Raw genomic sequence first — 115,343 nt, 5'->3', positions numbered from 1 at the left:
TTCTTGAACAATGGCAGAAGGCTTCGGTAAAATCCACGGTTCAATTTTAAATAATGAAACAGATCCTTCCCATATCGCTATGAGAAGGATAAGCCAAATTGTTGTAATTATTTTAGATTGCTTCTGGTTTTGCATATTCATCACGGTACTTCCAAACCTTTTCATCTATCGTTACACCAGTGCTTGGACGATAATGGATTTTAATAGAAGTAATCACTTCTTCTGCTCCAGCATCCACACAAGCTTGTTGCGCACGTTTAATGATATCAAGAAGTACATCTAATTCTCCTTCCAGCGTTGTTTCCATTGCCCCTACTTCATAACGAACTCCCGATTGTTGTACAACCTCAATTGCTTTATCAACAACAGAATACACATCTTTGTTCTTCGCTTGTGGTACTACTGAAAATGAAATTGTAACTTGTTGTGACATAGTAAAATCCCCCTTATAAAATGAAATATTAAAACAAGAAAAGGCTTTCCTACTGCGTAGGAAAGCCTTGTATGCAAGTTATTATAGAATAACATATGCTACATCACTTTAAGTAACTCCCTACGCTGGCATTATCCAGATCAGGTTGAGGGTCGATGTTTGTTTACATCCTCTCAGCCAATTGGCTCCCCGGTCCTTAATTCGTTTTCATTGTAGCATGATTTATTTTATTGAACAAACAAAAGCACGTATAATCATTTCATTTAACTTTTGAATTCCCCTATTAACTCTTGTAACTCCTGTGAAAGCCAGCTTAAAGAACTAGCTAATTCAGCAATATCTTGTACAGACATTTCCTGTTCTTTCATACTTTCTTCAATATTATTACTACTATTTGCATACTTATTTGCAATAAGTGATAGTTCATTTACAACACGAACAATATTTTGGCTATTTTGCAATATATCACTTGAATTTCTAGAAACAACTCTAACTTGATTTGTAACAGATTGTGCTGATTTTGAAATTTTTTCAAAGAAAGCACCACTACTTTGAAAAAGTTTAATTCCGGATTCTACTTCTTTTGAAGCTTTTTGTATTGAAACAACAGCTTCTTCCGTTTCAACTTGTGTTTCCCCTATTAATTTCGCTATATCTTTTGCTGATGCTTCCGTCTGCTCTGCTAATTTACGCACTTCATCAGCAACAACGGCAAATCCCTTTCCAGTTGCCTCAGCACGTGAAGCTTCAATAGAAGCATTTAAAGCTAGCGAATTCGTTTGATTTGAAATACCTGTAATTACATTTACAATATCACTAATTTCTTTTGATCTTGTTTCCAAAGAATGAATGATAGAAGATAAATCTTGTACTGCATTTTGTATTATGTTCATTTGATTAATCGTCTGTTCAATAACACCATTTCCTTTTACTGAATGATGCTTCGTACCTTCAGACTCTTTCGCCATTTGTTGTGCAATATTAGTTATCTCTTCCATCCTATCTTCCATTTCATATACAATACCTAAATACTTTGGTACTGAAGTTTCTTGTGATTGAACGCCAGCCCTTAACTCAACTATAGAACTTGCGATTCCTTGGACTGCCATGCTATTCTCTTTCGTACTCACTGACAATTCTTGCGAAGATGAGGAAACCTGTTCTGCTGTCTGCTTCACTTTATCTATAATTCCTTTAAACTTCTCAATGGTATTATTAAAATACGCATTAATAATACCAATATCATCTGGTCTTTCCTCTAATTTAATACTTAAATCACCTTCACCGACTCTGCGCAATCCTTCACGTAAATCCCGCAATGGAGCAAGTGCGTTACGCACAATTAAGAATTGAATAAAAGTTGCAATTAAAACAGAAATACAAATAAACATTAACCCTTGTATAATGAACTTTTCTTTTGTACTAGGAACAATAGAAGCATCTACATCAGCTGCAACAAGTGCCACAATGTTACCTTCTCCATCTTTAATTGGCTCTAATATCGTTACCCATGTTCCTAATGCATCTTCATATACTTCTGTCATGTTTGCTTTTTTTGTGCTCATTACTTTATCATATGCTTTCATCCAAAGGTCTGGTTGTTTATAATATTCTCCCGGCCTTACTTCAACAACATTTGCTAAACCTGTAGATAAATCAATGATTTGTAGCTCACCTTTTTCATTTTTTTTCGCTCCAACAATATAGGTTTGTCCAACACTGTTCAATTCTTCCGTTGATTCATCTAATTTCTCTGTTAACTTCTCTCTCTTTTCTCTTTCTGCCGTTGGGTCTTTTGCAACATCTCTCAATATTTCTGCGTCTAATTTATGTAATACCGTGTCTCCTGTTTCAAAAGAATGCCTTTCAAATATAGACATCATGCTATTTTGAAACATGTTAAAACTTAACGCTCCCATAGTACCGACAAGCGTCAAAATAACTAACACAGTTAACAATACATTTTTTTGAAGAAATGATATCTTATGCCAATATCTTCTCATTAACATCACCTTTCTTAATTAACTTACTATAAAGTAACGCTATTAAAATATACACCTTATTAATAAACGATAACGGCTCTCATTTGTTTATAAACAAAAAAAAGACCAATGAAAAGAGCATTGGTCAAGACCAACCCTATCCGTCCGGTAACTGGCTAGCATAGCCTTTCGACCTTAGCTCCTGTAGTTTTGCGTCCTAATGTTTCCATCAGTTTGCCTTTCTCGCTGAACGAGTTGAACGATATGGGAGTTCTATGAGAATTAAATTATTCTCTATCAAAGATTACAACATAAGAATTAAAATGTCTACCTATTTAGAGATGCAAATGTAAAGTTTCAATGTATTATTTTTTCGAAATAACTTAACAAAGTTCGTGAATGTTACATTTCTTGTGTTATATAATAAAAAATGTATATAACACAAGGATTATTTTGAGTATTTGTTTTAATTTTCGTTCAAATTAAATTATTCAAATATATCTTAACTAATGAATTTCGGAGGTAGTTTATCATGTTTTGGCTACAATTTCTTACGTTACTACTCTGCATTTTTATTGGCGCACGCCTAGGCGGAGTGGGTCTAGGAGTAATGGGTGGCGTTGGTATGGCAATACTTGTTTTTGTCTTCCACTTACAACCTACAGCTCCTCCTATTGATGTAATGCTTATGATTTTAGCAGTAATTACAGCTGCCGGTGCACTGCAAGCCGCTGGAGGAATGGACTACCTTGTTCATCTAGCTGAGAAAGCATTGCGAAAAAATCCAAAGCGCATTACATTCTTTGCTCCAATTGTTACTTATTTATTTACACTGTGCGCAGGAACTGGTCACGTTGCTTATTCTGTACTTCCTGTTATCGCAGAAGTCTCTCGCGAATCTGGGATTAGACCGGAACGACCAATGTCAATTGCCGTAATCGCTTCCCAACAAGCAATTACAGCTAGCCCTATATCAGCTGCAACAGTTGCACTTTTAGCAATGCTAGCTGACTATAAAATCACCTTATTAGATATTTTAAAAGTAAGTATTCCTTCTACCTTCATCGCTTGTATGGTAGCTGCATTTGTCGCTAGCAAAATGGGGAAAGAATTAAATGAAGACCCTGAATACTTGAAACGTTTAAAAGAAGGAATGATTCCTAAAATTGAAGAGAAGAAAGAATTTGTTGGTTTAAAAGGCGCTAAACTATCCGTTATCCTTTTCTTAGTAGGAACTTTCCTTGTCGTACTTCTCGGTTCATTTGAAGCACTTCGTCCAGGATGGATGGTTGACGGGAAGTTAATTCGTCTTTCCATGCCAAACACAATTGAAATGGTTATGTTAACTATCGCAGCTCTTATTATTATTTTCTGCAAACCAAATGTAGAAAGCATCGTGTCTGGTAACGTCTTTAAAGCGGGGGCAACAGCTGTTGTTGCTATTTTCGGTATCGCTTGGATGGGAGATACTTTCTTTAACGGAAACTTAAATATGATTCAAGGATCAATTCAGCACCTAGTAACAAGTGCACCATGGCTATTTGCCATCGCATTATTCATTCTATCTATTTTACTATATAGCCAAGCAGCAACAGTACGTGCTTTAATGCCTCTTGGATTATCACTCGGTATTCCACCAGCGCTACTAATCGCAATGTTCCCTGCAGTAAATGGATATTTCTTCATTCCAAACTATGGAACAATCGTTGCTGCCATTAACTTCGATCGCACTGGTACAACAGGTATTGGGAAATATGTTTTAAATCATAGCTTTATGATTCCAGGCCTAATCGCAACATTCACTTCTATCGGAATTGGAATGCTTTTAATATCAATTATGTTTTAAAGAAAAAGCACAAACCTACATTTTTAAAGGGTTTGTGCTTTTTTAATCAAACGTTTGTTTAAATACTTTTGGCTGTCCATTCCTCCATTATGTTCTTTAATATTTGTGTGAAGTCCGCTGGGAAAAGATGCCCCAAACCTTCTCTCACAATTAATTTACAGTTCACATTATATTCCTCGAACATTGACATTAATTGAAGTGTGTTTTCGTAAAATAGATCTTTGTCTCCCGTAACAATACATCCTTCTACATTCGTTATATCATTTGATACAACTATACTTTCAATTGCCTTAACATCTCGAATAGCAGGTATAACTGCAATAAATTTTTGAGTCGCTAACATATTCTTTAACGCTAACTCTATCGCTATATTTCCCCCTTGAGAAGCTCCCGCTATGATGATGTCCTCCAAGTTATATTTATTTACAAAATCATTAAAAGTTTTCATAACGTCTTTTATAGCTATTTCATGATTATCCCAACTATACGACTTCATTCCATGTATTTGTGAGGATTGGGAAAAACCTAATATATACTCATGTAGTATTTCTTCTTCACACCAATATGGTGCAAAATCATCTATATTTGATCCTCTCCAATGTAAAGAAAATAGACTAGCCTTCGCTTTTTCATTTCCATAAGTAAATAACTTCGGGTCAGCTGTTAACTGCTGTTTTTTAAATATTTCTTCACACTTTTTTACTATTACTTTAAAATCCGCTTTATCTTGTAGCACCTTTAAGTCTTCATCATACATAAGTGTATGGGGATTCCACCAAATCCCTTTTTGCATAGCTCCATTTAAAATAGCAATTGCCTCTTCACCCTTGCCTTCTACTGAATATGCACAAGCTTTCCAAAAACTCGTTTTATCTATTCTTTCAGGAAATTCTCTTTCCGCTTCATCTATACATCTATAAATGGCATCAAATTCCCCTTTTCCAAATAAACGAAACAACTCATTTTGCAACGCTACAAACCTTTCTCGTTTCAAATAATCCCCCCTATTTCTAATTACTAATATCAAAAAAGCTATGTAGCATTTTAATACTACATAGCTTTTTTCTACAAACTCTTACTTACTTCCTCTACTAATTTCTTCGTACTTTCATACGGAGATTCAGCTAAACTAATCGCGGAAATAATAGAAACGCCGTCCGCACCTGCTTCTATAACTGACGCTGTATTTTCAATTGTAATGCCACCAATCCCGACGATCGGTATTGTAATTCCTTTCTCTCTAAAATAAGCTAAACCTTTCGTTCCTTGAACTGCTTTCGTATCTTTTTTTGTACTCGTTGGGAAAATAGGGCCAACACCTAAATAATCAGCTCCGTTTTCAATTGCCCAGCGTGCTTCTTCAATTGTATGTGTAGATACACCAACAATTTTATCACCCATTTTTTCACGAACAGAAGTAATTCCTTCATCATCTTGGCCAACATGCACGCCATCTGCATCTAACTCCATAGCTAGTTCCACATCATCATTTACGATGAATGGTACACCGTACTCTTTACAGACTGCTTGTAGTTCTTTCGCGAAACAAATACGTTTCTCTCCCGTTAAAGCCCCTTCCCCCTTTTCACGAAATTGAAAAATTGTTATACCACCTTCAAGTGCATCTCTCAATACTTGTAGTGGCTCCTTCGCACAATTGTTACTTCCCATAATAAAATATACTGATAATAATCTAGACATTTCAGCCTTTGTAATACAGGGCATCTAGTTCACCTCCTTACTATATAAGCTCAATCTTCCCATACTTCTCAATATCACCCGAAGTGGTATTCGCTAACTGATTTAAAAATTCAATTTGGAAACTACCAGGTCCCTTTTCCACTGTCTTAGCAGCTGCCAGTTCCGCAGCTACACCATAAAACGTTAATGCCGCTACTGCTGCCTTTACATAATCCTTTTCTACTGCTACAAATGCTCCTATTACAGAAGTTAGTAAACAACCAGTTCCCGTAACTTTCGTTAAAATAGGGTGACCATTTCGAATAAGGATCGTTCGTTCTCCATCTGTAACAACATCTTCTTTTCCAGTAATCACCGCTACTGTATTTAATTCATCCGCTGCCTGCCTTGCAATACTTACGACATTGCCATTTCCAACACCGGCGTCTACCCCTTTAATTTCCCATCTCTCATTAATAACGTTCGCTATCTCAGCTGCATTTCCGCGGATAATCGCTAAATCAATTTCAGCCGGAATATGTCTCGCAACTTCTGTTCGATACGATGTTGCTCCTGCACCAACTGGATCAAATAGTACTGGTACATTATTCACATTTGCTGATTTACCAGCAAGTAACATCGCTTCTACCTCTTCAGGACGAAGTGTACCCATATTTAAAACAAGAGCTCCCGCAATGCTAGCCATTTCTGCTACTTCTTCTTTTGCATACGCCATTACAGGCGATGCTCCTAACGCTAACAAGCCGTTAGCTGTAAAATTTGTTACAACAACATTTGTAATATTATGCACGAGTGGATTAGACTCTCTCACCAAATCCACTACTTTACTAATTTCTTTCATATTCATCCTTTTCATCTCCTAACTATAGTGATGGGAGATACACAAAAAGGCACTTTGCGCGTACGCAAAGTGCCTGAACATGTGCTTTTACACTCTCCCTACGCTGGCATTATCCAACAGGTTCAAATGGTCAATGACGGATTAGTCATACTCTCAGTTTGCATCCACAAACTCCCATGTGTTTATTATTCATCTACTTCAAAGTCTACTCTTATTCTAGTAAAATAACAAGTTCTTTACTTTTATATTTCATATAGAAGCAACTGATAAAACAATACGCATAATAAAGTGAAACTTTAATCAGTGGGGGCTTTGTTCATCCCCCACTGATTATTAGTTGAACCAATCGGGCTTTTATGGGCAGTTGATCCCCTACCTAACTTCTTGGCTTCCGCTGAATTTTGAGGTAGGGGTCTTACTGCCCGTTAATGCGGGATAAATAAGTATCTATTTCTCATAGTCTCATCATGGCGCATATTATGTTCTGTCGCCATCATTCACCCTCAAACAGATGTTATCCCACTAAAAAACGTTCAAATCTGGAGCGAAACTGAATCTCAAGAAGATGTATGCTATAGTTAACGTATGGAAATTTGAAAGGATGTTTTAAATATGGTAAAAAGCGTTGTAATCGCTGAAAAGCCTTCCGTTGCACGAGATATTGCGCGTGTACTTAAGTGTGATAAAAAAGGAAATGGCTACCTTGAAGGTAGTAAATATATTGTGACTTGGGCTTTAGGTCATCTTGTTACATTAGCAGATCCGGAAAGCTATGATGTGAAATATAAAAAGTGGAATTTAGAAGATTTACCGATGCTACCTGAGCGTTTGAAATTAACTGTTATTAAACAAACAGGAAAACAATTTAATGCTGTAAAAAGTCAGCTGCTTAGAAAAGATGTAAATGAAATTATTGTAGCGACAGATGCTGGACGCGAAGGCGAATTAGTCGCACGTTGGATTATCGATAAAGTTAAAATACAAAAACCTATTAAGCGTTTATGGATTTCATCTGTTACTGATAAAGCAATTAAAGATGGCTTCGCAAATTTAAAACCAGGTAAAGCATATGACAATTTATACGCTTCGGCTGTCGCACGTTCAGAAGCTGACTGGTACATCGGTCTTAACGCGACTCGCGCTTTAACGACTCGCTTTAATGCCCAGCTGAATTGCGGCCGTGTACAAACACCTACTGTCGCTATGATCGCTAATCGTGAAGATGAAATAAAGAACTTCAAAGCTCAAACTTACTACGGTATCGAAGCACAAACAACGAATCAGTTAAAACTAACTTGGCAAGATGCAAACGGCAATAGCCGCAGTTTTAATAAAGAAAAAATTGACGGTATTGTAAAAGGTTTAGATAAGCATAATGCTACTGTTGTGGAAATTGATAAAAAACAGAAGAAGTCATTCTCTCCTGGTCTTTACGATTTAACTGAATTACAACGTGATGCAAATAAAAAGTTCGGTTACTCTGCGAAAGAAACATTAAACATTATGCAGAAATTGTATGAACAACATAAAGTGCTAACGTACCCTCGTACAGATTCGCGTTACATTTCATCTGATATCGTTGGAACACTTCCAGAGCGTCTAAAAGCATGTGGCGTTGGAGAGTACCGTCCTTTAGCACATAAAGTATTACAAAAGCCTATCAAGTCTAATAAGTCATTTGTTGATGATAGTAAAGTAAGTGATCATCACGCAATTATTCCGACAGAAGGATACGTTAACTTCTCAGCCTTCACAGATAAAGAACGTAAAATTTATGATTTAGTTGTAAAACGTTTCTTAGCCGTTTTATTCCCAGCATTCGAATACGAGCAACTAACGTTACGCACAAAAGTTGGCAATGAAACGTTCATCGCACGTGGAAAAACTATTCTACATGCCGGTTGGAAAGAAGTATATGAAAATCGTTTTGAAGATGATGATATAACTGATGACGTAAAAGAACAACTTCTACCTCACATTGAAAAAGGCGATACATTAACTGTAAAGTTAATTATGCAAACATCAGGTCAAACGAAAGCACCTGCACGTTTTAACGAGGCAACTTTACTTTCAGCAATGGAAAATCCTACGAAATATATGGATACGCAAAATAAACAACTTGCTGATACGTTAAAATCAACTGGTGGATTAGGTACTGTAGCGACACGAGCTGATATTATCGACAAGCTATTCAATTCATTCTTACTTGAAAAACGTGGTAAAGATATTCACATTACCTCAAAAGGCCGTCAGTTACTTGATTTAGTTCCAGAAGAGTTAAAATCACCTACACTAACTGGTGAATGGGAACAAAAGCTTGAAGCAATTGCGAAGGGTAAACTGAAAAAAGAAGTATTCATTTCAGAAATGAAGAACTATACGAAAGAAATTGTTTCTGAAATTAAATCAAGTGATAAAAAATATAAACATGACAACATTTCAACGAAGTCTTGTCCAGACTGTGGTAAACCAATGCTGGAGGTAAACGGCAAAAAAGGAAAAATGCTCGTTTGCCAAGACCGTGAATGTGGTCATCGTAAAAATGTATCTCGTACAACAAACGCTCGTTGCCCACAATGTAAGAAGAAGTTAGAATTACGTGGTGAAGGTGCCGGACAAATTTTCGCATGTAAATGTGGCTATCGCGAGAAATTATCGACATTCCAGGAGAGACGCAAAAAAGAATCTGGAAGCAAGGCTGATAAGCGCGACGTTCAAAAATATATGAAACAACAGAATAAAGAAGAAGAACCATTAAACAACCCGTTCGCAGAAGCATTAAAGAAATTAAAATTTGATTAAACAAAAAGGTTCCTACCTCTATCGGTAGGAACCTTTTTTTATTAATGAATAATTTTACTTCCTTTTGCGTTCTCAACAAACTTTTCACTCGATTTGTTAATTGGTGTTTTCAATAATAACGCAGCGATAACGATGACTACTACGAACACACTTAATACAAGTAAATCTCTAATAACTATATCCCAAAGCATGCCACCTACTGTTTCACGAATTGCACTAATTGCATATGTGAATGGTAAGAACGGATAAATCGCTTGGAAGAATGGTGGTGTCATTTGAATTGGGAACGTACCACCCGATCCTGCTACTTGAAGCACAAGTAAAATGATTGCCATCGATTTCCCAACGTTTCCGAAAATAGAAACGAGTGAGTACACGATACAAACAAATACTCCGCCAATAAATAAACTAAATAACACAAACCAGAATTTATCGACTACGTACGTACCGAGTAAGAATATATCCCCCATCGATACGATAAATGCCTGCGAAAGACCTATCGTTAAGAATGTTAATAAACGTCCAAAGTATATTTCATGGCTCTTATAATTCGCGCCCTCTTCATGTACTTCTACCGTTAATAACGAAACCATTAATAGTGCGCCTACCCATAATGCAAGCACTGTGTAGAATGGTGACATCGCTGAACCGTAGTTCGGCATCGCAAATAACTTATTCTCTTTTAAATTTACTGGATTCGCGAAGTAATCACTTTGCTTTTCAACATCATTTTTCAATAAGCGTATGATATCTTTTATATCCTCTTCTGATTCAAAATCACGAATTTTATTTGCTAATTCTTTAATCTTTTTCTCAGTAGCTGGCATTTCAGCTTTAATATCTGCAATTTTCTTTTGACCATCTACTAAGCCTTTTGATGAGTCTTCAAGTAATTTTTTCACATCTGGAAGCTTCTTATCTGCCTCGCCTAAAATTTGAGATGTATTTTTAGACATCTCTTTTGTACGAGCAATTGCTGCATTGAAATTCGGAGTGATTTCCGAGTCATATTTAGCTAAAATGTCACCAATTTGGCCCGAAACATTTTTAGACACTTGATTAATACTTTCAATAACATCTGCTGCTGGTTTTTGACCTTTATTAATAGCGTCAATTCCTTTATCAGTTAAATCCATTCCTTTTTGCAAACCATCTTTTGCTTTATTTAACTTAGCAATTGTGCCATTAAGATTTTTATCACTATTCACATCGCCCAAAACTTTATTTGTACTTTCCATAACCGGAATCATATCATTAACTAAATTCCATCCTGCTTTGAACTGTCCATTTAAATCATTTAAGGCTACTTTTGTAGAATCTAATCCATTAACACCTTTGTTACTTAAGTCTTCTCTTGCTTTTTCAAGCTCCGTTTTTAATCTGCTGTAATCATTTACAGCCTTATCATATTTTTCTCTACCATTGTCTAATGCTTCATTTGTTTGGTTTACTAAATCATTTGCTGCTTTTATATCTTGATTTAAATTCCCTCTTAACTGCTGAGCGTCTTCTTTTACATTTTCAGCTGTGTTTTTCAATTGCTCAGCTGTGCTTACTGCTTTTTCGAAATCTGCTACAAATGTTGCATTATAATCCTTTTCAGCTTGATTTACTAAATTATTTACTGTATCTAATTTTTGATTCACAGCATCTCGCACATCTTGTTTAACTTCTTGTCCGGAACTAATTAAATCTCCTACATGCTTAACTCTATTGTTAACATCCACCATAGAATTTTTAAGCACCGTTAAACTTTCTACTCTGTTCCCAAAGAACTGTTTACCAAAGTCCGTTGAAGCTGATTCTTTAAAAGTTGTAAAGAAATCAATTAAATATGAAACACTATCAATACGGTCTTGGAGAAGTTTTGAAGCATCCTGAACGTTTTTCTGTGCTACAGCTGGATCCACGCCCTTATTTTGAAGACCATCCATAACACTTTTCACATATGCCGTTCCAACACGAGTAGAACTAAAAACATTATTTACAGTTTGATCAATATTTTTAGCAATATTTTTATACCCCTCACCATTCACTTGCGGTAACGCTGGAATTTCTGGTATTTGTGGTACGTGCGGAATAGTTATATTAGGCAACACCGGGAATTTAGCCGGATCTGGAAGTGTCAGATTAGAATCAAATGATGGATTTTTTAAGAAATCCGTAATTGCTGCCGCACTATCTAAACCTTGTTGCATTACAATTAAATTATTCTTAATTGTTCCAGGTGCACGTTTCAATGTTTCATCATTTCTCGCAAAGAATTTATCTAAATTCCCTAACGCTTCTTGCCCATCATTCATAACACTTTCTACAACTGGCAACTCCTTTTGCGCTACTTTCACAACATCTTCTGCCCGAGTCGCATCATCTAATGCCTTATCCACAAGTGTATTCATTTCTGGGAATTGTGCTTCTAACTTAAAGACAAGATCCTTGACCTTCTCAATACTCGGTAAGTTAGTTTCTAAATCGATTCCAAGATCGTTGAAGATTTCAAAAATCTCGCCGTTTGCTGTTTTAACAAAGTTTTTACTAATCTCTTCTGTCAGCCCCGATGCACCTTTAGCTGTAATCTTCGGCGCAATGGCATTGACCTTTTCATTTACGTAATAATCAATTTCTGGTTTCTGTGGATTTTCATTCAAGACTGTTGCAATCTTTTCAGAGAAATCCTTTGGAATAGTAATACTTGCAGAATAATCTCCACGCTCTACCCCATAAATCGCTTGCTTTTCATCAACAAACTTCCACCCAAAATTTTTGTCCTTCTTAAGTGAATCTACAATTTCTTTCCCGATGTTAATATCTTTCCCTCTTAAATTTGATCCAACATCTTGGTTAGAAACTGCAATCTGGATTCCTTTCGTATTTCCATAAGGATCCCAAGAAGCTTTAATGTTAAACCATGCATATAACGATGGTAAAATCATTAATCCTAAAACAATAACAATCGCAGCCCAATGTTTGGCCACATTCCGTAAGTCTGTCTTATAAATACGCCAAATTTGTTTCATATAAGTTATCACCTAATTATATATTTTTCCTTCTTTAGAAAATGATACATGCATTTTGCAATTATATCACTTTCTACATCGTGGATTAAACGAAAACACACTATTTTTCCCATTAAATATTTCACTTACTTCATTATATAACGAAGTAAAAAAAGTATGCATACAAAATGACCAAATTAGTTTTACATTCAATAATAACAAATATATAGGAAATGTCATAAAAAATACAAGTATTTTCTCTTGGCAATACTTGTATTCCTCAAAAAAATCCTCACAGCTTTTCATCATCTGTGAGGATTTCTTCTATTATATATCTACTTGTACTTCTACACCGAAATGATCTGAAATTACATTTCTGTTCGTACCATTAAAAATGACTTTTGAAGAACGAACTTTTTCACTTTGGTTACACAATATTAGATCGATTCGTAAGTTATGTTTATTTTCATCCCAACCAGCAATCTCACCTTGGACAGTTGTTCCTTCATCCTTCTCTATTGCTAGTTCATATGTGTCATACAAACCTTTTTGCATCATATATTCATAACCTTCACCTTGTAAACGGGCGTTATTATTAAAATCACCCATTAAGAAGGAAAGTTCATTACTATCTACACGCCCCATCAAACGATTAACTTGATCTTTGAATGATTCTTCTTCATCATTCCACCAACCGAGGTGGCAAGAGTAAAACGTTATGTTCTTATCATTATAAGCAATTGTCGCACTTACAATTTTGCGTGTTTTCCAATACGTTGTATCCTTATTTTCTGAAATAAAGAACGTATCTTCCTTTACAACATTATGCTTCGTTATAATCGCTAATCCTTCTTCATACACATCATAACCAATATGAGAGAAATCCCAAGTAATATTGTAATCTTTTACATGTAACGCTTTTAACTCTTCTAATAGTAAAAGTCCAAAATTATCTTCTTTCTTGTTACCGCATACATTTCCAGCTTGTATCGACTGACTTACTTCTTGCAATGCGATGACATCGTACTCTTCTTCTTGAATGACTTTAGCAAGATATTTTATCTTTTCCATTTGATTCTCTTCTTGCCAAGAGTGACAGTTTAAAGTTAGCAATTTCATCTTATTACGCACCTAACATATCTTGAATGTCTGACTTTAATACATCAGCTTTCGGACCATATACTGCTTGTACACCTTTATCTTTTACGATAAGTCCTAAAGCACCATTTTGTTTCCACTGTGCTTCTGGTGCAACAACATCTAAATCTTTTACTGTTACACGTAAACGCGTCATACAAGCATCTACGTCAGCAATATTTTCTTTACCCCCTAATAAATCAATAACTTTTGTTGCTAATGAACCATCCTGTACATTTCCTGTTCCTTCTGATGACTCATCTTCATTATCAATATAGTTACCTGCACGTCCTGGTGTTGGTAAATTGAATTTTTTAATTAAGAAATTGAATAATGTAAAGTTCAGACCGAAGAACACTAATGAAACGATAACGAAATTGATTAAATCTCTTGTTAGTCCTGCATTAACCATCATCGGTGTACGAGTAATTAATTCAATAAATCCAAACGCGTGAACACGTAAGTTAATTAAATCTGCTAATGCGAATGCAAGTCCTGTTGTAATTGCATATACAACATATAATACTGGAGCAATAAACATGAACATGAATTCAATTGGTTCTGTTACACCTGTTAAGAATACTGCTAATGCAGCCGATAAGAACATTGGTTTATATTTTGCACGTTTTTCTTTATCAACATTACGGAACATCGCGAAAGCAATACCCATTAACGCTGCTGTTGAGCCAATAACTTGTCCAGCTTTGAAACGAGCTGGTACAACGTTATTTAATAAATCGTTATATGCTTTCGTATCTCCATTTGCTAGTAAATTATTTAAGTCTGTAATCCATGCAAGCCATAAAGGATCTTGTCCTGCTACAATTTGTCCAACTTTTGAGCCAGTTAACATCGTATATGTTCCGCCTAGCTCTGTGTAGTTCATCGGAATCGTTAACATATGATGTAATCCAAATGGTAATAATAAACGCTCTAACGTTCCATATACAAATGGTGCAACAACTGGTGCACTATCTTTAGATGCTGCAATCCAGCGACCGAATTCATTTAATCCACTTTGGATGAACGGCCATAAAAGTGATAATACAATTGCAGTGACTGTAGACCAAACAATTACAACGAATGGTACGAATCGTTTTCCATTAAAGAATGCTAATGCCTGTGGTAGTTTGTTATAGTTATAATATTTGTTATATAAATTAGCTCCTAAGAAACCTGTGATAATCCCTACGAAAACTCCCATGTTTAATGCTGGTGCACCAAGTACAGAAGTGAAGTAATCTTTTACAACTAAATCTCCTGCTAATACTGAAGAAACTGTAGCTTTTGAATCCGTTAACATTTCAGCGTTTACGCCAAATATAGCTCCTGTAATTCTGTTTGTTAAGACGAATGCTAATAGCGCTGCAAATGCACCACCTGCACGATCTTTCGCCCAAGATCCCCCAATTGCTACTGCGAATAAGATGTGTAGATTTGTAATAATTGCCCAACCGATGTCTTCCATTACGCGAGCGATTGTATGAACTGCGTTAATATCCCCAGCAGACATCCCAATTAACTTACCGATAGAAATCATTAAACCCGCTGCTGGCATTACAGCTACAACAACTAATAATGCTTTCCCGAACTTTTGCCAAAAATCAAAAGACGTAATTTTCATCTGTTCTTCCTCCCCTTTATTTATAACAACATAATGATTTAAATTATAATTTCTGTTTCTATTATGAAAACGATTCCTTATGCTACTTTATTTTTATCTTTACGCAACCGTTTTCATAAATCTATTTTAATAAAAGCGTTTTCACTTTGCAATAGAAATTTATTTTTTTTCATAAAAAAAGATGCTCTAAGAGCATCCTTTTTTATTATGAAATGCGATAAACCCTTGTTTCATAAGGTTTTAACGTGATTGAAGTTACTTGTTCATTTTCTACAACTTCATAGTTATTTAAAAGCAAACGTTTGCGTTCTAGTGCAAATAAACCCTCATTATACACAGCTACCTCTTTTGAGATATTACTAATTACAACAATTTTTTCATCGTTTAATGTACGAGTATATGCATAAATTTGTGGATCATCTTCTAAAAGTAAATCATACGTACCGTAATTCAGTACATCGTGCTCTTTTTTCAAGGCAATCATTTTCTTATAGAAATTGAAAATAGAGTTCTCTTCATTCTTTTGCTTTTCAACATTAATTTCTTTATAGTTTGGATTCATACCAAACCAAGATGCACCTGTTGTAAAGCCAGCATTCATCTCATCGTTCCACTGCATAGGTGTACGTGAATTATCGCGGCAAGAAGCCCATATAATTTCCATCATATCTTGATGTGATACGCCCTCTGCAATTTTCTCTCGATATAAATTTTTAATTGCTACATCATCATAATCTTCAATATTTGGGAATTGAACGTTCGTCATCCCAATTTCTTGTCCTTGATAAATAAACGGTGTACCGTGCATAAAGAAATACATTGCTCCAAGAGCTGTTGCACTTTCACGCCAATATTGTTTATCGTCTCCCCAAGTTGAAACGATACGTGGCTTATCGTGATTCTCAATATATAAAGCATTCCATCCTTTATTTTCTAACCCTTTTTGCCATTTCGTTAATACCTTTTTCAAACCTACAACATCAAGATCTTTCTTCTTTTCTGCATCCCATAAACTTAAATGTTCGAATTGGAATACCATATTGAACTTACCTTGCTCTTCTCCAACCCAAAGCTCAGCATCTTCAATCTTAACGCCATTCGCTTCACCAACAGTCATAATATCATACTTAGAAAACGTATTTTCTTTTAACTCTTCTAATAAAGGTTGAATACCATCCACATTCATATGTTTATCAAAAGATGGTACATACTTTAGTTCTTTTGGATTTGGCATATCTTTGAAACCATCTTCTTTTTTAATATGGCTGATTGCATCCACTCGGAAACCATCAATTCCTTTATCAAGCCACCAATTAACTGTATCGTATAACACTTCGCGAACTTCTTTATTCTCCCAGTTTAAATCTGGTTGTTTACGCGAGAATAAGTGTAAATAATATTGTCCTGTTACTTCATCATATTCCCATGCCGAACCATTAAAAATACTTTCCCAGTTGTTTGGTTCCGCACCATCTTTACCATCATGCCAAATATACCAATCACGCTTCGGATTGTCTTTAGATGAACGTGACTCAATAAACCATGGATGTTCATCACTCGTATGATTAATAACTAAATCAATAATAAGCTTCATATCACGCTTATGAACTTCATCTAGTAAAGCATCAAAGTCTTCCATCGTACCAAATTCATCCATAATATCTTGATAATCACTAATGTCATAGCCATTATCATCATTAGGTGACTTATACATTGGACAAATCCAAATTACATCTATACCTAAATCTTTTAAATAATCCAGTTTTGCAATAATACCTTGTAAATCTCCAATACCATCACCATTTGAATCCATAAAGCTACGCGGATAAATTTGATACGCAACCGCTTCTTTCCACCATGTCTTTTTCATAGTCATTCTCTCCTTTTGCATCCCATCAGAATTTTATGCAAACGTTTTCGTAACACTATCATAACAAAATATGAATAGTTTGCAACTGTTTTCATTGAACTCTATGTAGATTCCTTATTCTTATGCTTTATTTATTTCTCACAAAAGCAAATCTCATTCCTCACCTGCTCTTGTCCACGCACGTTACATATGCTCGGTTAAAGATTTACGAGAAAGCTTTATCAATTGGCCCGATATCGACATTAAAAATTGGCAAACTAGTTATTACGGCCCTAACTTTCAAAGATTGCGTAAAGTGAAAACCATATATGATCCTTGCAATGTTTTTCGTTTTCAACAAAGTATCCCTCCTTTTCATACGTAAAAAAGGAAGAACAGAATGCTGTTCTTCCTTTTTACATTGAAAATCGTTCAATTGTTTGTTTTAAGTCCGTTGCTTGCTTTTCTAAATCCTTTAACAATTGATCGATTACTGCCATATTTTTAGATTGTTGCAACGTCACACGTGCTACTTCTTGTGAACCAGCTGATGTTTCCTCAGCAATTGCTGCTACAGCCTTCGTCTGTGCTCCTGTTTGATGAATATGACTCACTTGTTCGTTCATATAGCCACTAATTTGCTTCGTTGCATCAGCAACTTCCATAATACTTGATGACATTTCTTTTAAAATTAATTCCGTAGCTTCCCCACGTTTCGCCTCTTCTTTAGCTGTTTTCACTTGCTCTGTCATTTTCAATGCGACTTGTTGCACTTCTTCTTGCATATTCCGTAATAATTGCGATATATTTCTTGCAGAATGATCGCTTTCATCAGCAAGTTTACGTACTTCTTCAGCTACAACTGCAAAGCCCCTTCCATGCTCTCCAGCACGAGCTGCCTCAATAGAAGCATTCAGTGCTAATAAATTCGTTTGACTAGCAATCTCGCTCACAACAGAAACAATATGTTCTACTTGTTTCATTCGTTCTTCTAACTTCTGTACATTTTGCATCGAATTTTCATTTTCTTTTGCCAATGTTTGAATACCTTGAATTAAAGAAGTAAAGACTCGTGTACTTTGCCCTAAAGCTTGAACCATTTCTAAAGACAACTCGTCAGACTGTTTTGCTTTTTCTTCTACTTCACTCGCAATAGAAGTTGTTGTATCAACAGCAGAAACAATCGCCTGAATGGAAGCTGCTGATTGCTCGGCGCCAGAAGAAATCTCTGCAAGGGTTTCAGACACACCTCGTGCTTGCTTTGTCGCTTCCCCCGTTTGCCTTCTAATTTGCTGAACTTGATTATTTGTATACGAAAATGTAGTATCAATATTTTTTACCATACCTCTTAAGTTCCCTAGCATCATATTAAATGCAACACTTAAAGATTTAATCTCATCATCAGTTTTTGGTAACGGGACATCTTCACGAATATCCCCATCGGCCGCTTTCCTTGCAGCCTCCTCCAACTTCCGAAGTGGTTTAATTAAAAAGATTGCTGCTCCATACGCTAAAATTCCAGACCATACTACACCTAATAACATAACGATAATATTATAAACAGTTTGACTTACATAACTTTGAAAATAATCGTAGATTACGTAAATAAAAAATATACTTGTTGAATATGTAATAAAAGCTAAAACTGTAGTAAATAGCATAAGTTGTGTACGTAAACCAAAGGAAAAAGTTTTCTTCTCCTTTTCCATTTCTCATTCCTCCCCATAAATAATATACATACTATCTATATATTATTATCCATATTTTCCTTATAGAAAGATATATCGATTTTTAATTTTTTATTTACATATTCATTACATTACTTTTTCTGTATATAATTTGAAAATAATGTATAATTTTATTTGGATGTCAATTATATACTCAACAAATAATTTAGGGTTAGGTGATTCTATGTTAAAGATTTTAAATCGTTTAAACGTTATAAACAGATTGATATTATTAGTAGCCGTACCCATTCTCTCCATATTAATTATTAGTGTTGTAAATTATATAAATTTACAACACATGCACAAACAAATTCAAACAGTATATGTGGATCGTCTACTCCCTATTAAATGGCTAGGCTCTATTGAGAGCAGCATGTACCAAGAGTTTAGTTATGTAAAGGAACTCATTATTACCGAAGATGAGAATCGACGTACTACAATTTTAAATAAATTAAATGATACAAATAAAGAAACTGAAAAATTACAAGCCCAATACGAAAATACATATATAACAGGAGAAGAAAAAAAGCTCCTCAATCAATATAAAGAAAAGCTAGAAAACTATAAAAAGCATCGGGCTCAAATGCTTGATCTCATTAAAGAGAATAAACTTAATCAAGCATATTCATTTTACCTAACTACAGTCGACCCTAATTTATCGGCTACAGTAGGTGCTTTAAAAAATCTTAGTGATTATAACGAAAAGTTAGCTGAAAGTTTGTATAACGAAAGCGAGCAATCTTATAAGCAAGTGATGGGCGTAACCATTATTTTATTCATTGCATGTTTAGTTCTTTGCATTCTTATCTCCTTATTTACTGCCAAATCTATTATTAATCCAATCAATTCATTACGAAGCATAATGAATACAGCTGGAAAAGGAGATTTAACCGTTGCTGTACCAAAACAATATCACCATGAATTTGGTCATATGTTTAATAGTTTCAATCAAATGCTATCAAATTTACGACAAATTATTAACAATGTGATTCAAACAAGCACAAAAGTCAAAAGCTCTACAAACCACATTGTTGAAACAGCAACCGTCTCCTCTTCTACTATGGATAACATTGCAAATACAATGAAACAGCTGTCTCACCATATTAATGATCAGTCTGCAAATATTAGAGATAGTTCTACAGCAATGGATGAAATAGCAAATGGAGTGCAAAGCATAGCTGAATCTTCTACAACGATTTCAAACTTAGCTATTTCTACTTCTGATAAGGCGAATGCAGGAACCGAAATCATTGAAAAATCCATTTCTCAAATGACAACTATCCATACTGTCATGGATGAAATATATAAAGTGGTAGATCAATTAGTTGTTCGTACACAAGATATCGATAAAGCATTACAAACTATTACTTACATTTCTGAACAAACAAATCTATTATCTTTAAACGCTGCAATTGAATCTGCCCGCGCCGGTGAACATGGAAAAGGATTTGCAGTTGTGTCCGAAGAGGTTCGTAAGCTGGCTGAACAATCCAAACAAGCAGCTAAAGATATAACAAAACTAAACTTACTCGTACAAGATGATACAAAAGATGTAGTCAACGTTATGGGGAAAGGACAACAAGAAATTCAAGAAGGCAGTCATGCCGTTCAAAATGCAAAATTAGCATTCCATAATATCGTGAATCATATTAATGAGGTTACAGATCAAATACAAGATATTACAGCAAGCGCAGAAGAAATGTCAGCAAGCTCAGAAGAAATAAATAGCGCACTTATTAATATCTCTTCAATTTCACAAAATATAGTTTCGGAGACTAATTATACATCCCAATCTTCACAAGCCCAGTCGGTATCCGTACAGGATATTACAAATATGTCTCTTCAAATGCAAAAACTTGTTGAAGAATTAGAAACGTTCGCAACTCAATTTAAAATTAAAAACTTGTAAACATAGGAAAGACCACCTAATTTAGGTGGTCTTTCTATTTGAATTATACATTCAGATTTACTTATATAAGAACTGTCCTCTGAAAAAAATGAAGGATTCTGACAATTTGTGGCTAATAACAGAAATAAGGGGGAAACATTTGTAAAATATATTTTTGACTGGGGGTTTTGTATGATTCAGGTTCGAAATCTAGTAAAATCATTCGGCTCGCTTGATGTTTTAAAAGGAATTGATTTACAAGTAAAAGAAAAAGAAGTTGTTGTTTTAATTGGTGCCAGTGGTTCCGGTAAAAGTACATTACTTCGCTGTCTTAACTTTTTAGAAATGTACGATGAAGGTGAAATTCGCTTACAAGGTGAACGAATTGATCCACAGCATTCAAATTTAAACAAAGTCCGTGAAAATGTCGGTATGGTTTTTCAGCACTTTAACCTCTTTCCTCATATGACCTCACTAGAAAACATCATAGAAGCACCTATCCATGTAAAAAAATTAGAAACGGTAAATGCAAAGGATATCGGAAATCAGATTTTGCAAAAAGTCGGCCTACAAGATAAAGCAGATGTAACTCCTCACCTCCTGTCAGGTGGTCAAAAACAGCGCATTGCCATTGCACGAGCTCTTGCTATGAATCCTAAAATTATGCTATTTGATGAACCTACCTCAGCCTTAGACCCTGAACTTGTTGGAGAAGTATTGCAAGTTATGAAAGAACTTGCTGAAGAAGGAATGACCATGATTATTGTTACTCATGAAATGAATTTCGCAAGAGATGTAGCTGATCGCGTCATATTTATGGATGACGGAAAGATTGTAGAGGACGCTCCGCCAGCACAATTCTTTTCAGCTCCATCACATGAACGAGCAAAACAATTTTTACGCAACGTTTTATAATGTAACTTCTGTTTCAAATGAAAAGAAATACATTCATACGGTGCACAACTAATTGTCCAAATAAAATATCTCAGTAACATACTTAAAACCATCCGTATGATCAATATATAGGAGGGGTTTTATGAAAAGAAAACTATTAACCATTGTTGCGAGTATTACATTATGTACATCCTTCATACTAGGAGCCTGTAGTAAGGAAAGTGCTACTACTTCTTCAAATGGTAAAAAAGAATTTCGTTATGCGATGAGTGGCTTATATAAACCTTTTAACTATAAAGAAAATGACGGAAAGCTTGCCGGTTTTGATGTGGAAATTGGTGAGGCACTTGCAAAAAAAATGAATATGAAACCCACTCCTATTACAAATCCATGGGAAACGCTAATTCAAGGTCTACAATCGAAAAAATATGATGCTATATTGGGCAGTATGGCAATTACAGAAGAACGCTTAAAAGCTGTTAGTTTCTCAAATCCTTATTATCGTTCTGGTGCCCAAATTTTTGTGGCTAAAAAGAATACATCTATCTCTTCTCCAGAAGATTTGAAAGGTAAGAAAATTGGTGTTGTAAAGGCTAGTACTTTTAAAGACCTTGTTGCAAAACATACAGATCAAATCACAGAATATGACAGCGATATTACTGCACTTATGGACTTAGAGCCTGGACGTATTGATGCAGTAATCACTGATCAAATGGTTGGTTTACGTATGATCAAAGAAGGTAAATCAAATATAAAAGAAGCTGGAAAACCATTAAATCTTGATGAAATGGGAATTGCTATTCGTAAAGATGATAAAGAAATGGTTGAGAAAGTAAATAAAGCTTTAGATGAAATCATTAAAGATGGTACGTATGAAAAAATCAGTAAAAAATGGTTTGGGCGTAATATTCTCGGCGAAGAGGAAAAAACGAAGTAAATTAGCTAGTCAAATGTTTCATACATTATGCCCCACTTTTTATGTGGGGTATTTCATTCCCTACCAAAATCCATACAATATGAGGTGACACATATGTTTGAAATTTTTATGTCTACTTATCCCACACTCTTAAAGGCTACTATTGTCACATTACAATTAACACTAACATCCCTATTACTTGGTTCACTAATTGGATTACTATTCGCTTTTTTTCGAATCTCTAACAATAAGATTTTAAATAGTATTGCTCATGTATATATCGCCATTATTCGTGGTACACCTTTAATTGTTCAAATTGCCATTCTCTATTTCGGTATTACATCGATTATTGTCTTCACTCCTTTTTGGGCAGGAGCAATTGCTTTAGCAATCCATAACGGTGCATATATTACTGAAATTTTCCGCGGTTCCATTCAATCTGTCGACCGTGGACAATTGGAAGCTGCTCGTTCTTTAGGTATGCCTTATCCTTTAGCAATGCGCCGTATTGTATTACCGCAAGCATTTCGTCAATCTCTTCCTCCTTTAGGAAATCAGTTTATTATTGGATTAAAGGACTCCTCTCTCGTTGCATATGTAGGATTGTCCGAATTATGGGGATCAGGTTTATCAATTGCTGCAAGTAACTTCCAACAATTAGATACATACATAATTGTTGGTTTATATTACCTCGTACTTGTTCTTCTATTTACTTATTTTGTTAATCTTTTAGAAAAACGATTACAACGAAAAGAAACAAATTCAGTTCAATTTAGCAAAAAGAATAAAAAAGAAGTCTCTTTATAAAAAAAAGCAAGCCTGAAATGGCTTGCTTTTTCACTGCAAAATATATCAATTTTTACTGATTTATTTTTTTAATACTCTCTTCTTCCTCTATATGGTCCTCACGATATGAAATATTATGAGGATCTAGTCCATTTCCTAAAGAACCATAGAAATGCTCTCTATGCGGATCCACTAATTCACTTCCTTGATAATACACACGTGGTGTATTCCATAGCGCTGCCAAAGCTTTTGTCATTGGCATCTCATGATAGCGTTCCGGCCACATTTCTTTAATTTTCTCTTTTACTAACGGATAGTATTTAGAGCTCATAGCAGGGAACAAATGGTGTTCTGTATGATATGAGAAATTGAAATGTAAAACGTCTACCCAGCGCGGCACTGTTACTGATAAACAGTTCGCTAACGGATCATTTACTGGAACAATTGGATTTAAGCGATGATTTGTTGCGATATATGCCATTACAATAAAGTTAGCAATTAACAATGGAATTACATATGCAAATAACCATTTTCCAGGTCCCATAATAAACAATAAACTAATCCAAACAGTCCAAGGCAAAAGAAGTTGAAGCCATACAGATTTTTGATTGGATGACTTAAAATCCTTTATAAAATGAAAGAACATTCGAGTCGAATGTAACGTAAATTGAATGGTTAGTGACAGAAAACTAAAGAATGAACGAACATGAAGAGGCATGTGATATACCCAGCTTAAAAACTTACTCTTTTTCAGTTTCTCAAGTGTAGGCCATGCATCTGGGTCATTCTCTTCATGTTGTGTATGAACATGATGCGTTGCATTATGCCACTTTCTCCAAAGCTTCGGGCCAGTTGATAATGGCATAAATGCTATCGCGCCTAAAAAATCACGAAGCCATGCTTTTCTTACAACAGTTCCATGTAAAATTTCATGTCCTAAAAATCCAAGTGAAGCAAAACATAATCCAAGAACAATCGCAATTCCTAGATTCGCCCACACATTCAATTCAAATACACCAATCGATATTAACCCCGCCAATGCCACAAGCAAATAAGCCAGTCCACCAAATAAACGAGTAGGAACTGGTTTAAATGCTTTTTTCGGCAAATGTGGTGATACACGTGCTGCATACCACCCAAACGTATGAAGCTCCTTCATCCTTTTGCCCCTTTCTTATGCCGCGCCTTGCGCAACTTACATATATCAATTCTTGCTTCCAGATTGATGTTACTAGGTGATTAAAAAAGCATCTATTATAAGGAAAATATACTCACTCTATCGTCACTTATTTTTCGCTTTTATTATCAATGAAAAACATTTCTCTTTTTACTCTCTATCAACCTTTCCACATGATGAATCATATCAATAGAATTTCCATATTGTCAATAACTTTTATGACCTAGTAATAAAAGTTGGTTATATTTTTATAATCATACTTTATTCCACTAAAGAAAAAACATAGATTTTATAAGGTTTTAACCATTATGCATATACATATGCTGACATACTATAGACTCTACCTTATTCAAGAAATCTCTGTGTAAACAACAAATAAACTCACCTGAATCTAGCTTTACACAACTCCTATCTCTTCATACCGACAATACCAAATAATTATATTGAAATAATTTTATCTTTCTTTTAATAAAAATAGACTCTCTCTAAAACAGCACACATGAATTTCATATCTTATGGAAATATTAAAAGGAAAATTGTTCTAAAATCGGGAGGTTTCTATAATGACAAGCGATACATTTCCACAATTCCCATTATCTTATTGGATTGAATCTACTCAAATCCCTGCTTTTCCCCCTTTATCCGAAAATATAAAGACGAAAGTTGCTGTTATCGGTGCTGGTATTACAGGTATTACTACTGCCTATTTACTTGCGAAAGAAGGCATCGATGTTGTTTTAATTGATTCTGGTCTTATTTTAAACGGAACGACTGGGCATACAACAGCAAAGGTAACAGCTCAACACGATCTTATTTATGATGAATTAGTAAATCATTTCGGTTTGGAAAAAGCCGGGCTTTACTATGAATCAAATAATCATGCTCTACAATTTATTAATGAAACTGTGCAAACATATAAAATCGACTGTAATTTCTCAAATGAAGATTCATTTTTATATACAACTACTGATAATGGATTAAGAAATTTATCGAAAGAATATGAAGCCTATCAAAAATTAAATATACCTTGTGACTATGTTCAATCTCTATCGATTCCAATTCCAGTACAATCTGCACTTGTCATGAAAAATCAAGCCCAATTCCATCCCCTTCTTTATTTGAAAACACTTTTAGAAAAGTTTGTAGAGATGGGCGGAAAAGTTTATGAACAAACAACAGCTATTGATGTGGAAAAGGGTGATTATCCACAAGTCATTACAAAGAGCGGACATCGCATCACTTGTGAATATGTTGTCTCTTGTTCACATTTTCCTTTTTATGATGCGAATAGCTTTTTCTTTACGCGAATGTACGCAGAACGCTCTTATGCTCTTGCCATTAAAGCAAAAACAGATTATCCAGGTGGCATGTATTTAAGTATTGATGATCCAAAACGCTCCTTACGCTATACAACAAACAATGGAGAACAATTAATTTTAATTGGCGGAGAAAGTCATAAAACAGGACAAGGAATAAACACGATGCTTCATTACGAAGCACTGTATTCTTTTGCGGAAGCAACGTTTGGAGTAGATGAAGTTCCCTATAGATGGTCAGCACAAGATTTAATCACGCTAGATAAGCTTCCTTATATCGGACATATTAACGAAAGAAATCCAAATATATTTGTTGCAACTGGATATCGTAAATGGGGAATGACAACTGGAACTGCTGCCGCTCATTTACTGAAGGACTCCATTCTAAAAGTCCACAATCCCTATAAGGAACTGTATGCACCATCACGCTTCCATGCAAATCCAGATATAAAAACATTCCTCTCCCAGAACATTGATGTTGCGAAACATTTAATTGAAGGAAAGATTGAAACCGCATTACGTAAGCCAGAAGATCTCGAAGTTGGTGAAGGATCTGTCGTACATGTTAATGGGAAACGAGCAGGTGCTTATAAGGACAAAGATGGGAAATTACATATTGTCGATACAACTTGTACACATCTCGGCTGCGAAGTTGAATGGAATAATGGTGATTGTACTTGGGACTGCCCTTGCCATGGTTCCCGCTTTTCAATTGAGGGAGATGTTATGGAAGGTCCAGCAGATCAACCGTTAAAACGAGTTGATAATGAGTAAACAAATAAAAAAGTTCAACAGGATTCCTGTTGAACTTCTTTATTTGTTATAAAATCTTTTCAGATAAACTTCGACATAAGAAGGGAAATATTAACATCAAATAAAATAATATATTTATCTATAAATAAAAGGAGGGAATACTATGCAAACTTCAGCTCCACCTCATCTAGAATCTACAAAAACTATCTTTTCAAGCTCTATTACAAAACTTGTTGTTTTTATTTGTTGGCTAGCCATTCTAGCTGATGGATATGATTTAGGTATTTACGGTGCCGTTCTGCCAAAGCTCCTAGAAGACAAAAGCTGGGCACTTTCACCGGCACACGCTGGTACAATTGCTAGCTATGCTTTATTTGGGATGTTTATTGGCGCTATTCTAGTTGGAACCATTACAGATCTAATTGGACGAAAATGGACGCTTATATGCTGTTTAGCACTTTTCTCCATCACAATGGGCCTTGCTGCACTTGCTCCTTCCCCTGAATTATTTGGTTTATCTCGATTTATCGGAGGAATCGGATTAGGCGGTGTTATTCCAACAGCTTCAGCACTTACTGTTGAATATTCACCAAAAAAGCGACAATCTTTTATTTATGCTCTTATGTTTACTGGCTATCCTTTAGGTATCGTGTTAGGTGCTATTTTGTCTATGTTTATGTTAGAAGATTTCGGATGGAGAATTATGTTTGGCATCGGAATGATTCCACTACTCCTCATTCCTTTCATCATTCGTTATTTACCTGAATCCATTCAATTTTTGTTATCACGTAATCGACAAGAAGAAGTGGAACAAATCCTTAATCGTTTTCAAATTGAATTCAATGCAAAACAGGAAACTCGTCAAGCCCCACCTAATATACGAAAGAAAAATGGATTTCTTACGTTATTCTCAAAAGAGTACATAAAAGCGACGCTGCTTTTTTGGATTACTTATATAATGGGAATGTTTTTAATATACGGTTTAAACACTTGGTTACCGCAGATGATGCGCCAAGCAGGTTACCCTCTTGGATCTAGTCTATCATTTTTACTTATGCTAAATATTACTGCCGCTATCGGTGCATTATTTGCTGGAGCAATCGCGGATCGTATAGGGGCTAAAATTGTTATTAGCATCTCCTATCTTATGGCAGCTATATGTATTGGACTATTAACAATTAAACCATCTGTTACAATCATTTATCTTTTAATCGGCCTTGCTGGAATTGGATCAGTCGGTATTACTCAAATATTAAATGCATATGTAATACAATACTTCCCATCCCATATCCGAGCTACCTCCTTAGGCTGGGGACTTGGACTTGGCCGAGTTGGTGCGATTGCTGGTCCTATTCTTGTCGGTATTATTATGACAATGCAATATGACTTAGCATGGAATTTTTACTTATTCTCATTCGCGGGTCTTCTTGCAGCTATATCTGTTTTCTTTATTCCTACAAAATAAAAAAAAAGCACAAACTCTCACTTGTGCTCTTTTTCGTATACTTCAAACAACATATCTCGAAACAATGTATTTAAACTCTCAATATCGATTCCTGATCCCTTTTCAATTCCTTTTACATATTGCTGATAGTAATGAATTTGTTCTTCTAAAAATTGATTCAACACCTCAATTTTTAATCCAACATCTAATTCAGTACCTGCCTTTTTCTTTATTAACAACTGTTCAATTTCATTTAATACGCTACGTTCTAACGATAATTCTGTAATCAATCGATCGAATTCTACAGGTGGTAAAGTTGTTTTCTCCTCTAGCCACTTACAAGCTAAAATAGGACGCAATACATAAAAGTATTTTTTCAATTTTACGTTCTCACCTTGCAAAAATTCACGATAATTTTTTGAAGCCATATGTAAGTAATGATATATCGTTGCTTTTGGATCAAAGTGCTTATCACTCATTTGCTGAAGCTGTTCTGGAAAATGAGAGTTTTTCGAATAGAAAATCGGTGATCGAATCCATTCGAGTAAAGCTGGGTTTGACTTTGCGAATAACTGTAATGCCTTTTTAATATCCCATCCGCTTATATCTAAATCATCACTAATCGGATACTCAATTACATCTCGTTTATCATGAATTGATAAATACCACTCTACCGGATGCATATAGACAAATCTAACATCATAATCACTATCTTTCGATGGAAATCCCCAAGCACGACTCCCTGATTCCACTGCAAATAAAATTTTCACATCATTCTCTTGTTCAATTCTTGCTAACTCCACTCTAATTTTCTCTCTCATTTCATACCCTCTCCATTTTTTGATTATTTCCTTGGAAATTCGACAAATATACTGCTAATTTTACTACATACTAAAATAGCTGTCAGAAAATTCCCGACAGCCTACTAAAATCCTTTATTTTTTACTTGTTCTTTTCTGTTACACTAACCGCAATTCGTTCAAACTCTTTTTGAATCTCCTCTTTATATGCATCTACTTTTGAAAAATCCATAGCAGCAATATATATTCGTTCTAATTTATCACGAACTGATTTCGCTTTCGCTAGGAAAGACATCGCCTCATTCATTTTTGCTTTATATTGAATCGACACGTCACGAATTTCTGTCGCATACTTCTCATCTGTCCCTGGTGTCACAATCAAGGCATACATATCTATAATTTCATCACCTTCGCGGCTCGGAAAATATTCATGTGGTGCGGTACTATCAAAAATTGCAAACCCTAATTCTCTTACGATAACCATATCAAGACTATTTGGATCAAATCCACAATGATATACTTCAACTTCAAATCCTTTTTCTTTTGCTGCCTTAGCTAATTTTTTAAGCATTGTTGATTTCCCAGATCCTGGGCGTCCTTTTATAAAATAACGATGTGGTAATCCCTCTGTTAAATTAGGAACAAAATCAACTGCTCCTTTCGGTGTAGCTGCCCCTAAAAACCGATGTTTCACAAGCGATTGTTTCCCGCCTTTATCTGTAAATAACTTCTGAATCAGCTGATCGGTTAGTTCATTTGCTTTATTAAAATCAATATTATTAATATATATTTTCTCCCACTCATCATGTATAACTAGTGCCTCGTTAAAACATGCGTAAGCAGTTTGAAAAGCCTTGCTTGCTTCTGAAACAAATCGTTCAATTTCCACCTTCTGCTTTCTTAATTTATTTGAGTCCCAAGCAACCCCTAAATTAATATACTCCTCGACAACTCCTGGCATTTTCGGCTCAATAACATGCGGTGATGTTCCATCAACAATTCCTACTTTTAACTTCGGGATAATTACACCATCAACCGATTTATTATCAGAAGAACAGTGTAAAAATTCAATATCATATCCTTTTTCAACCCACTCACGACCTATTGCTTTGATTAAAGAAGATTTCCCGGTTCCAGGACCACCCTTTAAAATAAATAACCTGTTTAGCCCTTTTAAATTCTCGTCGTATAAATTATGAAATCCTCTAGCTGTATTTCCACCAGCGTAATAATTCAATACATTCCCTGTCACTGCACTCACTCCTTCGCAGCATTCTATTTACATAAGCTACAATATGCGAGCAACTTTATTTGGGTGAATACCTATTTTGTATTGCACGAAAAAAGGAAATGAATTACAATTTAAAAGTAGTGAATATTCAGAAACAAAAACTTAATATGTCTTTATCAAGAGAGGCAGAGGGACCGGCCCTTTGACGCCCAGCAACCTCAGTTTATACAAACTGAATAGGTGCTAATTCCTGCAAAATGCATTGCATTTTGAAAGATAAAACGTAACTATTGTGTACAAAACTCATCTTTCTTGATTATGAAAGGTGAGTTTTTTTATTTCAAAACATATATTGGAGGTATTTAAAATGAAAGTAATTGACCTATCACAAACATTTGAAAACAATATGTCCCAATTCCCTGGAACACCAAAAATCAATTTAGGAGCCATTACAAGCGTTGAAGAGACAGGCTATCAAGTTACAGATTTTCATTCTGTCGTTCATGTTGGCACGCATTGTGATGCTCCTGCTCATTTCATTTCAGGCGCAACGACTATTGATCAATTACCCCTAGATCAATTTGTAGGCGAAGCTGTTCTTATTGATGTAACTCATGTACAAGAACGAAAACTACCTAAAGAAGTATTACACAGCGCTGACATAAAAGAAGGTGATATTGTCATTTTCCATTCCAATCTATCTACGAAATGGAATACAGAAGCATATGAGAAAGAAGCTTTTTATCTTTCTGAAGAATTAGCTGAAGAACTAGTTCAATTAAAAGTAAAATCTGTCGGTTTAGATTTCATTTCTCCTGATGAGGTAACGACAGAAACATCGCCAATTCATCACATACTACTTGGGAATAATATTTATTTAATCGAAAACTTAACAAACTTAGATGCCATTAACACGAAACGTTTCTTTTTCTCAGCGGCACCTTTAAAAATTAAAGATAGCGACGGTGCTTTCGCAAGGGCATTCGCTGTAATTTTTTAAACAAACTATACAAAAAAGCAAAGATCATCACTGACCTTTGCTTCTATTTTTTTTATTTAAACTAAGAAAGAATTGCTCGACACGAGGACGTAACCAAGCTAAATAATCTTTCTCTTTCTTCTTTGTACAAGCTATTTCTTCCCCATCTACCATTCCGACAAGCTCTAGCTCTAACAGTTGCCTCGTAAATGCTAACATATTTATTTCTTCGTCTGGATACTCTTCTTTTAATTTCTCCTCAATTTCCCCCAATAAAAAACCGTCACGCATCATTGCCAATGCATCAATCCAAAGTGGCGGCATTTCATATTTTTCTCCTGTAATTGTATCTTTTACAATATAATTCTTTTGCTCTTTTCGAAATTGAATCGTGTGTAAACATACAGTCGAATTTAATGTTAATTCCATCATACCACCTCTTTCATAATATCTGCATAGAAAAAAGGATGCGCGTGCACCCCTTCTTGCTCTAACACTACCGAACCGTTACATGAATAACAAATCTCATGTCGATATTTTCCTCCATTATAAACGAAGTATTTTATAAAAAAAACCCTTCTTGAAACATTTTATAAAATGTTTATATTTACACAACAAGAACACTTTTCTGAAAAATATTTTTCTCTAGCACATTATACTGTCGTTAAAAAAATCTCTACTTTCGTTCCAATTCCTACGCTACTTTGAATTGCGATACTTCCTTGATGCTCCTCAATGATTTTATATGTAATCATTAACCCCAGTCCCGTACCATTCTCCTTTGTTTTGTAAAACGCTTTATCGATTTTCCCTAACAAATCCGTTAATTTTTTTAAATACTTTTAAAGCTTCTCTTTCCTCATATATCAAGCTTTTAAATTTGTTCATATAAATACTCCTCATACTCAATACAAAAACTCTACATATTATCTCCTTAAATTATAAGTATGAAATTGCTTTCAGGGTAAGATGTAACCTTATCATACGAAAAGGAAGGAGACCTCCCCTTCCTTTTCGCTATAACTTATATCCACCTTACCCTATCATGTAGCAGACCATCCGAAAAATTATTATGTCCTATTATAAAATTATTCATATATAAATTTAGATAGTCGCCGTACTTACTTTCTGTATTTAATAATAATTCCTCGACATAGTAAGCACCTTGTCCAAAGTGGTCTAAAAGTAAACTGCACAAGCCTGCATAAATCCCGCACCCTACTTGAAAGTAAGTTGCATTCGTTTTATATTTATGAAAAACTTGGCTACTATTCATTACATTGTACATATACGTCTCGCTATTTTCATAAACGAGTAGTACACCAACCAGATCCTCCCCGGCGATTTCTTCTTCCGCTGGATTAAATACTTTACGATTCCAATTCCATAAATCTTCTACTCGATCTAAGTTCTGTCTAATTACATTGGTCGTATACTCATTAATTCGGTAAAGAAAACCCACTTCCATGTTGAAATTTTTTCCTAAAATTAAAACTTCCTCATGTGGCATTAAACAACCATAAAACTCTTTCTCTCCTAACTTTACTTTATACTCTGAAGCATATACATCTTCATAAAAATAAAGGGGACGATGATGACTCATATACATCGGATAACTCCATATCGCTTCATCTAGAAATCGCTCTACTGCCCATGAAGCATAAAGTGTATGAGGCTTTATCAGTGCTGTATCATTCAAAAATGACGTATCATGTTCTACTATATAGCATGCTCTTGGCTTCTCCTGTGGACGTTCCTTCATAAGTTCAACGACCATCCATTGAACAACACCTGGATTCATACCTGAGCCTATAATTGCTTTTGTATTTGTAAATTTCTCTTTCTCCTTCTCAAACCTCGTATATCTTTCCGTAAGCTGAAAGCCGATTAAACTATCGTCCTGATCTACTGCCTCATTTTCCAAAGCTGAATTAATATAAAAAATTCCAAGTTCATTACAACAGCTTAAGACTCTGATCGTATCTGCACCCGAAACATCAATAACAACACCCGTACTTTTTTCTTTCAAATGTTGTTTGAATTTCACTACATCTTGAAGGTCGATTTCATATAAAAACAATTGATCTTTCAAATTTGGAAACAACTCACCATAATAAGCCCTATCTTTTTGTTTTATATCAACCAAATGAAATGTAACATTCTTTATCGCTTCATAAATCGGGTCTTTTTCATTTGCTATCGCTTGATTTAAAATTGCTAAAACTGCTTTTGCTGCTCCACCAGCACTACCAAGTAATGTAATCGATAACGAATTTGGAAACTGCTCCACAAACAAAACCCCTTTAATATATTAGTTGAGCAGTTCTCCCACAAAAAAATAAATTGAATATATAAAAAATGGCTCGTACATATTTTTTATAATTTTGCACAAGATTTCCTCTTCAAAGGTCACACTAACACATTTATATTCAATTCATTTTCCCTCTCATATTCAAATCGAGCTAAACAAATAGGCTCGACCTTTTCTTCTGCATATAAAAGAAAAAGCCAGCCCTTTCAACTAGATTACGGACAATGGACAGATTTCACATGTTGAATATTCACATACATTTTTGCATCACGTGCTTTTAATATTTCAATATGCCCTTCATCAATCTTTGCCATCTTTCCGATTTTATTAGATTCCTCACCTAAATCGAACACCATGATTTTGCCGGACATTTTAATAAGCTGTTCTTCAAATGTTCTAGCTAACGTAATATTTAATGGATTCACGGGGAGTTCATTTTTATTGAGGGCGTACGGGACTTGATTTTCTTTATACGGAATTAACCATTTCAAATGCTTTAAAGATATATATACTGTTTTGTAAACTGGACTATAAAAAACAATATAATCGTTCATTACACTTGTAACATAACCATGTATTGGAGCATTTCCTGCTACATAAACCTCTGTAAAAATCCCTTTAGAAGTGCTTAATACTTTTCTCAAAGAAATAGAAGGCGATTCCCTCTTAATTACAGAATCAACATCTGGTTTTGATATTTCCTCATCATATGGTCTTAAAAATTTATAATATTGTACATGGTATAAAGATATATATACGTAGTCTTGTCCATTGTAAAGAACAACAATATCATTTCCTACGTCTATTAATACACCTTTAAATCTTTTTTCACCGATTAGTTTAACATATATATTTTCTCCAATACTTTTGTTTAACTCATTCATCTATATCCTCCTTCCTATAAATTTTTTGCTTTCCTATTCTCCATTCCAAAAAATAATCAGGGGCAATGTTCCGTCTTAAGAGTAAGGACTTCCTTTTCATACTATCCGAAATAAGAAATCGTTCTTCACCTTCAACCATAATGCCCCTCTTATTTATCAAACATTATTCTTCTTCATTCTTTTTACATTTCACTACTTGGCTCACACTCTTAATATGAGACTTAATTACATAAATAACTTCATCGCCGTTTACTAGTGTAATACAGTCATGGTGTACCTCACTTAACAAACCTTCTACACATTCTGGACCGCCACGATTAATCTTTACCCACTTATACTTCAAGTCTTTTAATATATCCAAAAAAGTATCCTCATCAGAGCAGAAACATGAGCTATAGCAATCGCCACATTTACTTTCTTTCACTTTCTTAACTAGACTCTTCACATGCTTTAGTTGGTAATATACTAATTCACCAAGAGGAAGTTGTAATGTAAGGTAATCTCTTCCTAACGATACAAGTACCCCCACTCGACTCTCTGGTCCACGAAGATTTACTTTTACAGTCTCACCGACTAAACACTTAATTTGCTCACAGCATAATACGCTCTCCAATTTCGTATCCCCCTTTCTTATTATCTTCCTCTACTTGATTGTCTTTGTGCACGAGCGCGACCTGAATTATTACTACTACTTTCCTTACTACTATCGTCGCTCTCATCGCTCTCTCCGCATGCTAATGCATTATAGTTAACGCTTTTAATATGCTTTAGTGCAACTAATATAATTTCTTCTTTTACGATCAATGTCACGAAATCACACGAAACATCTTGTAAGATGCCTTCTACTTTCTCTGGACCACCGCGATTAATTTTCACCCAGCAATATTTGAAGCTTTGAAGTAGTGCTTCAAAGTCTTCTGCACATGCGCAATCTTCCCAATCGCAATCACTTGATCCACAGTCTTTCGCATTTTTTGTAATACTTTTTAGATGACTAAGTTGATAGTAATAAAGCTCGCCTTTTTCATTCTGCAATACGAAGTAGTCCGGACATACTGATATTATTGTTCCTTTTTGAGATTCTGGACCACCCCTGTTTACTCTCACATAAGATCCAATTAAGTCTTTCAAAAAATCACAATGAAATAAACTCACGAGAAAACCCCTTCCATTAATTTATAAGCTTTTGCACTGATAGTATATGTATCTGTACAGGTTACGTTCTCTATGTTTGTCCTAGCTAGAAAAAAATATGCTTTTAACATGGTAGACTACTACCTATCAAAATTCGAAGAAATGCTAAACGCTCCTTAGGCTTTTGATATCTTTAAACAAAAAATCCCGTATGAATATACATTTCTGCATATCTTCATACGGGATCTCCCATAGTTTAATCTTCGTCTTTAACATCCATATCTTCTGGAATTGGTTCGTTCAATATATCTTCCACTAATTGCTTATATTTCTCCATTTGTTCTAAATGTGTATTGAATTGTTCTTTATTTAATAAATATTGCTCTCCATCAAATAGTGCACGAATTTTCTTTTGCTGAATTAGCTCTTCAATATACGACTTTGGTAAATTCAAATACTCCGCAGCTTCTTCTACTGTTATATACAACGCGTTCATTCCTTTATTATTTTTTTCATATATACTGTATCTTACTTTATTTTTGTAAACAAATAAAAAAGATTTTGTAAATGCAATTTAAAAAGAAGGTGGATGCATTCCATATATTGTATAATAATATAGTAAGGATTTTTTAAATATAGAATGGTATTACCCATTTACACAAAGGAGAGTTAACATATGGCTACTCGTCACATCATTACAATGTTAGAAAAAACATTACAATTTGAAACAGAAAACACAATTTCTCATTTAACTACATCTTTATCTGATCGTATTCTTTCTCAAAGCGCAGCAATACATGAAAACAATTGTTACCATACAATTGGGGAATGGTACAAAAATCATTTTTTATTCCAACAAGATGATTTCCTTTGGGCTAAATACGCTTTCTATGACGCATATTGTGAAGCTATAAAGGAACAAGGACATCTTACAAAACGCGTCCGTCAAATATTAGAATCATTAGCTCGAATGCATGGAAAACAGTACATTGCTTCTATATTAAATATGCCATTTCCTAACGAACGAGCTAAAGGGACAGCATAATGTAATACTGTTCTGCGGCAGCAAAACATAGATTCATTGTTTTCTAGGAAGATTTACAAATAAAACGTTCATATCACATGAACTGATGAAACCGGTGTCATTACAATGATTGAAAATATAGTAAACAGGAAAACCCCCATTTACCTCTCTCGTCACTCGAAAAGAGAAGTAAATGGGGGTTACTTGTTTCTTTATCCTGCTATATTAGTGCGTAGCCATAATCAGCGGAGAATGGCCCCACTAATTACAGTTTCACTTTATTATTTCATCATCTGCTTGATCAATTCACGATTTCTCTTCTTAAATACTTCATTATGCGAAGAAACCATTCCGTACTCACTTGCATCAGGTTGAATAAATTGTTTCGCTTTATTTACAGCATTTCCAGCATCTTGGAATGCTCCCGCAATTAAGTGTAATTTCCCTTCGTGCTTTAAAATATCTCCCGCAGCATATAATCCATCTACAGAGGACTCACTATTCGCATTACCTGCAATATAATAATTATCTATAATTGCAACGTCTAACTCACTATTTTCTAATAACGTAATGTCACGTTCATATCCATGGTTAATAATCACTTCATCAATAGGTAAATGTGAAATTTCACTTGTTTCATGATTCGTTAATTCTACATATTCGATCGCTTCATGATTATCACCAGCAATGAGTTTTGTAATCGATGTATTAAAGAAACACTCCGCCGAGCTGTTCAGCAGTTGTTTTACTTGTGCTTCATGACCAGATAATTCTTCTTTTCTATATGTTACATAGACTTTTTTCGCAATTGGTTCTAATTCATTTGCCCAATCAACAGCAGAATTTCCTCCGCCGGAAATAATGACCGTCTTACCTTTGAAACGCTTTAAAGATTTCACTGTATAATTTAAATTAGATACTTCAAATCGCTCAGCACCTTCAATTGATAACTTTTGAGGTTTCAATATACCACTTCCAGTTGCGACGATAACTGTTTTTGAAAAATGTTCTTCTCCAGTGCTTGCTTTTAACGTAAAAGTGCCATCTTCGTTACGAATAATCGATTCTACTTTTGTACTTAATACCACTTCTGGCTTAAATGTTAGCCCTTGCTGTACAAGTTGTTCAATTAATTTATCACCTGTAACTGGCAGCAGCCCTCCTACATCCCAAATCATCTTCTCTGGATAAACATGTATTTTTCCACCTAACTGTGGTTGAAATTCTATTATTTTCGTTTTCATCTCTCTGAGTCCACTATAAAAAGCTGAATAAAGCCCTGCAGGTCCTCCGCCTATCACAGTTACATCAAACAATTCTTCTTGATTCATTCGTGTCACTCCTCAGCTACTATTCATTGATTATCATTCTCAATAAAATATAACCTGTTTCCGCAAAATTTACAATCAAAATTACTATTGACAATACATCTATATAAAATTATATTATTTAAAGAATCAATAGTGATAATCATTATCATTTTGTTAATAATTAGCAAATTTGAGATTACATCTTCTTTCACTAATATGGTTAATACTATATTGTAAAATCTCATATTCAAGATTTTTAATAAGCATTTTGTATTACCACTACTCTTTCAAACAGATTGCAGTTAAACAAATTGTTATATACACATATCATCTATGTTAAAGGAGAAAAACAATGAAAAAGTTATTTATTTCACTAACAGTTCTTTTCGTTCTTGTTATGAGCGCTTGTAGCAATGGCTCTACAGACAAAAAGAACGATGCAAAAGGTAGTAAATCAGAAACAATTACATACCAATCTGAAAATGGTAAAGTAGAAGTTCCTGCAAATCCAAAACGTGTTGTTGTTTTATCATCATTCGCTGGTAACGTAATGTCATTAGATGTAAATCTTGTTGGGGTAGATTCATGGTCTAAACAAAACCCACGCTTTGATAGCAAACTGAAAGATGTTGCTGAAGTATCAGATGAAAACGTTGAAAAAATCGCTGAACTAAATCCAGATTTAATCATTGGTTTATCAAATATTAAAAATGTCGATAAGTTAAAGAAAATCGCTCCTACTGTAACATACACTTACGGAAAAGTTGATTACTTAACACAGCATTTAGAAATCGGTAAGTTATTAAACAAAGAAAAAGAAGCAAAAACTTGGGTTGATGACTTCAAGAAACGTGCACAAGACGCTGGTAAAGAAATTAAAGCAAAAATTGGTGAAGATACAACAGTTTCTGTTGTAGAAAACTTCAACAAACAGCTTTATGTATACGGCGAAAACTGGGGCCGTGGAACAGAAATTCTGTACCAAGAAATGAAATTAAAAATGCCTGAAAAAGTAAAAGAAAAAGCATTAAAAGAAGGTTACTACGCATTATCTACTGAAGTATTACCTGAGTTTGCTGGTGATTACTTAATCGTAAGTAAAAACAAAGATACTGATAACTCATTCCAAGAGACAGAATCATATAAAAACATCCCAGCAGTAAAAAATAATCGCGTATACGAAGCAAACATGATGGAATTCTATTTCAATGATCCACTTACATTAGACTTCCAACTAGACTTCTTCAAGAAGAACTTTCTTGGTAAATAATACAAACATGAGGAATTCTTAATTTAAGAATTCCTCTTCCTTTATTCTATGAACAGAAAAGATGTGAAACGAATGACAAAAGATCACGACAATCCACGTTCTATAGCTTTTACATACAAACTCATTTTGAGCTTAATTGCATTCTTTCTTATTTTTATGGTGGCAATGGTATTAGGTGCTGCAGATACTTCAATAAAAGACGTATGGTTAGCACTTACTTCCTCCGTTAAAGGAGACAAAATATCTATTATTCGCGAAATACGTTTGCCACGTGAAGTTGCTGCTATTTTTGTAGGAGCGGGACTTGCTGTTTCTGGAGCAATTATGCAAGGATTAACACGAAATCCACTTGCAGATCCTGGATTATTAGGGCTATCTGGTGGAGCAAATGCTGCGCTTGCACTGACACTTGCTTTCAACCCTTCCATCAGCTATCTTTACTTAACATTTGCTTGCTTTATCGGTGCTGCAATTGGCGCAATTATGGTATTTGGCATTGGCATGGTGAAAAAAGGTGGACTTTCTCCTCTTCGAATTGTATTAGCAGGGGCTGCCGTTTCAGCATTTCTACTCGCAATTTCAGAAGGTGTCGGCATTTATTTTAAAATTTCACAAGAGGTATCACTTTGGACTGCTGGGGGCGTAATTGGAACAACTTGGGGCCAATTAAAAATTATTATTCCAGTCATTTCAATTAGTATCTTTATCGCTATCTTACTAGCAAAAAAATTGACAGTCCTTAGTTTCAGTGAAGAAGTTGCTGTTGGACTAGGTCAAAAAATTATTGTTATTAAAACCATTCTATTTATCATTATTATCTTACTTGCTGGTGCGTCTGTAGCGCTTGTCGGAAATATGGCATTTATCGGTTTAATGGTACCTCACATGGTACGCCCAATTGTCGGTCCAGATTACCGATTTGTTATACCGATGTCAGCAATTGCTGGAGCTTCCTTTATGCTACTTGCAGATACAATTGGCCGTACTATTAACGCTCCATACGAAACACCAGTTGCCGCTATTGTCGCAATTGTAGGGCTACCATTCTTCCTATTCGTTGTACGTAAAGGAGGAAAAACATTCTCATGATGCAATCTATTCTAAGAAAACAACGTCTTATTATACTCGCTTTACTAATACTGACCATCACCACCATTGTAGTTGGAATGGGACTTGGTTCAGCATCTTTATCCTATGATCGACTACTCCCAACATTAATGGGACAAGGGACTTTTAAAGAGGAGTTTGTTTTATACTCTTTAAGACTACCTAGAATTGTTATTACATTATTAGCTGGTATGGCTCTCGCTTTATCAGGAGCTATTCTGCAAGGAATTACCCGAAATGATTTAGCTGAACCTGGTATTCTCGGAATCAACTCTGGGGCCGGTGTTGCTGTTGCTATTTTCTTTTTATACTTTCCAATAGATGTAGGTTCATTTCTTTACTTACTACCTGTCGTTGGATTTATCGGGGCATTTCTGACAGCTGTTCTAATTTACGTATTTTCATATAGTAAATCAACTGGACTTCAGCCAATCCGACTAACATTAACTGGTATTGGTTTTTCCTTTGCACTATCTGGAATGATGATTGTCCTTATTTCATCCGCAGATCGTATGAAAGTAGACTTTATTTCAAAATGGATTGCCGGAAATATTTGGGGAGATGACTGGATCTTCGTTTTAGCAATGCTCCCATGGTTAATCGTATTAATTCCGTTCGTTTTCTATAAAGCAAATCGATTAAACATTCTAGCGTTAAACGAACCAGTCGCAATCGGTGTTGGAATTGAAATTGAAAAAGAACGCAGATACTTATTAGTTGCAGCCGTCGCGCTTGCTGCTGCAGCTGTTTCTGTAACAGGAGGAATTAGCTTTATCGGACTAATGGCTCCTCATATCGCAAAATCTTTAGTAGGTCCGAGACATCAAATTTTCATGCCTATCGCCCTTTTAATCGGCGGATGGCTATTGCTATTAGCAGACACAATCGGACGAAACATCGTTGATCCTAATGGCATCCCAGCAGGTATTGTCGTTGCTTTAATTGGTGCTCCTTACTTTATGTATTTGTTGCTTAAGAAGGCGTAAAGAACCCCCCCTCAAGATTTTTTCTTGAGGGGGGTTTTATTTCATTCTACTGCTGTCCATACCCTTCAAACTTCTTCGCCAAATTCGCCATCTCATCTTCTGGCAATAGCTTCGGCTCTCCGACGCTTTTCGTTTGATAATAAATTTGCGCACAAAACTCAATTTCTTCTGCAACAGTAAACGCCATTTTTATGTTATTTGCACCTGCAATTAAACCGTGGTTCTCAAGTAAAACGGCACGGCGATCAATCATTCCTTCAAAAGCAGCATCTGCTAATTGCTTCGTACCAAATGTTTCATACGGTGCACAGCGTACATTCGGACCTGCGAAAGCAATTAAATATGATACAGCAGGAAGCTCCCACCCTAATGATGCAATCGTCTTCGCATAAGGTGAATGTGTATGCACAAGCGCATTTATATCTTCACGATTTCTATAATAAATAAGGTGCATATCGAGCTCGCTTGACGGTTTTCTCTCTCCCTCTACCACTTCACCATCTAAGTTTAATATAACTACATCTTCAGGTTTTGTTTCATAATACTCTAAACCACTTGGGCTAATCGCAACAAGACCTTGTTCACGATTGAAAATACTAATATTACCCCCAGTCCCCTTTGTTAAACCGCTAGAAATCATTTTCTTTCCATACGCTACAATTTCTTCTCTTTCTTTTTGTAATAACATATACATCCCCCTAAGTATGAAGCTTATGATGACTGACTTTTTAAATCTATCTACTTATTGAAATAGCTTTTTTAAGTTCTCCGTAAACGGTGCTTTTACAATCCCTTTTTCCGTAATAATCGCTGTTACATTTTCATATGGCGTAACATCAAAGGCCGGATTATATACTTTACTTTCTTTCGGAGCAGAATATTGTCCGAAGCGATTAATCACTTCAGAAGCATCTCTTTCCTCAATTGGAATTTCTTTTCCTGTCGGTGTTTTTAAGTCAATTGTCGGTGTTGGTGCTGCTACATAAAATGGAATGTTGTAGTATTTCGCTAGAATAGATACGCCTAATGTCCCAATTTTATTTGCTACATCACCGTTTGCTGCCACACGGTCACATCCAACGATTACCGCATCAATCTTTCCTTGTGACATGACCATAGCCGCCATATTATCCGTAATAACAGTAACATCAATCCCCGCTCGTTGTAGTTCTAATGCTGTTAACGTTGAACCTTGTAACCTAGGGCGTGTTTCATCTGAATAGATTTTTAAGTCCCATCCTTTTTCTTTCGCTAAGTACATTGGAGCTGTCGCAGTCCCATACTTAGTCGTCGCTAACGCACCAGCATTACAATGTGTTAATACACCCATTCCATCATGGAATAATGTTAATGCATGTTCTCCGATTTGACGGTTAATTTCTTCATCTTCTCTATGAATCTCTTTTGCCTCTTCTAGTAATCTATCTTTCAACTGAGCGATTGATAAGTGCGCGTTCTCTGTCGCTACCGCTTCCATTCTTTCAAGTGCCCAAAATAAATTTACTGCTGTTGGCCTTGATGTTGCCAAATATACACATACCTTTTTGACTTCCTCTATAAAGTCTTCCATCTTACTTTGAGTAACTTCCTTTGTTCCTAAATACACACCATACGCTGCCGAAACACCAATTGCTGGTGCTCCTCGTACTTTCATTACTTGAATGGCATCCCACACACTTTCAGCTGTCTTGAAAGATTCATAGACAACCTCATTCGGTAATAATGTTTGATCTAATAAAACTAAAGCATCATCTTTCCACTGAATGGGTATTAATTGCTCTTCCATCATCTTCTCCCCTTACTTCGCGTAGTGCATTGACTGTTCTTTTAACGTTTCTACAAAACTTGTGCCTGTTTTATATTGATTAGCCCGTAAAATAAATTTCTTCGCTACTTGAAGACAAATGCGTTCTGCTCTAGCACGTGCTTCCTCATTCTCGATACTAGTAATATCCTTTACTTTCGCTAGCCCAACAATACGACGAATTAACTCAAGGCCCGTCACTGCAGCCGTATCTTCTAATACAGATTGTAAATATACTTCGTTAAAGCCTTCTTCCTTCGCCATAATCTCGGTCACATGAATATTCCAAGCATCTAAAAACTTCTTCTTAAATAAATCAATTACCTCTACCATTGTCGATTGTATCCAATCCATGTACGTATCTTTCTCAGCTCCAAGCGCCATGGTCGCATCTGCATTCACCCAAGCAAACATTAAATTCGCCATTACATTCCCAACGTCATATCCCATTGGTCCATAAAAGGCAAACTCAGGATCAATAATCTTCGTGGAATCATTTTTCACAAAAACAGAACCAGTATGCAGATCACCATGAATAAGCGCCTGTGCATTCGTCATAAAAGAAAACTTAAGTTTTGCTACTTCCATACGAAGCTCTTTATCACTATAAATATGCTCTCTAATCCATCCTTCATTTAACGTAAATAACTCGTTACGCTTATTATGATTTGTAAATGGCTCAGCGTAGACGAGGTCTTCTGTAATCTCACATAATTCAGGATTTATATAATTCTTCACAAGTTCCTTCTTCTCTTTATGATTCATTACAACATCCGATGTTAATAAGAGTGTGTTTACCAAAAAAGTCGTTACATCGTCAGCAAGCTTTGGAAACATTTGATGATTTATAAGTGCTGTACGTAATATTGTATGGTCCGATAAATCTTCCATTACGCAACAATTCATCACACTATCAAACAAATATACCTTTGGAACAAGCCCAGGTGCTAACTCCTCCTCTAACTGCAAAACATCTGATTCTATACGAATACGATTCGTCGACAACTTAAACTCATCTGAAATGCGTGCTGTATGCCCAGCTTGCTTTACAATGACAGAAATATTCTTCTGTTCATCCCAAACGCGGAATACATAATTTAAATTACCATCGCCTATTTCTTTACACTGTAACCCCTTTGCATGTTCGAACTTAGGTAATTTCTCTTGCACATATGCAATCACATCTTTAGCTTCCATTAAAAAATACTTTGTGAACTTAGACATGGTTTCCCCTCCACACTAATTGTAAGCGTTTTCTAAAGGTCGTAAAAAAATAATAGGGTGAAATTTTTTCATCCTATATTATATCTTCTTCTTTTTGAAAGGTATATCTAGGTTTTATTATATCTTGTTAACATCTTGAGTCAATGTTTCTATATTACTGCAATATGCTTCCTAATTATATATTTGAGATGACAAAAAATGTTCAAAAAGATTCTAATTCATTTTATTTTATTTATCGCACAATTCTTTGTAAAATAGAAATAAGCAATCCTTTTCAAATCCACAACTTCTAAGAAATATTCCCTTCCTAACAATTTATACTTACACCATGTCTCTAACATACGCACTACTCTTTTACATACTCGTTGAAAATCGATTACATGAAAACCACCTTTTAATTCTCTAACAACCTTAATTGAGAATAAATATTAATTAAATTGATATAAAGTTGGTTTATTCTCTTGACAAAATAACCACTTCTATATGATAATTAATATTGAATTAGAATTATTATAGTTAATTAAAAAATATATTTTATGAGCACACTATTTTTTGATGCTCAAAACCAACATTTAGGAGGAATTTTAATATGTTATTAATCGGCACAGAAGTAAAACCGTTTAAAGCTAATGCTTACCATAATGGAGAATTTATCCAAGTTACTGACGAAAGTTTAAAAGGAAAATGGAGTGTAGTTTGTTTCTACCCAGCTGACTTCACATTCGTTTGCCCAACTGAACTTGAAGACTTACAAAACCAATATGCAACTCTTAAAGACTTAGGCGTTGAAGTATACTCTGTATCTACAGACACTCACTTCACTCACAAAGCATGGCATGATAGCTCAGAAACTATCGGCAAAATCGAATACATTATGATTGGTGACCCAACTCGCACAATCACTACAAACTTCAATGTTTTAATGGAAGAAGAAGGTCTTGCTGCTCGTGGTACATTCATCATCGATCCAGACGGCGTTATCCAATCTATGGAAATCAATGCTGACGGTATCGGCCGTGACGCAAGCATTCTTGTTAACAAAATTAAAGCAGCTCAATACGTACGTAACAACCCAGGTGAAGTTTGCCCAGCTAAATGGCAAGAGGGTTCTGCAACACTTAAACCAAGCCTTGACCTTGTAGGCAAAATCTAAGGAGTTCGATCAAAATGATACTAGATGCAGATATAAAAACACAACTATCCCAATACCTTCAGTTAATGGAGAACGATATTTTACTTAAAGTAAGCGCTGGAGACGACGACGTATCTAAAGATATGTTAGCTCTAGTAGACGAATTAGCTACTATGTCATCTAAGATTACAGTAGAAAAAGTTGAATTAGAGAGAACACCAAGCTTTAGCGTAAATCGCCCTGGTGAAGACACTGGTGTCGTATTCGCTGGTATTCCATTAGGACACGAATTTACTTCATTAGTGTTAGCTTTACTACAAGTAAGTGGACGCGCTCCAAAAGTTGAACAAAAATTAATCGATCAAATTAAAAACATTCAAGGCGAATATCATTTTGAATCTTATATCAGCCTAAGTTGTCATAACTGTCCTGATGTTGTACAAGCTCTTAACGTAATGAGCGTTCTAAACTCTGGTATTACACATACTATGATTGATGGCGCTGCATTCAAAGAGGAAGTAGAAAGCAAAGACATCATGGCAGTACCAACAGTTTTCCTAAACGGCGAATCTTTCGGAAGCGGTCGTATGACACTTGAAGAAATTTTAGCTAAAATGGGTAACGGTCCAGATGCATCAGAGCTTTCTGATAAAGATCCTTACGATGTTCTTGTTGTTGGTGGCGGCCCTGCTGGTGCAAGTGCAGCAATTTATGCAGCACGTAAAGGTATCCGCACTGGTATCGTTGCTGAGCGCTTCGGCGGTCAAGTAATGGATACTATGGGTATTGAGAACTTCATCAGCGTAAAACGCACTGAAGGTCCTAAGCTAGTAGCAAGTCTTGAAGAGCACGTAAAAGAATACGACATCGATGTAATGAATCTACAACGTGCGAAACGTTTAGAGAAAAAAGAACTTATTGAAGTGGAACTTGAAAACGGCGCTATTCTGAAAAGTAAGAGCGTAATCGTTTCAACAGGTGCTCGCTGGCGTAACGTTGGCGTACCAGGTGAAGCTGAGTTCAAAAATAAAGGTGTAGCATACTGCCCACACTGTGACGGTCCATTATTCATCGGAAAAGACGTAGCAGTTATCGGCGGAGGTAACTCTGGTATTGAAGCAGCTATCGACTTAGCAGGTATCGTTAAGCACGTAACTGTTCTTGAATTCATGCCAGAATTAAAAGCTGATGCTGTATTACAAGAGCGTCTTAACAGCTTACCAAACGTAACTGTTCTGAAAAACGTTCAAACGAAAGAAATCACTGGTACTGATAAAGTAAACGGTATTTCTTACATCGATCGTGAAACTGAAGAAGTTCATCACGTTGAATTACAAGGTGTATTCGTACAAATCGGTCTTGTGCCAAACACAGACTGGTTAGGCGAAACAGTTGAACGCGCTCGCGGTGAAATCGTAACAGACAAGCACGGCGCTACAAACGTACCAGGAGTGTTTGCTGCAGGTGACTGTACAAATAATCCGTACAAACAAATCATCATCTCTATGGGTTCAGGTGCAAACGCAGCTTTAGGTGCATTTGATTACTTAATCCGTAACTAATTTATAGACGTGAGTAAAAGACGCGCTCCCAATTGGGAGCGCGTCTTTTTTTATTACATTATATGGTCGTCAAATTCCTTCCAGCATATTAAAGATATCGTCTGATAATATTGCTACTCCCCAAGCACCCATACATTAACACTCCAATCTATACACTAAAAACCTCTCATTCCCATTCTTCTCATAAGCACCTGGCAATCTAACTTCCCTCTTCAATTCAAACGCAGTCTGATTTTCTAAGAAGAAAATATAGTCCTCAGAAGGATAATATAAAATAATATCCACTTCTCTCTCTATTTCCTCTACCGAAAGCAAAATGTTATTGACTACGTTCATAAACACTTGTACAGAAAATGGATTAAAGAAATAAAACCGATTATCACGTGGATCAATCTCATATTCCTGCGCTAAACAACATTCAAATCCAATTTTATCTTTACTGTTTCTTACCTTGCGTGCATAACGCTCAAGATTATCCATTGCTTCTTTATAAAACTCTTCATTCATTTCAATTCCAACCGCTGAAGCGCCACACTTATGGTGCATGTAAAAGTTTAATCGTCCTTTTCCGCATCCAAAGTCTACAACCTGGTCGCTACTTCTTATTTCATATTGATTCAATAACTCATCTAATCCGCTATACGGCGTCGGTTCATAACGGTGATAGTGCATAGACTTGTTAAATCCTTTTTGCTCACCGACTGTTTTTATGTTTAAAACTGCATCATAATATTGTTCGTTCATTGATTTTCTCCTAATAAGAAATGGTACTTCTTATTATACACCATGTACTGGAGAGGGATTTTTCATCGAATTAATTGGTACGTGAAATTATATAAACGATTTTCGGAATATATCTATCGTAACTTCAAATATATCAACGATTTTTTCAATATATCGACTTACCGACAAATTCCTACAAAAAAACAGGAGCTCTCTAGCCCCTGTCCTCTAATACTTTCAATACAGTTTGTTTCAATATTTCTACTCCATCCATGATACAACTATGATCGAACTTCATATACGGATGGTGTAATCCAGGTTGTAGGTTGGCCCCTAGTCCAAGCATGACAGCTTTTAAATGTGGTCTCTTCACTGTGTAGTAATGGAAATCATCGCTTCCTGTCGTGTACAGTGGCCCAGTGCATCCCTCTTCCCCGTACACTTCAAGAATACCTTTACGCATATAGCGCTCTGCTTCTTCTGACACCTCTGCTCCTGGCGCAAGATCGATCCATTCGTATGAAGTTTTCGACCCCATCGATGCAGCTGCTTCTATTACATGTTCTATTTTTTTCTTTAATTCTTTCAATAATGTATTATTTTCTGCTCTTACATCTAAGCTAAAATGCCCGTTACCTGGAATGATATTTAAATTATCTCCACCAGCTTGGCACCTTGTCATCTTCACTGAATATGAACTTTGCGGTGGTAGCCATATATTTTTCAAACCGATATTGATCATAGAAATGACGTCAATTGCATTTATCCCTTGATGTGGGCGTGCCCCATGTGCATCATCTCCATGAATCGTTCCTTCTAAAAATCCTGCTGCTCCGTGACGAATAGACGGGGCAGCTTGTTTCAAAGGCAGTTCTTCAATCGGTCTTAAATGAACACCAAATAAGAAATCAGCATCATCCACAGCACCCTTCTCTACCATCTTTAAAGAACCATTTCCTTTTTCCTCTGCCGGCTGAAAAATAAATCTAACCGTTCCACTATCCCATCTCATATTTTTCAATTGTAAAATAAGCCCCATCACAATTGTCATATGAGCATCGTGACCACATGAATGATTCGCTTTAAACTCTCCGTCCACTTCTTGCCAAAGTGCATCCATATCGGCACGAATTGCAATCACTGGATTTCCGCTTCCAATTTCAGCAATCACGCCTGGGCAATCATCAAATATTTTATATGAAATTCCTTCTTCTTTTAAAAAGTTAGTAATATACGCTGTCGTTTCATACTCTTTCCAACTCACTTCAGGGTTTTCATGTAAATGCTGAAAAATTTCAGTTAACCGCTCTTGTAATTCTAATGTTTTCAAAGCTACATTCTCCTTCCCAAATTTCAAAACCATTCAGGTTAATTATACTTATGAAAAACAGATGTTTTTATGAACATATTGAATTTTAAGAAAAAAGTCAATTGTTTATTTTTAAATACGATCGACAACTTATTTCCACTCACTTTATAACGATAGAACATTCCTTATTTTCTGTTTTTTATTGACGCTCATATCATTTTTTAGTTATTATAATTTAATAACGTCTATTTTGCGACAATTCTAAAAAATACAAACATACATAATGAGGAGGCAATTTATGAAAAAAGAAATACCTTTTGGCGTAGCAATAATCCCTATTATCATTACAGTTGCAGTTATGATGGTTACAATTGTTGTATTAAAACAAAGCCCTCACGTCCCACTTATTATCGGTACAACCGTTGCTTCTATCGTTGCTTGGCGTTACGGTTACAAATGGAACGACATTGAAGAAGCAATGTATAAAGGAATTCGCCTCGCATTACCCGCTATCGTTATCATTATTCTAGTAGGTTTAACGATTGGTGCTTGGATTGGCGGCGGAATCGTCGCAACAATGATTTATTACGGTTTAAATCTTTTAACTCCATCACTATTTTTAGTTTCAATTACAATTATTTGTTCTATTGTTGCATTAGCTATCGGTAGCTCTTGGTCTACAATGGGAACAATTGGGGTTGCAGGAATGGGAATTGGCCTAAGTATGGGAATCCCAGCTCCAATGGTTGCCGGTGCTATCATTTCCGGTTCTTATTTCGGCGATAAAATGTCACCGCTTTCAGACACGACAAACTTAGCTGCAGGATTAACAAATACAGATCTATTCACACATATTCGTCATATGTTATTTACTACAATTCCAGGTTTAATTATTACTCTTATCGTTTATGCGTTCTTAGGAAGAAGCTTCGGCGCTAACAATATTGATGCAAAAGGTATCGATCAAACGTTACAAGTATTGCAACAAAACTTTGTTATCTCACCTTTCCTATTAATTATACCTGTAGTTGTTATGGTATTGGTCGCTAAAAAGGTTCCTGCGATCCCGGCTATTCTCGTAGGTATTATTTTAGGATTTTTATCACAAGTCTTTATTCAAGGTGGTTCTGTCTCCGCATCTGTCGGTGCACTCCAAAATGGGTTTGTCATAGACACTGGTAACAAGCTAGTAGACGAACTCTTTAACCGCGGTGGCTTAAATTCGATGATGAATACAGTTTCTATGACAATTGTCGCTATGACTTTTGGAGGAGTATTAGAACATACTGGCATTCTTCGCTCAATTGTGAATCAAATTTTAAAATTAGCGACATCAGCAAAAGGACTTATCGCTTCTACTATCGCATCTTGCTTTGCAACAAACCTTACTTGCTCTGAACAATATATTTCGATTGTTGTTCCTTCAAGAATGTACGCAAATGCATACACAGAAAAAGGACTACATTCTAAAAATTTGTCCAGAGCATTAGAAGATGGCGGAACATTAACTTCTGTTTTCGTACCTTGGAATACATGTGGTGTATTTATACTCGCAACACTTGGAGTTGGCGCATTCGAATATGCTCCTTATGCTATATTGAATTTCATCGTACCTATTATTTCAATCATTTACGGCATAACTGGTCTCACAATTACGAAACTATCAGACATTGAAAAAGCAGAACTATTAAAAAAACAAAAGGCACAACTAGAAGCTTAAAGATACTGGTAAATTCATTTCATATATTGCGCGGGGGCGCCCTTGTTGATAGGGCATTTCCTCGCCGCAAATATGAGCATACCCATAATCAACTAGTTTCTTTAATAACCTTTCTGTCGATCGCCGAGTCACTTGTAAGTATTCAGAAAGATCCGCTGCTGTAAACTTCAATGACGGATGTGATTGACTAAATTGAATAATTTTTGATAAGTTTGCTGGACTCAGTTTCGTTTCCTTCGCTATTTTCATGAGTTCCGGGTTGTCATTCTTCAAACTTTGTACTCTCTGTTCTTTCGGGAACGGACCAAATAGTTCTTTATCACTTGTTAGTATATAAAAACAGTGGTCTATTGGATTATTCTTCGCGAAACTTTGAGCGATTTTAGCATTTTGCTCTGCTTCCTTCACAGTTTTTCCGTAACCAAATCCAATAGCTATCGTTCCTTCTATACTCGCAAATAAATTATTTATTATATTTGTTTTTATAATCGATTCAATATCACCACGAGTCGTATACAAAATGAATGTCATTTCATCAACTTTTTTAAATGAACCACGTAGTTCTTTTGAAATGACATCTAATTGCTCAAGCAAACCTTCTCGTAATTCTAAAGAAGAAATCATACAAGCACCAACAGTAGCTGAATGGCTTTTTGCTAACTCAGCTTTTATTTTCGCATCTTTTAATCCATGTATAATGGATTGCTTCGGATCTATCATACGCTCTGAAGGAATACCTATTTTTTGAAGTTCATCATAGACAGCGTGAATACTAGTTAAAGCTAAATGAGCATCTCCAGATTCATATTTAGCTACATGAAAATCAATAACTCTATTTATTTCATCTTTACTCCACAGCATGTTTTCATAATCAAACACTTGTGGACTTTCTTTTATACCGATATCATGGAACACATTTGTAATGAATGAGCGGTCTACTAAATCAATTGAAATGTTATGTGGTTGAATACCTTGATGATACATGACAGAAAGAATGGAAGATGCGACAGTTGTCTCGTCTTGCTGTAAGTACGTACTTGGAATTCGTAATTGTTCTCTTATTTCTTTTGCCATATAATAAGGTAAAGCACCTGAGAAAAAGATGAAATCACAAGGCTTTAAACGCTTTAATAGTTCAGAAGATTCTGCCGGATGAAGATAAATATATGGATTAATCTCTATTTCTTCTAGTTTATGAGCAATAGGTAAAAGATTCTCCATAAACTCCTTTGAACCGACAACTGCAATTTTTATCATCATTTCTCTAACTCCTTATTATTAATTAACGACTATTTAACGTCAACTATATCAAATGTACAAAACTATTGTAAACAGAAAGGGGTCTCTACCTAATGAAAATTACAGCTATTCATCTTTACGCAATTCGTTTACCGCTTCGTGATCCGTTTGTTATTAGTTATGGTTCTTATTCTGATATGCCTTCTGTTATCGTCAAAATGGAAACAGATGAAGGCATTATCGGTTACGGTGAGGGCGTTGCTGATGATCACGTTACAGGCGAATCATGGGAAAGTACTTTCCATACTTTAAAACATACGCTAGCACCTGCTCTCATCGGACAAAATCCAATGAATATCGAGAAAATACACGATATGATGGACAATACAATTTACGGTGTGCCTACTGCGAAGGCCGCGATTGATATTGCTTGTTTTGATATAATGGGCAAAAAATTAAATCAACCTGTATATCAATTAATTGGCGGACGCTACCATGAAGACTTCCCTGTCACTCACGTCTTAAGTATTGCTAATCCAGAGGACATGGCAGAAGAAGCTGCCTCTATGATTCAGAAAGGTTACCAATCTTTCAAAATGAAAGTCGGTACGAATGTAAAAGAAGATGTAAAACGTATTGAAGCGGTACGTGAACGTGTAGGAAGTGATATCGCGATTCGTGTTGATGTAAACCAAGGATGGCAAAATAGCGCAAACACATTAACGGCCCTTCGTTCATTAGGTCATTTAAACATCGACTGGATTGAACAGCCTGTTGTCGCAGACGATATTGACGCAATGGCTCACATTCGCTCTAAAACAGACCTTCCGCTTATGATTGATGAAGGATTAAAAGGTTCTCGTGAAATGCGCCAAATCATTAAATTAGACGCGGCTGATAAAGTAAATATAAAACTAATGAAATGCGGCGGCATATATCCCGCTGTAAAACTCGCTCATCAAGCAGAAATGGTCGGCATTGAATGCCAAGTTGGATCCATGGTCGAATCATCCGTTGCCTCTTCCGCAGGATTCCATGTCGCTTTCGCGAAAAAAATCATTACGAGCGTCGAGCTAACAGGACCATTAAAATTCACGAAAGACATCGGAAACTTACATTACGACGTACCATTCATTCGCTTAAACGAAAAGCCAGGACTCGGCATTGAAATAAATGAAGATACATTACAAGAACTAACCGTCTTTCAAGACGTTGTACGCTAAAGGAGGACTAACGCATGACAGTTCTATACAAAGGATCATTAAAACAAAATAACGAACCATTTCACGTTACATTACTAACACTAGAGAACATTGAACAAATCTTATCATTACAAAACGTTGTAGTTGAGGCGCTAGAAGATAAAAGTCGCTTACAGCCACTCTCGCTAGAAGAATTTCAATACATTCTAGAAGGAAACGGCATGATGATCGGTGCTTTTATCGAAAACAAACTCATCGCATTTCGTGCCCTACTCGTTCCTCCTATCGACGACGAACATTTAGGACTTGATATTGGCATAGCAGAAAGCGAACTACATCGCGTCATCTATCAAGAAATTTCAAATGTTCATCCGAGCTGCCGAGGAAATGGGATGCAAAAAATATTGGCGACAGTTATCATGGACGAATTACAAAACGAAGATAGCAAATACGATTACGTTTGCTGCACCGTTGCTCCTTTTAACATTCCAAGTTTAAAAGATAAGTTTGCGCAAGGAATGGAGATTGCTGCATTGAAGAAGAAATATAGCGGGAGTATGCGGTATGTTTTTGTGAAGGAATTACGTGGGGACAAGGAAAGAAATTGGACGGATGTTAAGAGTGTTCCGATGAGTGACGCTATTGGACAGCAGGCGTTGCTTTCGGAAGGGTATCGTGGGTATGAGATGGAAAAAGTGGACGGAGATTTTGTTGTGAAGTTTGGGCGATGATCTATATGCTCGAAAAAAGGAGATGTCCCTTGTGACATCTCCTTTTTTCGATCCGTTAAACAATTCTGTGGTAAATGAAATTATATCAACGATTTTTCGAATATATCTATCCTAACTTACAATATATCAACGATTTTTCAAATATATCTATCATAACTCACAATATATCAACGATTCGACAAGAAATATCGATTTACCGACAAAAATCGATATCCCTTCCTAAACCGTCATCTTCCAACTAGATAACGCTAACCAGTTTTCCATTTCTTTATAATCAGGCATGATCTTCCCGACAAGGCGCCAAAAAGAACGATCGTGATTTAAATGAACCATATGACACATTTCATGAACAACTACATAGTCAATTACTTGCTGTGGTGCCATCGCTAGCTTCCAATTGAATGTTAGTTGTAAATTTGAATCACACGTTCCCCACGTGCGACTACTATCTGTAATACGAATAGAACGCGGTTTTGTTTTGAAATTACTTTGATGCACTTTAATACTCTTCTCTACTAATGACTTACACTGCTTATAGTAAAATCGTTTTAACGCTTGTTGTATTTTCTCATCCTTAAGCTCTTTCACATAAATATGTAGCTTATCCTCTTCAAACACTGCATTGTCTTGCGTAATATTTGCATCTTGAGAAACCTGTATCGGATACGTATTCCCTAAATACAGAAAACCCTCTCCTTGATCATAATCCTTTTCCTGTGGTCCAAGCGCTCTCTCCTGCATTTCCTTACGTGTTGTCTGGATCCAATCCCACTTCTCCTCTAGCAACTGGACTAAGTATTCAACAGGTGTCCCTTTCGGAGCCTGCACTTCCACATTTCCGTACGAATCTACAAAAAGACGCACCGACTTTTTCTTTTTATAAGTTATATGAAAATTAATTGTCTCACCTAAATATGTATGTACCATTTCATCACCTAGCATATTATTTTTACAAATAAAAAAGAGTAGGATACAAACGTCCTACTCTACCTATTATATCATTTGCTGCTTTAACAAACTCATTACCCTCTATACTTTACACCTAATCCCTTAATGAAATTCCTTGCGTATCTATCGCCGCACTCTTTGTAATTTTTATGGCCTTTCTTTCTTAACAGAGCGCCTAACTCTCCTTTTGTTACTGAAACGCCTACGCTATCTAATATATCAAGTACATCCTCACTCGTTAATGATAGTGCGATTTTCATTTTCTTTAGCAGAAGGTTATTCGCACTCTCTTTGCTTTGTACAGGTGCCGGTTGTCCTGGTTTCGGATCTTGCTTCCCTCTTTTTAAAGTAATAAATCCATTTAAAAATGCCTCTAGCATCATCATGTCGCATGTTAATACGTACTCATCTTCGATTACATCATCATTTTCAGCTTCATGCTGAGGTGCTCTCTTTATTTTTGTAAGCATATCAACTACGTCTTCTTTCGTTACTTCCATACCACCAAGTTTAAAGATTTCTACCATATCTATATCTCTTATATCTAAAGCGTACCTTACTCTTTTTAATATATCGTTGTTGCTCATTGCCATTGTTTTTCCTCCTGAAATGTTAAATATAATAATGCTTTTAGCATGTATAAATTAATGTCGTCAAATTACTACTTTAACATTTTAGAGGTAGGTTTTGTAGTCTTAGGTGGATTAATGCTTGTGGGGATGATTTTATTTATTATTAAGAGATACTTCTAATAACGAATTTATTGTATTAGAAATTAAGAAAGGTCCTATCGATAGAAACGCCTTCAATCAAATACTGTAAAAAGTATTTTAGTTGGTAGTGGGATAGCTCCTTCCTTTGAGGATAATATTAATAAAGCAAAAAAGGATGGGGATTTACTATTAATTAACACACTAAAAAATGGACTAACCTGATATAGGTTAGTCCATTTCTTTTTATGCAACTCAAACGTAAATGTTACGCAAAATTCAGGTGAAATAGATTGATTATGTTTACCTAGGTTTTACTTTTTATTTGTGGTACGGTTCCCCCTGTCTTACTAAGTAGTAAAGCATCATCATAATCAAACCAAAAGCTTATACACCTTAAATCTTTTCGGTTCGGTTCAACTTCTATCTTTTTTATTATTGTCCTTATAAGCATTTTCCTTTGTTCGTAGGTCGCATTATCAAATAAATTATTAAAGTTTTTCAATGCTTCATTAACCGTTTCCTTAGTAATTATCGTTTCAGATTTTAAATCTTCGTATTCCCTTTCTATTTCTCTTCCTTTTTCCTCTAAATCAGCTACATCCTTTAGAAGTGCTTCGGCTTGCATATTATAAACTTCCGCCCTAATTTTTTCCGAAAAATAATCATTATTTAACTTATCTAAATAGGATTTTTTCTTATGAAGGCCTTTTTTATTTAATAACAAGGTATCTTTAACAGAGTTTTCTTGGAGAATATTTTGCTTCTTAATTTTATTAAGTACCTCGTCTACAATAGTCATGTCACTTAATAGCTCCCTAATTTTTTGAAGCACCTTTTTTTCAATGTTCTCTTTACCAATTAGATTGGATTTACACGCTTTTACACCTTTACTGGCGAATGCTTGGCACATATAGTATAAGTAATAACCGCTACCATCTCTTTTCTTCGATTTACTCATTACAGTTCCTGCCCCACAAGCGGGGCAACGTAAAATCCCCGATAGAATAAAGTCGCCATTAAAATTTCGATTCTTTGATACACTTTCCCTATTTGTATTATTAACAACTTGCACTTTCACCCAAAGCTCTAAGGAAATTATAGCATCATGTTTCCCTTCGACTAATACATAGTCTTTCGTTACTCCTTTTCGCCTTTTAGTATTCCAATCCCTTCTCTTCCCCCATTTAACTTTCCCTATATAGATTTCATTCTCTAATATCGTCTTTACGGTACAGATGCTAAAGAGTTTTCCTTTCTTTGATCTATACCCCGCTTCGTTTAATAGGTGGGCAATGGCTTTATATCCTTTTCCCACCGCTCTCAACTTAAATATCCTTCTAACTATCGACGCTTCCTCTTTATTAATAACTAATCTCTTATTTACGTTGTCATAGCCTAAAACGATACCACCATTCCAATAGCCTTGTTCTGCCCTTTTTTCCATACCAGTTTTTACTCGTTCAATAATCATTCCACGTTCATATTGAGCGAAAGTACCTAAGAAGTTTATAAACATACTTCCATTTAAAGTAGAGCTATCTAAATTATTATCACTTACTAACAAACGGCAATTATTTGGTAATAATACATCATCTAGTAATTTAGAAATATCACTAAGCCTTCGTGAAATCCTATCAACGGATTTCACTAGAATCGCTTGAAACTTCCCCTCATATAGATGCTTAAATAATCGTTGTATTTCAGGGCGTTCATAGTTTTTTCCCGAATATCCATCATCGGAATATATACCATATACTTCAAAATTATTACTTTCAGCATATTTTTTCAAGATGTCCTCTTGGGCTCCTAAGGAAAATCCTTCTTTAGCCTGTTCTTCAGTTGAAACTCTCGTATATATAGCAATTTTAAAAAGTGATTGGTTCATTCAATTATCCCACCTCTTTATTCGCTTGTGTCTTTATTAAGTAAGCTAGCAAACTAATTAATTCATTTCTTTTCGTCTCCTCAACGGTGGGTACTAAAAGGTTTATAACCTCATTATTTTCTTTTGCTCCCATTTCTCTCTCTCCTCTTTATGTTGAATTTTTACAGAATCGGTTCGTGTACACCCTTAGTCTTTATTTCACCATAGCTATAAGCACCCTCGTAGAAATCTTTACGGTCTAATATTCGTTTAACTTGGACCTTAGTAAACTTTTTACGTTGTTGAGTAGAATATCCCTCAGCATTTAGTTGAGAAGCTAATTCAGATAAAGACCATCCAGGAAAATTTCTTTTTAGCTCAAATAATCGTTTAATGACTAACGATTCCTCTTGATTTACCTCAAGAAATTTTTGCCCCTTTTTCGCTCTATAACCGAAAGCAGCTCTTCCTCCTGCGTATTTCCCTTGCCTTGCTTTCATATTACGACCACGTCCTAGTTTCATCGTAATCTCCATCCGCTGATACTCGTCCAATAATTCCATTAATCCATTTACCAAGAAATCATTTGGATCTTTCTTATAAATGCTATAATTCGACTGTTCTATACTTTTAACATCTACATCATACCTTTTAAGCTCCCGATGAACTAAGACCTTAACGATATCAGAACGCCATAAACGGTTCGTATTTAGAACTATTACAAAATCTACCTTCGAAGTAGAAATCTCGGTCAGCATGTCTTGAAAGCCTTCTCTTTCTACTTCTAAAGCTTCCTCATCTACTTTTGCCCCGCTTATACCAGCGTCAATAAAAATCTCTAGTAAATTCCATCCTTGTTTTTCGCAGTATGATTTAATTTCGTCTCTCTGGTAAGAAAGACTATAACCATCTTTTACTTGTCCAAGCGTAGAAACCCTTATATACCCTATTACATTCATCATTTTTCCTCCTAGCGTAACGAAAATTCTAATTAACGTAACATTCATCTTAAAAAATAATAATTGTTAATATTTTACAATCAAATTGTATTACTTCTTAATTGCAATTCCAACAAAAATTGATATTTTATCCAGTAACTTTATAAAATACCCTTTTAAATTTCTTCAAAACCCTAAATATTACTTTAAATGTATCGTTATTAGGGGCATCATAGATAATTTTAAAATACTTATGTTTTAAATATAAATACACTCTAAAACCAAACTTGCTTTTAATTTCTATTCTTTTATATATATTTCGGTTTCTATACTTCCAATAAATTCAACACTACATTTACGTTTATCAATCTGCTCCAAATTAGATTTATCTTTCTTTAGATGCTCCATAATTTTATTGTAGTCACCCTTAATTACAGTAGGCTCAATAAGATTTTTACTCTTTATATATAACCTTTTTCCAAACGCTCTTTCATCGGCTTTAAACTCCTTTAAATTACCAACCAAATACTTTAGTAAAGGTGAATGAGAATATACAACTCCCAGTTTATAAATTCGTTCAATATAAACCTCCCCACGTCCCCATATTTTCTCGAAAGTTTTATTTTTCAAATCCTCTTTAGGCAATCTTGGTATATCAACCAAAAGATGATAATGAATAGTTCCACGCTTTTGAAAAGAACGTATAGCCACATATTTAAAGTCACCATATCTCCAACGCATTCGTTTAATCCAATTATCAAAGTCCTTACTCGCTTCATTAATGGTAACCTCTTCTTTTTTATAGGTTAAAGTAATAAACATGTCATTAACCTTAAAGTTCGAGATAATAATATGGATAAATTTATCAATTTCGCTATTTTTCAGTTTTCTTACTTTAGATAAGCCTTTCTCTTGTACATTTAAATATAGCTTCTCACTAATACTTCTACTTGTAGCCTTAACTTGAGCAGTCGATATTGATTTTTCATATTTAATTACTTTTACATAATCGCCCAAATCAATTAATTTACAGTTATAACTCTCCATTCTATTCCTCCTTTTTAACTTTCACTTAAACAAAGGAGGAAAATAAAAAAATATCCGAAAGGTTAATAAATTTTTTAAAAAAATATTATAATTGTGAACAAAATGTGAACAAGCCACCTAAATAATAGGTGACTTACGACTTTTAATCTTTTAGCTAATACAACTCTATTAAGTACATTTTCCAAAGATTCTCCAGCTACAAATAAGCTTCTATATACACCTTACTTTACTGAATTTCATTACCTAAAAATCTCCTTTAACTACTTTCAAAGTTACCCCTTCTCTGCTACGCAGAGGGACTTCGTCCTAATATAATTAATAGTTAATTCATTTTTATTACCACCACTTACAACAAGTTATCGAGAGAACTATATATACTTATTAAAATAAAGATATAATTTGTAAAAAATTAAAACCACTTGAATTAACAAGTGGTTTTAATACATTATTTAACAATTATTCTTTGGCCCCATACTCTAATAAATATTTAATAGTAACATTTGCTCCTTCTTCTTTTGCAATCATTAAAGGAGTAATACCTCCCGCTAATTTTACATTTGGATTAGCTCCAGCTTCTAATAATATTTTTACTACGTTATCTTGGCTTGATCGGACTGCCCAAATTAAAGGTGGTTCTCCATGAGCTTCGTACAAATTAGGATTAGCACCTTGCTTTAATAATTCTTTAACTAACTCAATATTTCCCTCACCTGAAGCACGTGCTAATTTAGTTACTCCATAATCATCTACGCTATTGGGACTTGAATCAGGCTTTCCTAAACTTGCTTCTTCCTTAGATAAATGTTCCTTTTTATTATTTGGAACGAAGTTTTCCGATTCCTTTAATTTCTTCCTAGTATCCGTTGCAAATATCAACAAGGTCGCATTAGGGTTATCTAGGGTAGCTGGTGGAAAAAAATCTAGTACTAATCCATCTACCTTAAGCTTGGTCTCCTCTGTTTTTATCCCTCTCTTAAGAGAGCGTTCAGCTTCAACAAGCTGTTTAGCAATCCATAAATTTGCTTGCCTCTCATCTTCCTTGTTCAATAATAAACTAAGCATGCTAGCAATAATTCCACGTCCCATTGATTCATTTTTACTTTCATAAGAGATATCAACCATAGCACCCGTCATTTTGCTTGGATTTTCTCCTTCTAACTGAATAGAAAACCCTGGGGCTTGTAAGTGTGTAAAAAATAATTTATCAGGTTTAACCTGCTGTAATCCTAAAAATTCCGCACTGTCAATAAATTTCCTTATTTCATCTTCATTTACATTCAAAATTTCCTTTTTTTCTTTTATACGTTGCTTTCCATCATTATTGGACAATTCCACATTCTCTTTATCATTAGGATTACTGCTTGAATTTAAGTTTTGACATCCTACTAAGAAACAGAGAACTATTACCATTATCATTTTCATATAGTTCACCTTCATCACATCCTATTTTTTACATATATATTGTTTTATGCAAAAAAAATTATATTCCTTTATTTATTCACAATTCCACGTACCCTAATTTACATATTACACCATAAATTTTTCCGCTTATCAGCAATCAAAGTGAAGAAGCGGTACGTTAAAGCGTACCACCTTTCGAAAAATTATATGGTATCTTTCTCCATAAAGTCAACTGATAAAAGTTGGGTAGGGATAAAGATGACCAGAAAAGTTATAGTGAAAATACATGAACTAACTAAAGAAAAAGGAATATCCTTGAGAGAATTATCAAGATTAACAGATATTCGCCACGCAGCTTTAAGTGAATTAGCTAATCAAAAAAGACAAAATATTAACTTTAAACATATAGAGAAGATTGCCGAGACTTTTAATATTGAGGATATTAGAGAGATTATTGATTTTGATATAATAAAAAAGGAATAAAAAAGACCAACTATTATAGGTGTTTTTTATTCCTTTTTTATCTAAATTATTATTTTAATTCATAAAATCAGTATCCATTCTATAACTAAAGAATTCTCATTTTTATATAAAACTTCTTATGAAATCTACATATTCTGGATTCACAATTTCCACTTTATTAAGTAAGTCCTTATTTTTCTTATGGTTTTGAAACAAATAAGATATAGCCACTAAAGTATCACGAAAATTAAAATTTTCATTTCTGAATAAATAATTTAAAACCTCTTTAATACTTGACCCACTAATTACATTCCTATTTTCTAGATGCCTACAAACTAATATGTATAAAATAGTAAATTGAGCAGGGTTAAATAAGATATATCTCCAATTATCGATTATTTTCTTTAAGTCTTGCTTGCCTAAATTTTTCCATTTGTTAGAAAATATAATATTATTTAACACCTTCCTCGTATCTTCACCATCAATTGAAATATATTCCCTCATTAATTCTTTATATTCATTTAAATCTATTCCTACTGACTCTTCTAATTCGCATAATTTTTCTATGAGTATAATTAAATATCCTTCTTCGAGAATTTCATCTGTTCTATCCTCAATAATTTTTTCACTTGAATAAGATATTTCTTCGAAATCATATTCCATTTCCATTAATTCAAATGTATCTTGATACTCCTGTGGGCTTAATAATTTTGTCTTAGAGGAATTTAACACTAACTCCTCCTCCCATAAGAAATAACTAATCTCATTTAATAAATCATTATTTCTTTTTTCATTCATTTCACCATCTAGATAAACAATGAACATATCATCTACAAATCGTATTAAAAAGAGATTTTCTCTTTTCAAAGTTCTATGCATTTTTGAATCAAAGTCTAATAAATAGAACTGTGATAATATAGATGAAGCTATAGAGTAATGAAATTGTGGTAGATATTCAAATCCACAAAAATCAAGAAAATATTCCAAATCATTTATTACACTTTGTTCACCTAAATAGGCTCTTAACCTATTAATAAGTGATTTCACTTTAATAGAATTAAAAAAATCCTGTATATCCACTTTTAAAACCGGCATACCAAAATACTTTTCTCTTTCTTCTTGAAATAATCTATAGCTAGTGTTAAAATTTGCATTCTTTGGAATATCTTCTTTTGAATGCATATCTAAAAATCCTGAATAAAATATATCCATACGTTCTTTGGAAAAATTCAGCTTCCCATTACCATTTAAAAATAAATCAGCTATTTTAAAAACTATATATGTGTAATAGGTGTAATATAACGGATTAATTAAATGCATATTTCTCGGCGTAAAATAGTCATTTTTATATACAAAATCACGAGATTTTTTTACTGGATTCGTTTCACAAAATTCTTTAACGCTTTTTTCCATTTCACTTTTAATACCCTTAAGTCCATATTCCCTAAGGATATTTATATTAGCAATTGTTTGAGGATTAAATTTTTTTGTTTTCGACATAGATAAGATATATCTATAGGCTATTTCTGAAACCTTATTATTTTCCACTTATATATACACTCACTTTACAAATATTAATAAAATCATTACTAAAACTATAGGAATAAAAACAAAAAACTTATTAATATTTAATATAATATTATCGACAGTGTAATCCTTCACTTCTTTTAAATCCAACTCATTTTGGATTCCATCATTTGAATCTTCACTTTCGTCATTTCCTTCTAATTCTTTGACTTTTTTTTCTTGTAATTTTATATTAATCTGATTAAATTTACTCTTTTCATTATCAACTGAATCATGATTTTCGTTATTTTTTAAAGTGGATTGATATTCAAACATTATGATATTAAATGACTTAATTAAAGCTTGTTCATCATTCGTGTTCCCCTTAACATTATGATTTAATATTAGTCCTTTTAATTTTAAGATTAAATCTTCTAGATCCAGTTGATGATAATGAACTTTAAGAGCCCTCTCATTATAATTAAGTTCATTAATATAGTATTGTACTAATATTACATATATAGAAAAAACGCCTGACATTAAGCTAAAAATTGATTCCCCAAATAACGGGTGTATTTCTTTACCACCCAAAGACAATAATACAAAAATTACCGCTTCAATATTCAAGAAGAAAAAAATCAACTTCCATTTATCACTATAACCCTTTAATCTAATACTCATTTCAATTCGATTATTTCTTGTTTTATTTAATGTGTTAATCTTTTTTTCAATCTCAGACAGAATTGTGATTTCTCTATAGCTTTTCCTCATACATTAATACCTCCATACATTACTATCCATAACGTATCTTTCCTATATTATATTAATTAACAAAAATAACCCCTCTCATAAATCTTATATTAATTATAAAATTCATGAGAGATATATTATTAAAAATCATTTATTAAAACTTCTAAATCACTTCTCTGCCCTATCATCACTGTAATACGTTCTTCCTCAAATTATTTTAAAGTTAGTCATTTAGTAATTTTTCGACTTTTAAATATATATTCCCAGTCTGAGCAGCATGCCGCCTTTTCCTTACAATAAGAGATACTATATCAATTCGATTTTCTAAAACCGCTAATAAATCCATTCCGTCCATTAATAATATTGTACTCCGTCCTAATGAATAAACTTTCACTGCATCTTCAGAAAAGCCATTTATCGAAAGAAAGAGCCCTAATGTATTATCTAATTTACGACTAATCTTTCCTGAAAAAGCATCTAAATCTGAAGCATTAACCGCATAACTTTGCCATTTTGCTTCAAATAAATAATCAGTTCCTTCTAAAGAAAAAGCACCATCAATTTGTTCTCCTATATTACGAAAAGAAGCCCTTGGATCTAAATCGAACAATTCAAATATATTGTATAAAACTTTTTCAAGTTCAAATCCTCTACGATGATGATCTTTAGATATCACTAGCTTTGAATATATTTGTTTTATCTCATCAAGGCGTGTCAATAAAGCTTGGCTTGATTTAATCTTCTCCATATTCTCTATTCTTTTTTTTCTTATTGCTGCTTCTTTTTTTAATTGTGCATCATGATCCTCAATTACCCTTTTCAAATCATATACGGACGCCTTGGCTCTTTCCGCTTTACGCTTTCCATCTTCAATTTGCTCTAAATGACGAAAACTTGTCATTTGAGTTACTTCGTATAGTATCCTACGAATATCTCCAAGATTTCTCTCCTGATTTTTCATAAGCTCATCGATGATATCTGAAACAATTTGTCTCTTATAATTACTCCAATCAACCTTATAAATTATTGTTTTATCACTAATACAATTTAATAAAAAACCTTTCAAATCGTTTTTATACCAATAAATATTACAAAGAGCTTCTTTTAAATATTGAATAGCTGAAGCTGAAATTTTAATTTCCATAAAGAAACCACCCCATAGCGCTTTTGAGATAAACTAGAACGTCAAATTACACATTCCCTTTAATAAAAACTACTAAAAATATGTACTAAATTTATACTTTATACATTATTTTACCTCATCTAAACTTTTACAACAATTAACATTTTAAATAATAAAAAAGAGCGCCAAAATTATATATCTAGGACGCTCTTCCATATAAACACTAATAAATGTTAATTATTCTTTATAAAAAACTTATTTCTACTTAGCTATTATCAAACTATATTACAAAAAACAATTAAATGGAACCTCCAACTCAAACCTACGCTTTACTATCACTTGTGGTACGGTTCACCTTAATTAAAATGAAACAGTGTAACTTTCAAAAGTTACACTGTTTCACTACCTTCTACCACATTAACACTCGCCTCAAACTTATCAAGCAATGCACGCACTTCATTCGTTGATTTCGTACTCATCAATTGATTTCTTAGTTCAGCAGCTCCAGGGAAGCCTTTTACATAAATTTTGAAGAAGCGATGTAGTCCTGTGATAGAGCGTGGTAATACTTCTGCATATTGATCTTGAAGATCAAGTTGTAGTCTTAAAAGATCAAGGTGTTCTTTACTGCTATGCTCTCTTGGCTCTTTTTCGAAAGCAAATGGATTTTTAAAGATACCTCGTCCGATCATTACACCATCAATGCCGTATTTTTCAGCAAGTTCCAGCCCCATTTTACGATCAAGGATGTCTCCATTGATTGTTATTAACGTATTTGGTGCAATGCGATCACGCAATTTTTTAATTTCCGGAATTAGCTCCCAGTGCGCATCGACTTGGCTCATTTCTTCTCTTGTACGTAAGTGAATAGAAAGGTTTGCGATATCTTGTTTGAAAATATGCGTTAACCAATCTTCCCATTCGCTTAACTCTTTAAAGCCCAGTCGTGTTTTTACGCTGACAGGTAGTCCGCCCGCTTTTGCTGCTTGAATAAGTTCTGCCGCAACGTCTGGACGTAGAATAAGGCCACTACCTTTTCCTCTTGATGCTACGTTCGGTACAGGGCAACCCATGTTAATATCAATACCTTTAAATCCTAACTCTGCCATACCAATACTCATTTGACGGAAATATTCAGGATTATCTCCCCAAATATGCGCCACGATCGGTTGTTCATCTTCTGTAAAGATTAAACGGCCACGTACACTTTTCATACCTTCTGGATGACAATAGCTATCCGAGTTTGTGAACTCTGTGAAGAATACATCTGGGCTACCAGCTTCACTTACTACGTGACGGAAAACAACGTCTGTCACATCTTCCATTGGTGCAAGTACAAAAAATGGTCGTGGTAAATCACTCCAAAAATTATCTATCATTTCAAATTCAAATCCTCTCAATATGAATGCAATTTCAAACTCTCAATTTATAATTTATGAAAATCAGCAATATTTATTTTAACTAAAATCGCTTATAAATGGTATTTTTGTAAACCAAAAAGCAGATGGTATAGATTCTCCTATATCAACTGCTTTCCTATTATACCAACTTAAGCCAAGCTACACACTCCACATGAGTCGTATGCGGGAACATATCAACAGGTTGTACTTCCTGCGTTTTATATCCGCCTTCTTCTAGTACTTTTAAGTCACGTGCTAATGTTGCTGGGTTACATGATACGTATACGACGCGTTTTGGTTTCATGTCGATGATTGTGTTTAGTAGTGCATCATCACAACCTTTACGCGGTGGATCTACGACCATTGTGTCGGCGATTATGCCTTCTTTGTACCATTTTGGAATAACTACTTCTGCTTCTCCTACGCCAAACTCAGCGTTTGTCATGTTGTTTAGTGCTGCGTTTCGGTTTGCGTCTTCGATTGCTTCTGGGACGATTTCAACGCCGTACACTTTTTTCGCTTTTTGCGCTAGGAATAAGGAAATTGATCCAATTCCGCAATAGGCATCAATTACTGTTTCGTTGCCATCTAGTTTTGCATATTCTAACGTTTTATCATATAACACTTTCGTTTGTTCTGGGTTTACTTGATAGAATGAACGTGCTGAAATTGCAAATTTAATGTCACCGATAAAGTCATAAATGTATTCTGATCCGTACAGTACTGTCGTCGTGTCTCCGAAGATTACGTTTGTACGTTTCGTGTTTACGTTTTGAACAATCGATTTTACTTCTGGGAATTTCGCAGCAATTTCTTCAATGATTGCTTTTTTGTTTGGTAATTCTGCTGTACGAGTAATGAAGACAAGCATAATTTCCCCTGTTACTTGTCCGTAACGAGCCATTACATGGCGAAGTGTTCCTTTGTTACGCTCTTCGTTGTATGCCGAAATACCGTGTTTTTCACAAATACGTTTTACTTCCTGGATTAATGTATCGTTTTCTTCTGCCTGAATTAAACATGATTCCATATTAATAATGTCATGTGTTCCTTGGCGATAGAAACCAGCTACAAGTCCACCTTCACGTTCTCCAATTGGTACTTGTGCTTTGTTACGGTATACCCATGGGTTCTTCATACCAAGTACAGGGTGCACAGGAACATCGCTTAATCCGCCAATGCGCTGCATAACGTCACGTACTTGTTTTTCTTTCGCTTGTAATTGTCCTTCATATGTTAAGTGCTGAAGCTGACAACCGCCGCACTGATTGTACACTGGGCATTCTGCATCTTTACGATATGGGCTCTCTGTATGAAGCTTCATTAAACGACCGAATGCGAAGTTTTTCTTCACTTTAATAATTTTAATTTGTGCTTCTTCACCTGGTAATCCGTTTTTAACGAAAATAGGATAGCCCTTTACTTTCGCAACACCGGCACCATCATGTGTTAAATCTTCAAATACTACATCTATAAAATCATTTTTCTCAACTGGTGGCGTCATTTTTGTACTCATTTTCCGACCTCTCTTTTTCATAACACTGCGTTACATTTTATCATACTTATATGGTCTTTTTCTATCGGAAGAAAAAAAGCTATTGACGATAGTTCTCTGTTAATGTTACGCTACTACTAATTTAATACGGACGATGTTACCTCATATATACTCGATAATATGGATCGAGAGTTTCTACCCGGCAACCTTAAATTGCTGGACTATGGGGAAAACTAATGAATATTAGCCTATGTGCAAAAAAGGACTCATATTGATTAGCTTTCTCTCATAGATGAAAGTGAATCCATATGGGTCTTTTTTTATTTTCATTTTTCTAAAAGGTCAGACATCTTACGTATGACATAAAACCTCTTTGTTTTACTTTTAGTAATATAACGAGCGTTTTATGTACAAACTTTATACGAACTTCTGAAAGGGGCAACTACATGCAATATGTAATGAGCATTATCGGTATTCTTGTCGTTTTAGGTTTATGCTTTGCTTTGTCAAACAATAGAAGTAAAATCAACTTCCGTGCAATTGCTATTATGATTGGTTTCCAAATTTTAATCGGTTGGTTTATGTTTGGCACAAAAATTGGTCAACAAATTATCATCTTCATTAGTAAAGTTTTCAACAAACTAATTAAACTTGGTACGACAGGCGTCGATTTTCTCTTTAATGGAATTCAAAGAGATTTTGTCTTTTTCTTAAATGTATTATTAATTATCGTATTTTTCTCAGCACTACTTTCTATCTTTAGTTATTTAGGTGTTTTACCATTCATCGTTCGCGTTGTCGGCGGTGCAATTTCAAAAATTACTGGTTTACCACGCGTCGAGTCATTCCACGCAGTAAACTCTGTATTCTTCGGTTCAAGTGAAGCATTAATCGTTATTAAAAACGATTTACAGCATTTTAACAAAAACCGTATGTTTATCATTTGTTGTTCTGCAATGAGTTCCGTTTCTGCTTCTGTTACAGCATCATACGTAATGATGTTAGATGCGAAATATGTACTAGCAGCTCTTCCACTAAACTTATTCTCAAGCTTAATCGTTTGTTCGCTATTAACACCAGTTGATACGAAGAAAGAAGATGAAGTGATTCAAAAATTTGATAGAACTTTATTCGGAGACAGCTTTATCGGCGCAATGATTAACGGTGCGCTTGATGGTTTAAAAGTAGCTGGTATCGTTGCTGCATTAATGATTGCCTTCATCGGTGTGATGGAAGTTGTAAACTACGTAATTAGCGCAGCTTCAGGTGCAATGGGCTATGCTGTTACTTTACAACAAATCTTCGGTTATATACTTGCTCCATTCGCATTCTTAATGGGTATTCCAACTCAAGATATTATCCCAGCTGGTGGTATTATGGGTACGAAGATTGTATTAAACGAGTTTGTAGCAATCCTTGATTTAAAAGGTGTTGCATCAACATTATCTCCACGTACAGTTGGAATCGTTACAGTATTCTTAATTAGCTTCGCAAGTATTAGCCAAATTGGTGCGATCGTTGGTACAATCCGTGCCCTTTCTGAAAAACAAGGAAGCGTCGTATCAAAATTTGGTTGGAAAATGCTATTTGCATCAACACTTGCTTCTATTTTATCTGCGACAATCGCTGGATTGTTTATATAATAAAAAAACTCCACCTTACTTCTCCTTTTTCAAAAGGAAATTTAGGTGGAGTTTTTTTACTTTCTTCTATATGTATTTTTATGTAAACTCCACCAGAAAAACATAAAGTGTTTTTCCGAATTATTCCAAAAATGTATTCCCCTCTATATTCTATAGTGATATGATGTACAAGGGTATAATTCAAATTTTTAAAATCGAAAATTTGAGTTAGTGTCACTTATACGAATGATAATTTCAAGACATAAGTGATGATAATTAAAACACAATAGAAGGATGATAGAATGAAAAAATATACATATATCGCTTTACTTTCTTCTGCTATTCTCGTAGGTTGTAACACTAGTAGCACTAGTGATAAACAAATAAAAGAAGCAACGGCGAAACAAACAGTTGAACAAAAAAAAGCGAAAGCGGTTGAACTGCCTTTAACACAAGGGATTATTACATGGGATCCGTATGAATATAACGCACAAAACACCACGCTTTATACAAAGGATTTAAGAGATTCATTCACACAAGTACGTTACACTATTTGGCGTACTGCTGATGGTCCTGAAAACAAACAAACTTTTACTTCACAAGAAAAAGAACGTGACTTTGCCCTCCCACTACATTTAAAATCATTTCATTTAAAACGTGGCGAATTTCAAATTGAAACAGTAGGAATCAAAGAAGATCATACTGAAACAAATCTAGTAACATCTAAAATTACATTCCAGCAACATGTACCCGTATTAATGTACCATGCGATTGAAAAATACCCTGGACCAAGTGATGGGGATTACGGCTTATACGTACCACCTGAGCAATTCGAAAAACATATGCAATATTTAAAAGATAACGGTTATACGATGCTTACATTTGAACGTTGGAATGATATAAATCGTGTAAATAAACCTGTTTTTGTAACGATGGATGATGGTCGAAAAAATAATATGAACGCTCTTCATATTTTACAAAAATTAAAGGATGATAGATTTCAACCTACGGCTACTGAATTCCTTACTGCAAATGAGATAGACAAACCAAATCGTCTATCAACAGATGAGATAAAACAAATGATGGATTCAGGCATTTTTTCTATTCAATCACATACTGCTAATCATACGATGATGGCTCATTCAAGCAATTATGATGAGGAATTACGTAGTTCGAAAGAAAAAATCGAAGCCCTTACTAGTAAAAAGGTCATCGCTCTCGCCTATCCAGTAGGTTCTTATAATGACCCAGCTGTTGAAGAAACAAAAAAACATTATGAGTTCGCAGTAACTACTGATCACGGTAATCACATTACAAAAGGGATGCCAAACGAACAGTACTTAATTAAACGCCACTTTGTAGGGCCTAATACATCAATGGAAAAATTCATATCTCTTATAAAGTAAAACTTTAATCAGTGGGGGTTTTGTTCACCCCCACTGATTATTAGCCCTCACCAATCGAGCTTTTACGGGCAGTTGATTCCCCCCACCTAACCTCTTTGCTTTTGCTGAATTCTGAGGTGGGGTCTTACTGCTCACAAATAGCGGGATAAAGTAAACTTTACTAAAAGATGGTAGAAATACCTCTATTAAAAACCTATCTCATTACTAAAATGATATGATGAACAAGGGTATATCCCCACCTCTCTTACAGCGGTGGGGATTTTAAATATGAGTATGCAACATAATACACAATAGAAGGTGATTTTATGAGAAAATACGCAGCAATTGCTTTATGTACGTCTGCCATTCTAGCAGGCTGTAATACTAGCAATGTAAGTCAAGAGCCTAAAAAAGAGAAAAAGGTTCAAGAGACTAAGAAACAAGAAGTGACCGTACAAGAACAAGGTAAAATTTCTTATCATCCAATTACACACGAATCTACAAATACTACTATTCATATGACAGATATAAAGGATACTTTAACTGAGGTACAATATAAAATCTGGCACACAGCTGGCGGAAAGGAACACACTAAATCTTTTTCTTCTAAAGAAAAAGAGAAACAGTTTACACTTCCTTTTGACATAAAAGAATTTGAAGGAAAACGCGGTGAATTCCAAATTGAAGCAATAGGAATGAAAGAAGATGGGAAAACGATCCCGCTCACGAAATCTACTATTACTTTCGAGCAAAAGGTTCCCGTTCTTATGTACCATGCAATCGATGATTATCACGGACAAGGCATTAAAGATTTATTCGTATCCCCCGCTAACTTTGAAGCCCAAATGAAATATTTAAAGGACAACGGCTATACATTACTAACTTTTGAACGCTGGGGCGATATAAATAAAGTGAATAAACCTATCTTTGTTACATTTGATGACGGTATGAAAAATAATATGAATGCATTTCATATTTTACAAAAGCTAAAAGACGCTACGTTTAAACCAACAGCAACAGAATATATGATTGTTGATAACGTTGATGTAGAAGGATCACTTTCTACATCTGACATAAAAGAAATGGTTGATTCCGGCATTTTCTCTATGCAATCTCATACTGCAACACATGCAGACTTGCCGAAAATTACAAACTATGAAGAAGAATTAAAAGAATCAAAGGAAAAGCTAGAGAAAATAACAGGTAAGCCTGTTATTGCAGTTGCTTATCCATTCGGTCATGTGGATGATAAAGTTGTTGCAGAAACGAAGAAATATTATCAATTTGCGACGACAACAAAATCCGGAAAGTTCATCACAAAAGGTGAACCCGATGAATTATTAAAAATGAAGCGTGTTCGCATACACAATTCGACGACTGTAGAACAATTTGCTTCTTCGATTAAATAACGATGAGAGCTCAATATATTTTGAGCTCTCTTTTTACGCTATATTTATATATATTTTTTGAATTTTCTTGTATTATATATAGTAAGAAATCTTTCAAATTAAAGGAGATTATACATATGTCATTTGAACAAACGTTAGAGAAATATGCTGCTCTTGCAGTCAATGTTGGTGTTAATATTCAACCAGGACAAACATTATCAATTAGTGCACCTCTTGAAGCTGTACAATTTGTGCGCCTCGTTACAGAAAAAGCATATAAATCTGGTGCAAAACACGTATATGTGGACTGGAATGATGAGACGTTAACACGCTTAAAGTTCGACCTAGCTCCTGAAGAAGCATTCGCTGAGTTCCCATCTTGGAAAGCACACGCTCGTGAAGAATTAGCAAAAGAAGGTGCTGCATTTATGTCTATTTATGCAGAAAACCCTGATTTATTAAAAGGTGTAGAATCAACGCGTATCGCAACAGCTCATAAAGTAGCTGGTGAAGCAATGAAAGTATACCGTGATTACGTACAAGCTGATAAAGTAAGCTGGTGTGTCATTTCTGTTCCTACGAAAGAATGGGCTGCGAAAGTATTCCCTGACGTTGCACCAGAAGAACAAGAAGCAAAACTATGGGATGCTATTTTCAAAGCTACTCGTGCGGATTTAGAAAATCCTGTGGAAGCATGGAAAGAACACGATGAAACGTTACATACAAAAGTTGATTACTTAAACGATAAGCATTATAAAGCCCTTCACTATACAGCTCCTGGAACAGATTTAACGATCGAACTTCCAGAAAAGCATGTATGGGCTGGTGCTGGTAGCTTAAATGAAAAGAACGTACCATTTATGGCGAACATTCCAACTGAAGAAGTATTTACAATGCCACTTAAAACAGGTGTAAACGGCCAAGTATCTAGCACAAAACCGTTAGCATTTGCAGGTAATATTATCGATAACTTCACGTTAACATTTGAGAACGGACGTATCGTAGATTATAAAGCTGAAACTGGTGAAGAGGCTTTAAAACATTTAGTAGAAACAGATGAAGGTTCTCACTTCTTAGGAGAAGTAGCTTTAGTACCTCATGATTCACCAATTTCAAACACAAATATTTTATTCTACAATACGCTGTTTGATGAAAACGCATCTTGCCACCTTGCAATCGGAAGTGCTTATGCTTTCAACTTAGTTGGCGGAAAAACAATGTCTAAAGAAGAACTTGCCGAAAACGGAGCAAACAATAGTATTACACACAACGACTTCATGATTGGATCAGCTGAGCTTGATATCGATGGTATTACAGATGATGGAAGACATGAACCAATCTTCCGTAAAGGTAACTGGGCATTTTAATACAAACAAAAGGCTATCTTCCACACCGGAAGATAGCCTTTTATGATGCCGATGAAACCTTAAGCCCAATTACTCCTAAAACAATAAAAAGAATACAAAGTGCTTGGAATAAGTTAATGTGCTCTTTGAAGAAATACACGCTAATGATTGTAATAAGTAATGTTCCTACACCAGACCAAATCGCATAAGCAATACTTAAATGAATTTTTTTGACAACGATAGCAAATACGCTGAAACAAATTCCATAAAATACGAAAATAAGTACACTTGGAACAAGCTTTGTTAAACCATTTGATAGTTTCATCGCAATTGTTCCAGCTACTTCAAAAATAATTGTAACAAGTAATAATAACCAATATACCATACTAGAATCTCCTTCTCTGTTACCTTATAGAGATTCTAGTATACTACTTATAGTCCTAATGAAATATATTTAATTTCTAAATATTCCTCGATACCGAAATGCCCTCCTTCACGGCCAATACCACTTTCTTTAAAGCCACCAAACGGTGCTTGTGCAACTGATGGAAGTCCATCATTTAATCCGATAATACCGTACTCTAATGCCTCGCTAACTTGGAATGCTTGACTAATATCTTTTGTGAAAATATAAGCAGCTAAGCCATATGGTGTATTATTTGCACGTTCGATTACTTCTTCAACCGTTTTAAATTTCGCAACTGGTGCTACTGGTCCGAATGTTTCTTCATTCATACAAAGCATCGTATCGTTCGCCAATCCAATTACAGTTGGTTGCATAAAGTGTCCATCTAGCTCTGCAACCTTTTGACCACCAAATAAAACTGTTCCACCCTTTTGAATAGCATCTTCAATATGTTCCTGTACTTTCGAAACTGCATTCTCGTCAATAAGTGGTCCTACAGTCGTTCCATCACCGAAACCGTCTCCTACTTTTAACTGCCCTACTGCCTTTTGAAACTTCTCTGCAAATACTTCATACACTTCTTCCTGAACAAATACTCGGTTTGTACATATACACGTTTGTCCTGCGTTACGGAATTTCGAACCGATTACCGCCTCTACAGCTTTATCTAAGTCCGCATCATTCATAACAATAAACGGCGCGTGACCACCTAACTCAAGTGAAACCTTTTTCATCGTTTGTGCAGCACTAGCCATTAATTCTTTCCCAATCTCAGTTGATCCTGTAAAGGAAACTTTTCGAACACGTCCATCTTCCATCCACGTATCAGCAATTGCTTTCGCACTGCCTGTTACAATATTTATTACGCCTTTTGGAATGCCCGCTTCATGAGCTAATTCAGCTAATTTCAACGCAGTTAATGGCGTTTGACTTGCAGGTTTTACAACTGCTGTACATCCTGCTGCAAGCGCCGGGGCTACCTTTCTCGTAATCATAGCAGCCGGGAAATTCCAAGGTGTAATAGCTGCCATAACCCCAACTGGTTGCTTCATAACTAAAATACGTTTATTTGGATGAGAAGCAGGAATCATTTCACCGTATACGCGTTTTCCTTCTTCTGCATACCATTCAACAAAGCTATTTGCATAATTCACTTCACCAAGTGCTTCTGCAAACGGCTTTCCTTGTTCCCTCGTCATAATCGCTGCAATCTCTTCTTTATTTCCATCGATAAGTGTGAACCATTTTTTTAACTTCACTGCACGGTCTGCCGCTGTTAACTTAGACCATGATTTAAAAGCTTCATGAGCAGCATCAACAGCTTGCTTTGCCTCTGTTACCCCGCCCTTTGGTACCGTCGCAAATATTTCCTTCGTTGCTGGATTATTTACTTCGATTTGTTCTTGCAATGTAATCCACTCACCATTTATATACATCGCCTTTTTCTCTACATTTACAAACGTCGCTTTTTTATCCACTGTTTTCTTCCTCCTCTATAAGTTTCTTTATCTTCCTAGTGGCAGCAGATTGACTTATTTTTAAAAACTCCGCTACTTTATAACTCGATCCATATGTTTTATATGCTTTCAAAATAATATTCCGTTCTACTTCTTCTAACATTTTATAGAGACTTTGACCGGACTGTTCAACCGTTGATTCTTGCATCGCTATTGGCAAATCTTCTATCGTAACGATATCATCAGCAGTTATAACAATTCTCTCAATCACATTTTCAATTTCTCTATTATTTCCTTCCCACGGGTAACCAACAAACATTTGTAATGTGCTAGGTGCTAATTTTACATTCCGGCCATATTTCTCGTTAAAGTGCTGTAAATAATGATAAATGAGCGGCAAAATGTCTTCGGTTCTTTCCCTGAGTGGCGGAATTAAAATTGGAATGACATTCAGACGATAATATAAATCTTTCCGGAATATTCCTTGTTTCACCATCATACTTAAATCTCGATTTGTTGCCGCTACAATTCTAACATCCACTTTTTTTAATTCTCTTCCGCCAATAGGACGAAACGTTTTTTCTTGCAACACTTGCAAAAGTTTCGCTTGAATTTCAAGTGGCATTTCGCCAATTTCATCTAAGAAAAGAGTTCCTTTATGAGCTGATTCTAATAATCCCTTTTTTCCTTCACGATTTGCACCTGTAAAAGATCCACCTGAGTATCCAAAAAGCTCTGATTCAATTAAATTCGTTGGCAATGCCGCACAATTAATTTCATAGAAACTTTCATTCTTCCTGTTACTCACTTCATGTAAATGACGTACTAATCGACTCTTCCCTACTCCTGTCTCACCTAAAACGAGAACTGTACTATCTACCACGGATATTTTCTTGATTGTCTCGACTATTTTTTGCATAGCGATACTTTTAAAAATAAGTCCTTCATGTTCATATGTTTCTCTTAATTCTTTTTTATATGTTTTTAACTGATTATCCATTTCCTCTACCTTTTGACGTAATTGGTAGAGCTCTGTAAGATCACGAGAATAACTAATTACTCTTCTTAAATTTCCCTCATTATCAAAAACAGGCCTTGTACGAACGTGTAAATACTCTCCTGATTTTGTCGTTTGAACGAGTTCAATCGGTCTCTTTTTTTCAATTACTTCTAACGTTGCCGATGGATAAAAGATACCATCCTTCTGCAATTCTTTCACATGCTTACCTACCAACTCTTTAGCAGCCAGTTGATAGTGCCTTTCACATGTACTATTTACACGCACAACGATTCCCTTTTCGTCAGTCACAAAAATTTCGTCAAACGCATATTCAAATACATCTTGTAAATCCATCAACACTCGTTCCTTTTCTCCAACCATCCTAGCCACCCCTAACTTCTAATCCATCGATTCACTTCACTACCTTTATTATAAAGTGAATTTTCTGCATTTTATATAGAGTTAGCTAGAATGTTTGCGATTTATTATTTAGCTTTTAAACACGAGCAGTATTTGCTTTCTCATAACAGACTTGCAATGATTCTTCAATTATTGTTAATCCTTCTTCAAGTTGCTCATCTGTAATAACTAATGGCATTAATACACGAATAACATTACCGTATGTCCCTGCTGATAGTAGGAGTAATCCGCGTTTATTTGCCTCTGCGCACAAATTAGCTGTTAACGTTTTATCAGGTGCTTTCGTCTTCCGATCTTGAACAAGCTCGAATGCACACATTGCTCCTAAACCACGCACATCACCGATGCAATTATATTTATTTTTCATCTCTTCGAATCGATTCATTACAACTTTTCCTAATTCTATCGCTCTATCATTTAAATTCTCTTTTTCTATTACATCAAGCACTGCTAATGCTGCTGCACATCCTAGTGGGCTTCCTGCATAAGTTCCACCCAGCTCTCCTGGCGCAGACTCATTCATAATTTCCTTGCGCCCAATAACGCCACTAATTGGTACACCAGCACCTAATGATTTAGATACCGTAATTAAATCTGGAACGACATCATAATGATCAATGGCAAAGTATTTTCCTGTACGGCTAAATCCTGTTTGAATTTCATCAGCTACAAATAAGATGCCGTGTTCTGAACAAATATTGCGTACTTCTTGCACAAACTTCTTACTTGGAACGATAAATCCGCCTTCCCCTTGAACAGGTTCCATTACAACGGCTGCAATTGTTTCTGGTGCTACTTCTGATATGAAGAAATTCTTAAACTCTTCAATAATAAAGTCATCGTACTGCTCTTCCGTTAATCCTTCTGGACGGCGATATTCGTACGGAAACGGCGCTTTATATACTTCTGGAGCGAATGGGCCAAATCCAAATTTATATGGCTTTACTTTACTTGTCATCGTCATTGTCATTAATGTACGCCCATGGAATCCTTTAGAAAATGCAATAATACCAGGTCTTTTTGTATATTTACGAGCAATTTTCACTGCGTTTTCAACCGCTTCTGCACCACTATTTAAAAATAGTACTTGCTTATCAAAACTTCCTGGTGCTAATGCCGCAAGTTTTTCTGCTAATTCAATATATGGCTCATACATCATGACATTAAATCCAGTATGAATGTATTGATCTACTTGTTTATGGAGCGCTTCTTTAACAGCTGGATGACAATGTCCTACGTTAATTGTTCCGATTGCTCCCGCGAAATCAATGTACTGATTGCCATCAACATCTGTTACAAGAGCACCATTTGCAGATTGTACAAACGTTGGGATGCCGTTACTTACTCCTTTTGGTACTATATTTTGGCGGCGTTCTAATAAAGACGCTGCTTTCGGTCCAGGAATTTGTTCATTTACTTTAGCAAATTTTTTTGTGTTCATTACGTACCCCATCCTTTTCTTTACATTATTTTCTCTTTTCATTGCAAAATGTATGCCAACGTTCTTTCCCAGCATTCATCCTGCATACCTTCTATGTCGACATAAAAAATAAGTCTATAAAGACTCTTTAAGAGTCCTTATAGACTTATTTTCCTTACACATTAGACTTTCCTTGTTCCCAAATCAACTCACCCGAATGAGAAATAAACTCCCCAACAGATTGTACTACTAAATCTGCAAGTGGTTCTAACGTTTGACGATCTCCTGTACCAGACAGTACTCCAATTGCATAGCAATTGCCACCATTTCTCGCTAAATATAAATCAGTTGGTGTATCTCCAACGACGGCTACTTCACATGCTTCTAAATGAAACTTCTCACAAAACGATTCTACAATTCTTTTATCTGGTTTTTGTGCCGGAAATGTATCTGAAGCTACAACATAATCAAAAAAGGACTCTAATTGATATTGTTTCAAAAATAATTCTGTTGGTGCAAAATCATCAGCTGTCACAACACCTAAAATAAATCCTCTATCCTTTAAACCTTGTAAAATCCTCGGTAAATCCGCCGTCATTTTCATATAGGAGCGGTGTTCATACATAAGAGAAAATAATTTTCCACTTACCCACTCATGCATTTCCTCTTCCTTAGATGACGTAATATACTTACAAAGCCCCTTTGCTACATCGAGGCTTGTTCCAGCAGCTATTGCACTACGAGGATGAACAAATGCCCCATCCACACCGATTTCTTTTAATAAAGCCTGCTGCATTGACTGTGGGAGTTGATATAATTTTATACATTCAGCGACAAGCTCTTCAGCTACTTTTATCCAAATTGAATGAAAATCCATTAATGTCCCATCTTTATCAAATAGTATTGCCTTTACCTTCTCCATAGCATCCTACCTCTCGTTTCTTATCTCCTCTAGTGTATCAATAAAGTATGGATATAAAATAAACGAATTGTAAAAATACCATAAAAATCAAACTAATTTCCAATTTACAATTCCTCTATATAATAAAAAGGATGCCTTTACAGGGCACCCTCTTGTTGTTCAGGAACAAATAGTTCAAGACAATGATATATATTTTCGAATTCCATCGGTGCATCTCCACCGTATTCACCGTCTAAGTTAATCATTAGTTTATCTGGTGAATGCACTTTAATTCGATTTGCTTGTGTGTATAGTACTTTTGGATTGTTAATATGTTCACCACGCTGCGCTTGTGTTGCTGCTTTAATTAAGTCAGCAATAGAACCTTTTTTCAGTACTAATAAATCAAATAATCCATCGTTAATCGATGCATATGGTGCTACCTTTTCAAAGCCGCCCACTGAACGAGTATTCGTAATTAAAAACATCGTAATTTCTTCTTGTAGTAATTTCCCATCATACTCAATTTCAACATATGTTGGATGTAATGACGGTAACATTTCGATTCCTTTTAAATAGTAAGCAAGTTGGCCTAATACCGTCTTTAGCTTGCTTGGCACTTCATATGTTAATTCTGTAATACGGCCGCCACCAGCGATATTAATGAAATATGTATCATTCGCTCTACCAAGATCTAACGGAACTGTTTTCCCTTCACAAATAATATCCGCAGCCTCTTCAATAGCACGAGGTACACCGATCGCACGCGCAAAATCATTTGTCGTTCCAACTGGAATAATTCCAAACTTCGGACGATGTTCATGTCCTACTAAGCCGTTCACCACTTCATTTAATGTACCATCACCACCAGCTGCGATAACAACATCAAACTTACGATCCGCAGCTTGCCTCGCTGCCACAGTCGCATCTCCAGGACCAGTTGTCGCATGACAAGACGCTTCATATCCAGCTTGTTCTAATTTTTGTAATACTTCCGGTAAGCTCTTCTTAAATAGCTCACGCCCAGAAGTAGGATTATAAATAATTCTTGCTCGCTTCATCATTTATTAGCACAGGAAATTTCTTTATATATTGAAAAAGAACATACCGAACTTCTATTCAGTATTCCCATGCCTACCTCCTCTCATCTTCCTATCCTTCTTTTATCTCGCTCAAACAGGCAGTAAGAACCCGATTCGTGTAGTCCATCAAAAATAAATATTCATTTCAATGGTTTTGTTTTATTTGACAAAAAATTTATGTCCATCTATTTCCTCACAACAATTTACATATAACGAATAATAATTATCTATTATTTCATGAGATGAAAAAAAAAACCTCTATGTCTAGATTTATCATTATTCCCACCTTTTTGCAACTATCATACCATAGTTGCTATACAAACATTTTTACACTTTTGACAGTTAATCAAACGTTTGTTTAAACGATTCTCTCTCATTTAAACAAACGTTTGATTAACCTAGAAAAACACCCATGTACGGGTGTTTTTCTGCTTAATCTTTACAAGTTATTACTATTATCGCTTATTAATCTCTTCAAGTAAGATTTTGTTAACAAGCGGTGGATTTGCTTGTCCTTTTGTAGCTTTCATAATTTGACCAACTAAGAAGCCAATTGCACGGTCTTTACCGTTTTTAAAGTCTTCGATAGATTGCTCATTATTATCAAGAATTTCTGTTACAACTTTACGAAGTGTACCTTCGTCAGAAATTTGAACAAGACCTTTCGCTTTAACGATTTCTTCTGGGTCTCCACCTTTTTCAATTAATTCGTTAAATACTTTCTTCGCGATTTTAGAAGAAATTGTACCTTTTTCAATTAATTGAACCATTTTAGATAAACCAGCAGGCGTTAATGCAACGTCTTTTAATTCTTTTTGTTGTTTGTTTAAGTATGCAAGCACTTCACCCATTAACCAGTTTGATGTTAGTTTCGCATCTGCTCCATCTTCAATTGCTGCTTCAAAGAAATCAGACATCTCTTTCGTTAATGTTAATACGTGTGCATCATAAGCTGGCAAGCCAATTTCTGCAACGTAGCGAGCTTTACGTGCATCTGGAAGTTCTGGAATCGAAGCACGAATTTCTTCTTTCCACTCATCATCGATGTAAAGTTCAACTAAGTCTGGCTCTGGGAAGTAACGGTAATCGTCAGATCCCTCTTTCACACGCATTAAGATTGTTTTCTTCGTTGCTTCATCATAACGACGTGTTTCTTGTTGGATGATACCACCAGATAACAATTCTTTCTCTTGGCGCACTTGCTCGTGCTCAAGACCTTTTTGTACGTAAGTGAATGAGTTTAAGTTTTTCAGTTCCGCTTTTGTACCGAACTTCTCTTGTCCAACTGGACGAAGGGAAATGTTCGCATCACAACGCAAGGAACCTTCTTCCATCTTACAATCAGATACGCCAGTGTATTGAATGATTGATTTTAACTTCTCTAAGTATGCATATGCTTCTTCTGGCGTACGCATATCTGGCTCAGATACGATCTCGATTAAAGGCATACCTTGACGGTTGTAGTCTACTAATGAACCATCAGCTGTATGCGTTGATTTACCAGCATCTTCTTCTAAATGAAGACGTGTAATACCGATACGTTTCTTTTTACCGTCTACTTCAATTTCAATCCAACCATTTTCACCAATTGGCTTATCGAATTGAGAAATTTGGTAAGCTTTCGGATTATCTGGGTAGAAATAATTTTTACGGTCGAACTTCGTTTCCGTTGCGATTTCACAGTTTAATGCCATTGCAGCTTTCATTGCAAAGTTAACTGCTTCTTTATTTAAAGTAGGAAGTACCCCTGGGTATCCTAAGTCAATTACACTTGTTTGTGTATTTGGCTCCGCTCCGAATTCTGTTGGACTCGCAGAGAAAATTTTCGAATTTGTTTTTAACTCAACGTGAACCTCTAAACCAATAATTGTTTCTAAATTCATCTATGCTCGCCTCCTTACAGACTTGCTTTTTTTGTATGATAGTCTGTTGCTTGCTCAAACGCATGTGCAACGCGGTAAATTGTCGCTTCATCGAAGTGTTTACCAATGATTTGTAGACCAAGTGGCATGTTGTTAGCACCGAATCCACATGGAACAGAAATCGCTGGAACACCCGCTAAGTTTACTGGGATTGTTAAAATGTCATTTGCATACATTGTCATTGGATCATCAACTTTTTCGCCCACTTTAAATGCCGGAGTTGGCGTTGTTGGTCCAATAATAACATCGTAGTTAGCAAATACATTTTCAAAGTCGTTTTTAATTAATGTACGTACTTGTTGTGCTTTCTTGTAGTATGCATCATAGTAACCAGAGCTAAGTGCAAATGTACCAAGCATAATACGACGTTTTACTTCATCACCAAAACCTTCACTACGTGTGTTTTTGTAAAGGTCTAATAAATTATTTACATTATCAGAACGAACACCGTAACGTACGCCATCAAAGCGTGAAAGGTTAGCAGATGCTTCAGAAGAAGATAATAAGTAATACGTTGCTAGAGCGTATTTAGAGTGTGGAAGAGATACTTCCTCCCAAGTTGCGCCCATACCTTCTAATACTTTTAAAGCAGCTAGTACTGACTCACGAGCTTCTTCGCCAACACCTTCTCCTAAGTATTCTTTCGGTACAGCAATGCGTAAACCTTTAACGTCGCCTGTTAAACCAGCTAAGTAGTTTCCTACTTCAACGTTAGCAGAAGTTGCATCCATACGGTCAATACCTGAAATAGCTTGTAATAAATATGCATTATCTTCTACTGTACGTGTAATCGGTCCGATTTGGTCAAGTGAAGATGCGAATGCCACTAATCCGTAACGAGATACGCGTCCGTAAGTTGGTTTTAAACCTACAACGCCGCAATATGCAGCTGGCTGACGGATAGAACCACCCGTATCAGAACCTAGAGAGAATAATACTTCTCCTGCTGCTACAGCTGCTGCAGAACCACCACTAGATCCGCCTGGAACGTAATCTAAGTTCCATGGATTTTTCGTAGCGTAGAAACCTGAGTTTTCATTTGAAGAACCCATTGCGAACTCGTCCATATTTAACTTACCGATTGTAACTGTGTCAGCAGCTTTTAGCTTTTGCACAACTGTTGCATCATAAATTGGATCAAAGTTTGCTAACATTTTGCTCGCACAAGTTGTACGAAGACCGTTAGTTACAATGTTATCTTTTACACCAATTGGCATACCGAATAATAAACCATTATCTTCAGCACCAATTTTTGCGTCTAATTCTTTCGCTTTCGCGCGTGCGTTTTCTTCATCTAATGTAAGAAAAGCTTTTACGTCATCTTCAACATCCGCAATACGTTTGTAAGATTCTTCTACTAAATCCGTAACGGAAATTTCTTTGTTGTTTAATTTCTTATGTAACTCTGATACTGAATGATCAAATAATGACATCGAAATTCCCCTCCTCTATTCTAATACTGCTGGAACACGGATTTGATTATCTTTGTGATCCGGTGCATTTTTTAATACTTCTTCAACTGGTAAACCTTTTTCTGGTACATCTTCACGCATAACATTTTTCATAGTTAATACATGAGTTGTTGGTTTTACATCAGTTGTATCTAATTCATTTAACTGTTCTGCAAATGTAACAATTGCATCTAGTTGTTTTTGAAATTTTTCAGCTTCTTGATCAGTAATTGCAAGACGTGCTAAATGTGCTACGTGCTTTACATTCTCAACGGAAATTCTTGACACGGCTAGGCCACCTCCATAATATATCGTTCAATCTACAATACTATTGATGATACCAAATTTTCAGTACTTCAAGCAAGTCAACACACGGCACTTACTGCATTTTTACATAAAAAAAGAAAGGCGAATGCCTTTCTTTACGATTTACTCTTTATCTAACGGTTTATTTTTCGGAAATCTCTCGTTATCTTCTTCATTATCACGAATTGTTTTTTGTAATACAAAACAAGACATCGTTAAAAATAATGTTCCAATTAAATAATATCCTTTTACACTAAGCGTTTCATCTAACGTATAAATTCCAATTAGCATACCTGAAAGCGCGCAAACAAATGAAGTCCATGCTAAAAACGTGAACGCTTGCGTATTACGTCTTCTCATCGTTCTCCCCCTCGTTAGCTGTGCATCCATTATAGATAAGTATATTTACCATGATGGATTTTTATGTAAATTCTAGTTTTATATTTATAAATCTACCATTTCAAAGTCAGTTTTCTGTCTAATCTGAAAAAACAATCAAAACTATTGACATTTATTTCAATTCTGCATAAAATAAAAACAAATATTACGAATCTCGAAATATACGGGAGTGGAAATAATTGTTGCAATATGAACATTTTTTAGACTTACTGCTAGATAACGCCAAGAAACTTTTTTATCCTGAAGAATGGGTAAGCCTAGATTTAACACTTTCTAAAACAGAAGTATTTTGTTTACTTTGGATGGAGCGAAATACAGATATTACAATGACAAAAATTGCTGACCTTCTTGATATACCGATGAGTACAACGACAGGTGTTGTAAATCGCCTCGTAAAAAAGGGATATATTGAAAGGTACCGTGATGAAAACGACCGACGCATTGTATTAATTCGTTTAACAGAAAACGGCGTAACGCTCGTCCAAGAAGTAAAACAAAATGCAGCCCATTACTTTAGCCTAGTGACAGAAGCATTATCAGAAGAAGAAAAGGCATTCTTACTACAAATCTTCCAAAAGATCATGAATCACATCGCTACGTCACAGCAAAAAACAGAAGAAAAGGTTTCTACACCTAAAATGAAAAACATTCCGATTGAATAAAACCCTAGTTGGGTTTTTATTCAACATTTTATTTCGGCATTCGTAATATTCGATACTCGAAACAAAGGGGATAGAATAATGAGAATTATTTTATATACAGGTAAAGGCGGCGTAGGAAAAACTAGCATTTCAGCAGCAACAGCACTTCAAAGCGCAAAACAAGGATTAAAAACATTAGTAATGAGTACAGATCCTGCTCATAGTTTAGGAGATTCATTTGGTATAAAGCTATCTTCTGAGCCATTAGAAATTCGTGAAAATTTGTGGGCACAAGAAATTAATACGATTTATGAGATGGAAAAAGGCTGGGGGAAATTACAGAAATATATTACGCTACTCTTCACCTCCAAAGCAGCTGATGATATTACAACAGAAGAATTAACGATGTTTCCTGGTATGGAAGATTTAATTAGCTTACTTCGCGTACTCGATTATTATAAACAAAACACATATGATGTTATTATCATTGATTGTGCTCCAACAGGAGAAACATTAGCAATGCTCAGCTTTCCAGACATGCTCGGCTGGTGGATGGAAAAATTATTTCCTATTAAAAGAAAAGTTTTAAAAGTTGTTCGTCCTGTAGCTCAACCACTTCTTGGTGTCCCCCTTCCAACCGATGATATTATGGACGAATTAACGAATACACTTGAACAACTTGGAGAAATGAGAGATATTTTATCAAACCGAGACATAGCAAGTATCCGCATCGTTGTAAACCCTGAAAAGATGGTCATTAAAGAAGCTCAGCGTAGCTTTACGTATTTAAACTTATACGATTATAACGTAGATGCCATTATGATCAACCGCGTCATCCCTAACGCTGTCACCGATTCTTATTTTCAAGCTTGGAAAGATACCCAAAAGAAATATAAAACATTAATTCAAAATAGTTTTGATCCACTTCCTATTTACGAAGCTCCTATGTTTGAACAAGAGGTTGTCGGTTTGTCTATGTTAGAGCGTGTAGGGGATGCTTTATTTAAATCAGATTCTTCTCCTACGGAAGTGAAATTTAACGGTCGCACTCAATATGTAAAAAAAGATGGCGATGAGTATATTTTCGTTCTCTCCATTCCCTTCTCAAACAAAAGTGAACTTGCATTAAATCAAAAAGGTGATGAGCTTATCATTCGTGCTGGTTCTGTTAAACGGAACATCACATTACCAAAAACGTTAACACACCTTTCTATTCAAGGAGCTAAATTCGAAGATGATGTACTAAATATTCGGTTTGGAGGTGTAGTACATGCATGAGGAACTACTAAGAAAGGTAATTCGTACAAAAATAAAAGTCGGTATGAATATATTAGAAGAGTTACCTCCCCCAATCCAACAATCAGCTAAGCAAATACTAAATATTTTGCAAGAGGAGCTAGCTGCTTATCCGAAAGAACAAGAGCATCATGAGGATAATGTAAAAAGTATCATAATTGAATAACTATCCCTGTATAGAGGGCCTTTTTTAGGCTTTCTATATTTTATTGGAGTGATGTAAGTTGATGAAAAAACATTCCACTATTATACCCTGGATCATTCCTTTATTATTTTTCGTTCATAACCTTGAAGAATCTTTTCAAATGCCACAATATCTTGCTAATCAATTTGCAATTCATTTTATAACAAGCCGACAATTTTTCATTGCGATTTTCGTATTAACAATCTTTGTCTTACTTATCGTCTTTCTATATCAACTAAACTTCTTGTCTTCTATATACTGGATTATTTTTATACAGGGGGCGATATTCTTCAACTCTGTTCAACATATTATTTTGTTTTTCATTTATCGTTCATATAATCCTGGCGTAATATCAGCCGTTTTCATTATGATTTTTTCTATTTTCTTTTTTTCATTCGAAAAACACCTCATTCATAAAAAACAATTCATAATTACACTCATTTTCAGCTTATTTGCTTACCCTTTTATAATTTGGATTACCTTACTATTCGCTAGCTACTTTCATTCATAAAAAAAGACCAGGAAAACTCCTGGTCCATCACTCTACTTAACAAACATTGGATTCTACGTTATACAGAATTGGAAGGTACAGAATTAGGGTTTTGTTTGTTAAGTAGATTATATGTTGAACGAGCTAACAGCGGAGGGGTTCCTACTGTTAATCGTTAAACCCGATAATTATTTTACGATTTTTTCAAGCTCCTCAAGTGAAAGATCTACTGAAATGGAACCATCATTTGTTTCTTTCTTAATTGCATCTGTTACTTCTTTTGAATGATATAGTTCAATTACTTTTTTCAGTGTTGGATCATCTTTATCTTTTGTACGAGCTGCGAAAATATTAATATATGGCTTCGCATTTTCATTCTTTGGATCTTCTAAGAAAATTGGATCCTTCGCTGGATCTAATCCAGCTTGACCAGCAACACCGTTATTAATAACTGAAGCTGCAACATCTTTTAATACACGAGGTGTTTGCTGTGCGATAACCGGTGTAATTTTTAACTTCTTCGGATTTTCAGCAATGCCACTTGGATCTCCGAATAAGCCAAAGTCTTTCTTAAGCTTTAATAATCCAGCTGCATCAAGAAGTTTTAATGCACGAGCTTGGTTCGTTGGATCATTTGGAATCGCAATTTCTGAACCATCTGGAATTTCATTTGCCTTCTTATATTTTTCAGAGTATAAGCCCATTGGTGCAATTTGCGTTGTACCGACAGCTGTAATATCTAACTTATGCTCTTTTTTAAATTGCTCTAAGAAAGCAACGTGCTGGAATGAGTTTAGTTCAATATCTCCATCAGCTAACGCTTTATTTGGCGTTGTGTAATCAGAGAACTCAACCAGTTTAATTTTAATTCCCTCTTTTTCAGCTTTTTTCTTTAAAATTTCCCAAGCGTCTCCATCTGTTCCGGTTACGCCAACGCGAACTACTTTCTCTTTTGCTCCTGCCCCCGTGTCTCCACTTGAGCAGCCGCTTAACGCTGAAATTCCTACAATCGCTGATAATGCAAATGCTAAAATTTTCTTCATTTTCTTTTCCCCTCTTCCTTTTTATGATCTGCGTAAAAAGACTTTCGCAAAGTAGTTTCCTAAATTTTGAGCTACCTGTACGAGAATAATAAGTAAAACGACCGTTACGAACATAACTGATGTATCAAAACGTTGATAACCATATGTCATCGCTAAGTCACCAAGACCGCCACCACCGACAAGCCCAGCAACTGCAGAAAATTCAATTAAACCAACTGTCATAAACGTAACACCTAAAATCAATGGCGCTAACGCTTCTGGCACAAGAATTTCAAAAACAATTCTAAATGGTGAAGCACCCATCGCTTGAGCTGCTTCAATGACTCCCTTTGGAACTGAAACAAGATTTGTTTCAACCATTCTAGCAATACCAATTGACGCAACTAACGTCATTGGAAAGATTGCTGCTGCTGTTCCAATCGTCGTTCCGATAACACTTCTTGTTAGTGGACTTAAAGCTACTAAGAAGATGATGAATGGAACCGGACGAATTGTATTAATAATGATATTAAGAATAGAAAAGACCCATTTATTTTCTAAAAAGTTTCCTTTCCTCGTTACATACAATAGTAAACCTAGAGGTATACCGAGGATTGTAGCAAATATAAGGGTTACGATTACCATTAAGAGGGTATCCCCCGTCGCATCTACTATGCGGGGCCAAAATATACTCCAATCAACTCGCATGAGCTTCTACCTCCTTCAGCTGCACTTGCAGTCTTAGATGTTGTAATGCTTTTTGAATTTCTTTCTGCTCACCTTGTAGTTCTACAAGTAGATTTCCAAATAGCACATTTTGAAGTTCAATAATATTTCCATACAGTACGTTTACATCGACGTTATAGTTTTTCGCGATATATGATAGTACCGGCTGCCCTGTCTCTTCCCCAGTAAATGTTAAGCGATAAATCTGTCCACCATTTTGAATTTTCCCTAGAACACTTTCCGGTAAATGATCATTAATAATGGAGCGTACAAAGTTTTGAGTTGTCTTTGTTTTTGGTTGTGTGAAAACATCAAACAGTTTTCCTTCTTCAATAACCTTTCCCTTCTCCATTACAGCTACACGGTGACAAATTTCTTTCACAACATGCATTTCATGTGTAATAAGAAGAATTGTTACATTGTATTCTCGATTTACTTTCTTTAATAAGTTCAAAATTTCTGTCGTTGTTTCTGGATCTAAAGCTGATGTTGCCTCATCACATATAAGAATGTCTGGCGATGTTGCAAGTGCTCTTGCAATGCCAACACGCTGCTTTTGTCCGCCTGATAGTTGCTCTGGATAATAGTTTGCTTTATCTTCTAATCCTACAAACTTTAGCAGTTCATTTACTCTTTCTTTTATCTCATTTTTTGGTACTTTCGCTAACCTTAATGGATAAGCAATATTCCCAAACACTGTTCTTGAATTAAATAAATTAAAACTTTGAAAAATCATCCCGATTCTTTGTCTTAGCTTCCGTAATTCTTTCGTCGATAGTGATGTAATATCTTTATCATCTATTGAAATCGTTCCTGCCGTTGGTCTCTCTAACATATTTACTAGGCGTAATAACGTACTCTTTCCAGCGCCACTAAAACCGATAATGCCAAAAATTTCGCCCTTCTCAACTGATAATGTTACATCCTCCACCGCATGAACAGATTGCCCACCTGATTCATATACTTTACTTACGTTGTTAAAAGAAATCATTTTTTCCCCTCCTATATGCTGTAAAAACTTGAAGTAGAGCTTTCGAGGTAAAATAAAAAGTGCTCTCCTTCTTATCAACCATAAAGATAAGAAGGAGAGCACTTATATGTACTCGGTCACATCTTCTCATCTTCCAAGCCTTTTATAAGGCTTGCTGGAGTTAGCACGGTATTAAAAAACCCGTTGCTGAGGTATCGTAGGGCCAGTCCCTCCACCTCTCTGGATAAGAATGTATCGATTTAATTGTCGTTTAATTAATTCTCATTATAGAACTCAGAATAATAAGAGTCAATACATTTTTTAGAAAAATATTAATTATTTATTTATTAAAATTTTCAAATAAAAAATCACATACAATAATGATTTTTAAAGTTATGTTAAATTCTCCTCCTTCATATTTTTTAAAAGGAGAATCCTCTCTATAAATTGAATACCATTATTTGAATATGAAATCGGAGGAAGATAAATATATGAAAACAGCTCTTTTACTCGTTGACATTCAAAATGATTATTTTCCACATGGAAAGATGGAATTGCGTAATCCAGTAGAAGCAAGCGAATATGCTAGTCAGCTGCTACAACTCTTTAGAACGAAAAACGAACCTATTTTTCATATCCAACATGTAGCAATAAAAGATGACGCTACTTTTTTCCTACCCAATACAGAAGGTGTACATATTCATGAAAGCGTACGTCCACTTAGAGAAGAAACCGTTATACTCAAACATTATCCAAATAGTTTTCGCGAAACTGATCTTCTAGAACAATTACAACGTTTAGACATTGAGCACGTCGTCATATGCGGGATGATGATTCATATGTGTATTGATGCTACCGTAAGGGCTGCTTTTGATTTCGGCTTTCCATGTACCGTTATACATGATGCTTGTGCTACAAAAGATCTTTCTTTTAAGAATGCTACTATACCAGCCGTTTATATTCATAACACAATTTTGGCTAGTTTAAATGGAGTATATGCAACTGTAATGAGTACAGAGGAGTTTGTGGCTACAAAAAAACACTCCCTTCAGTGAGCAAAACCGAAAAGAGTGTTTCTTGTCAAACCATAGATTTTCTTTCAAATTGTATTATACAGGAAATCCTTAAAATGAATACTAAAAAATATGACTAATAAGTCAACTTTTCTCGTTGTTTTGTTTCTATTTACATGTTTATCCCGATATGAATAGGATTTAGCTAGTTCTAATTACCAAATGGTAATTAGAACTAGTTTCTCCTATCAAAAACGTAACATATTATTTATCTGTTTGTTTTTGCTTCTTTTTCAAATACTCCGCACGCAATTTTTCAATTTGCTGCTTTTTATCAAATTTGGCAGGCGTCTGTTTTTCATGAAACTTTGCCACAGATACCTGACTTTTGTAATCCAATTGATATTTTCCCACTTTGTTCACCTACTTTTCTTGTCTTTAAAGAGAATCTATTCAACAAATATAATATACCTTATTTACTGAAGTAAACCTTATTACTTTATTAGTTTTTCTACTTAGATCTATCTTGATCCAAATATAGAAATTTTTTCAAAAAAAAAAAAAAAAGAGATCTTCGCAGTCTGCGAAGATCTCTTCTACTATTTCTTATAAAGTTTCAGAAGTAGTTTTTGCTTGCATGTGAAGTGCTAAGTAGTCAGGGCCACCAGCTTTAGAGTCTGTACCAGACATGTTAAAGCCACCGAATGGTTGGTAACCTACGATTGCACCAGTACATCCACGGTTGAAGTATAAGTTACCCACGTGGAATTCTTCACGTGCTTTTTCAATATGGTCACGGTTATTAGTAACAACCGCACCTGTTAAACCGTATTCTGTATTGTTTGCAATTGCAAGTGCATGATCAAAGTCTTTTGCTTTGCAGAATGCTACTACTGGTCCGAAGATTTCTTCTTTCATTAAGCGAGCATCTTCTGCAACATCAGCAACGATTGTTGGTTGGATGAACCAGCCTTTAGAATCGTCTCCTTCGCCACCTGTTAAGATTCTACCTTCTTCTTTACCAATTGCAACATAGCTCATCACTTTATCGAATGCAGCTTGGTCATTAACAGGACCCATGTTTGTACCTAATACAGCTGGGTTAGCAACTGTTAATTCTTTCGTTAATTCAACTGCACGATTTAATACGTGATCGTATACATCTTCATGGATTACTGCACGAGAACATGCAGAACATTTTTGTCCTGAGAATCCGAATGCTGATGCTACGATAGATTTAGCTGCTAATTCAAGATCTGCTTCTTTATCAACAACGATTGTATCTTTACCACCCATTTCAGCGATAACGCGTTTTAACCAAATTTGGCCTGGGTTTACTTTCGCTGCACGCTCATAAATACGGATACCTACATCACGAGATCCAGTGAAGCTCACGAAACGTGTACGAGGGTGATCTACTAAGTAGTCACCAACTTCAGAACCATTACCTGGAACGAAGTTTACTACGCCAGCTGGTAAGCCAGCTTCTTCTAATACTTCCATGAATTTCGCTGCTACTACAGGAGTTGTACTAGCTGGTTTTAGTAATACTGTGTTACCAGAAACTAAAGCAGCTGTTGTCATACCTGCCATAATTGCGAATGGGAAGTTCCAAGGAGAAATGATAACACCTACTCCTAATGGAATGTAAGAGAAACGATTATATTCAATTGGACGGCTTTCTACTGGAATTCCGTCTTTTAATTTTAACATTTGACGACCATAATATTCCATAAAGTCGATTGCTTCTGCTGTATCAGCATCTGCCTCATTCCACGGTTTACCTGCTTCTTTTACAAGAATAGCAGAGAATTCATGCTTTCTGCGACGAACGATTGCTGCAGCACGGAATAAAATGTCTGCACGCATTTCTGGCTTTGATTTTCTCCAAGTTTGGAATGTTTCATCCGCTACTTGCATTGCTTTTTCAGCTAACTCACGGCTTGCTTTTGAAACGCGACCAACAAGTTCCTCTTTATTTGCAGGGTTTACAGAAACAATTTTGTCTTCTGTAGTGATTTTTTCTCCCCCAATAATTAATGGATAGTCTTGTCCAAGATAAGATTCTACTTTCTTTAAACCTTCTTCAAACGCTAATTTGTTAGCCTCCACTGAAAAATCTGTAAATGGCTCATGTTTGTATGCTACTACCATTCTTTTTAGCCTCCCCTTAGAAAAACGTTTACATTTTACAACATTATTCTACACGATAATTTAGATTTATTCAAATATTCCTAGACTTATATTTTAAAAATTAATTAATTTTTAAAATATAATAAAAAAATAGAGTTATACATACGTATAACTCTACAAAATATGAGTATATTCCAAAATGTTTTTTCCAATCAATAAAATAGTTACTAACAAAAATAAAGTTCTTACATATCCAACACCTTTTTGGACTGCAAACTTCGATCCAAAATAAGCGCCAAAAATCATCGACAATCCCATAATAATACCGTATTCAAAATGAATTACGTCTAAAAATAAAAAAGTAATTAAAGATACGATATTACTAACAAAGTTCAAAAGTTTTCCAGATGCTGCCGCCTGAATAAAATCCAAACCAACTAATAAAAATGCAAAAATTAAAAAGGATCCTGTCCCTGGTCCAAAAAATCCATCGTAAAACCCTATCATTAAAATAACAAAGAAAAATATTAATGTTTTTCTTTTCGTCATCTTCTTATAGGTAGATACACTTCCCCAATCCTTTTTTGCAATAATATAAATGGCAATAAACACCAACATCACAAGCACTAACGGACGTAAAATATCTGGCGGAATAAACTTTACTACTAAAGCGCCTGCGACCGCTCCTATAACAGTTAACGGGATTAACTTTCCTACAATTTTAAAATCGACCTTTCCTGATCGAATAAAATAAACTGCACTCGTAAACGTCCCCATCGTTGCAGCTAATTTATTCGTTGCAATTGCCGAAGCTGGTGGTAAACCAACAAACATAAGTGCTGGAAGCGAAATTAATCCTCCACCGCCAACAACTGAATCAATAAAAGCTGCTAAAAGGCCGAATGCAATTAATAAAATAATGACTTGAAAACTTAATTCGTCCATGTGCTTTACCCCTTACCCCCCATTATTTATAACATTTTAAATTATAACAAAATTCCTCAAGAAAAAAAGCCGTTCCATAAAGGAACAGCCCTCCTATTTAATCTAAAATTTTCACAAATGGTTCATCTTGCTTTGCTTCACGTATAATAATCGCTTCTGGGCGTTCTACAGATTTAATCGTTACTTGTACTTTCATATAATTCGGGAAGTATTCCATAACAAGCCCAGCTACATATTGTGTAAAACCAATTATTTCTGCTTTCCCATTAAACTGGACAGGAATATCAAGCTTTATTTCTCTTAATTCATCATCTCTATACATACCAGTACCGATAACAGCTGTATAGTCGCCTTGGAAATAATCGCTTAGTTTTGATTTAAAGTTCGATACTCTCGCCAGATCTTCACGTTTATTATCTGTTTTCGCTTGTTCAGATGGGAACAAATAATATTTCTCATTAATTTGTTTCCAATCCTCAACCGTTTCACTGCCTTTTTCAACATTCGCATAAGAAACAAAGTTACCTGGCACGAGTGAAGCCTTTGGAGCCTGACGATAAATTGCAAATGTTATCGGAAGGTTTTTTGTTTCAGGCTGTTTTTGATGCATAAATTTCAAGACTTCTTGCGCCATTTTTTTCCCTTCAGCTACCATTTTTTCTTGCTCAATTTTAGCCTCACGCGGATAACCATGCTCTTCCTCGTAATAATGAACCGAGTTCATCGCTAAACCAATTACAATGCCTTGGCGCTCATCTGATTCGCCTTTTTTCACATAATAATCATGCTCTAAAATATTTGAAATATATATTGGATTTTTTTTATTCTTTTCCTCTAATGATTCAGATCCTCCACCTAACGCTGGGTTTAACCCAATGTTTGGAAATTTAACTGCATCTTTTTTTAATTTGTCCTCTAGTTCCTTTTGTTCAGCATCTGTACGCTTTCTTTTAACAAGCATCTGCACATTTTGAGTATCTAGAGTACTTCCACCTTTAAAGAAATGATCTTTCGTACTAAAGGATTCTTTTGCAATACGCATTAATCCTGTTTCAAATTCATCTATATCAAGACGATTACTTACTCCTTGTACAACTAAACCACGTGCAGCTCCTGCTTGAAATGGAATAGTCGCCTTATAGTATTCATCCGAAATAGCGTACTTCGGAACGATTGCTTTCTCTTTTGCTTTCCCCGATTTCTCAACCACTTTTTCATCTTTATCGGCACCTGCACTACACCCACTTACGAGTAGGCCAAGGCTTAATACCGCTAATGCTATTTTTTTCATGGTAAGTTTGCACCTCTTACTTATTTAGCTCTTGTAAGAACCTCTCTTCATTCCAAACCTCAACATTATGCTTCTCTGCTTGTGCTAATTTCGAACCTGCTGCTTCACCTGCAACAACTAAATCCGTACTTTTACTAACACTTCCTGTTACTTTTCCACCTAATGCCTCAATCTTTTTCTTCGCTTCACTACGTCCCATAACTTCTAATTTCCCTGTTAAAACGACAGTTTTTCCTGCGAAGTACGACTCAACATTTTGTAAATCAGCAATTTTTATGCCTTTGTATGCCATATTCACGCCATACTCTTTAAATTGTTGTAATAGCTCTAATACGTCTTCATTATCAAAATACGTCACGACGGATTGAGCCATTTTTTCACCAATTTCATTAATTGCTTTTAGTTCTTCTTCCGTTGCTTTCACAAGCGCATCCATCGTTTCGAAATGCTCTGCAAATGTACGTGCTGCTTTCGCTCCAACATGGCGAATACCAAGACCAAATAATAATCGTTCTAATGAGTTGTCCTTAGAATTCTCAATTGCTTGTACTAAATTCGTTGCTGATTTTTCACCGAATCGTTCTAGCTGTAATAATTGCTCTTTCGTCAACGAATATAAATCAGCGAATGTACGAATATAATCAGCATCAAAGAGTTGTGTAATGACACGTTCTCCAAGTCCATCAATATTCATTGCATTTCTTGAAACGAAATGGATTAATCCTTCTCGAATTTGAGCCGGACAGGTTGGATTTATACAGCGAAGTGCTACCTCTTCTTCTAAACGAACTAGTTCACTCTCACATGCTGGGCAATGCGTTGGCATATGATATTCTTCTTCCTCACCAGTACGCTTATCAAAAATAACGTTCACAACTTCAGGAATAATATCTCCGGCCTTCTTCACAACAACATAGTCACCAATTCGAATGTCTTTTTCACGAATTAAATCTTCGTTATGTAAAGAGGCACGACGAACGATAGTACCAGCCACTCGCACTGCCTCTAGCTCTGCAGTCGGTGTTACAACCCCTGTGCGACCAACACTTAATTCAATGCCTGTTAATCTTGTTACAACTTCTTCAGCCGGGAATTTATAAGCAATCGCCCATCTTGGACTCTTTGCTGTAGTTCCTAAACTTTCTTGAAGAGCAACATCATCTACTTTTATAACGATTCCATCGATCTCGTAATCAAGATGCGGACGTTTTTCTTGCCATTCTTCTACATAAGCTATAACTTCTTCGATTGTTTCACATGTACGACGATTTGGATTTGTTTTGAATCCAAGTTCACCTAAGAAATCAAGCGATTCACTATGTGATGGAATTGTTTTTTCTTCTACATTCGCAAGACCGTACACAAACATAGATAAGTTACGTTTCGCTGCAATTTTGGGATCAAGTTGGCGTATTGAACCTGCTGCCGCATTACGCGGATTCGCAAATACATCTTCACCATTTTGCTCTTTTTCTTCATTTAACTTAACGAATGAACGCTTCGGCATATAAGCTTCGCCTCGTGCTTCTAACGTTACTTCTTCATTTAAACGGAGCGGGATCGCTTTAATTGTTTTTAAATTTTGGGTAATATCTTCCCCTGTTACACCATCACCACGCGTTGCCCCTTGAATGAAGCGTCCTTTTTCATAATGAAGTGAAACAGCAAGTCCGTCAATTTTTAATTCGCATATATATCTTACATTCGCATCATCAATTCCTTGGCGTACTCGTCGGTCGAAATCACGTAAATCTCCTTCGTTAAATGCATTTCCTAAACTTAACATCGGTGACTTATGTGTTACTTTTTCAAATATATCAAGAACCGTTCCCCCAACGCGAATGGAGGGGGAGTCTTCACTCATAAACTCTGGATTCTCTGCTTCTAATTTTATAAGCTCCTGCATATTACGGTCATACTCCGCATCAGAAACAGAAGGATTGTCTAATACGTGATACTGATAGTTAAATGTATTTAACAAATCACGCAGTTCTTCTATACGTTGTTTTGCTATCTCTTTTGACATACCCTCATTCCTTTCCTATTGTTTCGTCACAGGTGCAAATTTTGCTAACAAACGTTTAACACCAATCGGGCTTGGGAACGCAATATCTAATTCTTTTGCATCACCTTCACCTTTTACACTGACAACTGTACCGACTCCCCATTTTTGGTGGGAAGCTTTATCGCCTACTGCCCAGCCAATTTGCTCGCCACCTGTCGTCTTAGCTGCAGGACGCGCGAAAGCTGAACGAGAGCGTGTTGTGGTTGTAGTTGTCATTCTACTTGTACTTGTCGTTCTTCCTTTTGCACCAAACGAAGTTTCACGCTTTGGCGCTGTTTCATTTAACGATTCTACTAGCTCTGCCGGAATTTCTGTAATAAATCGAGAGGCAGCGTTCATACTTGTTCTACCAAATAAAGTACGCATTTGTGCGTTAGATAAATATAACTCTTCTTCTGCACGAGTAATACCTACATAAGCAAGGCGACGCTCTTCCTGCATTTCATCTTCTTCCATTAGAGAACGAGTATGCGGGAATATTCCTTCCTCTAAACCAACAATAAAGACAACTGGGAATTCTAATCCTTTCGCTGAGTGCATCGTCATTAAAATAACTTCCTCACCAGCAGTTGGATCTTCATCGACACGATCAATATCAGCAACAAGCGCTAAGTCTGTTAAGAATGCAACAAGACTCTTATCTTCGCTTTGAGATTCAAATGTTTGCGTAACAGATAAAAACTCATCTAAGTTCTCTAAACGACCTTCTGCTTCTAAAGTACGCTCGTTTTTCAACATATCGCGATAGCCTGTTTTTTCAATAACTTCTTCTACCAATTCTGTAACAGATAAATACTCTTGCATATTTACCCAGTTGTGTAATAAACCTGCGAATTCTTTTACTGCCTTTGTAATTTTTGCACTTACTCCAACATGCTCAATCTCATCGAATACAGCAGTCAATGAAATTCCATTTTGTACACCGTAATTAATAATTTTATCGATAGAAGTCGCACCAATTCCGCGCTTTGGCATGTTAATAATACGTGCGAAACTAATCTCATCATCTGGATTCCCAATTAAACGTAAATACGCCAAAATATCTTTAATCTCTTTACGATCGTAGAACTTCGTACCGCCGACAATTTTGTAAGGAATATTAGATTTCAGGAAAATCTCCTCGACCATACGAGACTGGGCATTTGTACGATATAACACTGCAAAATCAGTATATTTTCTTTTTCCCATTTGAATATCGTCACGAATTTTTTTCGCAACAAAATATGCTTCGTCTTTTTCCGTCGCAGCACGGTAATATGAGATTTTGCTTCCAACTTGATTGTCTGTCCATAATTTTTTCGGTTTACGGTTTGAATTTTTTTCAATAACAGCATTTGCTGCATTTAAAATATTTTGTGACGAACGATAGTTTTGTTCTAACAGAATAACTTGCGCATTCTCATAGTCTTTTTCGAATGACAAAATGTTAGAAATGTCAGCCCCGCGCCAGCGGTAAATAGACTGATCTGAGTCACCTACAACACATAAATTTTTAAAACGTGCTGCTAAATGTTTTACAAGAAGGTACTGTGCTTTATTCGTATCTTGATACTCATCCACGTGAATATATTGGAACTTACGCTGATAAAACTCTAGTACTTCTGGAACACGTTCAAATAGCTGAATCGTTGTCATAATTAAATCATCAAAGTCTAATGAGTTATTTTTCAGAAGACGTTTTTGATATTCTGTATATACATCGCTCGTTAATTTTTCATATGGATCAGCGATTGTAATTTTTTTCGCATATTTATCTGCAGATAACAATTCATTTTTCGCATTACTAATACCAGCTAAAATAGAGCGTGGCTCAAATTTCTTCGGATCAATATTGCGCTCTTTCATAATTTTTTTGACTACAGTTAACTGATCGCCTGAATCTAAGATTGTAAAGTTACGATTAATACCAATACGATCGATATCACGTCGTAAAATACGTACACACATAGAGTGGAACGTAGAAATCCAAATATCTTCTGCTTCTGGTCCGACAAGTGTATCAATACGCTCGCGCATTTCACGAGCCGCTTTATTTGTAAAGGTAATAGCTAGTACATTCCATGGCGCTACACCTTTTTCACCAAGTAAATACGCAATACGATGTGTTAACACACGTGTTTTACCACTACCTGCACCTGCCATTAATAGAAGTGGTCCGTTCGTTGTTTGTACTGCTTTTTGTTGCTGCGGATTTAAACCATTTAATAACTTATCTGTCTTACTCATATACGCCTGCACCTACTCTCCTTTTACTGCTTTAACTGTTTTTAACGCGGATTTTATATCATCATAAATAATATTTCCAACAACTACTGTATCAGCGTATTGTGCCATTTCCTTCGCTTGTTCAGCATTAGAAATACCGCCGCCATAATATAACTTCGCTTGTTTTAATTCTGCTTTTACATTTTTAACAAGTTCAACGTCTCCATACGTACCGCTATATTCTAAATAAAATATCGGTAAACGTAATAGCTTGTCTGCTAAACGCGCGTATGCAATTACATCATCTTCTGTTACATCACATTTCGCATCTGTAAGCTGAGCTACTTTCGCTTCCGGATTTAAAACACAATACCCTTCCATGAAAATTTCGTCCCAGTCCATAATATCCCCAAATTCTTTCAAAGCCTCATGATGAACACCTGTTACCCATTCTACCTTTCGGCTATTTAAAACGCTTGGGATATAATAAAAATCAAATCCTGGTGTAATTGCTTCCACATCAGAAACCTCTAACACACAAGGAACTGCATATCTACGAATGCTAACTAGCATGTGTAATACATTATCAATTGTAACTCCATCACTTCCGCCTACAATAACAGCATCTGTTCCAGACTCACAAATCATTTCTAAATGTTCGTCACTTAACTCCTTATTTGGATCAAGCTTAAATACATGTTTCCACCCGGAAATATCGTACATGAAAACACCCTTTCTTTTCTCTAGTTATATATATTTCTGTTCAAAATAACAGTTTATTTTCATCAGGATTTTTTTAACTTCATCTTAAATATTTGTTTAAAACGGAGAATTAAGTTTGGAATTCCCTCTTCCATAGTTTTTCAAACGAGAGGATTTAACTTTGAATTTCCTTTTGTGCATTCTTTCATTATAACAAAAAAAGCTACTTACACACACGCACATTCCAACATCTTTTTCAACGTCAAATGTTGGATTACATATCCCAAAAATCACAAGGGATACTAATAAGAGAAATAGTATTATCTATTTCAACTTTCATAAAAAGGAGTGTTTTTCTAATGAAGCAAAACATCGGTACAATAAATGCCCTAATTCGAATTACGCTCGGACTTATCCTCTTCGGCTGTAGTAGCGCTAAACTTGTACGCAAGCCGTGGTGCACTTGGTCTAACGTCTTGCTATGGATTGGTGCAATGAAAATTGCAGAGGGAATTGTTCGTTTCTGCCCTGTTGTTGAAATGTGGAAATTCGGAAAATACATGAATATGGGGGCATTTAAAATGCCTAGCATGAATGTCGCTGAAAAGGGACATGCTAAAGAAGAAGTGAACCAAACTTCCAATCACGACAAGCCAAAGTCAAATGGAAGTTATGACACTTCTGACAAAGAGATTGAGTCAGCGATTGAAGATATAATCCTGGCAAAACCGCTTTGAATCATTTGTCACGATGCAAGATGCTCTCAAAGGGACTTAGCTGCTGCAGTGGGCGGTTAAGTCTTCTTTATTTTACCATAAAACAGAACGTACATTCTCGTTTCAAACTTCAAAATATACATAAGAGATACTTAATCATTAATTTCAGAAAATTAGGTGTAAAGCCCTTGCATAAAATGATATAAAAGTGATATCATTTATATATCAGGAGGCGATCATATGAAAGAAAAACAAGTTTTTTATGTAAATGGTTTTCTCGGTATTATCGGGATTTTAATTTTAGCCGCTATCGGTGTATTTTTCCTTGTACAAGAAATTTTCATAGGAGCGGCATTAACTATTATTTTAGCCGCAGTTCTTGCTACAGGTATTGGTATTGTTCAACCAAACCAAGCAAAAGTCATTACGTTTTTCGGTAATTATTTAGGAACAATTCGTCAAAACGGTTTATTTTTAACAATTCCATTCGCATTCCGTCAAACTGTATCGTTACGTGTTGAAAACTTTAATAGTAAGAAGTTAAAAGTCAACGATGTTGAGGGAAATCCAATTGAAATTGCAGCCGTTATCGTATATAAAGTTGTTGATTCTGCAAAAGCAATGTTCGGTGTTGAACATTACGATCGATTTGTAGAAATTCAAAGTGAAACAGCAATCCGCCACGTCGCAACAAAATATCCTTATGACAATTTCCAAGATGAAACTTGCATCACGTTACGCGGAAACACTGAAGAAATCTCTGAAGAATTAAAACGTGAGTTAGAAGCGCGCCTTGAAATCGCTGGCGTAGAAGTATTAGAAACTCGTTTAACACATTTAGCTTACGCAACAGAAATTGCCCATGCAATGCTACAACGTCAACAAGCAAAAGCAGTATTAGCTGCTAGAAAAGAGATTGTTGAAGGTGCTGTGAAGATGGCGAAAGATTCAATCCATATGTTAGATGAGGAAGGCGTACTTGAATTAGATGACGAGCGTAAAGCAAATATGGTGAACAACTTATTAGTTGCCATCGTTTCAGATAAAGGTGCGCAACCAGTTATTAATACAGGAAGTCTATATTAAAAGGTTGTAAATCATTATGGCTAAAAAGAAAAGCTTTCCATTACGTATTGATCCTGAATTACACGCAGTCATCGAAAAATGGGCGAATGATGAGTTTCGTAGCGTCAATGCACACATCGAGTATTTACTTCGAGAAATGGCAAAGCAAAAAGGAAAATTGAAAAAAGATAAAGACGCATAAAAAATCCCGCTGAGAAATCAGCGGGATTTTTACATATTAGCTTCTCGTCATCTCATGCCCAATTGCACGATATCCTATATCACTTCGGTAAAATAGGCCATCACTCTCAATTTTACCGATTTCTTTATATACTTTGTCTTTCGCTTCTTGTAAACTATTCGCCTTGCAAGCAACAAATAGTACACGGCCACCATTTGTTACAAAGTCACCGTGCTTCATCGCTGTACCTGAATGGAAAACAATTACATCTTTCAGTGCATCTAATCCTTTAATAATGTCACCTTTTTTATATGCTTCCGGATATCCTTTCGAAGCAAGTACAACACCAATTACCGCTTCCTCTGACCACTGTAACGTTAATTCACTTTCATCTAATACAGCGTTACATACATCAACTAAATCATTTTCTAAGCGAGGTAATACTACTTCCGTTTCAGGATCACCAAAGCGTGCATTAAATTCAATTACCTTTGGGCCATCATTTGTTAAAATAAGTCCCGCATATAAAATCCCTGTAAACGATCGATTTTCTGCAATCATCGCTTTAGCAGTTGGATGTAATACTGTTTTTATCGCCTCTTGAACTGCTGATTCCGGAATTTGTGGTACTGGAGAATACGCACCCATTCCGCCTGTATTTGGACCTTTATCACCATCAAAAGCTCGTTTATGATCTTGCGCAATTACCATCGGATGCACAGTTGTTCCATTTACAAATGCCATTAATGAAAATTCTTGTCCATCTAAAAACTCTTCAATAACGACCTTCTTGCTCGCTTCGCCGAACTTCACATCTTGTAGCATTTCTTTCACAGCTTGTAATGCCTCTTCAAGCGTCATTGCTACCGTTACACCTTTACCAGCAGCTAGGCCGTCAGCTTTAATAACGATTGGCGCACCAACTTTTTGAATATACTGTACTGCTTCTTCATAGTCTGTAAAAGTTTCATATGCCGCAGTTGGAATATCATATTTTTTCATCAATTCTTTCGTAAAAGCCTTACTACCTTCAATAACAGCAGCCGCTTTATTTGGGCCAAACACACGAAGTCCCTCTTCTTTAAAGCGATCAACAATTCCATTCATAAGCGGAATTTCTGGTCCAACGAAAGTTAATCCAACATTATTCTCTTTAGCAAATAAAACTAATGCGTCAAAATCATTTTCATCAATATCAACTGGTATTGCAACATCGCGCATACCTTCATTACCCGGTGCTACATATACCTTTTCCACCTTTTCAGATTGCGCAAACTTCCAAGCTAAAGCATGCTCACGCCCACCGCGGCCAATTACTAAAACATTCATATTTCATCCCCCAATAATTAAATAAGTACAAACTAGAAGCTCTGCTCCTAGTTTGTTTTTTTCTACAATTACTCTATTAGTGTTTGAAATGACGTACGCCAGTGAACACCATCGTAATCCCATACTTATCTGCCACTTTAATAGAATCTTCGTCACGGATTGATCCGCCTGGTTGAATGATTGCTGTAATCCCTGCTTTTGCTGCTTCTTCTACTGTATCTGGCATTGGGAAGAAAGCATCAGATGCAAGTGCGCTACCTTGTGCTTTTTCACTAGCTTGTGTAATTGCGATTTTTGCAGAACCTACACGATTCATCTGTCCTGCACCTACACCAACTGTCATGTTATCATTCGCTAAAACAATTGCGTTTGATTTCACATGTTTTACAACTTTCCAAGCTAGTTTTAAATCTTTCCACTCTTGCTCTGATGGTTCACGTTTTGTCGGAATTGAAATTGTACTTTCATCTAATGATAACGTATCTTCCTCTTGAACGAGAAGACCACCTTGTACAGAAGTTAGTTTTTTGCTTGCACTTGTCGCTTTTTCAATATTTACAGTTAGTAGACGTAAGTTTTTCTTACTTTGCAATACTTCTAAAGCTTCTTTTGAGAAAGAAGGTGCAATAATGATTTCTAAGAAAATTTCGTGTAACTTTTCTGCTGTAGCTTTATCAATTTCACGATTTGCTGCAATAATTCCACCAAAGATTGATACTGGATCTGCTTCATAAGCGCGTGTGTATGCTTCATGAATATCAGTACCCACTCCAACACCACATGGATTCATATGTTTTACTGCTACTACTGCTGGCTCTGTAAATTCTTTTACAATACTAAGTGCTGCATCTGCATCGTTAATATTGTTGTAAGATAATTCTTTACCGTGTAATTGTTCTGCGTATGCAACAGAAGAAGTTACAGCGAATGGTGCTTTATAGAATGTTGCTTTTTGATGTGGATTTTCTCCATAGCGTAAATCTTGTTTTTTCTCAAATGTCACTGTTAATGTTTCTGGGCTTTCTTCACCCATTTGCTCTGTTAAGTAGTTAGAGATTAACGCATCATATGCCGCTGTATGACGGAATACTTTCGCTGCTAATTTACGTTTCGTTTCTTCTTTTACTTCACCGTTCTCTTTCAGTTCTGCTAATACAACATCGTAATCTACTGGATCTACAATTACCGATACAAATTTATGATTTTTCGCAGCAGAGCGAATCATTGTTGGACCACCGATATCAATATTTTCAATTGCATCAGCAAATGTTACATCAGGCTTAGCGATTGTTTCTTTGAATGGGTATAAGTTAACAACAACAAAATCAATTGGCTGCATACCTAACTCATTCATTTGCGCTACATGCGTTTCATTATCGCGAACTGCTAATAGACCACCATGAATGTTTGGATGTAATGTTTTTACGCGGCCATCCATAATTTCCGGGAACCCAGTTACTTCAGAAATACCAATTACTTGTAAGCCATTTTCTTCTAGTAATTTTTTCGTACCACCTGTTGAGATAACTTCGATCCCTTGTTCTAGTAAACCTTTAACAAATTCTACTACTCCTGTTTTATCTGAAACACTTACTAATGCACGCTTTTTCATTTATCCTTCACCCCTGGTTGTATGTTAGTTAACAGTTGGTTCTTTCACAGATTGAACAATTTGATTCACTGTATTTACGTATAATTTATGTTCAACTTGTTGAATTTTCTTTTGTAAGCTTTCCCTCGTATCCCCTTCAGAAACAACCACTGCTTCTTGCGCAATAATTGGCCCTGTATCCATACCTGCATCTACATAATGAATCGTTACTCCAGTTACTTTCACACCTGCTTCTAACGCTTGACCAACAGCATCTTTCCCTGGAAAACTCGGTAATAGCGATGGATGAATATTAATAATCCTCCCGCCGTAAGCTTCTAGTAGAGTCGGTCCAATTAAACGCATATATCCAGCTAAAATAACATAATCAATTTCATACTCTTCTAGCTTCTTTAATATTTCTTTTTCAAATGCTTCTTTTGACTCATATGCTTTCGCTGAAAAAGCGAAACATGGAATATGATGATAATGTGCCCGTCCAACAGCACGTGCTTCTGGTTTATCACATACTAATAAACTAATATCTGCGTCTAATCTATTTTCTTCCACCGCATTGATGAGAGATTGAAAGTTAGAGCCGCTTCCAGAAGCAAAAACTGCTAATCTACTCATAGTGCTTTGCCCCCATTGAAGGTAACGCCAGTCCCTTGTAAAGTACGTCCAATAATACGAGCTGTTTCTCCTTGCTCTTCAAGAAGACGAACAATATCTTTTGCCTCTTCTTCCTTCACTGCTACTACCATACCAATACCCATGTTAAAAATATTGAACATTTCTTTCTCTTCTAGTTTTCCCACTTCTTGAAGTAAACTGAAGATCGGTTGAATTTTCCAAGATCCTAATTCAATTTCTGCACCGATTCCTTCTGGTAACATACGTGGAATATTTTCAATGAATCCGCCACCTGTAATATGCGCCATACCGTATACTTCATATTTCTTCAATAGTTCTAAAATAGGTTTGACATAAATTTTCGTTGGTTTTAATAATTCTTCACCAAGAGGTAGTTCTAAGCGTCCGTAAATGCGATCTAAAGATAGTTCTCCATCTTCTAGTAATACTTTTCGTACTAAAGAATAACCATTACTATGAATACCGCTAGATGCTAAGCCAATTAATACTTGACCAGCTTCAATTTTTTCACCTGTTACAATTTTCTTTTTATCAACAATTCCAACTGTAAAACCAGCTAAATCGTATTCTTCCGTAGAATACATTCCTGGCATTTCAGCTGTTTCTCCACCAATTAATGCACAACCAGCTTGGCGACAGCCCTCTGATATACCTTTGACGATGTTTTCAATTTTACTAGGTTCAGCTTTACCACAAGCAATATAATCAAGGAAGAAAAGCGGCTCTGCTCCTTGGACAACAATATCATTTACACACATTGCTACTGCATCAATACCTATTGTGTCATGTTTATCTGCCATAAAAGCGAGCATCAATTTCGTTCCCACGCCATCTGTTCCAGATACTAATACAGGTTCTTCTAATGCAAATTTTGATAGATCAAACATACCTCCAAAACCGCCTAGACCGCCTAGTACTTCTTTTCTCATTGTTGTTTGTACGTGTTTTTTCATGCGAGATACCGCTTCATATCCAGCTTCAATATCTACTCCTGCTTGCTTATATGCATTCGCCATCGTTATTTACACCTCGTCTTTTAATTTCTCCCTATCCAGGGCTGGCCGTTTTAAGAAAGAAGCTAGCTTCTACATCAAAAGAAGTAGAAGCTTTTTTCTTCTTATTTCATACTTTCTAAAAGCTCTTGCTCATAATCATAAAGAGCTGTCGGATAATCTCCATTGAAGTACGCCATACATAGACCGCCGTATTTCCCTTCATATGGACGTCCAATTGCATCTACTAATCCATCTTCACTTAAAAATGTTAAAGAATCTGCTCCGATGATTTGACGGATTTCTTCTATTGAATTATTTGCTGCGATTAATTCTTTTCTCGTTTGAATATCAATGCCATAGAAACATGGATACTTAAGAGGTGGTGAAGCAATTCTTACATGGACTTCTGTCGCTCCAGCCTCGCGAAGCATACGAACAATTCGTTTACTCGTCGTTCCTCTTACGATAGAATCGTCAATCATCACAACTCGTTTTCCTTCAACTACGCCTCTTACTGCTGAAAGCTTCATCTTAACCCCTTGCTCACGCAGTTCTTGAGAGGGTTGAATAAACGTACGTCCAACGTAACGATTTTTAATTAATCCTAACTCATATGGAATTCCTGTCGCCTCCGCATAACCAATTGCCGCTGAAATACTAGAGTCTGGTACACCAGTAACAACATCAGCTTCAATAGGAGCTTCTGCCGCCAAACGTTTTCCCATGTTTTTACGTGCTGCATGGACGTTAATACCTGCAATATTAGAATCCGGACGTGCAAAGTAAATGTACTCCATACTACAAATTGCATGATCTACTTCATTTGTAAAACGATCTACATGAATTCCTTCATCATTGATGATAAGTAATTCACCTGGTTCTACATCACGAATGTATGTTGCACCTACTACATCAAAAGCACATGTTTCTGATGCTACAACGTAAGCATCTCCCATCTTTCCAATTGAAAGAGGGCGGAATCCATTCGGATCTAGCGCAACGATCATTTCATTTCCAGTTAGTAAAAGATATGCAAACGCACCTTTCACTTTATTTAGGGCCTCTTTTACACTTTCAATTAAAGTATCTTTCGTACTACGTTTAATGAGATGTAAAAGTACCTCTGTATCTGAACTTGTTTGGAAAATACTTCCCTCTGCCTCTAATTCACGACGAAGCATCTTTGCGTTAATTAAATTTCCGTTATGAGCTAACGCCATACTATGATCAGAAAAACGGAATAATAATGGTTGAACGTTAGCAACTTCACTTCCACCAGCTGTCGCATATCGTACATGTCCAATTGCTGATTTTCCGTTTAAGCCTTCTAGTTCACCTCTTGAAAATACTTCCGATATTAAACCTAACCCCTTGTGACCGACGATTTTCTCACCATTATTTACGACGATGCCTGCGCCTTCTTGTCCACGGTGCTGTAAACTATGCAATCCGTAGTACGAAACTTGTGCTGCATTTTCATGCCCCCAAATTCCGAAAACGCCACATTCTTCATTTAACCCCTTTATTTCAGCAAGCATGGGATTGCCCCTTTCCAAGCCTTTCTCATTTCATCTACATTTGCTGTAAGTAATACTTCATTTTCTTCATTATGAATTGTTACTTCATTTGTATTTGTCACTTCTCCAACTTGAATTGCTTCTACCGCCGTCTCGAACGCTTCTTTATTTTCACGTTTTACAGTTATAACGAAGCGAGATTGTGATTCAGCAAATAATGCCGTTGTTGCTTCTCCGTCTAATTTCACAGTAGCACCTAAACCTTTTGCACCAATTGCACTTTCAGTAATTGCAACTGCTAAACCACCTTCTGCAACATCATGAGCAGATTGAACAAGGCCAGCTTGAATTGCTTCTAATACTTGTTTTTGGCGCTTTAATTCTACATCTAGATCGATGCTTGGTGATTGACCGAAAATTTTGCCGTGAATCATTTTCTGTAATTCACTTCCACCAAACTCAGCTTTCGTCTCTCCAATTACATAAACTAAATCGCCAGCTTGCTTGAACTCTTGTGTTGTTACATGTTTTAAATCGTGTACAAGTCCAACCATCCCAACTGTCGGTGTTGGATATACAGCTTCACCACTACGTTCGTTATACATTGATACGTTTCCGCCGATAACTGGCGTTTGTAATGTACGACAAGCTTCACTCATACCATCTACTGATTTCTCAATTTGCCAGAAGATTTCTGGTTTTTCTGGATTACCGAAGTTTAAGCAATCTGTAATTGCAAGTGGCTCTCCCCCAGAACATACGATATTACGTGCTGCCTCTGCTACTGCAATTTTACCGCCCACTTCTGGATCTAAATAAATGTAGCGAGAGTTACAATCTGTCGTCATTGCTAATCCTTTTTCTGTACCGCGTACACGTACAACTGCTGCATCTGAACCTGGTGTAACAACTGTGCTTGTGCGAACTTGATAATCATATTGATCATAAACCCACTCTTTACTTGCAATCGTCGGTTGTTGTAATAGAGCGAATAACGTTTCTTTATAATTTTCTACTTTTGGTGTTTCCATTTTCATTGCCTGGAATTCAGCAAAGTATGCTGCTTCTTTTGATGGCTTATGATAAATTGGTGCTTCTTCTGCAAGAGCATCTGCTGGAACTTCAGCTACCTTTTCACCTTTATGGAATAAGCGAAGCATTTTGTCTTCCGTTACTTTCCCCATCGTAACGGCTGCAAGACCATACTTCTCAAATAAATCTACTATTTCTTGCTCTCTACCCTTTTTCACAACGATTAGCATACGTTCTTGTGATTCAGATAGCATCATTTCATATGGTGTCATTCCTGTTTCACGCTGTGGTACATCATCTAAGTACATTTCAATACCCATACCTGCTTTACTTGCCATTTCTGCAGAAGATGATGTTAAACCAGCTGCACCCATATCTTGAATTCCAACAAGTGCATCCGACTGAATAAGTTCTAAGCAAGCTTCAATAAGAAGTTTCTCCATAAATGGATCTCCTACTTGAACTGCTGGACGCTTCGCTTCTGAGCTTTCAGATAACTCTTCAGATGCGAATGTTGCACCGTGAATACCGTCACGACCAGTTGATGCCCCTACGTACATTACTGTATTTCCAGCACCGTGCGCTTGCCCCTTTTTAATATCTTCATGATTAATTAAGCCTACGCACATTGCATTTACAAGTGGATTTCCTTCATAACATGGATCAAACTGTACTTCGCCACCAACAGTCGGAATGCCGATACAGTTACCGTATCCTGCAATCCCTGCCACTACTTCTTCGAATAAATATTTCACACGTGGTGACTGTAATTCACCGAAGCGAAGTGAGTTTAATAGAGCTACCGGGCGTGCTCCCATAGAGAATACGTCACGGATAATACCACCAACGCCTGTTGCTGCTCCTTGATATGGTTCAATAGCAGAAGGATGGTTATGACTTTCCATTTTAAATACAACCGCTTGATTATCACCGATATCTACAATTCCAGCACCTTCCCCAGGTCCTTGCAGAACGCGCTCACCTGTTGTTGGGAATTTTCGAAGTACTGGTTTTGAATTTTTATAACTGCAATGTTCAGACCACATAACAGAGAATAATCCTGTTTCTGTATAATTTGGCAGACGGCCTAAAATCTTTTCAACCATGGCAAACTCTTCGTCTGTTAGCCCCATTTCCGCATATATGCGCTCTTCTTTAATTTGTGTTGGATTTGGCTCAAGCATTAACGACATATGTTTCCCTCCACTGTTTTAAGATAGATTGAAAGACTTTTAACCCTTCAGCACCGCCAAGTAATTCATCTACAGCACGCTCTGGGTGTGGCATCATACCAAGTACATTTCCTTTTTCATTTACAATACCAGCAATATCTGAAACGCTTCCATTCGGATTTTCTACGTAACGGAATGCGATTTGATTATTCTCTTCTAATTGTTTAAGAGTCTCTTCATCACAATAGTAATTCCCCTCACCATGCGCGATTGGAATATTGATTACTTCATCTTTTTCATATTGTGATGTAAACATCGTTTCATTATTTTCAACACGCAGCTGAACTGTTCGGCACATAAATTTTAAGTTTTCGTTTCTCATTAACGCTCCTGGTAGTAATCCTGATTCAACAAGAATCTGGAATCCATTACATACACCTAAAATCGGCTTTCCTTGCTCAGCAGCTTTTTGCACTGCTTTCATTGCGTTAGCAAAGCGAGAAATAGCACCACAACGTAAATAGTCACCGTAAGAGAATCCACCAGGTAGTAAAATTGCATCATATTCATCTAAATTCTCTCTATCGTGCCAAACGTAATCTACTTCTTCACCAAGCTCATCTTTAATTGCATGGAACATATCGACATCACAGTTCGAACCTGGGAATACTATGACTGCAAATTTCACTGTGCGACAACCTCCTCAACTTCATAACGGAAGTCTTCCATTACAACGTTTGTTAATAGTTTTTCACACATTTCTTTTACCTTTGCGTCAAGGTCAGATACTGATTTATCAATTGTTAATTCCATATATTTTCCGATTCGAACGTCTTGTACTTCTGTGAACGAAAGACTATGAAGTGCCCCTTTTACTGCTGTTCCTTGTGGATCTAATACGCTTTCTCTTAACGTTACATATACCTTAACTTTATACATGTGAAATTCCCCCTAAACGTTTTAAAATCTCTTCATAAGCTTCTGTTAAATTTCCAAGGTCACGACGGAATACGTCTTTATCAAATTTTTCATTGCTCGTTTCATCCCATAAACGGCAAGTATCTGGTGAAATTTCATCTGCTAAAATGATTTCTCCTTCATCTGTTACACCAAACTCTAATTTGAAATCTACTAGTCTTACACGACAGCTTGCGAAATGATCAATCAACACTTGATTGATTTGTAGAGCCATATCTCGTAATACGCTTACTTGCTCTGGTGATGCAACGTTTAATACACGAATATGATCTTCCGTTACAAGCGGATCTCCTAAATCATCATCTTTGAAGTAAAATTCTACGATTGGTTCTGCAAGTACAGTTCCCTCTTCCATTCCTAATCGTTTTGAAAGACTTCCTGCAATTACATTTCTTGTGACAACTTCTAGAGGAATAATACTCACTTTTTTAACAAGTTGCTCTGTTTCAGATAACTTCTCTACAAAATGTGTTTTTATTCCTACTTCTTGTAACTTTCTGAACAATAAAGTTGTAATCTCATTGTTCAAACGACCTTTTCCTGTAATCGTCTCTTTTTTCTCCCCATTGAAAGCAGTCGCACTATCTTTGTACTCTACCCAAACCATATCTGCTGATTCTGTACGATAAATTCTTTTTGCCTTACCTTCATACAGCAATTCTAGCTTTTGCATTTCGCAAGCCCCCTGTAGTTTGAAAAATGTGAATAATGTTTTTATAAAGAATGGCACAGAATGACTCTATTCTGTGCCATATGAAATTTTACGCTTCGTTTAACCCAAGGCGTTCAAAGATTGTATCAACGTGTTGCATATGATGCTCATAGTTGAAGCATTCATTAATTTCTTCTTGTGATAACTTGCTCGTAATACGCTCATCAGCTTCTACAAGCTCTTTAAATTGTACTTGTGTTTCCCAAGCTTCCATCGCTTTAGGCTGTACGATATCATAAGCTTCTTCACGTACCATACCTTTGTCGATTAATGTAAGCATTACACGCTGAGAATAAATTAAGCCGTATGTTCTTGTCATATTGCGTTTCATATTCTCTGGGTATACAGTTAAGTTTTTAACGATATTACCAAAGCGATTTAGCATGTAATTTAATGCGATTGTAGCATCTGGTAAAATTACGCGTTCTGCCGAAGAGTGAGAAATATCACGCTCATGCCATAATGGAACATTCTCATAAGCTGTCATCATATAACCGCGGATAACACGAGCTAAACCAGTCATATTTTCTGATCCAATTGGATTACGTTTATGTGGCATTGCAGAAGAACCTTTTTGGCCTTTTGCGAAAGCTTCTTCAACTTCACGTGTTTCACTCTTTTGTAAACCACGAATCTCAACTGCCATCTTTTCGATAGATGTTGCGATTAGTGCAAGTGTTGACATGTAATGAGCATGGCGATCACGTTGCAATGTTTGTGTTGAAATTGGTGCTGCTTCTAATCCTAAGTTTTCACAAACATACTTTTCTACGAATGGATCGATATTTGCGTATGTACCAACCGCACCAGATAATTTACCAACGCGAACTGTATCAGCAGCTTGTTTGAAACGCTCTACGTTACGTTTCATTTCTTCATACCAAAGACCAAGTTTTAAACCAAATGTTGTTGGTTCTGCATGAACACCGTGTGTTCTTCCCATCATGATCGTGTATTTATGCTCTTTCGCTTTGTTAGCTAAAATGCTTACAAAGTTTTCTAAGTCTTTTAATATGATTTCATTCGCTTGTTTTAAGATGTAAGATAACGCTGTATCTACTACGTCTGTAGATGTTAAACCGTAATGAACCCATTTACGTTCCTCACCTAATGTTGGTGTTTCTGATACAGCACGAGTGAATGCAACTACGTCATGACGTGTCTCTTTTTCAATTTCATAAATACGATCAATATCAAATGATGCATGCTCACGAATTTTTTTAACATCTTCTTTTGGAATATCGCCAAGCTCAGCCCATGCTTCACAAGCTAAAATCTCAACTTCTAACCACGCTTTAAATTTGTTCTCTTCCGTCCAAATTGCACCCATTTCTGGGCGTGTATAACGACTAATCATCTTTTTCCCTCCAACAGTTGTTCTTGATGGTCCCAAATATGCAAACTCTTTGCTTTTTCTAGAGCGACTTCAATATTATCATTTAAAATATTAACATGCCCCATTTTTCGCTGCGCTTTTGCTTCTTCTTTTCCATACAAGTGTAAATAGCACCCGGTTAATCTATTCACTTGTCTTAGGACCCCTTCTATATGTTCGCCTAAAATGTTTACCATGACAACTGGTTTTAACAAATTTGTTTCTCCAAGAGGTAAATTACAGATTGCTCGAATATGTTGACCGAATTGACTCGTTTCACATGCATCCTGTGTATAGTGTCCTGAATTGTGAGGTCTTGGTGCTAATTCATTAATATAAATCTCACCATCAGCTGTAGCAAACATCTCTACCGCTAGTGTTCCCACAAGTTCTAGTTCATCCGCGAGCACTTTTGCATAAGCAATTGCTTTTTGAGAAAGTTTTTCTGTAATGCGAGCTGGAACGATAGATTCATGCAAAATGTTATTTACATGAATATTTTCCGCTACCGGAAATACTTTCGTTTCACCACTTACACTACGAATCACAATAACTGATACTTCTTTTTCAAAAGGCACCCATTTCTCTAAAATACACTCTGCTGCATTCGCAAGCTCTCGCGCTTTATCAACGTCAGCCTCACTTCTTAAAACAACTTGACCTTTCCCATCATATCCGCCTGTCGTCGTTTTCAAGACGGAAGGATATGATAACTCAGTAATTGCTTCAGTAAGCTGATCTTGATTTTGAACTAATCTATACGTTGCTACTGGTAGCCCAGCTTTCTCAATCGCATTCTTTTCTGTAAAACGATTTTGTGTTTTACTTAACAACTGACTGCCTTGCGGTAAGTAAGCATGTTTTTCAAGCCATTGTAAACATCTATAATCAATATTCTCAAATTCATATGTGACAACATCACTAATCTCCGCTAAATGCTGAATTGCTTTTAAATCGTCATATGGTGCAACAATTTCAATATCAGCAACTTGTGCACATGGTGAATTTTTTGTAGGATCTAAAACAGCAATTTTATATCCCATCTCCTTAGCTGCCAATGCCATCATTCTTCCTAGCTGGCCGCCTCCAATAATGCCGATTGTTTTTCCAGGTAAAATGATTCTCGTCATACTAGCTCACTACCTTCGCGCACATCTTTTTCAATCGCTTCTCTTCTCAATTCTAATGCATCATGTATATCATCATGGAATGATCCAAGTATTTGTGCAGCAAGTAAACCAGCATTTGTTGAACCAGCCTTACCAATTGCAACAGTTGCAACTGGAACCCCTCCTGGCATTTGGACGATGGATAATAATGAATCTAAGCCGTTTAACGCTTTTGATTGAACTGGAACTCCAATTACAGGAAGATTCGTTTTCGCTGCAACCATTCCTGGTAAATGCGCTGCGCCACCAGCTCCAGCAATAATAACTTTCAACCCACGTTCACGAGCCGTCTCTGCATATTCAAACATATAATCCGGAGTCCGATGAGCAGATACAACTTTTTTCTCATACGGTATATTTAATTCATCTAAAATGTCACAAGCATATTTCATTGTTTCCCAGTCTGACGTGCTTCCCATTATGACTCCAACTAGTGATTTCATATTAGAATCCCCCCGATTCAAATAAAAAAAGCCTGAAATAGAACAGTTTCTCTTTTACTATGAGAGAAAGCGCTCTACTCAGGCATACGTATCCCTTGTGAATAGAAAAATACCGAGTGACTTTCCCTCATAGTCTAACGAATAACGGTCGTTAGGTAGAGACTTGCAGGCCATATCCCCGCGATTATATGAGGTCTTATATATTATTCTTTCTATGGCTATATTAACAATATTTCATAAACAATGTCAACAAATAATCGAATGTTTTTTTATTACTTACCAATAACGTTCGTGTTTTAGTTATATTCAAAAGAATAATTGTAACTATATGCAAGAAGGATAAGAAATTAGAATATATATTTCTAGAGATCTATTGTACACATAACGGTTTGTATACTTATTTCGTATGCTTTAATATAAAGCATATCGTTTATATTCATTATATTTATAAGGAAGACAATAATGATTGAATACTTATTTATATCATCCCACTTTTTAAAATATATACTTGTGGTAGAAATAATGTTTCCTATCATAGAGATTATTTTAGGAACACTCGGAAAACCTAGAAAATAAAAAATCATTGCTAGTACTTTAAATAGCCTCATTTTCATTCTTTAAGATTACTAAATTTATGAATTTTAACAGGTGATACATAAAAATAAACACAAAAAAACCTAAGTCGAATCGACTTAGGTTTTTGCTTGGCGACGTCCTACTCTCACAGGGACAAGGTCCCAACTACCATCGGCGCTAGAGAGCTTAACTTCCGTGTTCGGTATGGG

General features: G+C 35.7%; 102 protein-coding genes, 1 rRNA gene, 3 pseudogenes and 7 riboswitches (1 of these 113 running past the window's edge). Of the genes and pseudogenes, 32 read left to right on the top strand and 74 right to left on the bottom strand.

What is annotated here, in order from left to right:
* The 3 genes from DN389_RS23880 to DN389_RS23870 all read right to left on the bottom strand — a co-directional run.
* Positions 1-141 carry the 5' portion of an ABC transporter permease gene (locus DN389_RS23880; protein ID WP_001057159.1) on the bottom strand. The gene continues 633 nt to the left of window position 1, outside the view, so only the first 141 of its 774 coding nucleotides appear in the window; the start codon lies at positions 139-141; its stop codon lies off the left edge, out of view.
* Positions 113-433 carry an MTH1187 family thiamine-binding protein gene (locus DN389_RS23875; RefSeq protein ID WP_000082897.1) on the bottom strand — a complete coding sequence of 107 codons (321 nt, stop codon included), beginning with the start codon at positions 431-433 and terminating at the stop codon, positions 113-115. The genes DN389_RS23880 and DN389_RS23875 overlap by 29 nt, the downstream gene beginning before the upstream one ends.
* A gap of 100 nt (positions 434-533) precedes the next feature.
* Positions 534-635: riboswitch (TPP riboswitch) on the bottom strand.
* 61 nt (positions 636-696) lie between these two features.
* Positions 697-2,436 (bottom strand): methyl-accepting chemotaxis protein, encoded by a 1,740-nt coding sequence (locus DN389_RS23870; RefSeq protein ID WP_149237684.1) that lies wholly within the window; start codon positions 2,434-2,436, stop codon positions 697-699.
* Positions 2,437-2,579: 143 nt separating this feature from the next.
* A riboswitch (cyclic di-GMP riboswitch) is annotated at positions 2,580-2,664 on the bottom strand.
* A 283-nt stretch (positions 2,665-2,947) separates the two neighbouring features.
* On the opposite strand from DN389_RS23870, the gene DN389_RS23865 reads away from it, so the two are divergent.
* A complete protein-coding gene (locus tag DN389_RS23865; protein WP_000498712.1) occupies positions 2,948-4,261 on the top strand; it encodes an anaerobic C4-dicarboxylate transporter family protein in 1,314 nt (437 codons plus the stop codon).
* A 58-nt stretch (positions 4,262-4,319) separates the two neighbouring features.
* Here the strand turns inward: DN389_RS23865 and DN389_RS23860 are convergent, their stop codons facing one another.
* The 3 genes from DN389_RS23860 to thiM all read right to left on the bottom strand — a co-directional run bounded on the left by DN389_RS23860 (position 4,320) and on the right by thiM (position 6,818).
* Positions 4,320-5,255, bottom strand: coding sequence for an alpha/beta hydrolase (locus tag DN389_RS23860; RefSeq protein WP_097858169.1), 936 nt, complete (start codon positions 5,253-5,255; stop codon positions 4,320-4,322).
* 71 nt (positions 5,256-5,326) lie between these two features.
* Entirely contained in the window at positions 5,327-5,986 is a 660-nt protein-coding gene (gene thiE / locus DN389_RS23855; RefSeq protein ID WP_098191047.1) for a thiamine phosphate synthase, read from the bottom strand.
* Positions 5,987-6,002: 16 nt separating this feature from the next.
* The gene (thiM, locus tag DN389_RS23850; RefSeq protein WP_097858171.1) at positions 6,003-6,818 is read right to left on the bottom strand and encodes a hydroxyethylthiazole kinase; all 816 of its coding nucleotides are present in this window, start codon (positions 6,816-6,818) and stop codon (positions 6,003-6,005) included.
* 63 nt (positions 6,819-6,881) lie between these two features.
* A riboswitch (TPP riboswitch) is annotated at positions 6,882-6,991 on the bottom strand.
* 424 nt (positions 6,992-7,415) lie between these two features.
* Here thiM and topB point away from each other — a divergent pair.
* Positions 7,416-9,605, top strand: coding sequence for a DNA topoisomerase III (gene topB / locus DN389_RS23845; protein ID WP_088121198.1), 2,190 nt, complete (start codon positions 7,416-7,418; stop codon positions 9,603-9,605).
* A 41-nt stretch (positions 9,606-9,646) separates the two neighbouring features.
* Here the strand turns inward: topB and DN389_RS23840 are convergent, their stop codons facing one another.
* The 4 genes from DN389_RS23840 to DN389_RS23820 form a co-directional block, all read right to left on the bottom strand.
* Positions 9,647-12,622, bottom strand: a complete 2,976-nt coding sequence (locus DN389_RS23840) for a YhgE/Pip domain-containing protein (RefSeq protein ID WP_000810108.1) — start codon at positions 12,620-12,622, stop codon at positions 9,647-9,649.
* Between the two features lie 306 nt (positions 12,623-12,928).
* Entirely contained in the window at positions 12,929-13,720 is a 792-nt protein-coding gene (locus DN389_RS23830; protein ID WP_000772009.1) for an endonuclease/exonuclease/phosphatase family protein, read from the bottom strand.
* A 4-nt stretch (positions 13,721-13,724) separates the two neighbouring features.
* A complete protein-coding gene (locus tag DN389_RS23825; RefSeq protein WP_064056276.1) occupies positions 13,725-15,362 on the bottom strand; it encodes a PTS transporter subunit IIBC in 1,638 nt (545 codons plus the stop codon).
* Positions 15,363-15,567: 205 nt separating this feature from the next.
* Complete coding sequence (locus DN389_RS23820; RefSeq protein WP_046953754.1) at positions 15,568-17,232, bottom strand: glycoside hydrolase family 13 protein; 1,665 nt, start codon at positions 17,230-17,232, stop codon at positions 15,568-15,570.
* A 181-nt stretch (positions 17,233-17,413) separates the two neighbouring features.
* On the opposite strand from DN389_RS23820, the pseudogene DN389_RS23815 reads away from it, so the two are divergent.
* Positions 17,414-17,596: pseudogene (locus DN389_RS23815) on the top strand (BBE domain-containing protein); the annotation flags it as partial.
* A gap of 31 nt (positions 17,597-17,627) precedes the next feature.
* Here DN389_RS23815 and DN389_RS23810 read toward each other — a convergent pair.
* Positions 17,628-18,554, bottom strand: coding sequence for a methyl-accepting chemotaxis protein (locus DN389_RS23810; protein ID WP_472926202.1), 927 nt, complete (start codon positions 18,552-18,554; stop codon positions 17,628-17,630).
* A gap of 15 nt (positions 18,555-18,569) precedes the next feature.
* Positions 18,570-18,755 (bottom strand): annotated as a pseudogene (locus tag DN389_RS29360) (HAMP domain-containing protein); the annotation flags it as partial.
* A 367-nt stretch (positions 18,756-19,122) separates the two neighbouring features.
* Between DN389_RS29360 and DN389_RS23805 the strand changes: the two are divergent.
* The 4 genes from DN389_RS23805 to DN389_RS23790 all read left to right on the top strand — a co-directional run bounded on the left by DN389_RS23805 (position 19,123) and on the right by DN389_RS23790 (position 23,443).
* Positions 19,123-20,847 (top strand): methyl-accepting chemotaxis protein, encoded by a 1,725-nt coding sequence (locus DN389_RS23805; protein ID WP_149237682.1) that lies wholly within the window; start codon positions 19,123-19,125, stop codon positions 20,845-20,847.
* A gap of 171 nt (positions 20,848-21,018) precedes the next feature.
* Positions 21,019-21,741 (top strand): amino acid ABC transporter ATP-binding protein, encoded by a 723-nt coding sequence (locus tag DN389_RS23800; protein ID WP_149237681.1) that lies wholly within the window; start codon positions 21,019-21,021, stop codon positions 21,739-21,741.
* Between the two features lie 121 nt (positions 21,742-21,862).
* Positions 21,863-22,657 carry an ABC transporter substrate-binding protein gene (locus DN389_RS23795; RefSeq protein WP_046953749.1) on the top strand — a complete coding sequence of 265 codons (795 nt, stop codon included), beginning with the start codon at positions 21,863-21,865 and terminating at the stop codon, positions 22,655-22,657.
* A gap of 93 nt (positions 22,658-22,750) precedes the next feature.
* On the top strand, positions 22,751-23,443 hold the full coding sequence (locus DN389_RS23790) for an amino acid ABC transporter permease (protein WP_000461606.1): 693 nt from the start codon (positions 22,751-22,753) through the stop codon (positions 23,441-23,443).
* 52 nt (positions 23,444-23,495) lie between these two features.
* Here DN389_RS23790 and desB read toward each other — a convergent pair whose 3' ends face one another.
* Positions 23,496-24,581 carry a Delta(10) desaturase DesB gene (desB, locus tag DN389_RS23785; protein ID WP_000661211.1) on the bottom strand — a complete coding sequence of 362 codons (1,086 nt, stop codon included), beginning with the start codon at positions 24,579-24,581 and terminating at the stop codon, positions 23,496-23,498.
* Between the two features lie 581 nt (positions 24,582-25,162).
* Between desB and DN389_RS23780 the strand changes: the two genes are divergently transcribed.
* Together DN389_RS23780 and DN389_RS23775 are read left to right on the top strand one after the other, a co-directional pair.
* Entirely contained in the window at positions 25,163-26,689 is a 1,527-nt protein-coding gene (locus tag DN389_RS23780) for an FAD-dependent oxidoreductase (protein WP_046953747.1), read from the top strand.
* A 142-nt stretch (positions 26,690-26,831) separates the two neighbouring features.
* Entirely contained in the window at positions 26,832-28,133 is a 1,302-nt protein-coding gene (locus DN389_RS23775; RefSeq protein WP_149237680.1) for an MFS transporter, read from the top strand.
* Positions 28,134-28,150: 17 nt separating this feature from the next.
* On the opposite strand, the gene DN389_RS23770 is transcribed toward DN389_RS23775, so the two are convergent.
* A complete protein-coding gene (locus DN389_RS23770) occupies positions 28,151-28,933 on the bottom strand; it encodes a nucleotidyltransferase domain-containing protein (RefSeq protein ID WP_001208302.1) in 783 nt (260 codons plus the stop codon).
* A 121-nt stretch (positions 28,934-29,054) separates the two neighbouring features.
* Positions 29,055-30,164, bottom strand: coding sequence for a PRK06851 family protein (locus DN389_RS23765; RefSeq protein WP_149237679.1), 1,110 nt, complete (start codon positions 30,162-30,164; stop codon positions 29,055-29,057).
* Positions 30,165-30,313: 149 nt separating this feature from the next.
* A riboswitch (SAM riboswitch) is annotated at positions 30,314-30,426 on the top strand.
* Between the two features lie 84 nt (positions 30,427-30,510).
* Between DN389_RS23765 and DN389_RS23760 the strand changes: the two genes are divergently transcribed.
* A complete protein-coding gene (locus tag DN389_RS23760) occupies positions 30,511-31,143 on the top strand; it encodes a cyclase family protein (protein ID WP_149237678.1) in 633 nt (210 codons plus the stop codon).
* A 27-nt stretch (positions 31,144-31,170) separates the two neighbouring features.
* On the opposite strand, the gene DN389_RS23755 is transcribed toward DN389_RS23760, so the two are convergent.
* The 7 genes and pseudogenes from DN389_RS23755 to DN389_RS23720 form a co-directional block, all read right to left on the bottom strand.
* Positions 31,171-31,551, bottom strand: coding sequence for a hypothetical protein (locus tag DN389_RS23755; protein ID WP_000424111.1), 381 nt, complete (start codon positions 31,549-31,551; stop codon positions 31,171-31,173).
* A 224-nt stretch (positions 31,552-31,775) separates the two neighbouring features.
* Positions 31,776-31,931, bottom strand: a pseudogene (locus DN389_RS23750) (ATP-binding protein); the annotation flags it as partial.
* A gap of 215 nt (positions 31,932-32,146) precedes the next feature.
* Positions 32,147-33,412 (bottom strand): S-adenosylmethionine decarboxylase related protein, encoded by a 1,266-nt coding sequence (locus DN389_RS23740; RefSeq protein WP_149237677.1) that lies wholly within the window; start codon positions 33,410-33,412, stop codon positions 32,147-32,149.
* Between the two features lie 236 nt (positions 33,413-33,648).
* Positions 33,649-34,317, bottom strand: coding sequence for an LSm family protein (locus DN389_RS23735; RefSeq protein ID WP_001004279.1), 669 nt, complete (start codon positions 34,315-34,317; stop codon positions 33,649-33,651).
* Between the two features lie 163 nt (positions 34,318-34,480).
* Positions 34,481-34,930, bottom strand: coding sequence for a hypothetical protein (locus DN389_RS23730; protein ID WP_060486893.1), 450 nt, complete (start codon positions 34,928-34,930; stop codon positions 34,481-34,483).
* Positions 34,931-34,950: 20 nt separating this feature from the next.
* Positions 34,951-35,472 carry a hypothetical protein gene (locus DN389_RS23725; protein ID WP_000051542.1) on the bottom strand — a complete coding sequence of 174 codons (522 nt, stop codon included), beginning with the start codon at positions 35,470-35,472 and terminating at the stop codon, positions 34,951-34,953.
* Between the two features lie 235 nt (positions 35,473-35,707).
* Positions 35,708-35,947 carry a helix-turn-helix domain-containing protein gene (locus DN389_RS23720; protein WP_002006755.1) on the bottom strand — a complete coding sequence of 80 codons (240 nt, stop codon included), beginning with the start codon at positions 35,945-35,947 and terminating at the stop codon, positions 35,708-35,710.
* Positions 35,948-36,127: 180 nt separating this feature from the next.
* On the opposite strand from DN389_RS23720, the gene DN389_RS23715 reads away from it, so the two are divergent.
* On the top strand, positions 36,128-36,496 hold the full coding sequence (locus tag DN389_RS23715; protein ID WP_046953739.1) for a hypothetical protein: 369 nt from the start codon (positions 36,128-36,130) through the stop codon (positions 36,494-36,496).
* 260 nt (positions 36,497-36,756) lie between these two features.
* Here the strand turns inward: DN389_RS23715 and DN389_RS23705 are convergent, their stop codons facing one another.
* Entirely contained in the window at positions 36,757-37,806 is a 1,050-nt protein-coding gene (locus DN389_RS23705) for an NAD(P)/FAD-dependent oxidoreductase (protein WP_046958876.1), read from the bottom strand.
* 331 nt (positions 37,807-38,137) lie between these two features.
* Between DN389_RS23705 and DN389_RS23695 the strand changes: the two genes are divergently transcribed.
* Genes DN389_RS23695 through DN389_RS23685 form a run of 3 tightly spaced genes read left to right on the top strand, consistent with a single transcriptional unit; the run spans position 38,138 to position 41,148 of the window.
* Positions 38,138-39,055 carry an iron-hydroxamate ABC transporter substrate-binding protein gene (locus DN389_RS23695; RefSeq protein ID WP_149237676.1) on the top strand — a complete coding sequence of 306 codons (918 nt, stop codon included), beginning with the start codon at positions 38,138-38,140 and terminating at the stop codon, positions 39,053-39,055.
* A gap of 48 nt (positions 39,056-39,103) precedes the next feature.
* Positions 39,104-40,144: a FecCD family ABC transporter permease gene (locus DN389_RS23690; RefSeq protein WP_149237675.1), complete on the top strand. Its 1,041-nt coding sequence runs from the start codon at positions 39,104-39,106 to the stop codon at positions 40,142-40,144.
* Positions 40,141-41,148, top strand: a complete 1,008-nt coding sequence (locus tag DN389_RS23685; RefSeq protein ID WP_000983746.1) for a FecCD family ABC transporter permease — start codon at positions 40,141-40,143, stop codon at positions 41,146-41,148. The genes DN389_RS23690 and DN389_RS23685 overlap by 4 nt, the downstream gene beginning before the upstream one ends.
* A 46-nt stretch (positions 41,149-41,194) precedes the next feature.
* On the opposite strand, the gene DN389_RS23680 is transcribed toward DN389_RS23685, so the two are convergent.
* The 3 genes from DN389_RS23680 to mtnK are packed head-to-tail and all read right to left on the bottom strand — an operon-like array spanning position 41,195 to position 44,176.
* Positions 41,195-41,836 carry an L-fuculose-phosphate aldolase gene (locus DN389_RS23680; protein ID WP_000926561.1) on the bottom strand — a complete coding sequence of 214 codons (642 nt, stop codon included), beginning with the start codon at positions 41,834-41,836 and terminating at the stop codon, positions 41,195-41,197.
* 54 nt (positions 41,837-41,890) lie between these two features.
* A complete protein-coding gene (gene mtnA / locus DN389_RS23675) occupies positions 41,891-42,934 on the bottom strand; it encodes an S-methyl-5-thioribose-1-phosphate isomerase (RefSeq protein ID WP_149237674.1) in 1,044 nt (347 codons plus the stop codon).
* A gap of 12 nt (positions 42,935-42,946) precedes the next feature.
* A complete protein-coding gene (gene mtnK / locus DN389_RS23670; RefSeq protein ID WP_149237673.1) occupies positions 42,947-44,176 on the bottom strand; it encodes an S-methyl-5-thioribose kinase in 1,230 nt (409 codons plus the stop codon).
* Positions 44,177-44,765: 589 nt separating this feature from the next.
* Between mtnK and ahpC the strand changes: the two genes are divergently transcribed.
* Both ahpC and ahpF read left to right on the top strand, forming a co-directional pair.
* Positions 44,766-45,329, top strand: coding sequence for an alkyl hydroperoxide reductase subunit C (gene ahpC / locus DN389_RS23665; RefSeq protein ID WP_000924420.1), 564 nt, complete (start codon positions 44,766-44,768; stop codon positions 45,327-45,329).
* Between the two features lie 14 nt (positions 45,330-45,343).
* The gene (gene ahpF, locus DN389_RS23660) at positions 45,344-46,870 is read left to right on the top strand and encodes an alkyl hydroperoxide reductase subunit F (RefSeq protein WP_000599491.1); all 1,527 of its coding nucleotides are present in this window, start codon (positions 45,344-45,346) and stop codon (positions 46,868-46,870) included.
* Between the two features lie 135 nt (positions 46,871-47,005).
* Here ahpF and DN389_RS23655 read toward each other — a convergent pair whose 3' ends face one another.
* Positions 47,006-47,614, bottom strand: coding sequence for an SAM-dependent methyltransferase (locus tag DN389_RS23655; protein WP_149237672.1), 609 nt, complete (start codon positions 47,612-47,614; stop codon positions 47,006-47,008).
* A 193-nt stretch (positions 47,615-47,807) separates the two neighbouring features.
* A complete protein-coding gene (locus tag DN389_RS23650; protein ID WP_106102411.1) occupies positions 47,808-48,923 on the bottom strand; it encodes a M20 peptidase aminoacylase family protein in 1,116 nt (371 codons plus the stop codon).
* Positions 48,924-49,200: 277 nt separating this feature from the next.
* Here DN389_RS23650 and nhaC point away from each other — a divergent pair, with 277 nt between their 5' ends.
* A complete protein-coding gene (gene nhaC, locus DN389_RS23645) occupies positions 49,201-50,622 on the top strand; it encodes a Na+/H+ antiporter NhaC (RefSeq protein WP_088092968.1) in 1,422 nt (473 codons plus the stop codon).
* Here the strand turns inward: nhaC and DN389_RS23640 are convergent.
* Positions 50,611-51,882, bottom strand: a complete 1,272-nt coding sequence (locus DN389_RS23640; protein WP_149237671.1) for a transcriptional regulator — start codon at positions 51,880-51,882, stop codon at positions 50,611-50,613. The genes nhaC and DN389_RS23640 overlap by 12 nt on opposite strands.
* A 92-nt stretch (positions 51,883-51,974) precedes the next feature.
* On the opposite strand from DN389_RS23640, the gene DN389_RS23635 reads away from it, so the two are divergent.
* Positions 51,975-53,084 carry a mandelate racemase/muconate lactonizing enzyme family protein gene (locus DN389_RS23635; RefSeq protein WP_088121179.1) on the top strand — a complete coding sequence of 370 codons (1,110 nt, stop codon included), beginning with the start codon at positions 51,975-51,977 and terminating at the stop codon, positions 53,082-53,084.
* Between the two features lie 14 nt (positions 53,085-53,098).
* Entirely contained in the window at positions 53,099-53,794 is a 696-nt protein-coding gene (locus DN389_RS23630; protein ID WP_149237670.1) for a GNAT family N-acetyltransferase, read from the top strand.
* Between the two features lie 219 nt (positions 53,795-54,013).
* Here DN389_RS23630 and DN389_RS23620 read toward each other — a convergent pair whose 3' ends face one another.
* From DN389_RS23620 to DN389_RS23590, 7 genes are all read right to left on the bottom strand, one after another.
* Positions 54,014-54,721, bottom strand: a complete 708-nt coding sequence (locus DN389_RS23620; protein WP_098190587.1) for a M48 family metallopeptidase — start codon at positions 54,719-54,721, stop codon at positions 54,014-54,016.
* Positions 54,722-54,816: 95 nt separating this feature from the next.
* Entirely contained in the window at positions 54,817-55,335 is a 519-nt protein-coding gene (locus DN389_RS23615; protein WP_088121176.1) for a YehS family protein, read from the bottom strand.
* A 424-nt stretch (positions 55,336-55,759) separates the two neighbouring features.
* Positions 55,760-57,340 carry a recombinase family protein gene (locus tag DN389_RS23605; RefSeq protein WP_149237669.1) on the bottom strand — a complete coding sequence of 527 codons (1,581 nt, stop codon included), beginning with the start codon at positions 57,338-57,340 and terminating at the stop codon, positions 55,760-55,762.
* Between the two features lie 4 nt (positions 57,341-57,344).
* Positions 57,345-57,473: a hypothetical protein gene (locus tag DN389_RS28935; RefSeq protein ID WP_255450998.1), complete on the bottom strand. Its 129-nt coding sequence runs from the start codon at positions 57,471-57,473 to the stop codon at positions 57,345-57,347.
* A 28-nt stretch (positions 57,474-57,501) separates the two neighbouring features.
* Positions 57,502-58,278 (bottom strand): recombinase family protein, encoded by a 777-nt coding sequence (locus tag DN389_RS23600; protein WP_149237668.1) that lies wholly within the window; start codon positions 58,276-58,278, stop codon positions 57,502-57,504.
* A 279-nt stretch (positions 58,279-58,557) separates the two neighbouring features.
* Positions 58,558-59,304 carry a rolling circle replication-associated protein gene (locus tag DN389_RS23595; protein ID WP_149237667.1) on the bottom strand — a complete coding sequence of 249 codons (747 nt, stop codon included), beginning with the start codon at positions 59,302-59,304 and terminating at the stop codon, positions 58,558-58,560.
* A 456-nt stretch (positions 59,305-59,760) separates the two neighbouring features.
* Entirely contained in the window at positions 59,761-60,726 is a 966-nt protein-coding gene (locus tag DN389_RS23590) for an ankyrin repeat domain-containing protein (RefSeq protein ID WP_255450997.1), read from the bottom strand.
* Between the two features lie 237 nt (positions 60,727-60,963).
* Between DN389_RS23590 and DN389_RS23585 the strand changes: the two genes are divergently transcribed.
* Positions 60,964-61,188, top strand: coding sequence for a helix-turn-helix domain-containing protein (locus DN389_RS23585; RefSeq protein WP_149237666.1), 225 nt, complete (start codon positions 60,964-60,966; stop codon positions 61,186-61,188).
* A gap of 102 nt (positions 61,189-61,290) precedes the next feature.
* Here DN389_RS23585 and DN389_RS23580 read toward each other — a convergent pair whose 3' ends face one another.
* The 5 genes from DN389_RS23580 to rlmD all read right to left on the bottom strand — a co-directional run bounded on the left by DN389_RS23580 (position 61,291) and on the right by rlmD (position 67,462).
* The gene (locus DN389_RS23580; RefSeq protein WP_255450995.1) at positions 61,291-62,715 is read right to left on the bottom strand and encodes an RNA-directed DNA polymerase; all 1,425 of its coding nucleotides are present in this window, start codon (positions 62,713-62,715) and stop codon (positions 61,291-61,293) included.
* 12 nt (positions 62,716-62,727) lie between these two features.
* Complete coding sequence (locus DN389_RS23575; protein ID WP_149237665.1) at positions 62,728-63,444, bottom strand: SLATT domain-containing protein; 717 nt, start codon at positions 63,442-63,444, stop codon at positions 62,728-62,730.
* A gap of 202 nt (positions 63,445-63,646) precedes the next feature.
* Positions 63,647-64,567 (bottom strand): restriction endonuclease, encoded by a 921-nt coding sequence (locus tag DN389_RS23570; protein WP_149237664.1) that lies wholly within the window; start codon positions 64,565-64,567, stop codon positions 63,647-63,649.
* 368 nt (positions 64,568-64,935) lie between these two features.
* Positions 64,936-65,925: a tRNA dihydrouridine synthase gene (locus tag DN389_RS23565; protein WP_060486879.1), complete on the bottom strand. Its 990-nt coding sequence runs from the start codon at positions 65,923-65,925 to the stop codon at positions 64,936-64,938.
* Between the two features lie 160 nt (positions 65,926-66,085).
* Positions 66,086-67,462 (bottom strand): 23S rRNA (uracil(1939)-C(5))-methyltransferase RlmD, encoded by a 1,377-nt coding sequence (gene rlmD, locus DN389_RS23560; RefSeq protein WP_016133496.1) that lies wholly within the window; start codon positions 67,460-67,462, stop codon positions 66,086-66,088.
* Positions 67,463-67,583: 121 nt separating this feature from the next.
* Positions 67,584-67,685: riboswitch (purine riboswitch) on the top strand.
* A 202-nt stretch (positions 67,686-67,887) separates the two neighbouring features.
* On the opposite strand from rlmD, the gene DN389_RS23555 reads away from it, so the two are divergent.
* From DN389_RS23555 to DN389_RS23540, 4 genes are all read left to right on the top strand, one after another.
* Positions 67,888-69,084, top strand: a complete 1,197-nt coding sequence (locus DN389_RS23555; protein ID WP_060486877.1) for a NupC/NupG family nucleoside CNT transporter — start codon at positions 67,888-67,890, stop codon at positions 69,082-69,084.
* Between the two features lie 281 nt (positions 69,085-69,365).
* Positions 69,366-70,469 carry a polysaccharide deacetylase family protein gene (locus DN389_RS23550; RefSeq protein ID WP_098190589.1) on the top strand — a complete coding sequence of 368 codons (1,104 nt, stop codon included), beginning with the start codon at positions 69,366-69,368 and terminating at the stop codon, positions 70,467-70,469.
* Positions 70,470-70,774: 305 nt separating this feature from the next.
* Positions 70,775-71,857, top strand: a complete 1,083-nt coding sequence (locus DN389_RS23545) for a polysaccharide deacetylase family protein (RefSeq protein WP_098190590.1) — start codon at positions 70,775-70,777, stop codon at positions 71,855-71,857.
* A 116-nt stretch (positions 71,858-71,973) separates the two neighbouring features.
* Positions 71,974-73,203 carry an aminopeptidase gene (locus DN389_RS23540; RefSeq protein ID WP_098190591.1) on the top strand — a complete coding sequence of 410 codons (1,230 nt, stop codon included), beginning with the start codon at positions 71,974-71,976 and terminating at the stop codon, positions 73,201-73,203.
* 40 nt (positions 73,204-73,243) lie between these two features.
* On the opposite strand, the gene DN389_RS23535 is transcribed toward DN389_RS23540, so the two are convergent.
* From DN389_RS23535 to DN389_RS23490, 10 genes are all read right to left on the bottom strand, one after another.
* The gene (locus DN389_RS23535; RefSeq protein ID WP_098190592.1) at positions 73,244-73,567 is read right to left on the bottom strand and encodes a DMT family transporter; all 324 of its coding nucleotides are present in this window, start codon (positions 73,565-73,567) and stop codon (positions 73,244-73,246) included.
* Between the two features lie 47 nt (positions 73,568-73,614).
* A complete protein-coding gene (gene gabD, locus DN389_RS23530) occupies positions 73,615-75,066 on the bottom strand; it encodes an NADP-dependent succinate-semialdehyde dehydrogenase (RefSeq protein ID WP_149237663.1) in 1,452 nt (483 codons plus the stop codon).
* Positions 75,059-76,426 (bottom strand): sigma-54 interaction domain-containing protein, encoded by a 1,368-nt coding sequence (locus DN389_RS23525; protein WP_088080304.1) that lies wholly within the window; start codon positions 76,424-76,426, stop codon positions 75,059-75,061. Before DN389_RS23525 ends, gabD begins: the two co-directional genes overlap by 8 nt.
* Positions 76,427-76,541: 115 nt before the next feature.
* Complete coding sequence (gabT, locus tag DN389_RS23520) at positions 76,542-77,906, bottom strand: 4-aminobutyrate--2-oxoglutarate transaminase (protein ID WP_088121232.1); 1,365 nt, start codon at positions 77,904-77,906, stop codon at positions 76,542-76,544.
* 154 nt (positions 77,907-78,060) lie between these two features.
* The gene (locus DN389_RS23515; protein ID WP_098190595.1) at positions 78,061-78,807 is read right to left on the bottom strand and encodes an HAD family hydrolase; all 747 of its coding nucleotides are present in this window, start codon (positions 78,805-78,807) and stop codon (positions 78,061-78,063) included.
* 137 nt (positions 78,808-78,944) lie between these two features.
* Complete coding sequence (locus DN389_RS23510; RefSeq protein ID WP_000977670.1) at positions 78,945-79,850, bottom strand: diacylglycerol kinase; 906 nt, start codon at positions 79,848-79,850, stop codon at positions 78,945-78,947.
* Positions 79,851-80,323: 473 nt separating this feature from the next.
* Positions 80,324-81,751: an Asp-tRNA(Asn)/Glu-tRNA(Gln) amidotransferase subunit GatB gene (gene gatB, locus DN389_RS23505; protein WP_001047688.1), complete on the bottom strand. Its 1,428-nt coding sequence runs from the start codon at positions 81,749-81,751 to the stop codon at positions 80,324-80,326.
* Positions 81,752-81,765: 14 nt separating this feature from the next.
* A complete protein-coding gene (gene gatA / locus DN389_RS23500; protein ID WP_098190596.1) occupies positions 81,766-83,223 on the bottom strand; it encodes an Asp-tRNA(Asn)/Glu-tRNA(Gln) amidotransferase subunit GatA in 1,458 nt (485 codons plus the stop codon).
* 15 nt (positions 83,224-83,238) lie between these two features.
* On the bottom strand, positions 83,239-83,529 hold the full coding sequence (gene gatC / locus DN389_RS23495; protein WP_000086999.1) for an Asp-tRNA(Asn)/Glu-tRNA(Gln) amidotransferase subunit GatC: 291 nt from the start codon (positions 83,527-83,529) through the stop codon (positions 83,239-83,241).
* 141 nt (positions 83,530-83,670) lie between these two features.
* On the bottom strand, positions 83,671-83,907 hold the full coding sequence (locus DN389_RS23490; protein ID WP_001254393.1) for a YiaA/YiaB family inner membrane protein: 237 nt from the start codon (positions 83,905-83,907) through the stop codon (positions 83,671-83,673).
* A gap of 218 nt (positions 83,908-84,125) precedes the next feature.
* Between DN389_RS23490 and DN389_RS23485 the strand changes: the two genes are divergently transcribed.
* The 4 genes from DN389_RS23485 to DN389_RS23470 all read left to right on the top strand — a co-directional run bounded on the left by DN389_RS23485 (position 84,126) and on the right by DN389_RS23470 (position 86,578).
* On the top strand, positions 84,126-84,608 hold the full coding sequence (locus tag DN389_RS23485) for a MarR family winged helix-turn-helix transcriptional regulator (RefSeq protein ID WP_046958897.1): 483 nt from the start codon (positions 84,126-84,128) through the stop codon (positions 84,606-84,608).
* Between the two features lie 75 nt (positions 84,609-84,683).
* The gene (locus DN389_RS23480; RefSeq protein WP_088121170.1) at positions 84,684-85,865 is read left to right on the top strand and encodes an ArsA family ATPase; all 1,182 of its coding nucleotides are present in this window, start codon (positions 84,684-84,686) and stop codon (positions 85,863-85,865) included.
* Positions 85,858-86,049, top strand: a complete 192-nt coding sequence (locus tag DN389_RS23475; protein WP_060486871.1) for a DUF3926 domain-containing protein — start codon at positions 85,858-85,860, stop codon at positions 86,047-86,049. The genes DN389_RS23480 and DN389_RS23475 overlap by 8 nt, the downstream gene beginning before the upstream one ends.
* Before the next feature lie 61 nt (positions 86,050-86,110).
* Positions 86,111-86,578 (top strand): HXXEE domain-containing protein, encoded by a 468-nt coding sequence (locus tag DN389_RS23470; protein ID WP_116300149.1) that lies wholly within the window; start codon positions 86,111-86,113, stop codon positions 86,576-86,578.
* A gap of 167 nt (positions 86,579-86,745) precedes the next feature.
* Here DN389_RS23470 and DN389_RS23465 read toward each other — a convergent pair whose 3' ends face one another.
* From DN389_RS23465 to DN389_RS23455, 3 genes are read right to left on the bottom strand one after another with little or no spacing between them, the layout of a single operon-like run.
* The gene (locus DN389_RS23465) at positions 86,746-87,600 is read right to left on the bottom strand and encodes a MetQ/NlpA family ABC transporter substrate-binding protein (RefSeq protein WP_000721587.1); all 855 of its coding nucleotides are present in this window, start codon (positions 87,598-87,600) and stop codon (positions 86,746-86,748) included.
* Positions 87,601-87,621: 21 nt separating this feature from the next.
* On the bottom strand, positions 87,622-88,287 hold the full coding sequence (locus tag DN389_RS23460; RefSeq protein WP_001261880.1) for a methionine ABC transporter permease: 666 nt from the start codon (positions 88,285-88,287) through the stop codon (positions 87,622-87,624).
* A complete protein-coding gene (locus DN389_RS23455; protein ID WP_046953719.1) occupies positions 88,277-89,296 on the bottom strand; it encodes a methionine ABC transporter ATP-binding protein in 1,020 nt (339 codons plus the stop codon). Before DN389_RS23455 ends, DN389_RS23460 begins: the two co-directional genes overlap by 11 nt.
* A 123-nt stretch (positions 89,297-89,419) precedes the next feature.
* Positions 89,420-89,526: riboswitch (SAM riboswitch) on the bottom strand.
* 240 nt (positions 89,527-89,766) lie between these two features.
* On the opposite strand from DN389_RS23455, the gene DN389_RS23450 reads away from it, so the two are divergent.
* Positions 89,767-90,330, top strand: coding sequence for a cysteine hydrolase family protein (locus DN389_RS23450; protein ID WP_149237662.1), 564 nt, complete (start codon positions 89,767-89,769; stop codon positions 90,328-90,330).
* Between the two features lie 222 nt (positions 90,331-90,552).
* Here DN389_RS23450 and DN389_RS28545 read toward each other — a convergent pair whose 3' ends face one another.
* The 7 genes from DN389_RS28545 to pcrB form a co-directional block, all read right to left on the bottom strand.
* The gene (locus DN389_RS28545) at positions 90,553-90,702 is read right to left on the bottom strand and encodes a hypothetical protein (protein ID WP_000521654.1); all 150 of its coding nucleotides are present in this window, start codon (positions 90,700-90,702) and stop codon (positions 90,553-90,555) included.
* 192 nt (positions 90,703-90,894) lie between these two features.
* The gene (pruA, locus tag DN389_RS23445; protein WP_000259557.1) at positions 90,895-92,442 is read right to left on the bottom strand and encodes an L-glutamate gamma-semialdehyde dehydrogenase; all 1,548 of its coding nucleotides are present in this window, start codon (positions 92,440-92,442) and stop codon (positions 90,895-90,897) included.
* Positions 92,443-92,595: 153 nt separating this feature from the next.
* Positions 92,596-93,366 carry a TSUP family transporter gene (locus DN389_RS23440; protein ID WP_149237661.1) on the bottom strand — a complete coding sequence of 257 codons (771 nt, stop codon included), beginning with the start codon at positions 93,364-93,366 and terminating at the stop codon, positions 92,596-92,598.
* 97 nt (positions 93,367-93,463) lie between these two features.
* On the bottom strand, positions 93,464-94,657 hold the full coding sequence (locus DN389_RS23435) for a CamS family sex pheromone protein (protein WP_149237660.1): 1,194 nt from the start codon (positions 94,655-94,657) through the stop codon (positions 93,464-93,466).
* A gap of 16 nt (positions 94,658-94,673) precedes the next feature.
* Complete coding sequence (gene ligA, locus DN389_RS23430) at positions 94,674-96,683, bottom strand: NAD-dependent DNA ligase LigA (protein ID WP_000031461.1); 2,010 nt, start codon at positions 96,681-96,683, stop codon at positions 94,674-94,676.
* A gap of 15 nt (positions 96,684-96,698) precedes the next feature.
* Positions 96,699-98,948, bottom strand: a complete 2,250-nt coding sequence (gene pcrA / locus DN389_RS23425; RefSeq protein WP_002108861.1) for a DNA helicase PcrA — start codon at positions 98,946-98,948, stop codon at positions 96,699-96,701.
* A 12-nt stretch (positions 98,949-98,960) separates the two neighbouring features.
* The gene (gene pcrB, locus DN389_RS23420; protein ID WP_000272092.1) at positions 98,961-99,650 is read right to left on the bottom strand and encodes a heptaprenylglyceryl phosphate synthase; all 690 of its coding nucleotides are present in this window, start codon (positions 99,648-99,650) and stop codon (positions 98,961-98,963) included.
* A gap of 338 nt (positions 99,651-99,988) precedes the next feature.
* Between pcrB and DN389_RS23415 the strand changes: the two genes are divergently transcribed.
* From DN389_RS23415 to DN389_RS23405, 3 genes are all read left to right on the top strand, one after another.
* Positions 99,989-100,366, top strand: a complete 378-nt coding sequence (locus tag DN389_RS23415) for a YgaP family membrane protein (RefSeq protein WP_000812334.1) — start codon at positions 99,989-99,991, stop codon at positions 100,364-100,366.
* A 219-nt stretch (positions 100,367-100,585) separates the two neighbouring features.
* On the top strand, positions 100,586-101,431 hold the full coding sequence (locus tag DN389_RS23410; RefSeq protein WP_000660687.1) for an SPFH domain-containing protein: 846 nt from the start codon (positions 100,586-100,588) through the stop codon (positions 101,429-101,431).
* Between the two features lie 16 nt (positions 101,432-101,447).
* Entirely contained in the window at positions 101,448-101,612 is a 165-nt protein-coding gene (locus tag DN389_RS23405; protein ID WP_001085171.1) for a type II toxin-antitoxin system antitoxin, read from the top strand.
* Positions 101,613-101,648: 36 nt separating this feature from the next.
* Here the strand turns inward: DN389_RS23405 and purD are convergent, their stop codons facing one another.
* The 13 genes from purD to rrf form a co-directional block, all read right to left on the bottom strand.
* Complete coding sequence (purD, locus tag DN389_RS23400) at positions 101,649-102,920, bottom strand: phosphoribosylamine--glycine ligase (RefSeq protein ID WP_098190598.1); 1,272 nt, start codon at positions 102,918-102,920, stop codon at positions 101,649-101,651.
* A 76-nt stretch (positions 102,921-102,996) separates the two neighbouring features.
* Positions 102,997-104,532 (bottom strand): bifunctional phosphoribosylaminoimidazolecarboxamide formyltransferase/IMP cyclohydrolase, encoded by a 1,536-nt coding sequence (gene purH, locus DN389_RS23395; RefSeq protein WP_000745431.1) that lies wholly within the window; start codon positions 104,530-104,532, stop codon positions 102,997-102,999.
* A gap of 24 nt (positions 104,533-104,556) precedes the next feature.
* The gene (gene purN / locus DN389_RS23390) at positions 104,557-105,144 is read right to left on the bottom strand and encodes a phosphoribosylglycinamide formyltransferase (RefSeq protein WP_000088568.1); all 588 of its coding nucleotides are present in this window, start codon (positions 105,142-105,144) and stop codon (positions 104,557-104,559) included.
* Positions 105,141-106,181 (bottom strand): phosphoribosylformylglycinamidine cyclo-ligase, encoded by a 1,041-nt coding sequence (gene purM / locus DN389_RS23385; RefSeq protein WP_098190599.1) that lies wholly within the window; start codon positions 106,179-106,181, stop codon positions 105,141-105,143. Before purM ends, purN begins: the two co-directional genes overlap by 4 nt.
* Positions 106,182-106,282: 101 nt before the next feature.
* Positions 106,283-107,698: an amidophosphoribosyltransferase gene (purF, locus tag DN389_RS23380; protein WP_000879036.1), complete on the bottom strand. Its 1,416-nt coding sequence runs from the start codon at positions 107,696-107,698 to the stop codon at positions 106,283-106,285.
* Positions 107,683-109,902, bottom strand: a complete 2,220-nt coding sequence (purL, locus tag DN389_RS23375) for a phosphoribosylformylglycinamidine synthase II (protein WP_088080319.1) — start codon at positions 109,900-109,902, stop codon at positions 107,683-107,685. Before purL ends, purF begins: the two co-directional genes overlap by 16 nt.
* Entirely contained in the window at positions 109,886-110,569 is a 684-nt protein-coding gene (purQ, locus tag DN389_RS23370) for a phosphoribosylformylglycinamidine synthase subunit PurQ (RefSeq protein WP_000666772.1), read from the bottom strand. Before purQ ends, purL begins: the two co-directional genes overlap by 17 nt.
* On the bottom strand, positions 110,566-110,820 hold the full coding sequence (purS, locus tag DN389_RS23365) for a phosphoribosylformylglycinamidine synthase subunit PurS (RefSeq protein WP_000278821.1): 255 nt from the start codon (positions 110,818-110,820) through the stop codon (positions 110,566-110,568). The genes purQ and purS overlap by 4 nt, the downstream gene beginning before the upstream one ends.
* Positions 110,813-111,532, bottom strand: a complete 720-nt coding sequence (gene purC, locus DN389_RS23360; protein WP_001170543.1) for a phosphoribosylaminoimidazolesuccinocarboxamide synthase — start codon at positions 111,530-111,532, stop codon at positions 110,813-110,815. Before purC ends, purS begins: the two co-directional genes overlap by 8 nt.
* An 88-nt stretch (positions 111,533-111,620) precedes the next feature.
* Positions 111,621-112,928: an adenylosuccinate lyase gene (gene purB / locus DN389_RS23355; protein WP_000625686.1), complete on the bottom strand. Its 1,308-nt coding sequence runs from the start codon at positions 112,926-112,928 to the stop codon at positions 111,621-111,623.
* Complete coding sequence (gene purK / locus DN389_RS23350) at positions 112,925-114,076, bottom strand: 5-(carboxyamino)imidazole ribonucleotide synthase (protein ID WP_000196789.1); 1,152 nt, start codon at positions 114,074-114,076, stop codon at positions 112,925-112,927. The genes purB and purK overlap by 4 nt, the downstream gene beginning before the upstream one ends.
* A complete protein-coding gene (purE, locus tag DN389_RS23345; protein WP_000839367.1) occupies positions 114,073-114,558 on the bottom strand; it encodes a 5-(carboxyamino)imidazole ribonucleotide mutase in 486 nt (161 codons plus the stop codon). The genes purK and purE overlap by 4 nt, the downstream gene beginning before the upstream one ends.
* Positions 114,559-114,668: 110 nt before the next feature.
* Positions 114,669-114,770: riboswitch (purine riboswitch) on the bottom strand.
* A 490-nt stretch (positions 114,771-115,260) separates the two neighbouring features.
* Positions 115,261-115,343 (bottom strand): 5S ribosomal RNA (gene rrf, locus DN389_RS29355); the annotation flags it as partial.

Origin of the sequence: Bacillus sp. AY3-1 (assembly GCF_008368785.1) — a bacterium.
GTDB lineage: Bacteria > Bacillota > Bacilli > Bacillales > Bacillaceae_G > Bacillus_A > Bacillus_A wiedmannii.
The sequence above is the reverse complement of the archived record's forward strand: the minus strand, read 5'-3'. Positions and strand labels throughout refer to the sequence as shown.

Coding starts and splice junctions, on each gene's coding strand:
- DN389_RS23635 (WP_088121179.1), top strand. CDS start 51,975: ATGAAAATTACAGCTATTCATCTTTACGCAATTCGTTTACCGCTTCGT.
- purK (WP_000196789.1), bottom strand. CDS start 114,076: ATGACGAGAATCATTTTACCTGGAAAAACAATCGGCATTATTGGAGGC.
- DN389_RS23405 (WP_001085171.1), top strand. CDS start 101,448: ATGGCTAAAAAGAAAAGCTTTCCATTACGTATTGATCCTGAATTACAC.
- purN (WP_000088568.1), bottom strand. CDS start 105,144: ATGAGTAGATTAGCAGTTTTTGCTTCTGGAAGCGGCTCTAACTTTCAA.
- DN389_RS23680 (WP_000926561.1), bottom strand. CDS start 41,836: ATGTTATTACAAAAAGAAAGAGAAGAAATTGTAGCGTATGGAAAGAAA.
- DN389_RS23555 (WP_060486877.1), top strand. CDS start 67,888: ATGCAATATGTAATGAGCATTATCGGTATTCTTGTCGTTTTAGGTTTA.
- DN389_RS23685 (WP_000983746.1), top strand. CDS start 40,141: ATGATGCAATCTATTCTAAGAAAACAACGTCTTATTATACTCGCTTTA.
- mtnA (WP_149237674.1), bottom strand. CDS start 42,934: ATGGAAGAGCAATTAATACCCATTCAGTGGAAAGATGATGCTTTAGTT.
- purM (WP_098190599.1), bottom strand. CDS start 106,181: ATGGCGAATGCATATAAGCAAGCAGGAGTAGATATTGAAGCTGGATAT.
- ligA (WP_000031461.1), bottom strand. CDS start 96,683: ATGTCAAAAGAGATAGCAAAACAACGTATAGAAGAACTGCGTGATTTG.
- gabT (WP_088121232.1), bottom strand. CDS start 77,906: ATGAACACAAAAAAATTTGCTAAAGTAAATGAACAAATTCCTGGACCG.
- DN389_RS23735 (WP_001004279.1), bottom strand. CDS start 34,317: ATGAATGAGTTAAACAAAAGTATTGGAGAAAATATATATGTTAAACTA.
- DN389_RS23695 (WP_149237676.1), top strand. CDS start 38,138: ATGAAAAAGTTATTTATTTCACTAACAGTTCTTTTCGTTCTTGTTATG.
- DN389_RS23705 (WP_046958876.1), bottom strand. CDS start 37,806: ATGAATCAAGAAGAATTGTTTGATGTAACTGTGATAGGCGGAGGACCT.
- DN389_RS23805 (WP_149237682.1), top strand. CDS start 19,123: ATGTTAAAGATTTTAAATCGTTTAAACGTTATAAACAGATTGATATTA.
- DN389_RS23545 (WP_098190590.1), top strand. CDS start 70,775: ATGAGAAAATACGCAGCAATTGCTTTATGTACGTCTGCCATTCTAGCA.
- pcrB (WP_000272092.1), bottom strand. CDS start 99,650: ATGTACGATATTTCCGGGTGGAAACATGTATTTAAGCTTGATCCAAAT.
- DN389_RS23465 (WP_000721587.1), bottom strand. CDS start 87,600: ATGAAGAAAATTTTAGCATTTGCATTATCAGCGATTGTAGGAATTTCA.
- mtnK (WP_149237673.1), bottom strand. CDS start 44,176: ATGTCTAAGTTCACAAAGTATTTTTTAATGGAAGCTAAAGATGTGATT.
- DN389_RS23865 (WP_000498712.1), top strand. CDS start 2,948: ATGTTTTGGCTACAATTTCTTACGTTACTACTCTGCATTTTTATTGGC.
- DN389_RS23800 (WP_149237681.1), top strand. CDS start 21,019: ATGATTCAGGTTCGAAATCTAGTAAAATCATTCGGCTCGCTTGATGTT.
- DN389_RS28935 (WP_255450998.1), bottom strand. CDS start 57,473: ATGGGAGCAAAAGAAAATAATGAGGTTATAAACCTTTTAGTACCCACC.
- DN389_RS23455 (WP_046953719.1), bottom strand. CDS start 89,296: ATGATTTCTTTTAACAACGTAAGTAAAGTATATGAATCAGGTGGGCAA.
- DN389_RS23795 (WP_046953749.1), top strand. CDS start 21,863: ATGAAAAGAAAACTATTAACCATTGTTGCGAGTATTACATTATGTACA.
- DN389_RS23585 (WP_149237666.1), top strand. CDS start 60,964: ATGACCAGAAAAGTTATAGTGAAAATACATGAACTAACTAAAGAAAAA.
- gatB (WP_001047688.1), bottom strand. CDS start 81,751: ATGAATTTAGAAACAATTATTGGTTTAGAGGTTCACGTTGAGTTAAAA.
- DN389_RS23490 (WP_001254393.1), bottom strand. CDS start 83,907: ATGAGAAGACGTAATACGCAAGCGTTCACGTTTTTAGCATGGACTTCA.
- DN389_RS23715 (WP_046953739.1), top strand. CDS start 36,128: ATGGCTACTCGTCACATCATTACAATGTTAGAAAAAACATTACAATTT.
- DN389_RS23840 (WP_000810108.1), bottom strand. CDS start 12,622: ATGAAACAAATTTGGCGTATTTATAAGACAGACTTACGGAATGTGGCC.
- purS (WP_000278821.1), bottom strand. CDS start 110,820: ATGTATAAAGTTAAGGTATATGTAACGTTAAGAGAAAGCGTATTAGAT.
- DN389_RS23655 (WP_149237672.1), bottom strand. CDS start 47,614: ATGAACGAACAATATTATGATGCAGTTTTAAACATAAAAACAGTCGGT.
- DN389_RS23460 (WP_001261880.1), bottom strand. CDS start 88,287: ATGCGAGTTGATTGGAGTATATTTTGGCCCCGCATAGTAGATGCGACG.
- thiM (WP_097858171.1), bottom strand. CDS start 6,818: ATGAAAAGGATGAATATGAAAGAAATTAGTAAAGTAGTGGATTTGGTG.
- DN389_RS23440 (WP_149237661.1), bottom strand. CDS start 93,366: ATGGACGAATTAAGTTTTCAAGTCATTATTTTATTAATTGCATTCGGC.
- DN389_RS23510 (WP_000977670.1), bottom strand. CDS start 79,850: ATGATGAAGCGAGCAAGAATTATTTATAATCCTACTTCTGGGCGTGAG.
- DN389_RS23825 (WP_064056276.1), bottom strand. CDS start 15,362: ATGAAAATTACGTCTTTTGATTTTTGGCAAAAGTTCGGGAAAGCATTA.
- pcrA (WP_002108861.1), bottom strand. CDS start 98,948: ATGAGTAAGACAGATAAGTTATTAAATGGTTTAAATCCGCAGCAACAA.
- rlmD (WP_016133496.1), bottom strand. CDS start 67,462: ATGAGTACAAAAATGACGCCACCAGTTGAGAAAAATGATTTTATAGAT.
- DN389_RS23600 (WP_149237668.1), bottom strand. CDS start 58,278: ATGAATGTAATAGGGTATATAAGGGTTTCTACGCTTGGACAAGTAAAA.
- DN389_RS23605 (WP_149237669.1), bottom strand. CDS start 57,340: ATGAACCAATCACTTTTTAAAATTGCTATATATACGAGAGTTTCAACT.
- DN389_RS23450 (WP_149237662.1), top strand. CDS start 89,767: ATGAAAACAGCTCTTTTACTCGTTGACATTCAAAATGATTATTTTCCA.
- purD (WP_098190598.1), bottom strand. CDS start 102,920: ATGAATGTTTTAGTAATTGGCCGCGGTGGGCGTGAGCATGCTTTAGCT.
- purC (WP_001170543.1), bottom strand. CDS start 111,532: ATGCAAAAGCTAGAATTGCTGTATGAAGGTAAGGCAAAAAGAATTTAT.
- topB (WP_088121198.1), top strand. CDS start 7,416: ATGGTAAAAAGCGTTGTAATCGCTGAAAAGCCTTCCGTTGCACGAGAT.
- pruA (WP_000259557.1), bottom strand. CDS start 92,442: ATGGTAGTAGCATACAAACATGAGCCATTTACAGATTTTTCAGTGGAG.
- DN389_RS23570 (WP_149237664.1), bottom strand. CDS start 64,567: ATGGAAATTAAAATTTCAGCTTCAGCTATTCAATATTTAAAAGAAGCT.
- DN389_RS23875 (WP_000082897.1), bottom strand. CDS start 433: ATGTCACAACAAGTTACAATTTCATTTTCAGTAGTACCACAAGCGAAG.
- DN389_RS23595 (WP_149237667.1), bottom strand. CDS start 59,304: ATGGAGAGTTATAACTGTAAATTAATTGATTTGGGCGATTATGTAAAA.
- purE (WP_000839367.1), bottom strand. CDS start 114,558: ATGAAATCACTAGTTGGAGTCATAATGGGAAGCACGTCAGACTGGGAA.
- DN389_RS23790 (WP_000461606.1), top strand. CDS start 22,751: ATGTTTGAAATTTTTATGTCTACTTATCCCACACTCTTAAAGGCTACT.
- DN389_RS23565 (WP_060486879.1), bottom strand. CDS start 65,925: ATGATAGATAATTTTTGGAGTGATTTACCACGACCATTTTTTGTACTT.
- DN389_RS23780 (WP_046953747.1), top strand. CDS start 25,163: ATGACAAGCGATACATTTCCACAATTCCCATTATCTTATTGGATTGAA.
- DN389_RS23810 (WP_472926202.1), bottom strand. CDS start 18,554: ATGGTAAAAAATATTGATACTACATTTTCGTATACAAATAATCAAGTT.
- DN389_RS23760 (WP_149237678.1), top strand. CDS start 30,511: ATGAAAGTAATTGACCTATCACAAACATTTGAAAACAATATGTCCCAA.
- DN389_RS23550 (WP_098190589.1), top strand. CDS start 69,366: ATGAAAAAATATACATATATCGCTTTACTTTCTTCTGCTATTCTCGTA.
- DN389_RS23575 (WP_149237665.1), bottom strand. CDS start 63,444: ATGAGGAAAAGCTATAGAGAAATCACAATTCTGTCTGAGATTGAAAAA.
- DN389_RS23690 (WP_149237675.1), top strand. CDS start 39,104: ATGAACAGAAAAGATGTGAAACGAATGACAAAAGATCACGACAATCCA.
- purB (WP_000625686.1), bottom strand. CDS start 112,928: ATGATTAGTCGTTATACACGCCCAGAAATGGGTGCAATTTGGACGGAA.
- DN389_RS23720 (WP_002006755.1), bottom strand. CDS start 35,947: ATGAACGCGTTGTATATAACAGTAGAAGAAGCTGCGGAGTATTTGAAT.
- nhaC (WP_088092968.1), top strand. CDS start 49,201: ATGAAAAAAGAAATACCTTTTGGCGTAGCAATAATCCCTATTATCATT.
- ahpC (WP_000924420.1), top strand. CDS start 44,766: ATGTTATTAATCGGCACAGAAGTAAAACCGTTTAAAGCTAATGCTTAC.
- DN389_RS23415 (WP_000812334.1), top strand. CDS start 99,989: ATGAAGCAAAACATCGGTACAATAAATGCCCTAATTCGAATTACGCTC.
- DN389_RS23410 (WP_000660687.1), top strand. CDS start 100,586: ATGAAAGAAAAACAAGTTTTTTATGTAAATGGTTTTCTCGGTATTATC.
- purF (WP_000879036.1), bottom strand. CDS start 107,698: ATGCTTGCTGAAATAAAGGGGTTAAATGAAGAATGTGGCGTTTTCGGA.
- DN389_RS23755 (WP_000424111.1), bottom strand. CDS start 31,551: ATGGAATTAACATTAAATTCGACTGTATGTTTACACACGATTCAATTT.
- DN389_RS23470 (WP_116300149.1), top strand. CDS start 86,111: ATGAAAAAACATTCCACTATTATACCCTGGATCATTCCTTTATTATTT.
- DN389_RS23525 (WP_088080304.1), bottom strand. CDS start 76,426: ATGGTTGGAGAAAAGGAACGAGTGTTGATGGATTTACAAGATGTATTT.
- DN389_RS23435 (WP_149237660.1), bottom strand. CDS start 94,657: ATGAAAAAAATAGCATTAGCGGTATTAAGCCTTGGCCTACTCGTAAGT.
- DN389_RS23820 (WP_046953754.1), bottom strand. CDS start 17,232: ATGAAAAAGACATGGTGGAAAGAAGCGGTTGCGTATCAAATTTATCCG.
- DN389_RS23615 (WP_088121176.1), bottom strand. CDS start 55,335: ATGGCAATGAGCAACAACGATATATTAAAAAGAGTAAGGTACGCTTTA.
- DN389_RS23775 (WP_149237680.1), top strand. CDS start 26,832: ATGCAAACTTCAGCTCCACCTCATCTAGAATCTACAAAAACTATCTTT.
- DN389_RS23535 (WP_098190592.1), bottom strand. CDS start 73,567: ATGGTATATTGGTTATTATTACTTGTTACAATTATTTTTGAAGTAGCT.
- DN389_RS23870 (WP_149237684.1), bottom strand. CDS start 2,436: ATGAGAAGATATTGGCATAAGATATCATTTCTTCAAAAAAATGTATTG.
- DN389_RS23830 (WP_000772009.1), bottom strand. CDS start 13,720: ATGAAATTGCTAACTTTAAACTGTCACTCTTGGCAAGAAGAGAATCAA.
- DN389_RS23540 (WP_098190591.1), top strand. CDS start 71,974: ATGTCATTTGAACAAACGTTAGAGAAATATGCTGCTCTTGCAGTCAAT.
- purH (WP_000745431.1), bottom strand. CDS start 104,532: ATGAAAAAGCGTGCATTAGTAAGTGTTTCAGATAAAACAGGAGTAGTA.
- DN389_RS23620 (WP_098190587.1), bottom strand. CDS start 54,721: ATGGTACATACATATTTAGGTGAGACAATTAATTTTCATATAACTTAT.
- thiE (WP_098191047.1), bottom strand. CDS start 5,986: ATGCCCTGTATTACAAAGGCTGAAATGTCTAGATTATTATCAGTATAT.
- desB (WP_000661211.1), bottom strand. CDS start 24,581: ATGAAGGAGCTTCATACGTTTGGGTGGTATGCAGCACGTGTATCACCA.
- DN389_RS23640 (WP_149237671.1), bottom strand. CDS start 51,882: ATGATGATAAAAATTGCAGTTGTCGGTTCAAAGGAGTTTATGGAGAAT.
- gatA (WP_098190596.1), bottom strand. CDS start 83,223: ATGTCATTATTTGATCATTCAGTATCAGAGTTACATAAGAAATTAAAC.
- ahpF (WP_000599491.1), top strand. CDS start 45,344: ATGATACTAGATGCAGATATAAAAACACAACTATCCCAATACCTTCAG.
- DN389_RS23475 (WP_060486871.1), top strand. CDS start 85,858: ATGCATGAGGAACTACTAAGAAAGGTAATTCGTACAAAAATAAAAGTC.
- DN389_RS23515 (WP_098190595.1), bottom strand. CDS start 78,807: ATGGAGAAGGTAAAGGCAATACTATTTGATAAAGATGGGACATTAATG.
- DN389_RS23630 (WP_149237670.1), top strand. CDS start 53,099: ATGACAGTTCTATACAAAGGATCATTAAAACAAAATAACGAACCATTT.
- purL (WP_088080319.1), bottom strand. CDS start 109,902: ATGTCGTTAATGCTTGAGCCAAATCCAACACAAATTAAAGAAGAGCGC.
- DN389_RS23770 (WP_001208302.1), bottom strand. CDS start 28,933: ATGAGAGAGAAAATTAGAGTGGAGTTAGCAAGAATTGAACAAGAGAAT.
- DN389_RS23590 (WP_255450997.1), bottom strand. CDS start 60,726: ATGAAAATGATAATGGTAATAGTTCTCTGTTTCTTAGTAGGATGTCAA.